Annotated in this window: 90 protein-coding genes, 1 pseudogene and 1 other annotated feature (2 of these 92 running past the window's edge); of the genes and pseudogenes, 23 read left to right on the top strand and 68 right to left on the bottom strand. The window is 44.3% G+C overall.

The genetic code is table 11. The features are described 5' to 3' along the window. Nucleotides 1-882, bottom strand: partial view of a phenylalanine--tRNA ligase subunit beta gene (gene pheT, locus NST34_RS08105; protein ID WP_339269785.1) — the beginning only. The gene continues 1,563 nt to the left of window position 1, outside the view; only the first 882 of its 2,445 coding nucleotides appear in the window; the start codon lies at nt 880-882; its stop codon lies off the left edge, out of view. A gap of 343 nt (nt 883-1,225) precedes the next feature. Further along, nucleotides 1,226-2,260, bottom strand: a complete 1,035-nt coding sequence (gene pheS, locus NST34_RS08100) for a phenylalanine--tRNA ligase subunit alpha (protein WP_076300018.1) — start codon at nt 2,258-2,260, stop codon at nt 1,226-1,228. Nucleotides 2,261-2,320: 60 nt separating this feature from the next. Further along, nucleotides 2,321-2,607: a binding site (T-box leader), on the bottom strand. A 269-nt stretch (nt 2,608-2,876) separates the two neighbouring features. On the opposite strand from pheS, the gene NST34_RS08095 reads away from it, so the two are divergent. The 5 genes from NST34_RS08095 to NST34_RS08075 all read left to right on the top strand — a co-directional run bounded on the left by NST34_RS08095 (nt 2,877) and on the right by NST34_RS08075 (nt 10,788). Beyond that, nucleotides 2,877-5,438 (top strand): hypothetical protein, encoded by a 2,562-nt coding sequence (locus tag NST34_RS08095; protein WP_341127535.1) that lies wholly within the window; start codon nt 2,877-2,879, stop codon nt 5,436-5,438. A gap of 58 nt (nt 5,439-5,496) precedes the next feature. Beyond that, nucleotides 5,497-6,873 carry an efflux RND transporter periplasmic adaptor subunit gene (locus NST34_RS08090; RefSeq protein ID WP_341127534.1) on the top strand — a complete coding sequence of 459 codons (1,377 nt, stop codon included), beginning with the start codon at nt 5,497-5,499 and terminating at the stop codon, nt 6,871-6,873. Then, nucleotides 6,870-7,568 carry an ABC transporter ATP-binding protein gene (locus NST34_RS08085; RefSeq protein ID WP_042186162.1) on the top strand — a complete coding sequence of 233 codons (699 nt, stop codon included), beginning with the start codon at nt 6,870-6,872 and terminating at the stop codon, nt 7,566-7,568. Before NST34_RS08090 ends, NST34_RS08085 begins: the two co-directional genes overlap by 4 nt. Beyond that, complete coding sequence (locus NST34_RS08080) at nt 7,565-8,737, top strand: ABC transporter permease (RefSeq protein ID WP_341127533.1); 1,173 nt, start codon at nt 7,565-7,567, stop codon at nt 8,735-8,737. Before NST34_RS08085 ends, NST34_RS08080 begins: the two co-directional genes overlap by 4 nt. A 440-nt stretch (nt 8,738-9,177) precedes the next feature. Beyond that, nucleotides 9,178-10,788, top strand: a complete 1,611-nt coding sequence (locus NST34_RS08075) for a diguanylate cyclase domain-containing protein (RefSeq protein WP_076284233.1) — start codon at nt 9,178-9,180, stop codon at nt 10,786-10,788. Between the two features lie 61 nt (nt 10,789-10,849). On the opposite strand, the gene pulA is transcribed toward NST34_RS08075, so the two are convergent. From pulA to NST34_RS08010, 13 genes are all read right to left on the bottom strand, one after another. Continuing rightward, nucleotides 10,850-13,189, bottom strand: coding sequence for a type I pullulanase (gene pulA, locus NST34_RS08070; RefSeq protein WP_341127532.1), 2,340 nt, complete (start codon nt 13,187-13,189; stop codon nt 10,850-10,852). 414 nt (nt 13,190-13,603) lie between these two features. Further along, the gene (ptsP, locus tag NST34_RS08065) at nt 13,604-15,316 is read right to left on the bottom strand and encodes a phosphoenolpyruvate--protein phosphotransferase (RefSeq protein WP_076284235.1); all 1,713 of its coding nucleotides are present in this window, start codon (nt 15,314-15,316) and stop codon (nt 13,604-13,606) included. Continuing rightward, on the bottom strand, nt 15,309-15,584 hold the full coding sequence (locus tag NST34_RS08060) for an HPr family phosphocarrier protein (RefSeq protein ID WP_076284423.1): 276 nt from the start codon (nt 15,582-15,584) through the stop codon (nt 15,309-15,311). Before NST34_RS08060 ends, ptsP begins: the two co-directional genes overlap by 8 nt. A 100-nt stretch (nt 15,585-15,684) precedes the next feature. Beyond that, nucleotides 15,685-17,748 carry a glucose-specific PTS transporter subunit IIBC gene (gene ptsG, locus NST34_RS08055; RefSeq protein WP_076284236.1) on the bottom strand — a complete coding sequence of 688 codons (2,064 nt, stop codon included), beginning with the start codon at nt 17,746-17,748 and terminating at the stop codon, nt 15,685-15,687. Between the two features lie 279 nt (nt 17,749-18,027). Next, the gene (glcT, locus tag NST34_RS08050) at nt 18,028-18,903 is read right to left on the bottom strand and encodes a glucose PTS transporter transcription antiterminator GlcT (RefSeq protein ID WP_076300022.1); all 876 of its coding nucleotides are present in this window, start codon (nt 18,901-18,903) and stop codon (nt 18,028-18,030) included. A 129-nt stretch (nt 18,904-19,032) separates the two neighbouring features. Beyond that, a complete protein-coding gene (locus NST34_RS08045) occupies nt 19,033-20,646 on the bottom strand; it encodes a hypothetical protein (protein WP_341127531.1) in 1,614 nt (537 codons plus the stop codon). Further along, nucleotides 20,639-21,346 (bottom strand): ABC transporter ATP-binding protein, encoded by a 708-nt coding sequence (locus NST34_RS08040; protein WP_341049357.1) that lies wholly within the window; start codon nt 21,344-21,346, stop codon nt 20,639-20,641. Before NST34_RS08040 ends, NST34_RS08045 begins: the two co-directional genes overlap by 8 nt. Nucleotides 21,347-21,457: 111 nt before the next feature. Continuing rightward, nucleotides 21,458-23,032: a flotillin family protein gene (locus tag NST34_RS08035; protein ID WP_341127530.1), complete on the bottom strand. Its 1,575-nt coding sequence runs from the start codon at nt 23,030-23,032 to the stop codon at nt 21,458-21,460. Continuing rightward, complete coding sequence (locus tag NST34_RS08030) at nt 23,032-23,568, bottom strand: protease (RefSeq protein WP_283910889.1); 537 nt, start codon at nt 23,566-23,568, stop codon at nt 23,032-23,034. The genes NST34_RS08035 and NST34_RS08030 overlap by 1 nt, the downstream gene beginning before the upstream one ends. Before the next feature lie 290 nt (nt 23,569-23,858). After that, nucleotides 23,859-25,022, bottom strand: coding sequence for an iron-containing alcohol dehydrogenase (locus NST34_RS08025; RefSeq protein WP_341127529.1), 1,164 nt, complete (start codon nt 25,020-25,022; stop codon nt 23,859-23,861). A gap of 151 nt (nt 25,023-25,173) precedes the next feature. Continuing rightward, on the bottom strand, nt 25,174-26,754 hold the full coding sequence (locus NST34_RS08020) for a UDP-glucose--hexose-1-phosphate uridylyltransferase (RefSeq protein ID WP_341127528.1): 1,581 nt from the start codon (nt 26,752-26,754) through the stop codon (nt 25,174-25,176). 55 nt (nt 26,755-26,809) lie between these two features. Further along, a complete protein-coding gene (gene galE, locus NST34_RS08015) occupies nt 26,810-27,796 on the bottom strand; it encodes a UDP-glucose 4-epimerase GalE (RefSeq protein WP_042186143.1) in 987 nt (328 codons plus the stop codon). 4 nt (nt 27,797-27,800) lie between these two features. After that, a complete protein-coding gene (locus NST34_RS08010; protein ID WP_060625251.1) occupies nt 27,801-28,976 on the bottom strand; it encodes a galactokinase in 1,176 nt (391 codons plus the stop codon). A gap of 218 nt (nt 28,977-29,194) precedes the next feature. Here NST34_RS08010 and NST34_RS08005 point away from each other — a divergent pair, with 218 nt between their 5' ends. Next, complete coding sequence (locus tag NST34_RS08005) at nt 29,195-30,061, top strand: AraC family transcriptional regulator (RefSeq protein ID WP_341127527.1); 867 nt, start codon at nt 29,195-29,197, stop codon at nt 30,059-30,061. 86 nt (nt 30,062-30,147) lie between these two features. Here the strand turns inward: NST34_RS08005 and NST34_RS08000 are convergent, their stop codons facing one another. The 5 genes from NST34_RS08000 to NST34_RS07980 form a co-directional block, all read right to left on the bottom strand. Further along, nucleotides 30,148-31,146, bottom strand: a complete 999-nt coding sequence (locus tag NST34_RS08000) for an aminoglycoside phosphotransferase family protein (protein WP_042186136.1) — start codon at nt 31,144-31,146, stop codon at nt 30,148-30,150. A 29-nt stretch (nt 31,147-31,175) separates the two neighbouring features. After that, complete coding sequence (gene mgrA, locus NST34_RS07995; RefSeq protein ID WP_076284244.1) at nt 31,176-32,183, bottom strand: L-glyceraldehyde 3-phosphate reductase; 1,008 nt, start codon at nt 32,181-32,183, stop codon at nt 31,176-31,178. Between the two features lie 105 nt (nt 32,184-32,288). Further along, nucleotides 32,289-33,029, bottom strand: a complete 741-nt coding sequence (locus tag NST34_RS07990) for an NAD-dependent protein deacylase (RefSeq protein WP_076284245.1) — start codon at nt 33,027-33,029, stop codon at nt 32,289-32,291. Nucleotides 33,030-33,063: 34 nt separating this feature from the next. Next, a complete protein-coding gene (locus tag NST34_RS07985; RefSeq protein ID WP_341127526.1) occupies nt 33,064-33,828 on the bottom strand; it encodes an HAD family hydrolase in 765 nt (254 codons plus the stop codon). Nucleotides 33,829-33,860: 32 nt separating this feature from the next. After that, nucleotides 33,861-34,604: an alpha/beta hydrolase gene (locus tag NST34_RS07980; RefSeq protein ID WP_076284247.1), complete on the bottom strand. Its 744-nt coding sequence runs from the start codon at nt 34,602-34,604 to the stop codon at nt 33,861-33,863. A 186-nt stretch (nt 34,605-34,790) separates the two neighbouring features. Here NST34_RS07980 and NST34_RS07975 point away from each other — a divergent pair, with 186 nt between their 5' ends. Both NST34_RS07975 and ilvD read left to right on the top strand, forming a co-directional pair. Beyond that, nucleotides 34,791-35,831: an acyltransferase family protein gene (locus tag NST34_RS07975; RefSeq protein ID WP_341127525.1), complete on the top strand. Its 1,041-nt coding sequence runs from the start codon at nt 34,791-34,793 to the stop codon at nt 35,829-35,831. A gap of 315 nt (nt 35,832-36,146) precedes the next feature. Then, nucleotides 36,147-37,832, top strand: a complete 1,686-nt coding sequence (ilvD, locus tag NST34_RS07970) for a dihydroxy-acid dehydratase (protein WP_076284249.1) — start codon at nt 36,147-36,149, stop codon at nt 37,830-37,832. A 174-nt stretch (nt 37,833-38,006) separates the two neighbouring features. Here ilvD and NST34_RS07965 read toward each other — a convergent pair whose 3' ends face one another. Next, on the bottom strand, nt 38,007-39,407 hold the full coding sequence (locus tag NST34_RS07965; protein WP_076284250.1) for a polysaccharide deacetylase family protein: 1,401 nt from the start codon (nt 39,405-39,407) through the stop codon (nt 38,007-38,009). A gap of 209 nt (nt 39,408-39,616) precedes the next feature. Between NST34_RS07965 and NST34_RS07960 the strand changes: the two genes are divergently transcribed. Beyond that, a complete protein-coding gene (locus NST34_RS07960; protein WP_341127524.1) occupies nt 39,617-40,807 on the top strand; it encodes an AI-2E family transporter in 1,191 nt (396 codons plus the stop codon). Here the strand turns inward: NST34_RS07960 and NST34_RS07955 are convergent. The 8 genes from NST34_RS07955 to NST34_RS07920 all read right to left on the bottom strand — a co-directional run bounded on the left by NST34_RS07955 (nt 40,768) and on the right by NST34_RS07920 (nt 51,977). Further along, complete coding sequence (locus NST34_RS07955; RefSeq protein WP_341127523.1) at nt 40,768-42,576, bottom strand: peptidoglycan D,D-transpeptidase FtsI family protein; 1,809 nt, start codon at nt 42,574-42,576, stop codon at nt 40,768-40,770. The genes NST34_RS07960 and NST34_RS07955 overlap by 40 nt on opposite strands. Before the next feature lie 187 nt (nt 42,577-42,763). After that, nucleotides 42,764-44,836: a methyl-accepting chemotaxis protein gene (locus tag NST34_RS07950; RefSeq protein WP_076300035.1), complete on the bottom strand. Its 2,073-nt coding sequence runs from the start codon at nt 44,834-44,836 to the stop codon at nt 42,764-42,766. A 48-nt stretch (nt 44,837-44,884) separates the two neighbouring features. Further along, on the bottom strand, nt 44,885-45,847 hold the full coding sequence (locus NST34_RS07945; protein ID WP_149645799.1) for an acetylxylan esterase: 963 nt from the start codon (nt 45,845-45,847) through the stop codon (nt 44,885-44,887). 705 nt (nt 45,848-46,552) lie between these two features. Beyond that, on the bottom strand, nt 46,553-47,584 hold the full coding sequence (locus tag NST34_RS07940) for a glycoside hydrolase family 130 protein (RefSeq protein WP_341127522.1): 1,032 nt from the start codon (nt 47,582-47,584) through the stop codon (nt 46,553-46,555). A gap of 76 nt (nt 47,585-47,660) precedes the next feature. Beyond that, nucleotides 47,661-48,494, bottom strand: a complete 834-nt coding sequence (locus NST34_RS07935; protein WP_042186110.1) for a carbohydrate ABC transporter permease — start codon at nt 48,492-48,494, stop codon at nt 47,661-47,663. A gap of 3 nt (nt 48,495-48,497) precedes the next feature. Next, on the bottom strand, nt 48,498-49,379 hold the full coding sequence (locus NST34_RS07930) for a carbohydrate ABC transporter permease (protein ID WP_042186108.1): 882 nt from the start codon (nt 49,377-49,379) through the stop codon (nt 48,498-48,500). A 128-nt stretch (nt 49,380-49,507) separates the two neighbouring features. Next, nucleotides 49,508-50,878 (bottom strand): ABC transporter substrate-binding protein, encoded by a 1,371-nt coding sequence (locus NST34_RS07925; protein ID WP_042186107.1) that lies wholly within the window; start codon nt 50,876-50,878, stop codon nt 49,508-49,510. 319 nt (nt 50,879-51,197) lie between these two features. After that, nucleotides 51,198-51,977, bottom strand: coding sequence for a response regulator transcription factor (locus NST34_RS07920; RefSeq protein WP_042186104.1), 780 nt, complete (start codon nt 51,975-51,977; stop codon nt 51,198-51,200). A 302-nt stretch (nt 51,978-52,279) separates the two neighbouring features. On the opposite strand from NST34_RS07920, the gene NST34_RS07915 reads away from it, so the two are divergent. The 4 genes from NST34_RS07915 (at nt 52,280) to NST34_RS07900 (ending at nt 56,817) form a co-directional block, all read left to right on the top strand. Beyond that, complete coding sequence (locus NST34_RS07915; RefSeq protein ID WP_341061527.1) at nt 52,280-53,230, top strand: glycoside hydrolase family 113; 951 nt, start codon at nt 52,280-52,282, stop codon at nt 53,228-53,230. A gap of 22 nt (nt 53,231-53,252) precedes the next feature. Further along, nucleotides 53,253-54,467: an AGE family epimerase/isomerase gene (locus tag NST34_RS07910; RefSeq protein WP_341061526.1), complete on the top strand. Its 1,215-nt coding sequence runs from the start codon at nt 53,253-53,255 to the stop codon at nt 54,465-54,467. After that, nucleotides 54,467-55,639 (top strand): glycoside hydrolase family 130 protein, encoded by a 1,173-nt coding sequence (locus NST34_RS07905; protein ID WP_341061524.1) that lies wholly within the window; start codon nt 54,467-54,469, stop codon nt 55,637-55,639. The genes NST34_RS07910 and NST34_RS07905 overlap by 1 nt, the downstream gene beginning before the upstream one ends. Before the next feature lie 275 nt (nt 55,640-55,914). Continuing rightward, nucleotides 55,915-56,817: a manganese catalase family protein gene (locus NST34_RS07900; protein WP_076284263.1), complete on the top strand. Its 903-nt coding sequence runs from the start codon at nt 55,915-55,917 to the stop codon at nt 56,815-56,817. A gap of 62 nt (nt 56,818-56,879) precedes the next feature. Here NST34_RS07900 and NST34_RS07895 read toward each other — a convergent pair whose 3' ends face one another. The 13 genes from NST34_RS07895 to alaS all read right to left on the bottom strand — a co-directional run bounded on the left by NST34_RS07895 (nt 56,880) and on the right by alaS (nt 72,383). Next, a complete protein-coding gene (locus NST34_RS07895) occupies nt 56,880-57,440 on the bottom strand; it encodes a GNAT family N-acetyltransferase (RefSeq protein ID WP_341061523.1) in 561 nt (186 codons plus the stop codon). Between the two features lie 57 nt (nt 57,441-57,497). Continuing rightward, nucleotides 57,498-58,562: a LacI family DNA-binding transcriptional regulator gene (locus NST34_RS07890; RefSeq protein ID WP_339269736.1), complete on the bottom strand. Its 1,065-nt coding sequence runs from the start codon at nt 58,560-58,562 to the stop codon at nt 57,498-57,500. 45 nt (nt 58,563-58,607) lie between these two features. Further along, the gene (locus NST34_RS07885; RefSeq protein WP_081382962.1) at nt 58,608-59,915 is read right to left on the bottom strand and encodes an ABC transporter substrate-binding protein; all 1,308 of its coding nucleotides are present in this window, start codon (nt 59,913-59,915) and stop codon (nt 58,608-58,610) included. A gap of 22 nt (nt 59,916-59,937) precedes the next feature. After that, entirely contained in the window at nt 59,938-61,818 is a 1,881-nt protein-coding gene (locus NST34_RS07880) for a cache domain-containing sensor histidine kinase (protein ID WP_340968204.1), read from the bottom strand. Between the two features lie 162 nt (nt 61,819-61,980). Next, entirely contained in the window at nt 61,981-64,158 is a 2,178-nt protein-coding gene (locus NST34_RS07875) for a methyl-accepting chemotaxis protein (protein WP_076284267.1), read from the bottom strand. Nucleotides 64,159-64,474: 316 nt separating this feature from the next. After that, complete coding sequence (locus NST34_RS07870) at nt 64,475-65,806, bottom strand: peptidase U32 family protein (protein WP_339801835.1); 1,332 nt, start codon at nt 65,804-65,806, stop codon at nt 64,475-64,477. 97 nt (nt 65,807-65,903) lie between these two features. Further along, entirely contained in the window at nt 65,904-66,836 is a 933-nt protein-coding gene (locus tag NST34_RS07865) for a peptidase U32 family protein (RefSeq protein ID WP_341127521.1), read from the bottom strand. 56 nt (nt 66,837-66,892) lie between these two features. Next, nucleotides 66,893-67,942 carry an endolytic transglycosylase MltG gene (gene mltG, locus NST34_RS07860; RefSeq protein WP_341127520.1) on the bottom strand — a complete coding sequence of 350 codons (1,050 nt, stop codon included), beginning with the start codon at nt 67,940-67,942 and terminating at the stop codon, nt 66,893-66,895. A 176-nt stretch (nt 67,943-68,118) separates the two neighbouring features. After that, the gene (locus tag NST34_RS07855) at nt 68,119-68,427 is read right to left on the bottom strand and encodes a DUF1292 domain-containing protein (RefSeq protein WP_076300046.1); all 309 of its coding nucleotides are present in this window, start codon (nt 68,425-68,427) and stop codon (nt 68,119-68,121) included. Then, on the bottom strand, nt 68,420-68,728 hold the full coding sequence (locus NST34_RS07850; RefSeq protein ID WP_038569507.1) for a DUF1292 domain-containing protein: 309 nt from the start codon (nt 68,726-68,728) through the stop codon (nt 68,420-68,422). Before NST34_RS07850 ends, NST34_RS07855 begins: the two co-directional genes overlap by 8 nt. A 13-nt stretch (nt 68,729-68,741) precedes the next feature. After that, on the bottom strand, nt 68,742-69,158 hold the full coding sequence (gene ruvX, locus NST34_RS07845; protein ID WP_042193474.1) for a Holliday junction resolvase RuvX: 417 nt from the start codon (nt 69,156-69,158) through the stop codon (nt 68,742-68,744). Then, nucleotides 69,158-69,433 (bottom strand): IreB family regulatory phosphoprotein, encoded by a 276-nt coding sequence (locus NST34_RS07840; protein WP_042125473.1) that lies wholly within the window; start codon nt 69,431-69,433, stop codon nt 69,158-69,160. Before NST34_RS07840 ends, ruvX begins: the two co-directional genes overlap by 1 nt. A 316-nt stretch (nt 69,434-69,749) precedes the next feature. After that, nucleotides 69,750-72,383: an alanine--tRNA ligase gene (gene alaS / locus NST34_RS07835; RefSeq protein WP_076300047.1), complete on the bottom strand. Its 2,634-nt coding sequence runs from the start codon at nt 72,381-72,383 to the stop codon at nt 69,750-69,752. A gap of 567 nt (nt 72,384-72,950) precedes the next feature. Between alaS and NST34_RS07830 the strand changes: the two genes are divergently transcribed. Continuing rightward, on the top strand, nt 72,951-73,814 hold the full coding sequence (locus NST34_RS07830) for a CPBP family intramembrane glutamic endopeptidase (RefSeq protein ID WP_341061518.1): 864 nt from the start codon (nt 72,951-72,953) through the stop codon (nt 73,812-73,814). 210 nt (nt 73,815-74,024) lie between these two features. Here the strand turns inward: NST34_RS07830 and NST34_RS07825 are convergent, their stop codons facing one another. From NST34_RS07825 to NST34_RS07800, 6 genes are all read right to left on the bottom strand, one after another. Then, nucleotides 74,025-75,410 (bottom strand): MATE family efflux transporter, encoded by a 1,386-nt coding sequence (locus NST34_RS07825; RefSeq protein WP_076284273.1) that lies wholly within the window; start codon nt 75,408-75,410, stop codon nt 74,025-74,027. A gap of 1,387 nt (nt 75,411-76,797) precedes the next feature. Next, nucleotides 76,798-77,715 (bottom strand): DUF5692 family protein, encoded by a 918-nt coding sequence (locus NST34_RS07820; protein ID WP_042186069.1) that lies wholly within the window; start codon nt 77,713-77,715, stop codon nt 76,798-76,800. A gap of 378 nt (nt 77,716-78,093) precedes the next feature. After that, nucleotides 78,094-79,356 (bottom strand): FAD-dependent oxidoreductase, encoded by a 1,263-nt coding sequence (locus tag NST34_RS07815; protein WP_341127519.1) that lies wholly within the window; start codon nt 79,354-79,356, stop codon nt 78,094-78,096. A 3-nt stretch (nt 79,357-79,359) separates the two neighbouring features. Next, the gene (locus tag NST34_RS07810; protein ID WP_076284276.1) at nt 79,360-80,397 is read right to left on the bottom strand and encodes a helix-turn-helix domain-containing protein; all 1,038 of its coding nucleotides are present in this window, start codon (nt 80,395-80,397) and stop codon (nt 79,360-79,362) included. Between the two features lie 117 nt (nt 80,398-80,514). Continuing rightward, nucleotides 80,515-81,282 (bottom strand): metallophosphoesterase family protein, encoded by a 768-nt coding sequence (locus NST34_RS07805; RefSeq protein ID WP_256721616.1) that lies wholly within the window; start codon nt 81,280-81,282, stop codon nt 80,515-80,517. A 149-nt stretch (nt 81,283-81,431) separates the two neighbouring features. Next, the gene (locus tag NST34_RS07800; RefSeq protein WP_076284277.1) at nt 81,432-81,953 is read right to left on the bottom strand and encodes a MarR family winged helix-turn-helix transcriptional regulator; all 522 of its coding nucleotides are present in this window, start codon (nt 81,951-81,953) and stop codon (nt 81,432-81,434) included. A 217-nt stretch (nt 81,954-82,170) separates the two neighbouring features. Here NST34_RS07800 and NST34_RS07795 point away from each other — a divergent pair, with 217 nt between their 5' ends. Beyond that, nucleotides 82,171-83,802, top strand: a complete 1,632-nt coding sequence (locus NST34_RS07795) for an MDR family MFS transporter (RefSeq protein ID WP_341129519.1) — start codon at nt 82,171-82,173, stop codon at nt 83,800-83,802. 75 nt (nt 83,803-83,877) lie between these two features. On the opposite strand, the gene NST34_RS07790 is transcribed toward NST34_RS07795, so the two are convergent. Further along, a complete protein-coding gene (locus tag NST34_RS07790; RefSeq protein ID WP_042186061.1) occupies nt 83,878-84,345 on the bottom strand; it encodes a MarR family winged helix-turn-helix transcriptional regulator in 468 nt (155 codons plus the stop codon). A 216-nt stretch (nt 84,346-84,561) separates the two neighbouring features. Here NST34_RS07790 and NST34_RS07785 point away from each other — a divergent pair, with 216 nt between their 5' ends. The 3 genes from NST34_RS07785 to NST34_RS07775 all read left to right on the top strand — a co-directional run bounded on the left by NST34_RS07785 (nt 84,562) and on the right by NST34_RS07775 (nt 86,902). Further along, nucleotides 84,562-86,058 (top strand): amidase, encoded by a 1,497-nt coding sequence (locus NST34_RS07785; protein WP_341061515.1) that lies wholly within the window; start codon nt 84,562-84,564, stop codon nt 86,056-86,058. 366 nt (nt 86,059-86,424) lie between these two features. Continuing rightward, nucleotides 86,425-86,547 (top strand): hypothetical protein, encoded by a 123-nt coding sequence (locus NST34_RS07780; protein ID WP_341127518.1) that lies wholly within the window; start codon nt 86,425-86,427, stop codon nt 86,545-86,547. Nucleotides 86,548-86,704: 157 nt separating this feature from the next. Continuing rightward, nucleotides 86,705-86,902 carry a hypothetical protein gene (locus NST34_RS07775; protein ID WP_042186054.1) on the top strand — a complete coding sequence of 66 codons (198 nt, stop codon included), beginning with the start codon at nt 86,705-86,707 and terminating at the stop codon, nt 86,900-86,902. A gap of 123 nt (nt 86,903-87,025) precedes the next feature. Here the strand turns inward: NST34_RS07775 and NST34_RS07770 are convergent, their stop codons facing one another. The 6 genes and pseudogenes from NST34_RS07770 to NST34_RS07745 all read right to left on the bottom strand — a co-directional run bounded on the left by NST34_RS07770 (nt 87,026) and on the right by NST34_RS07745 (nt 91,427). Continuing rightward, a complete protein-coding gene (locus NST34_RS07770) occupies nt 87,026-87,910 on the bottom strand; it encodes a DUF5643 domain-containing protein (protein ID WP_231573476.1) in 885 nt (294 codons plus the stop codon). A 105-nt stretch (nt 87,911-88,015) separates the two neighbouring features. Beyond that, complete coding sequence (locus tag NST34_RS07765) at nt 88,016-89,155, bottom strand: DUF4179 domain-containing protein (protein ID WP_341127517.1); 1,140 nt, start codon at nt 89,153-89,155, stop codon at nt 88,016-88,018. Then, nucleotides 89,121-89,714 carry an RNA polymerase sigma factor gene (locus tag NST34_RS07760; RefSeq protein ID WP_076300054.1) on the bottom strand — a complete coding sequence of 198 codons (594 nt, stop codon included), beginning with the start codon at nt 89,712-89,714 and terminating at the stop codon, nt 89,121-89,123. The genes NST34_RS07765 and NST34_RS07760 overlap by 35 nt, the downstream gene beginning before the upstream one ends. Nucleotides 89,715-90,010: 296 nt before the next feature. Further along, on the bottom strand, nt 90,011-90,187 hold the full coding sequence (locus NST34_RS07755; RefSeq protein ID WP_341127516.1) for a hypothetical protein: 177 nt from the start codon (nt 90,185-90,187) through the stop codon (nt 90,011-90,013). Between the two features lie 96 nt (nt 90,188-90,283). After that, nucleotides 90,284-90,469: pseudogene (locus NST34_RS32090) on the bottom strand (transposase); the annotation flags it as partial. Nucleotides 90,470-90,827: 358 nt separating this feature from the next. Beyond that, on the bottom strand, nt 90,828-91,427 hold the full coding sequence (locus NST34_RS07745) for a TetR/AcrR family transcriptional regulator (RefSeq protein WP_076300056.1): 600 nt from the start codon (nt 91,425-91,427) through the stop codon (nt 90,828-90,830). Nucleotides 91,428-91,593: 166 nt separating this feature from the next. Here NST34_RS07745 and NST34_RS07740 point away from each other — a divergent pair, with 166 nt between their 5' ends. Continuing rightward, on the top strand, nt 91,594-92,481 hold the full coding sequence (locus tag NST34_RS07740) for an ABC transporter ATP-binding protein (RefSeq protein WP_341129518.1): 888 nt from the start codon (nt 91,594-91,596) through the stop codon (nt 92,479-92,481). Next, the gene (locus NST34_RS07735; protein WP_341127514.1) at nt 92,478-93,290 is read left to right on the top strand and encodes an ABC transporter permease subunit; all 813 of its coding nucleotides are present in this window, start codon (nt 92,478-92,480) and stop codon (nt 93,288-93,290) included. Before NST34_RS07740 ends, NST34_RS07735 begins: the two co-directional genes overlap by 4 nt. A gap of 95 nt (nt 93,291-93,385) precedes the next feature. On the opposite strand, the gene NST34_RS07730 is transcribed toward NST34_RS07735, so the two are convergent. The 4 genes from NST34_RS07730 to NST34_RS07715 all read right to left on the bottom strand — a co-directional run bounded on the left by NST34_RS07730 (nt 93,386) and on the right by NST34_RS07715 (nt 97,620). Next, a complete protein-coding gene (locus tag NST34_RS07730; RefSeq protein ID WP_341127513.1) occupies nt 93,386-94,348 on the bottom strand; it encodes a glycoside hydrolase family 43 protein in 963 nt (320 codons plus the stop codon). A 103-nt stretch (nt 94,349-94,451) separates the two neighbouring features. Further along, complete coding sequence (locus NST34_RS07725) at nt 94,452-95,363, bottom strand: carbohydrate ABC transporter permease (protein ID WP_076300059.1); 912 nt, start codon at nt 95,361-95,363, stop codon at nt 94,452-94,454. A 54-nt stretch (nt 95,364-95,417) separates the two neighbouring features. Beyond that, entirely contained in the window at nt 95,418-96,296 is an 879-nt protein-coding gene (locus NST34_RS07720; RefSeq protein WP_042186039.1) for a carbohydrate ABC transporter permease, read from the bottom strand. A gap of 79 nt (nt 96,297-96,375) precedes the next feature. Next, nucleotides 96,376-97,620, bottom strand: coding sequence for an extracellular solute-binding protein (locus NST34_RS07715; protein WP_042186037.1), 1,245 nt, complete (start codon nt 97,618-97,620; stop codon nt 96,376-96,378). 275 nt (nt 97,621-97,895) lie between these two features. Here NST34_RS07715 and NST34_RS07710 point away from each other — a divergent pair, with 275 nt between their 5' ends. The 3 genes from NST34_RS07710 to NST34_RS07700 all read left to right on the top strand — a co-directional run bounded on the left by NST34_RS07710 (nt 97,896) and on the right by NST34_RS07700 (nt 105,112). Beyond that, complete coding sequence (locus tag NST34_RS07710; RefSeq protein ID WP_042186035.1) at nt 97,896-98,801, top strand: ArsR/SmtB family transcription factor; 906 nt, start codon at nt 97,896-97,898, stop codon at nt 98,799-98,801. A gap of 460 nt (nt 98,802-99,261) precedes the next feature. After that, the gene (locus tag NST34_RS07705; protein ID WP_341127512.1) at nt 99,262-104,025 is read left to right on the top strand and encodes a LamG-like jellyroll fold domain-containing protein; all 4,764 of its coding nucleotides are present in this window, start codon (nt 99,262-99,264) and stop codon (nt 104,023-104,025) included. Between the two features lie 172 nt (nt 104,026-104,197). Beyond that, nucleotides 104,198-105,112 (top strand): ArsR/SmtB family transcription factor, encoded by a 915-nt coding sequence (locus NST34_RS07700; RefSeq protein ID WP_042186033.1) that lies wholly within the window; start codon nt 104,198-104,200, stop codon nt 105,110-105,112. Between the two features lie 44 nt (nt 105,113-105,156). Here NST34_RS07700 and NST34_RS07695 read toward each other — a convergent pair whose 3' ends face one another. From NST34_RS07695 to NST34_RS07655, 9 genes are all read right to left on the bottom strand, one after another. Beyond that, nucleotides 105,157-105,444 carry a hypothetical protein gene (locus NST34_RS07695; RefSeq protein WP_042186032.1) on the bottom strand — a complete coding sequence of 96 codons (288 nt, stop codon included), beginning with the start codon at nt 105,442-105,444 and terminating at the stop codon, nt 105,157-105,159. A gap of 12 nt (nt 105,445-105,456) precedes the next feature. Continuing rightward, nucleotides 105,457-106,953 (bottom strand): alpha-N-arabinofuranosidase, encoded by a 1,497-nt coding sequence (locus NST34_RS07690; RefSeq protein ID WP_341127511.1) that lies wholly within the window; start codon nt 106,951-106,953, stop codon nt 105,457-105,459. A gap of 107 nt (nt 106,954-107,060) precedes the next feature. Beyond that, the gene (locus NST34_RS07685) at nt 107,061-107,768 is read right to left on the bottom strand and encodes a DUF421 domain-containing protein (protein ID WP_339246099.1); all 708 of its coding nucleotides are present in this window, start codon (nt 107,766-107,768) and stop codon (nt 107,061-107,063) included. 525 nt (nt 107,769-108,293) lie between these two features. Then, nucleotides 108,294-109,775: a sensor histidine kinase gene (locus tag NST34_RS07680; protein WP_262495796.1), complete on the bottom strand. Its 1,482-nt coding sequence runs from the start codon at nt 109,773-109,775 to the stop codon at nt 108,294-108,296. Further along, nucleotides 109,742-110,428, bottom strand: a complete 687-nt coding sequence (locus NST34_RS07675) for a response regulator transcription factor (protein WP_076284294.1) — start codon at nt 110,426-110,428, stop codon at nt 109,742-109,744. The genes NST34_RS07680 and NST34_RS07675 overlap by 34 nt, the downstream gene beginning before the upstream one ends. Nucleotides 110,429-110,566: 138 nt before the next feature. Continuing rightward, entirely contained in the window at nt 110,567-111,922 is a 1,356-nt protein-coding gene (locus NST34_RS07670; RefSeq protein WP_341127510.1) for an erythromycin esterase family protein, read from the bottom strand. 108 nt (nt 111,923-112,030) lie between these two features. Next, complete coding sequence (gene lspA / locus NST34_RS07665) at nt 112,031-112,474, bottom strand: signal peptidase II (RefSeq protein ID WP_341127509.1); 444 nt, start codon at nt 112,472-112,474, stop codon at nt 112,031-112,033. A 253-nt stretch (nt 112,475-112,727) separates the two neighbouring features. After that, nucleotides 112,728-114,560 carry a glycoside hydrolase family 35 protein gene (locus NST34_RS07660; protein WP_341127508.1) on the bottom strand — a complete coding sequence of 611 codons (1,833 nt, stop codon included), beginning with the start codon at nt 114,558-114,560 and terminating at the stop codon, nt 112,728-112,730. A gap of 25 nt (nt 114,561-114,585) precedes the next feature. Then, nucleotides 114,586-115,343: the 3' portion of an alpha-L-fucosidase gene (locus tag NST34_RS07655; protein WP_341127507.1), read on the bottom strand. Its footprint extends 520 nt past the window's final position; only the last 758 of its 1,278 coding nucleotides appear in the window; the start codon falls outside the window, past its right edge; the stop codon is at nt 114,586-114,588.

The raw sequence follows: 115,343 nt of genomic DNA, 5'->3' as shown, positions 1-115,343 counted from the left end.
ACCTTCGTGAGCAAGACGAACGCCGAGTTCTCCGCCTTCTATTTTATCTGCATCAAAAGCATGAAGCGGCTGTCCGTATTCGAGCATCACATAGTTAGTGATGTCAACGATGTTGTTAATTGGACGAATCCCTGCCGCCATCAGACGATTCTGAATCCACAGCGGGGATGCTGCAGGTTTAACACCTGAGATATAACGAACTGCGTAATGACTGCAATGTTCTTCATTCTCAATCTTAACGGAAATAGATTGAGCAGCTGCTCCGCTGATCTCAATCATTTCACTCGCAGGATCTGGTAATTTGATGTCACGTCCAAGAATCGCGCTCACTTCATAAGCAGCACCAATCATACTTAGACAGTCTGAACGGTTCGGAGTCAGATCGAATTCCAGAATTTCATCATCTAGACCCAGCAACTTTGAAATATCTTGACCGATCTCTGTACCTTCAGGAAGTACAAGAATTCCTTCTTGCTGCTCTTTAGGAAGCAATTTATCATTGAGTCCCAATTCTTTAGCCGAGCAGATCATCCCTTGTGATAATACCCCGCGCAGCTTCGCTTTTTTGATATCCAGCCCTGGCAGCTTAGCGCCAACAAGAGCTACAGGAACGGTTTGTCCCGCAGCTACATTCTTTGCGCCACAGACGATTTGCAGATCTTCACCTTGACCTGCATCCACGATACATACGTTCAGTTTATCCGCATCAGGATGCTTTTCTTTCGATTTCACATAGCCGGTTACGATGCCGGAAATCCCTTTATTGCGGCGCTCTACTCCGTCAATTTCAATGCCGGCAGCGGTAATCTTCTCCGCTAGCTTTTCGGCGGTTACTCCTTCAATCGATGTATAATCAGCCAACCATCCGGTTGATACTTTCATGTCCGCTCACTTCCTTTATGTTTCAGATGTATTTATCTACTTGCCGTTCGATCTGCTTCCTGTGGGAGTAGTACAATTTAGGATTACTCGATCAAAGCTTCATAACCGTCCTATTTAGAGCAGTCACTACGAAAAATATTGGACTTCCGATCGCTGTTATCCTCAGATTTCCTGATTAAAACCACTTCTCGCGGTAGAAATCCGAGGATAAAGGCGAACGCTGGCGCTTCTACAGTTCCAAAATTTCTCTCCGTTCCTTCTATTAATAGTCTTTTATTAAGCAAGATCAGTAACCCAATTGCTACTTACTCCTAACCCGTCAGCCAGCTCGCCCACCAAAAATCTAAACGCCCTTGAACTGCTTTACAAAACTCATATCGTTGTTATAGAAATGACGGATGTCATCGATGCCGTATTTAAGCATAGCAATCCGTTCAACACCCATACCAAATGCGAAGCCGCTATACTTAGCAGGATCATAGCCACCCATTTTCAGAACATTTGGATGTACCATGCCGGCGCCAAGGATTTCTAACCATCCGCTTTGCTTGCACAGTCTGCAGCCATCGCCGCCACATTTGAAGCAGCTTACGTCCACTTCAACGCTTGGCTCGGTGAATGGGAAGAAGCTCGGACGAAGACGAATGTCTGTATTCGGGCCGAACATTTCTTGTACGAATTGCTGCAAGGTGCCTTTCAGATCACTCATCCGAATGTTGCTTCCAATAACCAAACCTTCAATTTGATGGAACTGGAAGGAATGCGTTGCATCGTCATCATCGCGGCGGAATACTTTACCCGGGCAAATGATTTTAACTGGAACTTCACCGTTCATAGCCTGCATAGTACGAATCTGTACCGGAGACGTTTGAGTACGCATAAGCAGGTCATCCGTTAAATAAAAGGAATCCTGCATATCGCGTGCCGGGTGATTTTTAGGCAGATTTAGGGCTTCAAAGTTATAATAATCGGTCTCCACTTCCGGGCCTTCAGCCACACGGTAACCCATACCAATGAAAATATCCTCAATTTCCTGAACCACTCTGCTAAGCGGGTGAACGCCCCCTTGCTGCATGCGGCGACCTGGCAATGTTACGTCTACTTTTTCAGCCTGTAGACGTTGCTGAGTCTCTTGCTGTTGAAAAGTCTCTTGCTTCGCTCCAATAATCTCCTCAATGGCACTACGCACCTGATTCGCTACTTGCCCGATAACCGGACGCTCCTCAGCACTAAGTCCTCCCATACCACGTAGAACTTCTGTAAGCTCGCCTTTTTTACCGAGATATTTCACTCTTAGGTCATTCAAAACCTGTGGATCCATAACCTCCTGCAACTTAGCCAGCGCTTCAACCTTCAATGCTTCCAACTTCTCTTTCATGGCCGTGTACAGCCCCCTTCAATCATTGTCTAGTTCAACAAAAAAAGGCCTTTCCTCCCGGTAAGGGACGAAAAGACCGTGGTACCACCCTTGTTAGACAAGCTGATCTGTTCCCCTTAAGAGCTTCATTCCCTCTTTTAGCTGGACAGATACCTATCTCACTTTATACAGAAATAACGGTCTGTGACCGGTTTCCCCTACGCTTCCTTACAAGGCAATCTTAAGGAATTCAAGGAACTGCTCCGGAGTGAACTTCGACAGCTCTGTATCCTAGAAACGCTCTCAATCACCGGCGTCTCCTCCCTGTAAGTCAGGCACTGTGTACTCTTCTCCATCACTGCATTTCACAATTCAATCTAATTGTCAGGTATCTCTTTTATGCAAGAGATATGTCTGTTTATTATATGCAAAATCTGTCGTTTTGACAAGTTCAAGCATAATTAGGGCAATTTTTATCTGGCTTTAAGCTGGCTTTAAGGTTCAGAGCCATTTTGGGGACTTTTTTTCAGCTAACGTTCAGCGGAGCTTGATAATTTCCATTATTAAGAAGGCATGGTTGTACTCAATCATAAATCACCTTCAAAATACAAGGACTTTCATACCGGGAGGGAATTACATGCATGCACGAAGAACAAAAGTAGCTGTGATCATACTTAGCGCAGCAGTTCTGAGTCAAGCTTCAGCGTATGGAGCATACGCGGCATCAACTACTACTTCATCCACCAAAACAGCAACTGCCACCACTGTATCCACTCTGGATAAACTCGGCTCGATAGCTTTAAAGAGTAACTTTAGTGTGAAGCTGACCGATGTTGGCTTTTTGACTCAGGATGGCGGCAATATTCTTACATACACCCTCAGCTATAACAATGGGAGCGGAAACAGCATCAATCTTGTGGACTATTTCTCTAAAGTAACTACTGCAGGAGGAACCGTTATCCAAGGAAGCCCAGTAACCAGCAGTGCAACCATCAAATCTATCCCCTCCAAAAGCAGTCAATCCGTAACCTATTACGCAAACGTCGGTAAATCCACATCTTTAAATGGAGTGAAGATTTCAGTATTCGGTTGGGATTTCAGCAGTACTGATTATCAAAAAAAGCTGGGGACCTTCACCTTGCCTGTGGCTTTTTCACAAGCGGTCGCTAGAGGCCAAAGTAAAAAGATAACCTTGAATAATCAGCCCGTAACAACCAAAACAGAAAGTCTGCAAATTTACAAATATAACGGTAAGGTATACGCCAAAGTAGGTGTGAGCTTAACCAATCAAGGAACCAAAGTGCTAAGTGATCCTGGACTTAAGGGATACCTCGCATCTGCAGGAGGATCTGTATTTGAATTAACGCTTGATGATACGAGCAGTAACTACAAAGTACAGCCACAGGAAAAAAAGACGATCTACTACATGACGGAAATTCCCTCTTATATGAAGACAGACAATATGACTCTGCAGTTTGCTGGAGAAGATACCTCATTAAAAATTGCTTTGCCCATCGTCACCTATAACCTTCCCGCTGCTACCACACCAGATCTTGTCGTAGCTAGCAATGTCATCAAGAAGCTTACGATCAACAATAATACTGTCGAGACGCAGTTAAAAAGCGCCAATGTCTATGCCGACAACGGCACCGCGAAGTGGACGCTGCAATTTCGAGTAAAAAATAGCGGCAACAAGGCGATTACTTTGCCTGCTTATGAGTTTACCGTTAAAGCCGCTGAGGGATATAGCTTTCCGTTGGACACGAAGGCTTTCGCAAACCTTACACTCAAACCCCTTGAAGAAAAAATAATTGAGCTCAGTGCAGAAGTTCCGCTAACGATAGCTCAAGGAACGCTACAGCTGCAAATGACTGAACCCGCTGTAGAGGGTAAGATCATTTTTCCTACAGCCTATTATCAGATTCCTTACACACTCCAAACTAACAATTGGCAGGATACAGAATACGCGGTGGAGAACAGTTACGGCACATTTGCTGTCAAGCTTGAGAACATCCAGCGGCTACCTTGGGCAGACAAAGATCAGCTTGTAGCTAAAATCAATATTCGCAACACGAAATCGACCTCTGTGCAGCTTCCTGCATTTACAAGTGTCATTAAAGCTGGTGAGAGTGATATTAGCAGCACTTCCCAAGTCGTCACAGAAAGCACGCAAACCATACTCGGGCCAAATGAATCCGCAGACGTTTATGTCGTGGCCAATGTTCCTTACACCTACCAGTTCAATCAATTAAAAATAACGCTGCAAGAAACCTCCGGCGAAAGCAAAATTAATTTTCTTTCTTTAAGTACAAATCAGTTGGACAGCCGTGTTCAGGAAGTTGCAGCACTAAGTTCCTTCCAAATTGACCTTGAAAGTAAAAAAGCAGAAGTGTTAGAGCGCCGGACAACGGTTTATCAGGGTGCAAGCTCCAATATCATGTACACAGAACTGGAAATGAACAGTGAGGAAACACGTAAATCGGAGCAGGCTCAACTCGTAGCTTATTACAAAACGCCTGACAATCAATATTACGAAGCCGAGGTCAACCAGTCTACCACTTCCACGAGCCCTAACGGAAAAAATCTGGTTACCGTCTGGACTAAGCTTCCACTTGGAGTAGATCCTTCTCAGCTTGTTCTTTATGTCGGTGAAGGGGTATCCGAAGGAAAACTTACGGCTCCTGGCGGGAAATCAACGGGATATATCAATACGGTGTCACTGGCTCTAAATAATGTTGCGGTGGAGTCAAAAAGTAATCTTTTGGATGTAGAATTGTTCCCTTATACCCTATCCGTTACAAATGCAGTCGCCTCCGTCACTGGTGGAAAAGATACGCTAAGCACTGTCCTAACCTACAACCTGTCGAGCAGCACGCTTTACGAATCGGGTACCTATGAGCACAAGCTTGTACTAGAGCTGATCGACCCCTTCGGACAAACGATGGAGAAGACATTAACACTGGGCACAGATCTACCATTAGGGAACTTCAAGTCATACACCACAACATTCACAAGCAATCTTTACAAAACTCTAGGTGGCGGCGCGATCCAATTGAATGTATACGACGAATTCCAAGGTCATCGAAATTTGCTGGGAACTGGGACCTATGTTGTCACTTATCAGGCAGCGTCAACGACTTCAAACAACAATTCCACTTCAAACACCGATTCTAGTGCTAACAATCCATCCGACACTTAGTAAGTGTGCGAGGTGTGGCCTATGTTAAAAGAAATTTGATGATCTATGGAGGAAAGAAATGAAGAAGAAAAAAGTGTTGCTCTGGACCATCGGAGTAGTAGCTGTAGTAACAGCCGGATTGTTGGTGTATACATTTTTACCTGATAAGAGCAGTCAGGCTGCTGAAGTGCCCGTTAATACAGCCACGGTTACGAAGGGCGATATCGTAGTAAATGTATCTGGAGCAGGCTCCGTCACGGCCACTGAAACAGGAAAAGTGAAAACGAAGGACGCTGGAACCGTAGCTGAGGTGCTTGTCAAAGAAGGCGACAATGTGAAAAAAGGTCAGACATTAATTACCTTCGAAGGCGATGATTTGAGCGACAATCTCAAGCAGGAACAAATCTCTCTTACCTCGCTTGAAGAGGATCTTCAGGACAAGCAGGAGCAGTATAAGAAGCTTGCCGTGGCAGGTGCCTCCGAGGATGAATTAGCCAGTGCCAAACGTTCGATTGAAAAAGCGAAAACGGATATCGCTTCTCAAATCGAAAAAATTGCATCTGTACAAGAGGATATGATCCCTCCAGATCCCCTTACCGCCCCTATTGACGGAACTGTTACAGCAGTTAACATAGCCAGCGGTGAAAAAGCGATGGATGGCTCTGAACTCATCGATATCACCGATTATGCTAATTTAAGCGTCATAGTGCAGGTGGATGAGCTTGATATTCCTACAGTGAAAATAGGGATGCCTGCTACCATTTCATTGGATGCCCTGCCCGACACTGAATTCAAGGGGAGTGTTACTAAGATTGCCAAGGAAGGCACCGTCTCGAACGGAGTCTCCCTCTTCGATGTTACCGTTGGCTTAACCACCTCCGAAGGTGCCCTTGTAGGGATGTCGGCAGAAGTTTCAGTTACAACAGCTGAGAAAAAAGATGTATTAACCGTACCTATTGAAGCTGTTCAAGAAAGAAATGGCAAGTACACAGTTTCTCTCCCTTTAACAGCGGGTTCAGCGGGTTCAACCGATTCCTCAAAAGCCTCTAGCGAGGGCCAAGCACCGATGCCTAGCGGGGCTCCTGATGCTCGCGATGGCGCTATGCCTAGTGGAGCGCCTGATGCTCGCGGCGGTACTATGCCTAACGGAGCAGCTGGCACAAGAAACCGTGGAAATAGTAATCAGCGAACAGTTTCCGTCGAAGTGGGCATCCATGATGAGAGCAGTATTGAAATTGTCAGTGGGCTTAATGAAGGAGACAAAGTGATCATCCCTACTGTCATCTCTACCAAAACAGGTACAACTAGTACTGAGATGCAAATGCAAGGTGGCATGGGCGGTATGGGTGGCGCCGGTTTCGGCGGCGGCGGCTTTAGTGGCGGTGGTGGCTTCAGTGGAGGTGGTACTGGTGGCACGGGCGGAGCACCTGGTGGTGGCGGAGGTGGCAGTAGATGAGTGCTTTAACGCCACTGATCCAAGTCCAGAATATGACCCATGGCTATACTATGGCCGGAGAAACTATGACAGTTCTAAAAAATCTTTCCTTTACAATCGACTTCGGAGAGTTCGTAGCGATTATAGGTCCTTCCGGTTCTGGAAAATCAACACTAATGAACATGCTCGGGTGCCTGGATGTATCGGATGAGGGAAGCTATCTTCTAGACGGACAAGAGGTTCGCAAGTTATCCGACAACAAGCTGGCAGTTATCCGGAATGAGAAGATCGGCTTTATCTTTCAAAACTTCAATCTCCTCCCCAAGTTATCTGCTGTCGAGAATGTGGAGCTTCCGCTAATATACCGCGGCCTCTCACATCGAGAACGCAGAGAAACAGCGCAGCAAGCACTCCTTAAAGTTGGTTTGGAGGAGAGAATGCATCACCGACCTTCTGAGCTTTCAGGAGGACAGCAACAGCGTGTAGCGATTGCGCGAGCCATGGCTGGATCTCCCCCGATTCTACTTGCAGATGAACCTACCGGAGCGCTTGATACGCGAACTGGACAAGAGGTCATGCAGATGATACGAGAATTAAATGAGCAGGGTCATACAATCATCCTAATCACACATGACCTCGAAATTGCAAAGCAAGCAAAGCGGATCATTCGTATTCAGGATGGCAACCTCGTAGAAGATCGGAGGAATGCGAGGTGAAATTATTTCAAAGTATGCGGATGGCTCTAAAAAGTATTTACAGCAGTAAAGTAAGAGCTTTTTTAACGATGCTGGGTATTATTATTGGTGTATCATCCGTTATCATCCTCGTTTCTGTGGGGCAGGGAACTACTTCTCAGATTACGGAGCAGCTTAATGGACTCGGAACAAATCAACTGACGGTAAACATCACTGGCCGTGGGGCTACCACCTCCCTCACCTATGAAGAAGCTTTGGCACTTGGAGATATAGAGGGGATAGAAAATGTAGCTCCTGTGATCAGTGGCAACGTTACAGCCAAGCATAATACTGAGATTGTTAGCGTTACTGTTGAGGGCATTACACCTTCTTATGAGGACGTTAAGGATTTTCATGTACAGTCAGGACGTTTCCTGCTTGATATTGATACGGAGTACCGGCAGAAGGTAGCGCTAATCGGCACAGGTACGGCTGAGGATTTATTCGGCACAGATGATCCAGTAGGCCAAAAGGTACAGCTAAACGGGATCAGCTATAAAATCGTCGGTCTTTTGGAAGCGAAAGGCTCTAGTCTAAGTGGTTCCAACGATGATATCTTATTGATCCCTATAGCTACTGCAGAACGTCAGTTAAAAAGCAAAGGCGTACGTTCCATCACAATTGCGACGACTTCAGCAGACACTGTAGCTACCGTAAAAGATAAACTAGAGAGTACACTGGATGCTAAATTTAATTATGCGGATAATGCTTTTAGTGTCTTTGACTCTCAAGAGATGCTGGAAACTGTAAATTCTACGACAGCTACGCTTTCAATGGCACTTGCGGGAATTGCCGGCATTTCTCTGTTTGTCGGGGGGATCGGCATTATGAATATTATGATCGTATCCGTTAATGAAAGAACAAGAGAAATTGGTATCCGCAAAGCAATCGGCGCCAAAAAGCTCGATATTCTCGCTCAATTCATGATCGAATCCATTGTGCTTAGCGGATTAGGTGGGGTGATCGGTGTTGGCATTGGAGTCGCTGGTAGTTGGTTACTAGGAAAGTACACTTCACTTACAGTATCCATTGCTTGGGATATGGTACTGATATCTTTTGTTTTCTCCTTGCTTATCGGCGTGATTTTCGGAATGATGCCTGCGAACAAAGCCGCACGGCTTCGCCCCATTCATGCACTACGTAACGAATAGTAACTTCAAGTCAGCTGCCACAGTCATTATTATGACTAGGCAGCTTTTTTTTAACATAACAGAACTCATATTTTTGGGGCTGAGCTGGGTATCATTTACGAAGGCGTTGGGTAATAGGATTTATGGATTTGAATATAGATAAGGCAATAGGCCCATACCATAATCATTTAAATTTTTTATTATTGATATTTATTTGAGGAAGCGATTGCTCTATAAGTAGGACGTCCTATATACTTGTTGTACTACAAACTGCGATCCACACACAATTTATCTTTCCCATGCCTCAATTCCCACTATGTTACAACACCTCTTTTTTTTACATAATTACTCTCAACATCTTTGCCTGAAAATAAAACACGCCTGCCACAAATGGAAGTTCCGCAGGTTATAGTTAGCAGCAATAAGATTTGTTAAACATCTTATGCGGGGAGAAGATGACCGTGGCTGGATTTTTCGATATCAAAGTAACACGCAAACTAATCTTTATTTTCGCTGCGATCTCCATTCTACTGGTTGGAATTAGTGTAGCTTCTTTACTCTATCTAAATCACACCATTAACAGAATGTCAGATTCTTTATATGAAGATGTATTTGAGAACTCTGAGCTCATACTGAGCGCTGATCGTGATCTGCATCAAGCCGCAATCGCTCTCCACTCCTCCATGAGCTCGAACCTCACTGACGCTGAACGTGATCAGTTCATTCAGGAATTTAAGGACAATAATCAACAAGCACAAGAACGGGTAGGCCTAGCAAGTTCAGACATCAAATCTATCAACAAACCCTACAGTGATTTGAAACAGGCAAATATACTTACTGAATTAGAGAACGAGCTCCATGCCTTCGAAACATCCCTAGTCCTATGGAAGAGTACAGGAAGTAAATTGATAGCTGAACGGATGCAAATCGGATGGGACCCTGCTTCATATCATGCTGTAAGTCTGAACATGCAGTTAAATGAAGTCAGAACTCATCTAGATCAATCAGAAGACCTGATAGACACCTACGCTTTACAAGTAACAGATGGGTTCCAAGATAAAAAGAGTGCACTCTTTGCGCTATACTCATTGGTCTTCTTTATTCTGCTTCTAGTTATTATTTATCTGGGTCGCAAAATCATTTGGCTCAAAAATGAAATGCTGGAGGAACAAACACTCTATCAGCTAATCGGTGAAACCATGTCTGACTTTATTATTTTGACTGATCCTAACGGGTTGATACTATATAGCTCCCCTTCACATTCAAGTATTCTCGGCTATGTTCCTAAAAAGGGTGACCCACTCTCCAACTACATTCGTGAACCGGAAATTGCTTGGGCTAAACTAAAGAGTGTCGTTCAAGGAACCCCTCGTATCTCAGAGCTACGAATGCGTGGAGCTGAAGGGCAATGGGTATGGCTGGAAACGAAGGTGTCGCCTGTTCGGGGAAGCAATAATTTCCCAGCACAATTTATGTTAGTGTCCCGTGAAATTACACAACGGAAGCAATACGAAGAACGATTACATAAGCTAGCCTTCTATGATCATTTAACCGCGATTCCCAACCGTGCTCATTTCAAAATGTACATGGAGAATCTCATCAACCAACCCGAGGAACGGAGAAAGAATATTGCACTCGCATTGCTGGATTGTGACAGATTCAAGCAGCTAAACGATACCTTAGGACATCTGGCCGGAGACGAATTTCTCCAACTGCTCTCTCGAGAGCTTTTGCAAACGGTTAAAGGTGTAGGCCAGGCGTTCCGGATTGGCGGTGATGAATTCGCGGTGGTACTGCACCGATTTACTTCTCCAGAAATGTTAGATGAAATGCTACAACGGTTGCTTAAGTTATTCAACAAATCTTGGTCTATTGACAATGGATCTAGCTTCCACACCTCCGCAAGTATTGGTGTAGCCCTATTTCCTGAGCATGGAGGCAGTATTAATGAACTTCTGCGTGCCGCTGATCTAGCTATGTACCTTTCCAAAGACCATGGAGGGAATGAAGCTAATCTCTACTACGAGCTTTTAGATGTAGGTTTATCCAACCAGATCATCGGAAAACCATAAGATCAACAAAAAGAGCTGTTCCGGGGTACAACTAACCCTGAAGCAGCTCTTTTTTATTTTTTTAACTGGTTAACTGCAGATGATCATCTGAGATCCCATCATTCTCCTGATCACGATCTATAACCATGACCTTGATCAACTCTTCATCCTTGGAACAATCAATGAAGCGATCGCCATCCCCATCTTTCTCTTCCCAGTCATTAAGTCGTAATATATACCCGATAGAATCGGTATCTGGCAAGACCTCAATTCGTGCAACTGCACGCCCATCCTCCATATACCGAAAGTCGCATTGTCCGTCCTGAATTCCTGTATCCCAAACCCAAAGATTCCAGCCTTGATATTTCCCATCTGGCCGCTCATAGTGTACTTCGATAATTTTGGACCGCGGTGCTGGCTCACCACATTCATCATAGAGCACCATCATCGACAAGCCTTCAATTTCCACTTCGCTACCTGCGACCTTCCGGAATGCTTCTGTCCCCGCTCGGGTATGATCCACTACCACGTTCCAACCGTTGTTAGCTTCAGGAAGAGATAGCTTTACTCGATCATTATTGGCATTAAAGATGACTGTTATATTGTTCCAGAGGTCGCCTCCTGCATGATTTCTAAGCAGGTACGACACGATCCCCCCATCACAGCGCAGAAATTCCAGCGAACGCTCAATTTCCTGCCGACCATGTAGACGAAATGCCGGATGTGTACGCCGCAGTTCAATCAAACCTTTATAATATTGAAATACAGGCTTAAACATACTCTTCATGTTCCAGCGGATCGCGTTAATCGTATCACCGCTACGATAGCTATTATGATCTCCAAATTTACTGCGCAGTAGCTCATCACCGGCATGCAGGAATGGAATCCCTTGCGAGGTCAGGATGATTCCATTTGCAAGTAGGGATCGGCGCACGGTCTCATTGCTGAGAATATTCTCCAGATCTACATTCACGTAAGGATTAGCCCGTGAAACGGCATCCTGAAATCCCCCTTGAACGGTAAGCACCTTATCCCATAAATTCAAATTGTCATGGGCCGTTACATAGTTCACCGATTCCACTGGGGAGTCTGTAAATTCGTGGATGGCTCCTTTGATTCCGGCTGCAATAGCCCCTTCTTTGCCGTATTCCCCTGTAATGAAGCCCCGTCCCCATCCATCACTATCACCTTTGATCGCGGAACGAAAGTTATCATTGAAGACAGCATATCCTTTCCCCCGCTGCACACCTTTTAGCGTCTTTGTTGCCAGTGGAGAATCTCCACCTGTCCAAGGTTCGCCATATAACAGCAGATTAGGATTCACCTCAAGTCGAAGCTCTTCCGTTATTTCACGCATGGTCACACTATCCATCAGACCCATAAGATCAAATCTGAAGCCATCAATATGATACTCCGTAGCCCAGTAGGACAACGAATCCTTAATATATTTGCGTACCATCGGACGCTCTGTAGCCAGCTCGTTACCAACTCCCGAGCCATTAGATAAACGTCCCAAGAAATCACGTCGATAGAAGTAATCTGGGACAAGCGGCTCGAAGGGGCCCTTCTCCACAGCGTACGTGTGGTTGTAAACCACATCCATAATCACTGAAATCCCACGACTATGCAAAGCCTGAACCATTTCTTTAAATTCCCGGATCCGTAGACCTGGATCGGTAGGATCAGTGCTATATGATCCTTCCGGTACATTATAATGCTGAGGATCATATCCCCAATTGTAGTCGGTATGTTCAATGGACGAACCACGATTTATTACACTTAACTCATCTACGGTCTGGAAATCAAACACGGGCATCAGATGTACATGGGTGATACCCAATTCAACCAGATGATCAATACCTATTGCATTTCCTTCCGGATCTCTTAAGCCAAATTCGGTAAATGCTTTGAATTTGCCCTTATAGTACATGCCAGAGCTCTCATGTGAGGAGAAGTCACGCACATGCAGCTCATAAATAACCGCGTCTGCAGGATGCTGCAATGGAGGAGAAACGTCCTTCTCCCAATGCTCAGGATGGGTCCTACGCAAATCAACGATTGCTGTTCTTAAACCATTTGCCGATACGGCTGTTGCATAAGGATCTACTGCTTCCGTCACATTTCCATCAGCAAATACAGCACGGTACATATAATATTTCCCTTTTAAATCACCTGATAACTTAGTCTGCCAGACTCCGCCGTTCTGACGCTGCATATATATAATACGCCCACTATCTGTAGAGCTCGGATCAAATCCAATGTTACGTTGATTTCCATCTGTTTCGTACATAACTAGAGATACAGCAAAAGCAGTAGGTGCCCAAACTTTAAATACACTGTACTCCACCGAGTACGTCAAGCCCAGGTCTTTACCTTCATAGACCTCTAACATTAATTCTGTATTTATAACATTTTTACTCATGAGTTAACACCATCCTATGGCTCCCTGGCTAACTTATAGGGATGCTTATAAGTCCAAATATTTCCAATTTAGATCATATTAATACTTGCACAGCTCTGCAAGTCGGTAAAGGAGTATAAACTTTCTATGGATTCATACTATTATTATATGTAAGACATATTTACAGGTTTGGGTTCCTTACCGACTTTATACTCATCACTATTACTATCGGCATAGACATCTGTGCAATAAAGCAAATAAAAAGTGAATTTAATTATTCTAAATTGAGTATAACGCTCACGTATGAACTTAAGCCAACGTAAGAAATAAAATTATCGATATACACACAAAAAAACCGACCTCCAAACATCGGAAGTCGGTAATAGTAGTTGGAACGTTATAAAACGTTTAACGGAGTAATGCATATGGAAATAGTTAGTTAGTGATGCTTTGAACAAGTGCAGCTACTTCTTCAGCAGTGCCAAGTTGCAATGCTTTTGCAGCCAGTTCCTTCATGTCGGCAGCCGACAATTTAGAAATTTGACTACGTGCTGGTAGAATTGACGTTGCACTCATACTGAATTCATCAAGGCCAAGACCTAGTAAGAGTGGAATCGCTGTTGCGTCCCCAGCCATCTCACCGCACATTCCTGTCCATTTACCTTCTGCATGCGCTGCATCAATTACATTCTTGACCAGACGCAGGATGGCCGGATTGTATGGCTGATACAGGTAAGACACCCGTTCATTCATACGGTCAGCAGCCATTGTATATTGAATAAGGTCATTCGTACCAATACTGAAGAAATCAACTTCCTTTGCGAACTGGTCAGCCAGTACAGCAGTGGAAGGAATCTCAACCATAATGCCGAGCTGAATGTTGTCAGATACTTCCTTGCCTTCTTCACGAAGCTTCGCTTTCTCTTCAAGCAGAAGATCACGAGCTGCACGGAATTCACCAAGTGTTGCGATCATAGGGAACATAATGCGAAGATCCCCATGAACACTTGCTCTCAGTAAAGCACGCAGTTGCGTACGGAAAATATCTTGACGATCCAGACAAAGACGAATCGCACGGAATCCTAAGAAAGGATTCATTTCCTTTGGAAGATCCAGATACGGAAGTTCTTTGTCGCCACCGATATCAAGTGTACGTACGACTACCGGTTTGCCTTTCATATTCTCAAGCACAGTACGATAGGCGTTATATTGAATTTCCTCAGAAGGCAGCTTATCGCGGCCCATGTATAGAAACTCAGTACGATACAAGCCTACACCTTCGCCACCATTCTCAATTACACCATTGACATCGTTTGGTGTACCAATGTTAGCCGCCAGCTCCACGTGCTTACCGTCTGCAGAAATCGTTGGTTTATCACGAAGTTTCTTCCACTCTGCAATTTGCAAGTCGTAAGCTTCCTGCTTGCGAACGTACTCTGCCACTTCTGCTTCACTAGGATTAATAAGAACGTCACCGTTCAGACCATCGACAATCACTAGATCCCCAGAATTCACTTCTGTCATGACATTCTTAGTTCCAACTACCGCTGGAATTTCCAAAGAACGTGCCATAATCGCGGAGTGTGACGTACGTCCACCAATGTTTGTTGTGAAGCCTTTAACATACTTGCGATTTAGCTGTGCTGTGTCAGAAGGTGTTAAATCCTCAGCGATAACAATAACCTCTTCATTGATTTCTGCAGGACTAACATAATGAATACCCAGCAAGTGGTTCAGCAGGCGTTTGGTCACATCACGCATGTCAGCTGCACGTTCTTGTAAGTAAGCACTCTTCATGTTTTCGAACATTTCAATGAATTGTGTAGCTACTTCGTTTAGTGCATAGTCCGCGTTAACCGATTCCTGACGAATTTTATCAATTACGGGATTAATCAGCTCAGGGTCCTCAAGAATCAGCAGATGGGATGCAAAAATCTCTGCTTTCTTCTCTCCTAGTTCTGCTAAAGTACGCTCTTTAATGGTCTGCAGTTCAGCACTTGATTTAGCTAGTGCGTCATTCAACTTGGCGACTTCTGCTTCAGGATCACTGATATTAGTTTTTGTAATTGTATAATCCGGATGTTTCAGGATAAAAGCACGGGCTACTGCAATCCCTGCTGAAGCCGCGATTCCTGAAATTTTATTCATGGATTTCCCCTAGCCCTTCTTTAATCATTACATCAGAAAGTGCGCTCAGAGCTTCAGCTTCTTCGCTACCTTCAGTAATCAGAGACAAAGTGTCTCCAGCTTCTAGACCCAATGACAATACGCCAAGGATAGATTTCAATGTAACTTTTTTGCCTTTTGCTTCTGCAAAAGCTTCCGTACCTTTGAATTTCGTAGCTGTATTTACCAAGGCAGTTGCCGGACGTGCGTGAATTCCATCTTCATCGATAATTCTGAATGTTGTTTGCATAATATTATCCAACTCGCTTTCTTTTAATAGAATATTTTTAAATTTATAGTGAAGGCTTCGCTCCCTTTAATGTTTAAAGGAAGCGTCCACCCTTGCACTTTTACTGAATGGTAATAATATCCTTATCACCAATAGATACCTTACCTGGCTTCTTCAAGGTTACGGAAGAGCCTTCTGGTAAATTGGAAAAAATAACAGGTGACATTACTGATGGTGCATGTGCTTTTACATATTCTAAATCCACTTCCATGATCGGCTGTCCAGCAGCTACAAGGTCGCCCTCTTCGACTAGAACTGTAAAGCCTTGACCTTTAAGCTTAACTGTATTAACCCCTATATGAACGAGCACTTCCTTACCTCCATCGGACATAATGCCGATCGCATGCTTGCTCGGGAACACATTAAACACTTTACCGTAGACCGGTGAAGCAATCTTTCCATCATCGGATAAGAAAGCAAAACCATCACCCGTCATTTTTTGGGAGAATACTGCATCAGGAACCTCAGTGATATCCACTAGTTCACCATTTACCGGAGAGACGATATCTTCTTTGATAATCGCTTCACCAGCTTCACCTGCCTGCTGTTCTTCTTCAGGCTGTGGCGTAGCCGCTACCGGCGTTGGTGCAGGTGTCTTCCCGCTAATTACATCTTGAATCTGAGATTTAATGGTATCGGAACGTGTGCCGAAGATCGCTTGAATGTTATTACCCACCTCAAGCACACCTGATGCACCTAACTTCTTCAGACGAGTCTTATCCACACCTGATTTATCTTTAACCTCCACACGAAGGCGGGTAATACAAGCATCCAGATGAGCGATGTTCTCTTTACCACCCAGCGCAGACAAGATGTTTCGTGGTAAATCATCACCCGTTTTAGAAACGGCTTCTGTGTTAGTATCTTCAACCTCACCCGTATCCTCTTCACGACCCGGTGTCATCAGATTGAACTTCCGAATAACAAAGCGGAATCCGAAGTAGTAAATTACGGCAAGGGCAAGACCTACTGGAATTACGAGCCACCAAGCCGTACGGTTCGGGATAATACCAAAGAGCACGTAATCAATAAAACCTCCAGAGAAGGTCATACCAATCTTGACATTAAGAATATGCATGGTCATAAAGGACAAACCTGCAAAAACAGCATGTACTGCGAACAGCAATGGAGCTACGAACAAGAATGAGAATTCAAGCGGCTCTGTAATCCCTGTCAGGAATGAAGTCAATGCTGCGGAAAGCATCAAACCTCCGACAAGTTTTTTATTATGAGGTTTAGCTTCATGATAAATGGCCAAAGCAGCTGCTGGAAGACCGAACATCATGAAAGGATACTTACCTGTTGTAAATGTTCCTGCTGTGAATTCTACGCCATCACGAAGCTGCTGCATGAAGATCCGTTGGTCACCACGAACCAATTCCCCAGCTTTATCTACGTAGGTACCAAATTCATACCAGAACGGAGAATAGAAGATGTGATGCAGACCAAAAGGAATAAGCGAGCGTTCGATTGTTCCGAAGATAAACGCTGCGAGCGTTTTATTCGTATCAATCATACTTTGTGATACATAGTTCAGACCGTGTTGAATTGGCGGCCAAACTAAGGTCAATGCCAGACCAAGAATCAAAGACGTTACCGCAGTCATGATCGGAACGAAACGTTTACCTGCGAAGAAACCCAGGTAGGATGGAAGTTCGATTTTGAAGAATCGTTTGTACATGGACGATGCCAATATACCGACGAGTATACCTCCAAATACCCCCGTTTGCAGTGTTGGAATTCCTAAGACGCTAGCATAGGAAAAGTCGCCTTGGCTCAGGATATAATCATTGACGCCAATTACAGTACCCATCGTAACATTCATTACGAGGAAACCAATAATAGCGGCTAGACCAGCAACACCCTCACCACCGGATAAACCGATGGCAACACCCACGGCAAATAGTAAGGATAAATTATCAAATACAATTTGCCCTGAGTTCATCAATACGTTCGCAATTGCCTGAACTACATCGTTCTCAAGTGCCGGAACGTATTGTAGAAAATCGGGGTTTACCAGCATGTTTCCTATTCCAAGGAGCAGACCGGCTGCTGGCAGTATGGCTACTGGGAGCATCAGCGCTTTACCGACTCTTTGTAAAACGCCGAAAAGCTTTTTGAACATCATGGTCACTTCCTTTCATTATTCACATTTTCAGTAAAACAGATGCCAAAAAAGGCATGAGCAACACAGTATAAAGGTTGTTATCTAACGCTAAGGTTAGATTACCCCAAGATGGGGACTAGCAACCAAAATACTGTAAATCACTCATGCCTGATCGAATCAGTTACACGCTTGGTATTCTGTTTTAATTAGGACACCGATATTGTAGCACCGTTTTTTTGTAGTGACAAGCTTTTTTTTAAATATAAGAAAGTATAAGTTTCACTTTATACATTATCCTTATATTTCTCGCTTCGTCTCCATACCCACTTCATCCTCTTTCTTCTGGGCAAGACGTTGCAAATGAACTGTCAAATAACTGACCTCTGCTGGATACACAGGAATTCGTACTCGGTTCTCAATCACCTTAGTTAATTGCCAAGCCAAGGTATACATTTCGGGATACTCTCGTTTCATAAGACCATCCAGCGTAGAAGTCTCCCGCACTGATTCTCCACGACGCAGTCTTTCTAGAACAAATCGTAGATGAGTCACCAACCGCGAATAATCAAGTGAATCACGTGGAATTCGATATTCGAGATTATTCTCTACGATTCCGATCAAATCACCAATTAAAAGAGAATGCTGTCTGACCTCGGAAATTTGTCTATTACTCAGCGCGCTAACGATATGAAGTGCAACAAAACCCACCTCATCTACAGGCAATTCCACGCCCATGCCTTCATTAATCCGCTCAATCGCATACTCTGCCATCTTATACTCTTCAGGATAAATTTCCTTAGTCTCATACAGAAACGGATTATGAATTGGGATATCTTGTTCATAACGCCGTATAGCAAATGAGATATGATCAGTGAGTGCAATATGAACATGCTCATTAAGTGGTTGACTACTGCTATGCATAATATATAACAAAATTTCATGTACAATCTCAATCAACTTCTCATCCACTTGGGGAAGAAGCTGTTTATATTGTTCCTGTTCTTCCTGGCTGCGAAGAATAAACATCTTCTCCACGGAGGATAGATCAATCCGATCATGCAATTTTCGGTTAAACCCTATTCCTTTGCCAATCACTACAACCTCGGAATATTGGGGATGGTCTGCAATAATAACGTTGTTATTTAACACCTTTGCTACAGTTATGCTACTCATTTTTGACACCTCTTTTATTTCTAAACACCTGACTTCCAAGCAGCAAACGCAACATGAAACGGTACGATTAAAAAACTCTCGCTACCATCATATCATCAACATTCCGATATTAGAAGAACACTCTGCGTTCTATTTCACCCGAAAGGTTCGACTGGAGAACCTGTATACCAACGTCACGGCAATAACCATATAAGCAATCGTTCCCGCAAGAACAACTAGCGTAAATAGTGACGATGCTTTTGGAAATCCGATACAAGCGACGCTTAGTCCCAATACAATGCTGTTGACGATAAAAAAGAACGGATTTTTCATATTTAGCTCCGTGCTGTAGGGTTGAAAGATATAATACATGAACAAATGGTGCACTGAGAAGAACAAGGAAAGACAAAGAATCGTTACCCAAAAGATCACCGCATCCATCAAACCCCAATCTGCACCAGAGAGCAGAAACAGCAGAGTACATGCTAAACATATGGCGACAGCAGGAATAAGATTAAGGCCACTCAATTTAATTAGACGAATCTTAAAATTGTCTAGAATCGCAGCTTGTTCACGATAGAATCCATAGCGCAACAAGCTTAGATCACAATTGTAAAACATCGCTTTGCATACGCGCTCACCTATAGAGGTATAGTTCATTATAAATACAAAAAAGGGAAGTCCACCGAGCAGATATGCTGTAAATTCGGACGAAGTCTCCGGCGAAATAAGCATCATTAGGACAGCCACTATAAAGAGCACACCAATGATCGTTAAACGCCTCTGGATGGGTTGAATCAACAAGCGTTTATGCCTGGAGAAAAAAATAGCATTTAGGTAGGCGTAACCTGTCTTTCCTTGAAAAGCTTTCCCCTTAAGTTCTTCCGACGAAAAGTCCTTCTCCTTGGTCTGAACATCTGCCACCCTCGCTTCTTTCATCATCCGGTTCATATCCAGCAATGGATCATCTATCTTGGTAACGACATCTACAGCACTGCGATAGTTAGGATATTTCCCAATATACACAGCTGCAATTCCTCCAAGTACAACAATCACAAAACTCACTGGGACACTAAATCCTGTCGCATCATTTACAAAAGCATATCCTAGATAAAGAGGCACATAGGCAAGTAGGCCACCTAGGCCAATCACCGACCACACCCAGCTCATCTTTTTAACTAACACAATTTCTTTTTTGTCAAAAAACCAAAGATTTAGCGCCTCTGTGACTATTCTCCAGGCCGTTAACAGTAGTGCTAGCCATACGCCATGCCATAGCGGTGCCCCAAAAATCCCCGCAAACACGGTTAATGCCGGAATAAAATATATAAAGAACGTTAGCCCTTTAAGCAAAAGCGTAGCATGCATATACTGTTTCGCCGGAATTCTCATCAGCTTCACACAGATATATTTATCCCGTTTGGGCTCTAATATAAATACATTCGAAACCCCAGCCACTATAAAGCTCAGAACTATAAAAATATGTAAGAACAATGCATACTGTTCGGCGAGCGGCAATTCTTTGTATGTAAGGACGATTGGCAAATAGATCACAATTCCCAAATAGGCGAACTTGCCTAAAAACCCCCACACTACCTTCAATGCAAGTACTATCCCAGCGAAGCCTTGTTTTAGTGCAATGTTAGAGTAAATATCCCCTTTTAAAAGTTTGCCAAGAACAGGCAGCTTTTTGAAATAGTAAATCAGCCGATTGGCTCCGGACGAACCTCTAATCCTCTGAATGCTGCGAAGTGTGCTAATCATTGTTGCCATCCTGAAGTAAAGCTATAATTTGCTCCTCAAATTCTGGACTTTGCAGAGTCTCACGCGGAATTTCTTGAAGGGTTCCATGATTTAGAATAACCAACTCGTCACATAAATCAGCGGCTAATTGCAAAATATGCGTAGAAAAAATAATGATGTGATCCTGCTTCATCTCACGCAGCAATTTCTTGATCTCAAGAGCCACAACCACGTCAAAAGAAGTTAAAGGCTCATCTAATAAAATCAAAGGCGGACGAGTAATGATAAAGCAGAGCATTTGAATTTTATTCTTCATCCCGTGGGAATAACCCTTAATCAGTCGGTGCCGATCTTCTTCCTCAAACTTAATAATTGAAAAATAATCTTCAATGCTTTTATTCGGATCGATCTTCTCACGGTTGATGTCCATATAAAACTTTACGAACTCATAACCTGTCAGAAACTCAGGCAAAATGGGTAGGGAAAATACATATCCGATGTCCTCGTCACGAAGCGGACGGGCACTATCCTTCTCACCAATAAAGGCAGCTCCGCTATCCATTTGGATCTCACCACTCAAACAATTGAAAAGTGTGGTTTTACCTGCTCCATTCCGTCCAAGCAGCCCGTAGATCTTCCCTCTTTCAAAGGTGAAGTCTGCATCTTTAATCACCTGTTTACCATCGAAGCTTTTATGGATATGATCTAAAGTTAGTTGCACGCTCGCGCACCTCTCCTATTCTATAGCTAAGACCCAAAACATAGAGTAAGCCCGGTAGCAATCACCGAGCTTACCTTAAGTTAAATCATTCTATAGTAGTTATTGCTTTAACTAGTCTTCAAGTTGCTCAGCCACAGAAGTTGAAGCTTTGCTCGCTCCCCCCGATGCTGCAGGAGGTTGTATGGAGGTCACGGGTGTGACCGGAACAGCCTTGCTTCCAGTTGACCCTGAGGATCTAGTCGTCAGCCCTTTGATCAGGGCCTCTACGTCAATTCCAGAGACGCTCTTCAGCATCTCAGGAGCCGTAGACATCAACTGGGTTACATAGTTGCTGACACGTGCCGCACCTTCACCATTACCGGTATCTACAACCGTAAGCTTATCAATGGATGCCAGCGGCTTCGCGATTTGGCCAGCCAAATCAGGCAGCATTTTGACGATAATATCGAGCACGGCTGCTTCGCCGAATTTCTGGAAAGCTTCCGCCAGCTTTTCTTTGGCTTCTGCTTCCGCTAGACCGCGCAACCGGATAACCTCAGCATCCGCTGTACCTTTAGCCAGCTCTGCATCCGCCATCGCTTGACCTTCAAGACGCTTCTGCTCAGCTGTCGCTTTAGCTTGCGTTTCAATACTATATTGCAAGGCATCTGCCTCACGCATTCTCTTCGCCTTATCAGCTTCCGCCGCTTGCTCTACTGCGTAACGATCCGCTTCCGCTTTTTTCTTCACTTCTGCGTCGTACTGCTTCTCACGAACTTGAATTTCTTTGGCTTGCAAATCGATTTCACGTTCCTTACGTACCAGCTCAACCTTCATCTGTTCTTCAACAACGGTCTGCTTTGCACGTGCCTCTTGAATATGATAAGCCTGGTCGGCTTCCGCTTTCGCTGTATCCTGATCCCGTTTAAACGCAGCCACTTTAAGCTGGTTTTCCTTGGAGGCTTCGGCGATATTCGTATCCCGCAGCAGTTCTGCTTTTTGCCCTTGCTCTTCAGCGTTTGCCTTTTGAATTCTCGCATCCCGCACCGCTTCTGCTTCAGCGATCTCTGCATCCCGCTTCACTGCAGCTATCCGCGGTTTACCTAATGCGTCAAGATATCCATGTTTGTCTCGGACATCCTTGATAGTAAAGGAAACAATTTGCAGACCCATTTTCTTAAGATCACGTGCCGCCACGCCTTGAACCTCTTGCGCAAAACGGTCACGGTTACGATATACTTCCTCAACGGTCATCGAACCGAGAATGGCCCGTAGATGACCCTCAAGAACTTCTTGTGCTTCGCTCTTCAGCGCTTCAATCGGTTTGCCCATAAATTGCTCAGCGGCTGTCGCCACATCTTCAGTCGAGCTACCCACTTTAATAATCGCTACACCGTCAGCAATAACCGGAACCCCTTGTTCGGTGTATACTTCCGGGGTCGTCACATCGAGTTTATGAGAAAGAAGCGACATAAATTCAGCCTTCTGAAAGATAGGGAGGATAAATGCCCCACCCCCACGTACTATCTTTATTTTACGACCAGATCCATCGTCTGAAATATGATTTTTCCCCAAGAACGACCCCGTTACGATCATCCCTTCATCTGGTCCAACAGTTTTGTAACGTGCCCAGAATGCGATACCTAGCACAAACAAAACAGCAACGACAACAGCAGGGACTAACAAATACTCAGGAATACCGAACATTAAAGATCCACTCCTCTTCTCTTTTCGAATTCTGACACCAATGCAACGCCTTCTCTAACCTCCACTACAACAACTTTAATCCCTGCCGGAAGCAGCTCATGATCAAAGCTTGCTGCCGTATGCAGGCTATTGCCGGCGCCAAACTTTACCATAATCTCACCATAACCCGTGGCGGGAACAGGAATTGTGATTTCCCCGATCTTGCCAGGCAGATCATTCATAGAGAAACCATTGGACATTTCGCTTTTTTCCATGGGCTTAACCACCCCTAGATACATAAGTACTCCCAAAAAAGCGGCGGCTAACAAAGATAAAGCAATGATCGCCCCAGCTTCCAGAGCGCTGTACCGGGTTAGAAGAATGCCCGCTCCGCCGAACACGGTTATTCCTCCTGCCAGTACGGTGGGATTCAGAAAATCTACGGATACGAAATCAAAGACTCCATGCAAAGCATCTCCGATCACATCACCCACCAGGACGCTGACTATGGCAAATATGACGCCTAGCGCCAAGCAGCCTAAATACAGCGTTTGCATATTTACTTCCTCCTGTCTTCATTCAGGACTGTCATATTACTTTAAACGAATAAAGTAGGTCATTGGTTTCACAAACTTTGGATATTTACCCATAAAAGTTCCATTCTGAGGATAAACGCACGAAAAATGCGGTCAGCAGCAGCGGAGATCAGGGACGATGTTGAGGAGAAATCCACAGTAGAGCATAAACGCAAAGAAGCGATTCATCCATTATGGAAGAATCACTTCTTTGACGTTCTATAACATCTTCTAGACTAAAGACGAAGGGTCTCTTTCGTAGAAGAATTTACTTACAAAGCCATTTTATAAATTTCAACTACATCCTCACGGTCAAGCTTGCGGAAATTACCAAACGGTCCGAAACGGACCGCCTTATCAGCCATGCTGCCGATCTCGCTGTCATCAATATCATAATCAGCGAGTGTCTTCGGTGCACCAATGGAATCCCAGAAGCTACGCAGCGCTTCAATTCCTTCCAGCCCTATTTCCTTATCGTTCTTGCCCGCAGGATCAACTCCAAACACGTTTACAGCAAGCTTGCGGAAACGGGTAGGATCAGTATCGATATTATATTTCATCCATTGTGGGAACAGAATGGCCAGGCCTCCACCGTGTGGAATATCGTATACAGCTGATACTGCGTGCTCGATGTTGTGAGTCGCCCAATCTCCTGCAAAACCCATGCTAACCATACCGTTAAGCGCCATTGTGCCGCAATACATGATCGTCTCACGCAGTTCGTAATTATTCAAATCTTCAATAAGTTTCGGTGCGGTTTCGATCACCGTACGTAGCAAAGTCTCACAGAAGCCGTCTTGTACCGGTGTGTTGCCATCAGTATGGAAATAGTGTTCCAGAACATGAGACATGATATCTACCATGCCGTAGACCGTCTGATCACGTGGCAGAGTGAAGGTATTCTCTGGGTCAAGAATCGAAAATGCCGGGAATGCATGAATACTGCCCCAGCCCATTTTTTCCTTGGTCACTTCGTTGGTGATTACAGAGCCGCTATTCATTTCTGATCCTGTAGCTGCCATCGTCAGCACTGTACCGAGTGGGAGAGCGTCTTGAGCAGCTGCCTTACGTTCAACAAAGTCCCACATGTCACCATCATATTTCGCCCCAACAGCAACTGCTTTAGCGCAGTCCAACACGCTACCGCCGCCTACAGCGAGGATGAGATCGATATTATGCTCGTGACACAGCTCTACACCTTTATGTACGGTGGAAAGGCGTGGATTCGGCTCTACGCCTGAGAGTTCAGTAACCACAGCATCTATTGCACTCAGCTCAGCCATTACCTTATCGTACAGACCGCTACGCTTGATACTACCGCCACCGTACATCAACAATACATTCTTGCCGTACTTAGGAACCTCAGTCTTCAACGCTTCCAGCGTACCCTGTCCAAAAATCAACTTGGTAGGATTATAAAAATCAAAATTACGCATATGTGTAAACCTCCATTAGTTATTTCAGAATGTTTTGCTCACTCGTATTATAAACCTCTGAATACCCGCATTCAAATGGATTAGCTTCAAGCCACATAAAATAGGGGACGTCCTTAAGCCTACAGGCTTAAGGACATCCCCTTTCCAAACTTTAGATCGCGCCGAAGCTCTTCACGAAACGACGGAAAGCAGCTTGCCCTTCCGGAGTCCGTTTATAGACACCCGCGTGTTCAAGAATATGTGTAAACTTGATGCCGACTTCGTTCTGCACAATCTTGACGGCTTCTTCATGCTGTAATGCCGTTCCGAAACGCTCTACAAGCTCCTGAACCCAAGCAGCGTGCTGCGCAAGTGGATGACTAGGATCATTCTTCACCGCTTCTAACAGTGCTTGATCTCCTGTAAGGATGCTCGCAATAGAATCAAGCTCTTCCTTCAGACGACCTGGCAGAATTGCGAGTCCCATGACCTCGATCAAGCCGATATTTTCTTTCTTGATATGGTGCATCTCCCGATGGGGATGGAAAATCCCTTCAGGATATTGCTCGTTAGTCCGGTTGTTACGCAGCACGAGATCCATCTCGAAGCTGCCATCTTCTGCCCGACGAACGATTGGAGTAACGGTATTATGAGGCTGCACTTCACCATCAACTTCGCTGAATGCCAACACTTCTGCTTCAGGATCACTATACGCCTTCCAAGCTTCATAAAGTGCATTGCCACACTCCAGCAATACCGCTGGATCGTCACCATTCAAACGTAATACGGACATAGGCCATTTTACGATATTAATGCTGACACCCGGATAAGATGCATGCGTGAACGTATCTTCCTTAGGCGCTTTCTGAATAGGGAAGGTGTGACGTCCACCTTGAAAGTGGTCATGCGTCAGAATCGATCCGCCAACAATCGGCAAGTCTGCATTCGAGCCAATAAAATAGTGCGGGAAAGATTCCACGAAGCTAAGTAGCCTCTTCAAGGTATCCTTGGTAAGCTTCATTGGCACATGATCATGATGGAATACAATACAGTGCTCGTTGTAGTAAACATATGGCGAATACTGAAAGAGCCATTTCTCATTATTCAGCTGAAGTGGAATGACACGCAGGTTCTGGCGCGGCGGATGATTAACCCGACCAGCATACCCAACATTCTCGCGGCACAGCAGACATTTTGGATAGACCGGCGGCGGGAGCAAGCGGGCCATAGCAATTTCCTTCGGACTCTTCTCAGGCTTGGACAAATTGATTGTCATCTCGATGTCACCGTAAGGCGAATCTTGCAGCCAGTAGACATTCTTGGAAATCCGGTCCATCCGGATATAGTTGGAATCTATGCTTAATTTATAAAAGCGATCTGTAGCCGCGGAGATACCTTTTTCAGCAGCTAAACGGTTGAACTCCGCATTTACGTCTGATGGACGGGCCATTAGGAGTCCCATAATCTTGGCATCCAGCAAGTCACGGTAAGTGTCGCTATTCTCTGGAATCAATCCGATTTCAAAACCATAATCAATCAGTGCATCCAGTGGAACCTGTGGACCTGTAAGTGGACTTTGATCGATCTCGCCAACGAACGGCTCACTAAATCCGAACTGATCTAGCAGCACATTACGGCTATAGTCTTCATCTGATGGAGCAATGAGCTGCTCACGTAGTGCAAACAGAACTAGCTGCTCAATTGCATGTAAGGCTTTCTGGCCAGCAGGCGTAACCTTATTCTCGTTGTGCATTTTCAATTCTCCTTAAGTAGGGTCTCATGCTCTAGTTAAGCTATGCTAAAGCCCCTTATTCTCCGTACCCCTGCGGATTGGCAGAATGCCAGTTCCAGGCGCTTTGAATGATATTCTCTAAGTCAGCATGCTGAGGGTTCCATCCAAGGATAGAGCGCGCTTTATCGGAGGAAGCTACCAGTACTGCCGGATCTCCAGCACGGCGTTCTTGAATAACTACAGGGATTTCTAGTCCTGTAACTTTCTTCGCAGTTTCAATAACCTGTTTTACCGAGAAGCCAAGTCCATTTCCCAAGTTAAAAATATTACTGCTGCTTCCGCTACGCAGATAAGTTACTGCGCGAACATGGGCGTCAGCCAGATCGCTAACATGAATGTAGTCGCGCACACAAGTACCGTCTTCTGTAGGATAGTCGTCTCCGAATACGGCGATGCTCTCCCGTTGCTTCAAAGCGGTTTGCAATACCAGCGGAACCAAATGACTTTCCGGACGATGGTCTTCACCGATTTTGCCACTAGCATGTGCACCTGCAGCATTAAAGTAACGAAGCGCTACATATTTGATACCCAGTACTTTATCAAACCAAGCCATCATGCGTTCCATAGTCAGCTTAGTTTCGCCATATACGTTTGCTGGCTCGGTACGGTCTGTTTCTTCAATCGGCACCTTTTCCGGTTCGCCGTAGGTTGCAGCTGTAGACGAGAATACGATTTTGTTCACGCCAGCTTTTTGCATAGCTTCCAAAAGGCATTGTGTGCCATATACGTTGTTGTCATAATATTTCACTGGGTCCTTCATGCTTTCACCAACCAAAGAGCTTGCTGCAAAATGGATAACCGCATCAATCTCATTCTCGGCGAACAGCTTGCCAAGCAGCTCCTTATCACGCAGATCGCCTTCGTACAGCTTGCCACCCAGTAGCGCCTCACGATGCCCCGTTAGCAGATTGTCGATGACGACCACTTCTTCGCCGCGATCCAACAGCTCTGCTACAGTATGAGATCCAATATACCCTGCTCCGCCTGTTACTAAAATTGCCATTTGATTACACTCCCTTCAATTCTTGGACACCATTACCGATGCCGCAAACGTAGAACTCACCAACCAAACCAGATCTTGTGGTATATGCCTCGCCTACTTCACGAATGAAACGTTCTACATCATCTTCATGTACCAAGGATACAGTACAGCCACCGAAACCTGCACCAGTCATACGAGAACCCAGTGTACCGGGAATACGCTGTGCTTCTTCAACCATAATATCTAGCTCTTCACAGCTAACTTCATACAAATCACGCAAGGAAGTATGTGAGTCATTCATGAACTGTCCAAACTGCTTCAGATCATTGTTCTTTAAGACCTCAACGGATTCTAGTACACGTTGATTCTCTTCCACAACATGGCGAGCGCGGCGTCTAACAATTTCATCTGTGATTTTATCTTGATGTGCTTCGAATTGTTCACGATTGAGCTGTGCCAGATAAGCTAGTGAAGGAACTTCTTTTTGCAAAATAGACAAGGCCTCATCACACTGCTGACGACGCTCATTGTACTTGGAATCTACAAGTCCTCTGCGTTTGTTCGTGTTGCCGATAACCAGTTTGTAAGCACCTGTGATGAAAGGTACCAGATTATATTCAAGCGTATCACACATTAACAGGATTGCATGATCTCGTTTGCCATTAGCAACTGCGAACTGATCCATAATTCCGGAGTTTACACCTACGTACTGGTTCTCAGCACGCTGAGACAAGAGTGCAATCTCAACGGTATCCGTGTCGCCGCCTTCGAGAGTTAGGAAAGCATAAGCAGTCACGACTTCAAGAGAAGCCGATGAGGACAAGCCTGCGCCATTCGGAATATCACCATGGAACAGCAGATCGTAACCTTTAGATACTGGAGTGTTTTTCTTCTCCAATTCAACCATTACTCCAACCGGATAGTCGATCCATTCTCCAGTTTTGGCCTTGCCAATTTCACTATAATCAATAGATGCTTCATAAGGAAAATTAGTAGATGCAAAATTCACTTTGCTGTCACTGCGTGGACGGACAATCAATGTTGTTCCGAATTCCAAAGCTGCCGGCAGCACGTATCCACCGTTATAATCCAAGTGCTCTCCAATGAGATTAACACGGCCTGGTGCATAAAATACTTGAGCTTCTTGCTCGCTTACCCCGTACTTTTCGATGAATTTCTTTTTAAGTTCCTGTGTGCTCATTAATGCCACTCCATCCTTTCGCTGCTTCAGCCAGTGGGAATAAGTAAAGCGTTCTTTATGTATTCATTATAATAGAATCAGTCATCCTCTGATAATGCAATCATGTGTGTAATGTATGGATAAATGTGACTTCCCATAATATAATAATTACACAAATAATTGATACACCCTAAACTATAAGCCATAAAATGACAATAACACAAGAAAGGCTGTCTCAAATGGAGCATACTTATTCCGTAGAATCTAATCCCGTATATTACGATAAACAAAATCTCCATGTACTGTTTGCTGGTCAAAGTCAGACGATTCCTATGCATCAAGCTGGCCCTAAGATTTACGATTATTATTTACTTCACTTTATAGAGTCTGGCTCAGGTGTTTTCCGTACTGAACATCATCAATATGCACTGGGAAAAGGTGATTGCTTCCTTATTCATCCAGGACAGCTGGTCAGTTATGTTTCGGATAAAAATCAGCCCTGGTGCTATCGCTGGGCAGCTTTTACTGGGAGTGAGGCTGATAGCCTCGTGCTGCAGACAGGCTTTACACCTCAAAAACCTGTGGTGACTACAACGGGTGATAGCGTCATCCCAGGTGCCCTTTCCAGTATCATGCAAGCCTTCAAAGCAAACAAAGAAAGTGCACACCTAACTTCTCTAGGGTATCTTTATCTCATTGTAGGTGAAGCCGCAGATTTACTCTCTTCCTTCTCCCGTCTTCCTGGAGCTGAATCGCAGGTTAAGCGTACTGTGAAGCAAATGATCCACTACATGGCCTCCCAATATGCTCATCCAGTATCCATTGAACAAATGTGTGATACTCTTGGCTATAACCGGGCCTATCTATCCCGTGTATTTAAGCAAGAGACCGGATTATCTCCGGTGACCTACTTGCTGAAGCTGCGCATTGAAAAGTCCAGACAGCTGCTGCGTGAACGGCCCGAGCTGTCCGTGGAACAGGTAGCAGCATCCGTGGGGCTCACCGATGCTTTATACTTCTCACGCCAATTCAAACGGTTTTGTGCTCAGTCACCCACCGCTTACCGTCTCACAACGACTAGACATGAAAAAAAGACAAATCAGTAAGGGAAGCCTTTGAAAAAGGGATTCACATATTAGGCAAGTCCAATATGTGAATCCCTTTATTAAGCTGATCTTTCAGTTAGCTTCGGTTATGTTGCATATAGACTCAGATATTCAGGGTAAGCACGAAGATGTATCTCTTTTGCCCTTTTCTGAGCCATTTCCTTCAGTTCTGGCACTTGCTCCGCTTCAACATAGTCAGCGAGAACATCAATCACATCATCAAGGAGCTTCGCTCTAAAATAAAACTCAATCCGTTCCAATATTGCAAGGCCTGCTAAATCAATAACTAGATCCCTACAGTAAGTCCAATCTTTTGATTTATAGAGCGGCCAAAGTAGTACGGAATAATCCATTGCAGCGTCTCCAAAAACCGTAAGGTCATCCCAATCAATAATCCAAAATTCATTATTATCATTGACTAAGATATTCTGCCAATTCACATCATTGTGTACGATGTCCGACGCCTTTCTCTGAAAAGAAGGGTGCTGACTAACCATAATTCTCAAAGCTTCCACTTCTGTATCGAACCAATCTAAAGTGTCCGCCGTTACGAAGTCCAGCAAATGCTTTTCCGCTCTAATAATTTGCAGATCTTCTTCAAATCGATTGATGTATTCGTCAGTAAATGCGGCGGCATAATTGTAGTCCTCATCCTCACTTACAACTGCCATCCTAATTCCTTTATCCGCATGTAATTGATGAAGGGACCTCAGAACCTTTTCAACCACTGGCAGTGGATCGGAAATGGAGCTTAATGGTTTACCTTCGATAAAATCAAACACTAAACCATAAGAATAACCAGATGTTATTTCTTGTGTAATCTCCCTAATCAACCGTGGTGCCTTGTAATTATAAGTCAAATGTTCACTGATCTTAACCCATTGTTTAAGTCCCACTGCTTTTTGTTCTTGCGAGAGTTTTAAATGACGAAAGGTTTGACCATCCGTTATGCGATAAGATTGGTTTACAAACCCTCCAGGATTCCAAATATACTTAGCCTCAATCTTCGACCTATTTAAGCCTATAGATTCCGAGTTGGCTTCGGCCCACTCTTTCACCTTGTTCTCATCTTGAAGCAACTCCATCGATGCAGCTCATCCCTTCACCTACGTCTTCATCCAGTTCCATTCTCCGTTTGAAGAATAGTCTCAATGCGATCCAATTCTGCCTGCGAGAACTCCAAATGCTGAAGTGCAGCTATATTCTCTTCAATCTGACTAACTCTGCTAGCCCCTATCAATGCAGAAGTAACCTTCCCATCACGTAGTGTCCAAGCTAGTGCAAGCTGCGCCAAACTCTGGCCTCTTGAAACAGCAAGCTGATTTAACGCGTGGATCTTGCGCTTCACATCCGGTGTAATTCGGCTTTCATTTAACGCAGCAGAGGGTTTGGCCGCTCTTGATCCTTCTGGGATTCCATTTAAATACTTATTGGTTAACAATCCTTGAGCAAGAGGTGTAAAAGCGATACTGCCAACTCCGCTCTGTTCCAGCACACCCTGTAAACTCCCCTCAATCCAGCGATCGAGCATAGAATAACTCGGCTGATGAATTAAGAGCGGCGTTCCTAAGCTGTTTAAGATTCTAACCGCTTCGAGCGTCTGCTCCGCGGTATAGTTAGATAATCCTACATACAGAGCTTTGCCGGAACGCACAGCATGGTCTAATGCCTGCATGGTTTCTTCAAGAGGTGTTTCCGGGTCCGGCCGATGCGAATAATAGATATCAACATAATCTATGCCCAGCCGCTTCAGACTCTGATCCAGACTAGCCAGCATATATTTACGCGAACCCCATTCGCCATAAGGACCGGGCCACATGTTGTACCCTGCTTTTGTAGAAATCACCACTTCATCTCGATATGGAGCCATATCACTTGCAAGCACTTTCCCAAAGAGCTCTTCTGCTGAACCCGCTGGTGGTCCATAGTTGTTGGCTAGATCAAAATGAGTAATTCCAAGATCAAAAGCACGAGTGATCATTTCTCTGCCATTCTCGTAAGTATCAATTCCACCAAAATTCTGCCATAGTCCTAATGAGATTGCCGGAAGCTTAAGACCTGAGTTCCCGCAACGGTTATAACGCATGTCTTCATATCGTGCTTCATTTGCTACATATACCATTGCTTATCCCTGCCTCTCATTACGCGCTGTTTCTGTACTACCTTATCTTTAAACTACTAAGCGCAATAATAATCTGGCAACCGACAAGCCATGAGATTATCCCTTCTAACCAAGCAGATCCTTTACACTGCCGAGTACTTTCCCAATCCGATCTGTAATCAGAAGATCAGCTTGATCATCAAAAGGTGTCGGGTCGCCATTCAGCAGCACCGTACGTTTGCCCCGGAAATAAGTGACTAGACTAGCCGCAGGCTGGACAGTAAGAGAGGTTCCACCAATCATAAGCATATCTGCAGCTGCTATCGCTTCGACAGAACTCACCAGCACCGAGTGGTCCAATTCTTCTTCATATAGCACAACATCCGGCTTAATAATACCACCACATTCGGGGCAGCGAGGGACGATCTCAGTGGTACTTAGGAGCTGCTCCAGCCCGTAATAACGTGAGCAGTCCATGCAATAGTTACGATGAATGGAACCATGCAGCTCAAGTACCTTTTGGCTACCCGCCAGCTGATGTAGGCCATCAATATTTTGCGTAATAACTGCCTTAAGCTTGCCCTGTCGTTCCAACTCTGCAAGCAGCAGATGTGCGCCATTCGGACGAGCATCGGGATGAATCATTTTACTGCGGTAAAAATCAAAAAAAATGTCCGGTGAGGACATAAAAAAAGTTCGGCTCAGCATCACTTCAGGCGGATAAGGTGAATTGTGCTGAGTCTGGTATAATCCTGCTGCCGAGCGGAAATCCGGGATCCCACTCTCTGTTGATGTACCTGCCCCTCCGAAAAAAACGATGTTGTCACAGTCTTTAATCCAAGAAGCAAGTGTCTGCAATTGATCCATATGTTGTAGCACATCCTTTCCATTAGTATGCTGATCAGTAGGTAATCCTTAGCTCATTATAGCTAGAAATAATCACATCTGCGTCAATCAAGTGATTTCCATCACCCATGTTGGAGATTCCAACGGCGAGGCGTAAGCCTGCACCTTTACCCAATTGCATATCTGCATTACTGTCACCAATAATAATCGTCACTTCAGGAGACAGCCCCAGCTCCCGGCAGGCTAATTCAGCCATTTCAGGTGCGGGTTTTCCGTTTAATACTCTGTCTCTTGTAACTACCGAATGAAAATAATGAGCAATACCAAGCCAATCCAGATGCTCCTGAGTGGTCTTTGCGCCATCTGAGGTAACCACCCCTAGCTTGAGTGACGCAGCCGCGCACTGTTCCAGAAAAGGAAGAAGCCCTTCTAGAGGTTGTGCCGTGCGGCGTTTGCGTAATTCATACATAGCGTCCTTAGCTATACTCTTTACACGGGTCAACGCTTCATTCCAAGGAACACCCGCAGCATACAGCTGCCATGCAAGCACACCATAACTTTCTTCTTCTGTAGCCATGGTGAGCGGCCCTGCTGGATCATAACCAATCAATTTTCCTGCAGCATCATACTGGGTACCTAGCACTTTACTCCGATCCACGATAAAATCAGTTCCCATAATCGCAAGCTGATTTTCCATTCCACATAGTACAAGCTCGGCCCAATTCCCCCAAGTGGCTAATAGATCCAATAACGTGCCATCTTTGTCGAACAATATTCCTGAACAGGGTATGCATTCATCGTTAATCTGTAATTCTGGCATAAGTATCCTCCCTTTGTTGGAAAGACCGAAGACTACCTGATATTCCCAAGCCAATCCAGCATGGCTCGCACAGTGTCATTTTGCTGTTCTTCTTCGGAAATGGTTGCTTTCCCGTCTCCTTTTTGTGGTCCATAGCTTCCAAACTGAGCGTGATTTCCACCGACGATTGAACTATAAACCGTATTATCCGGCAAATAGGAACGTCCTTTGTTGTAGCTGTCTCTGTCAATAACCTGATCCTCTGTACCCACTACCGACAATACTGACAAAGTAGTCTCACGCAGACTACCTTTTTCATCTGGATAAGAAGCCAGGAAAAACACACCTTCCAGCTGGTCCGCATGCTCAATCGCATAACGTGACGCCATGACACCCCCAAGCGAATGCCCACCTAGAACAAAAGATTGCTTGGGATGCACACGAATAATCTCTTCTGCAGCATCGCCCTTTGTTACTGCTAAATTAAGCGGCATTTTAGCGATGTAGAACGGATGCCCCGCAGCAGCAATGCCCTTCGCCAGTGGGGAGTAAGCTTCTGGTTTCACCAGAGCTCCAGGGTAAAATATGATCGAGGCCCCCTTAGTAATGGAGGGTTCGAACGAAATCCAGTTTTCATTCTGTTCAACTGTAACTCCACCGCTTGAAATCAGTGCAGTTTCGGCTTCTTCAGCCGGTGCATACGGAGTTAAATATTTCCACAACAGCAATCCGGCTACAACAAGAATGATTAGTACAATTAAACCAATACGACGCTTAGTTATTCTTTTCTTCAACATGCTCCACTCCCGGATGTTACTGCATATAAGAAAATTATAGTAGAAACCCACTGTTCTAACAACCTTCAACACATCGCCACATTTGGCACTCATGATAACGCTTTCAATAGTGAGTTAATTCACAATTCAATTGAATAAAATCTTGTATTTTAAAATTAAAGCATCAAGCATCTTTGGGGGGAAGTCATGGTAGGGGAAAACTCGCTAGACACGCCTGGAAAGACCTTTTTTCTAAATTCACGTTTTGTTCTCATTGTTACTGTAATCGTTGGAAACGCCATAGAACCATTGATAGGCTCAATGAGCAGCTTGCATAGCTTATATATGTGGATCTTCAGCTTTCATATGCCGCTCTTCGTGCTCGTTACAGGTTTTTTTGCCAATAAACACCTTACGGGTACACAAGGCCGTCGCATTATCATGCAAATCGGATTGCAGTACATTATTTTTCAAAGCCTCTACTCTGTGCTGGACGCCACCATATATCAGGTGCAGGGTATCCATCATTCCTTTTTCGCCCCCTATTTGCTCTTATGGTTCCTGGCAAGTCATGCCTTCTGGCGTATACTGATGATCGGGATGCGTAAATGGGCGCCTTCCACTCAATTCATTTTTGCTGTCGCCGCTGGAATTGCCGTTGGATACCTACAGCTTGATGGCGTATGGTTAAGCATTAGCCGCACTTTTGTATACCTGCCATTCTTCGTATTAGGTTATCATTTTTCATTCCAGTTCTTTTCTCGCTTTTTTCAAAAATGGATTAAAATTACCGCTGCCGCAGTCTCCATCCTTCTATTCCTTCTGTTTGCATCTTGGGGATCAGAGTTGCCGATAGGCTGGCTTTACGGAAGTATGACCTACATGCAGCTTGGGCTTCAAGAATGGTACGCTGGAATTTATCGTCTGGGCGTTTACGGGCTACAAATCACTGCTGCACTAGCGTTTATGGGATGGATTCCTTACTCGCTTAGCCGGCTGACTGACTGGGGCTCCCGTACGTTATATGTTTTTCTACTTCACGGATTTATCGTTCGTTTTGCCGCTGTTTCTGGCCTGTACTCTTATATCAATCATTCTTTAGGTGCCATGTTATTGGTGCTTTCTGCAATCTTACTGACCATTCTCTTAGCCCAACCAAGTGTAAAAAGGCTGATGCATCCTATTGTTGAGCCCCCCGTTGGCTGGATGATCACCCTGCAGCGTGTTGCCTTAAGGCGCTCATTATAAGTGGCCTATCCCCTTGCGGATAGGTTTTTTTATACTATTTAAGGCCGGTCTCCTCATGAGAAACTTCACATTGTCCGGTAGAAAAAACGTGCTCTTTGTGATAGACTCACTAATAACAATGACTTCTCCGTTCATTAAAGCGGGAACCGTTTATACCAAAACAGCGGCATTTTTTATAGAATCGGCTTCGCCCTTCTTCTCTAGGAAGCTCGTCCCCGTTCATTCTATAAACCGTATATACGCAGGTCTTTGGAGTTCATTGCGTTAATGCGACACTATATTTCATTGCAATTTATTTAGGGGGGAAATGTCAATATGGCAGCTAAGAAAATGCGTTCAGACATGATTAAAAAAGGCTTTGACCGTGCTCCACACCGTAGTCTCCTGCGTGCAGCCGGAGTAAAAGAAGAAGATTTCGGAAAGCCGTTTATTGCGGTCTGCAATTCCTATATTGATATTGTTCCAGGTCATGTGCATCTTCAAGAGTTCGGTAAGATCGTTAAGGAAGCGATTCGTGAAGCTGGCGGCGTTCCTTTTGAATTTAATACGATCGGCGTTGATGACGGTATCGCAATGGGACATATCGGTATGCGTTATTCACTGCCAAGCCGTGAGATCATCGCTGACTCCTTGGAAACTGTAGTTTCGGCGCATTGGTTCGATGGCATGGTCTGCATCCCTAACTGCGATAAAATCACACCGGGTATGATGATGGGCGCACTGCGTGTTAATATCCCAACCATGTTCGTAAGCGGCGGTCCAATGAAAGCCGGCGTAGATAGTAAAGGTAAAAAGCTCTCCCTTACCTCGGTATTTGAGGGCGTAGGTGCTCACCAAGTAGGCAAAATCAACGATGCTGAATTGCTTGAATTAGAACAATTCGGTTGTCCTACCTGCGGATCTTGTTCGGGAATGTTCACGGCCAACTCCATGAACTGCCTGGCAGAGGCACTTGGACTGGCATTGCCAGGTAATGGTACCATCCTAGCTGTAGCTGATGAGCGCAGAGAATTTGTACGCAGATCTGCTACTCAACTGATGGAATTGATTAAGTTAGACCTTAAACCAAGAGATATCGTAACTAAAGAATCCCTCGATAACGCTTTTGCGCTGGATATGGCAATGGGCGGCTCCACTAACACGGTGCTGCACACCCTTGCACTTGCTCAAGAAGCTGGTATCGATTATCCGCTTGAACGCATTAACGAAGTGGCTAACCGTGTTCCTTATCTGGCTAAGCTGGCTCCGGCTTCCGATATTTTCATTGAAGATGTAGACCGCGCGGGCGGCGTTAGTGCCGTATTAAATGAACTACTTAAGAAACCGGGTGCTCTGTTCGGAGACTGCATGACGGTTACCGGCAAAACATTAGCCGAGAACGTAACCGGACATGAAATCCAAGATACTTCCGTAATTCATAAAATCGATAACCCTTACTCCGAAAGAGGCGGTCTCGCCGTACTTTACGGCAACCTGGCTCCTGAAGGTTCCATCATTAAAGTAGGTGCAGTAGATGCTTCTGTTGGTGGATATCACAAAGGTCCTGCGATCTGCTTTGATTCCCAAGAATCCGCACTCGAAGGTATCGCTAACGGTAAGGTTAAAGAAGGCCATGTAGTCGTTATCCGTTATGAGGGTCCAAAGGGTGGACCGGGAATGCCGGAAATGCTAGCTCCTACATCGCAAATCGTGGGGATGGGTCTTGGTGCTAAGGTTGGTCTGATTACAGACGGACGTTTCTCGGGGGCTTCCCGCGGAATTAGCATCGGGCACATTTCTCCGGAGGCTGCTGAAGGCGGCCCGATCGCTTTTGTTGAAGATGGCGACATCATTGAACTCGACCTCAACAATCGCAAGATTGAACTCCTGGTTGACGAAGAAGTATTGGCGGTTCGCCGTACGGGCTGGAAAGAGTTTGAGCCTAAAGTTAAGACTGGTTACCTGGCTCGCTATTCCAAAATGGTTACCAACGCAAGTAACGGTGCAGTACTGAAGATTTAATTAGCAAATCCGAGTTCTAGTTGTTCCTAGCATACAAGAGCAGTCTACCTTAGATAATCTATGGTCGGACTGCTCTTTTTTATTGGGCACAAGAAAAAACGCCCCACAATCCATTTCTGGTTTGTGAGGCATCTATATTACGTTTCATTATATAAGACTAAATAATATCATGAATCAATTCGTTACTGTTGCTCCTGGCAATTCCACTTCTGTGAGTGAATCATTAAGTGACAACGCTTCTTCTTGCTGCGGTTTACGTTTTCTTACTGACCTTTCATCATGAGGCAGTTGCTTATTCATCTTCTTGAGTAATTCTGAGACAGGCATCAGGATTAGCTTCGGTACAAGGACCTCACTACGCTCCTTGAGCCTAGCACCACCATCTGGATGAATCACACTTAACAGGATCTTTAAGTAAAACTTGGTGGAGCGTGCGAATATGCCATCGGGCAAATCATGTACACTAAAGCCGAATTTCTCTGGCCCACGGTTAATCATACTAACCCCATAAAGTGCTTTGGCTTGCGCGAGGTTTACATCTTCGGCAATAACTTCTGCCAGCATTGGCAACCCTTTCTCCATTCTCCGGATCATTCGAATCGCAAGTTGAGCAGAAGAACGAGAATGAATACCTAACTCGAATAATTGCCTGTTATCAATATGCAGCTCAATGACTTTATCACCTTTACTCAGCAAGGTTCCATCACCAAGTTCAACAGGCTCTCCCTGATATTTACGCATTCGATAATGCATGAATGGATCGGCCGGGTTAATCGTCTTGATCTGGAACATTACTTGGAATACCTGCTCCCAAGCCAACCAGAGTCCGACCAGTACTCGTTTACCAAAGGATAAACGCCGAATCGGTGATTTCTCCGCCATCTTGATCATGTCATCCACTCGAATACTGCGCAGTCCTCTTCTTTGGGCCTCCTGCAGCGTCAGTTCAAGGGCTACAAGCATATTCTCAGGTGCGTCCGGATCGGCACCTAACGTTGTGCCACTATCATGCAGCAGCATCACTTCACCGGGATTCAATCGCGCCAGCATCTTCTCAGTGAGACGCTGCGCACCAAGCTTCTCACGCCAATCTCCAAACATTACCGACCATAGAACAATTTCAACTTGGCGACGCTTGGAAATATCGAACAAATTGACAATCCCCCAAGGTGGACGGTAATAAGTACTACGCTCGCCTATTATGTTGTAGATAATATCATTCGTGCGCTGAATCTGCCGACGAACGGTTGCGGGCCGCATGAGCCAGTTCGTCTTGTGAACATAATTATGAATTCCAATAAGATGTCCCTCTTCATGTATCCGCCTAATAAGATCCGGATAACGTTCAGCGTTAGATCCTACTACAAAAAAGGTTGCTTTTGCATCATACTTCTTCAATAAATCCAGAAGTAACGGTGTAAATCGAGGGTCAGGTCCATCATCAAAGGTCAACGCGAACTCATTTCGCCCAGTTCCTTTACGAAAGACACGGTAACCAAAAATGCGGCTAATCATACCCGGGATAAAAGCATAAAAAGATGAGATATAAAATAACCAGAGCAGCAAAGTCTGCATATGAATTCCTCGCTTTTCCAGAGTTGACTTTGGCTCGCCTTACGTCTGCAAGCAGAACCTGTGATACGGCCAAGTGAAGTTAGATAAAAAATACGTTACCCCCTATTTTAACACATGTATCAAAGAAATAGACGGTTTTCAGGTAAAATCATGTACAATGTATTCAAGCTGACCTATCAACTTATTAAAAAAGGGAGTTGTTTATATCTATGCTGCCGTTATACAAAAAATATTGGCGCACGTTCTTCGACATTGGATTAATTGTCCTCACGGTCTATCTGGTTATGTTCGCCTTCAGTAAATTGTATCAGTTAGCTGCACCTGTATTCCTATCTTTTTTTGTATTTTTGCTTATTGAACCGCTTGCCCGTTTCTTGAACCGACGGGGGCTTGCTAAACCATTCGCTTCAGCGATCTCAGTGCTTCTGTTCTTAATCGTTCTTCTGGGTACGTTATTTGGCGCTGGGCTATTGGTCACCATCCAAGCGCTTCACTTTCAAAATAATCTTCCTAAGTATACATATGTGGTGCAACAACATTTCGTGGAATCCACAACCTACCTTCAGCAAAAAATCGAAAGCTTGCCGCCGGATATTACCGATAAAGTGAATGGCTACTTTAAAGATGCCACGAATGTTCTTACTGGATGGCTTGTTACTTTTCTAAAATATATGGTCGGTGTGCTCGGATCCTTTTCCTCCTTCATGGCCAATTTTGGGATCGCCATTATTTTAGCATTTTTCCTTAGTATGGAGATTAAAGATTGGCGCAAGATTGCCCATGACAAAATGCCAAAAACATTTAAAACTGCTTACGCTTTTTTGCAGGGCAACGTCTTTAAAGCCATCGGCTCTTATTTAAAAGCCCAGCTTATTCTGATCAGCATTACCTTTGTTATCGTATTGGTTGGCTTATTCATACTAAGGACCGGTAACGAAATCACTATGGCGCTTATCTGTGCTGTATTTGATGTCTTGCCACTCCTTGGTGTAACGACGATTTTAGTCCCTTGGATCATCTATCTGTTCATTGTTGGCAATACCTCATTAGCAATCGGTTTAATCGTACTCCTGGTGATTGTATTGATTGTAAGACAACTGCTTGAACCGAAGATTACCGGGAATTCGATTGGCGTATCGTCTGCTTTTCTGATGCTGTCCTTCGTCATTCTGTCCACATCCGCTTTCGGTATGGCCGGTCTGATCCTGTCGCCGATTCTGCTTATTCTGATCAAAGAACTAATTCAACAAGGATATCTTCAGAGCTGGATCTATTTGCCTCAAGAAGAGTTTATCATTTCGCCCTTTGCTGCAAATGGGCCTTCATCTAAGGGCAAGGCCACTGCTACTCCTCCGGAGCCTCAAGCTTCTGTAGAAGACGATAATAAATCAAATATCTGACCGAACAGCTTAATAGCAAGATGCGGACTATCCGGAGCGACATTTTCTACAGCAACTGATACAGCATATTTTGGGTGATCCACCGGACCGTAGCCGATAAACCATTGATTGTTGCGTGCTACGCCCTTAACCAGCGTCTGTGCCGTCCCAGATTTACCTGCAACAGGCCAGTGTGTGCTTTGTAGACGGGTTCCCGTTCCTTCCGTCACAACTTTGCGCATCATGGACAGTAACTGGCGGGCTGTAGACTCAGAAATCCTTCCTGCTGAGGAAGGGGACAGATGTCCCGGTAGCTCCTCCAGCTTCTGCCCGTTCGCAAATGTGATTCGCTGCAGAATCCTCGGCGCCCTTACTTCACCTCCATGCAGTAGCGTTACAATAAGATTAGCTGCTTGTAAGGGTGTGACTTGTACATCCCGCTGTCCAATTGCAGTCTGTACCCTGGCTCCCTTGTCATCCGGCAGTAAGGTAGTAAAGATGGTTCCCTTTTGCTCTCCGGATAGTGGTTTTAGAAGTGGAAACCCAAGCGTTTTCTCGGCTTGCCAGCTGATATCTCTACCGAGTCCTAGCGCCAGTGCAGTTGATTGAAGCTGGATACCGCTTAAGCGCTCTGCCAGAGCAGCAAATACAGTATTACAGGACACGGCGAATCCTTGCGCCAGCGTAAGGGGTCCGTGTCCTTTTCCTGTCAGACAAGACAATCCATATTTCTCAAATTGCCCTGAACAATAAAAAAGCTCGTCAGCGGAGGTTACACCCGCTTCTAACGCCGCGGCGGCTGTAACGATTTTGAAGATCGATCCAGGAACGGCAGCCTGGAGTGCCCGATTGTTCCACTCCCCGCCTTGCGGAGATATCTTCTCTGGATTATAGAAGGGTAAAGATACCATGGCTTCAATATCTCCCGTCCCGGTATCTAACACCACTATGGCTCCTTCCTTCATTCCGGATTTGAGCGCAATCTCCTCAATTCCCTCCTGAAGCTTCTTATCAATCGTTGTATATAACGACAGAGGGAAATAAGGATTGCCCGGAGCTTTAACTTGAATGGGACTGCCTGGAAGGCGATTCCCACGCGCATCCACTTGAACATATGCTTCCGTGTGTCCTACCCCTTGAAGCAAAGGCTCTAATGTCTTCTCTAAACCGTCCGTTCCCGTCATAGGAACTCTAAGACCCGTAGGAGAAGCCTTAGCTCCAGCATGCATAGTGGCTTCCGATAAATAGCCTAGCCATTGCCGACCTGAAGAAATCCCATCATATCTGCGTGCGAAAGGAAGCACGCCTACTCCGTCGATCCCCAGTGCACTCACTTCTTCTGCCTGTGCCTGAGACAACGCGAGTGGTCCTTTTCCCACTGAAGATGGCCATAGCAAAGGTTCTTTAAGTGACGACCGCTTATTCAACAGTTGTTCATAGCTGACACCCAGAATCTCCGCCAGTCGGTGCATGGGTTTAGCTTCTTCGTAAACAACCTTCGTCACAGATTTCTTAGCCATCTCCTCTTGTGGAAAAAAAACCGCCGTCCAAATGGTTTCCCCCGCAAGAGGCTCATTCTTGCGGTCATACAGACGTCCCCGACCGCTGTCCAGTACAGTCTCCCGTTCACTTTGAATTTCCGCCATCTTCGCAAGTGTATATTTTGTTCCAGGAACCGTCTGTTCCTTCATAATTAGCTGAACCCATGCCAGCCTAAGAATCAACACGGCTACAGCCGCAGATAAAATAAGAAGACCGCTGAATACACGCCGATGTTTGTTATTACGCAATGTCTTCCCTCCTGAGCAGACTCCACACCTATTATGTCCTACCTACATCCATTAGAATCGCCATAAAATGTTCATTGCAACATCAGAAGCTAAAATTTATATTCTGGCTTGTCACCGCTCAAAACAAAGAACCGCTTCTCCAAAAGGAATAAGCGGTTCTTTAATTTAGTATTCTGTTACGGCTACCCTACACGCTGAACTTCGATAATTTCTCCTTTAACTGCAAGGATGCATCCTCCAGCTTCAAAGAAAGCTCTACCAAATGATCACTTACACTTTGTTGCTCTCCACTAAGTGAGGCAACTTCTTGAGATGCAGCTGATGATTCCTCAGCTATTGAGCTTACGTTGCTCATCGAATCGGATAGAACCTTTTGCGATTGACTCAGGCTGTCCATCGACACAGTTACAGCATTCAGACGAGCGATAAAATGCTGCATCTGATCCTGCACAGATACGAAGATATCGCTAGTGCTCTGCACGGAAGTCATTTGCTGATTAAAGAGCGGTGCAACTTCTGAAAGGACCACAACCGTCTCGTTCATATCTCTCATAACGGTATCTGTTATTTCTGCCACAACAGCAATAGACTCTTTCGATTGATCTGCAAGCTGACGTATTTCATCGGCTACCACCATGAATCCTCGCCCGGCCTCACCTGCTCTTGCTGCTTCAATGGTGGCATTCAGAGACAAGATATTTGTCTGCTGAGTAATATTTTGCATCACATTAAGAACCTTCATAACGGAAGATGCCGTTTCTGTCAGCTCGTTAACCTTCATCACAAGCTGATTCGTCTTCAGGCCCGTCCTATTCGTCTCATTAAGTAATTCTTTCAACCTGTTGAAGCCTTCCTCACTGAGTTCACCGATGCTATGTGCGGTGTGATCCATCTCGTGAGTAGCTGAATTAACTAAATCCATCTGTACCGAAATTTGCCCCGTCAACTCATTGCCACGATCAGCTTCCAAGGCTAGACTGCCAGCACCACCCGCAATTTCTTCCGTGGCCGCGGCAATATCCATAGCTGCATCAGCTGTCTTGCGCGAAACACCGCTAAGCTCATCGGCGGTTTCCAGTACCTTCCGAGCAGTTTCATTCGTATGGATAACCAGCTCTGTTATTCGTTCCATCATCATGTTAAAAGAACTGGATAACTGACCGATCTCATCACGTGAGGTGATATTCGTACGCACCCCTAGATTCCCTTCGGCTCCCTCTGACATCAAATTCTTAAGTCTGGTCAGCGGTCGAGATACCATTCTGAACATCCAATACCCTATTAAAATGGCGATAACAGCAGCTACAGCAACAATAATATAAGTAGTCTTGAGAATACGCAGCGCGTCTTTCGTCAAGTTCTCAGCCGGTACAACACCAAGTAACCTCCATCCCGAGGTTTCTAGTGTTCCGTATACAGCTAATATAGATTTCCCCTTCTCATCCTTTGTTGGCAATGAGCCTGCTGTATTCTGCAGACCACCCAGAAGCGTCCCTCCCAGATTCAAATATGTATCCGTCCCCACTTGCTGGGAGGAGGCAATCAATTCATCCTTATTCGTTAGCAATTGCATGTAGGAGCTTGTTCCAAGATCCACTTTACGAAGCTGATTTTCTAATTCGCTAATTCTAATATCGTTAATGACTATGTATCCTGAGCTTTTAGAATCACCGGCAATCGATTTGGCCAAATGGAAAACACCTGACGTATTTCCTTCCTGGCCCTGTAATTCACGTGGAATCCATACACTCTGTGGCTTCTCCTCTAGCTGCTTAAACCATGAGGATTCTCTGAAACTCTCAATAAAAGCGCTATCTTTTGTACCCGCCGAAGAAATTGGAAAACCTTCATTCATCGGAATAAGGTATACGGCCTCCACACCGTTTGATGCCGTGAGCCAATCATTTAGCTGCGCACTAATCTGGTTAGATAGTACCTTACGTTCCTCATTACTTGTAGTGGGATTATTCCCTTGTTTGAGTGCATTTTGAATTTCATTGTCGTACAAGATTCTTCCTAGACCATCCTCATAACGTAACAATTCCACATCAAACTTCTCAGCAGTTTGAACGACTGTCTGTTGATTGGCTGACAGCGCATTCGTCTCGATCGTATGCTCAGCTACGGAATAGGAAGTGTAGCCGAGAGAGAGCACGAGCACCATCGTCGAAACAAAGAAGATGAGAAAAAGCCGCACCCCAATGGATTTGGATGGATGCAGCTGGAATCGTCTTTTTTCTTTTTTCACTTGTACTTTCATCTAATCATTCACCACCGTTGTCGTCTGTTATGCCTACTGGCTTATCGTTTACAAGGTCATGAACATTTGTAACACCCGATCGGAAAGATATGGCAAATACTCATGACCGTACTCATAATAAACCATAAGCTCTTTGGGCGCTAGTACTTTGTTGTACGCGGCAAACTGCGTTGAAGGTGGACAAATCACATCGGATAACCCTGTAACCCACAACATTTTGGCTTGAATTCGCTCCGCGAGATTCTGAATATCGATGTAACCCAGTCTATTAAAAATCTCGTCCTCACGTAAATGATGGGGATCAAAAAAGCGGAAATAATAGTTAATTTCCTCATAAGCTGACGTAGTGATATCAAGCTCCCAAGCCCGTCTATAATCTGAAAGAAACGGATACACAGGAACGGCCATACTCACACGCGGCTCTAATGCTGCACAAGCTACAGTAAGTGCTCCGCCTTGAGATAAACCAAAAGCACCTACTCGTGCTGGATCAACTTCTTCCATAGACATCAATATTCGAGCAGTCTGTGCTGTATCCAGAAACACATTACGATAGTAAAGGTTGTCCGGATTTGGATCGTCAATGCCGCGAATAATATGTCCACGAATGGTTGTGCCTTTTACTGTAAGATTATCCTCGGAAAGTCCGCCTTGTCCCCGGCAATCCATCGCAAGGACACTAATTCCATGGGCCGCATAAGTCACCTTCTCCATCCAATCCCCGCTGTCACAGGAATATCCATGAAACATCACGACACCAGAACCTTTTTCTGAACCCCTTTTCTTCGGTCTTACATATTTACAATGGATTCTTGCTCCGCCAACGCCGGTAAAATACAGATGAAAACATTCCGCCAGCTCGCTGACGAACTCCGCAGGCTCTAGTTCATAATCTAGTGACTGGGCGTCCAGATCATGCAAAGCCCGCTCCCAAAATGCGTCAAAGTCGACTGGTTTTGGGCTGCTTCCGTTATATTTTTTTAATTGTGACAATGTCATGTCGTTTCCCATATTAAGGTCCTCCTTAAGGTTTTTTCACTTAAAAAACAATGGAAACGGAAAACCCGCTTATGTGGGTTTTCCGTTAGTTTCTACTAATAACAAGAGCTCGCTAGTTGCACTTTGTGCAACTATTACAGCTAAGTAAGTTGTGTTGTTCATTTAATTGCATTCTATACAACTAAAATTGCTCACAGCGGGGTTTCCGGGGCAAAATCGCCTGAAATAAGTGTACAATGTGCAACTATTTACACTAAACACCACCAAACAGGTTAGTTTAAGTGCACTTTGTGCAACTAGCGGCTTTAGCCTAGACATACTGGCGTCTCATGAATGAGCTCATAGTACTCACTCGTTGCTCTTTGGCTGCACTTTGTGCAATAGAATCTCTCCATATGAGCATCAGTCGGTGTTCTATTGTACTTTGTGCAATCAGTTCGAGCGAAAATGAGCATAAGAGTGATTTTTGCGGAAATCCATTGCAGAGAGTGCAATAGATTCTATTTTTCAGACGAAAACGAGAGTTTCTATTGCAGAGAATGCAATGAAAAGCTCAAGCCACATAACACATAACACAAAGCGCGCAACGTGCAGAACCCAGCACACAAAATACAGCACACTACACGCCGCACACTTTTTTCGAACGCTGCTCAGCCACCAAATATCTGCCCAACTTCACTCTACCTAAAGCTTGTTCCTCAAAGGTTGTTCACCCTATTAAATTTTACCTAAACCCGCATCATCGCCAACCTCTTCATGGGTGTCGATGACATAGTTGACGATTTCATCAACGGTTGTATATGCAACGCCTACATAAGTATCAGCAGCGCCATAATAGATGGCGATACGGCCCGTTTCTGCATCATGCAGAGTGGCACATGGGAACAAAACGTTATTCACAAAACCTCTTTCCTCATACCATTCTTCAGGAGTTAGCACAAAATTTTTCGAGCGATATTTTACTTTCGAAGGCTCGTTTATATCCAAAATAACTGCACCCATGCTATATACAAGACCGTTGCAGGTACCAGTAACGCCATGGTAGAACATCAACCAGCCTTCTGTAGTTTCAATCGGTGCAGGTCCGCCGCCAATCTTGACACTTTGCCACCAGCCTTGGCCACCTTTACTCATGACATGGCGGTGTTTACCCCAATATACAAAGTCAGGGCTTTCACTAAGGAATACATCACCGAATGGTGTATGTCCGCTGTCACTTGGACGGGACAACATCACGAAGTTATTATTGATTTTTCTAGGGAACAATACACCGTTCCGGTTGAAGGGCAGGAATGGATTTTCCAAGCTGGTAAATGTTTTGAAATCTTGCGTTTTAGCAACACCGATAGCTGCGCCGTAAAAATCTGTACACCAGATAATATAAAATGTATCTTCGACCTTAACCAGACGTGGATCGTAAGCATAACGCGGCTGATAAGAGTTACCTTCTTCATCTATAAATCGGATCGGCTCATCATCGATTTCCCAATCTAGACCGTCAACACTATGTCCCATGCGCAAATGCGGACGCGTTGTATTATCTTCTACACGAAATACTCCGATAAAACTACCTTCAAACGCAGTTACCGCACTATTAAAAATACGGGCTACTCCTTTTGCAGGATTTCTTTTGATAACCGGGTTATCATTATGTCTCCAAATCGGGTTCTCATAGCCAGCAGGCTTATCCTGCCAAGGCATGTTCGGGATGTTAATCGCACTTGCTCCAACCAATTTCACTTCACTCATTAGTATTCCCTCCAAATGTATGCAACTTTTCAGTTTGCTATTTTATCTAGTACTGCTATGAAATCTACTACTAAGCTTACTTAACGGAACCTTGTGAAAATCCATTGTAGATATACTTTTGCAACGCGGTAAACACAACCAATGTCGGAATAATCGCGATCATAATCGCCGCACATATTACTTCCCACTGCGATCCGTATGGACCTTTAAACTTAAAGAGTGCTGTGGAGATCGTTTGGAGATCTGTTTTCGGCATATATAGGAAAGGAGTGTAAAAATCGTTATAAATATTTACGCCCTTCACAATAATTACTGTTACAATTGCCGGTTTCAGCAGTGGCAAAATAATTCTCCAATAAATCGTCCAATACGAAGCCCCGTCCAGCATCGCGGATTCATCCAGTGACTCGGAAATCGAATCCAGGAACTGCATGAAAATATATACAGCGATAATATCCGTACCGAGGTACATCACGATGGGTGCCCATCTGGTATTAAACAAGCCCAAGTGATTGATGATTTGGAAGGTTGCCACTTGCGTTGTAACACCCGGAATCAGGGTAGCAATCAGAAACATACTGATGAGAACTTTACTGCCTTTAAATTTAAACCGGGATAAAATATAAGCCATCATTGAGCCCGTCAGCGTTGCACCCAGGATAGAGATCACAACGATAATGACAGTGTTTTTAAATCCTAGAAGCATTTTGCCATCAACAAAAGCCTTAGTGTAGTTGGAGAAATTCAGCCAATTCTCTGGCAGCGTTAACGGTCCGGTTGAAGCGTATTCCGGCCCTGTTTTTAATGAGGCAAAAAATACAACTACGATAGGTATCAATGCTGCAAGTGCTCCCAAAATCAAGGTGAGATATTTGAATATACTAGCAGTGGTATATTTTACAGAATGCATAGTTTATTTCTCCTCCTTGATCAGAACGCGCTGCAAAATAGTAACTACTATAACGATACCCAGCAAAACTACGGCCATCGCTGACGCTAATCCAACTTTGCTATATTTGAACGCTACATCGACTGTCTGAATAACAAATGTGCTACTTCCGTTAGATCCGCCTGTCATGACGTATGGAATTTCAAACACACCAATGGCGCCACTGACCGCAAGAATCAGGTTCAATTGCAGAATACGTTTAATACTTGGCAAAATAATATGCATAAACTGATGCCATCTGTTTGCACCATCAATCTCAGCAGCTTCATAAATATCCGAACCGATCGAGGAAATAGCCCCAAGGAAGATCAGGAAGTTCATCCCCATGTATCTCCACAGTGACGCACCTGCGAGCGAGAAGTTAATCAAGTTCGGATTGAGCAGCCACTTCTGCTGTAAACCGCTGAGTCCGAGCAGGTTAAGAATCGTATCTAGCGTTCCATCTGGTTTGAAAAAGAACAGAAAGATAAAGCCGATCGCTACACCGTTTAGCAAGGTTGGGAAGAACAAAATCCCTTTGAATAAATTTTTCATGCGAACACTAAAGCTCAGAATGGTTGCAAAATACAAAGCAAGTGCCATCTGAATAAAGGTAGTGAAGAAATAATACAAGCTGACCTTAAATACGGAAAAATACTCCGGTTTCGTAAAAATGGTTTTGTAGTTTTCTAACCCAACGTACTCCATATTTTTACTTAGGCCATTCCAGCTGGTGAAGCTGTACCGAAACATACTGATTACTGGATAATACGCAAACGTGAGTAGTAATACGATCGGCACTAATGAGAACAAGCATATGATGGCAATCCGTTGATTTTTGTAACTCAAATTCGAAAACTTGAACACCCGATACACCTCCAGAAAAGCATCCTCATTTATTTATGACTCGTTTAAATGTGAAGGGGGAAATGCCCGTTAGCATATCCCCTCCCACATCCACTACCGCCTATAGCATTTAAGAAAGCTTATAGTTGTTACTGTGCTGTGACTTTAGCGCGAGCGGCTTTCCACTTGTCGTTGAGGTCCTTCATGATGTCATCATAAGATTCTTTTCTGTTGCCAATTGCGGCTTCAATAATCCGTTTCTTGAAGTCTGGTTGCCAAGCACCGATTTCGGCTTGTTTGTCGATTTCATCAGACCAGCCTTCTTCACCGGCTTTAGCAGCTGCAAGTGTATCAAAGGTTACTTCAGTACCTTCATATTGTTTCAGAATTTCTGGAAGCTCTGCACCGATAGCCGGGCTCATACCGCCACCTTCAGTCGTTGGGTAGCCAGATTCGTTAATGAACCAATCCACCCAAGCTCTAGCAGCTTCTTTGTTTTTACTATGAACGCTGACACCCAGATTGTAGTCACCAGCAAGTGGTACAAGGATTTTATCTGCATTCGTAGGGAATGGCATAAAGCCAACATCATCTGGATTCGTTGCTAAACCTTTGATTTGACCGATTGCCCAAGATCCAAGAACCATCGTGCCGATTTTTCCGTTAGCCAGATCCGCTTTGGAAGATTCCCAGTCTGTAGTCGTCGGATCTTCTTCAATCAAACCTTTTTGTGCTGCATCGTACAGGATTTTGTACAGCTCATAGTGAGGTTGACCTGGAACATAGTTATCGTCGCTAGCCACTTGACCAATGTTCACATAATCACGGTTACCAGCTACTGTAGCCAGATCCGCTTCCCATTGGGTCAATGTCCAGCCAGCTGCGTAGTTTGTGTACAGAGGCACAGCTTTCGTTTTATCTTTAACAGATTGCAGAGCAGTTAAGAATTGTTCAGGCGTTCTTGGAACCTCTGTAATCCCGGCATCTTTAAAGACTTGTTTGTTGTAAATAATACCGTTAAAGTTGATGGTCATTGGAATTCCGTAAGCCATTCCGTCTACTGCTCGTTCTTCCACACCTGTATATTGTTTTTGCATATCTTCGAGTGTACCCAGTGGTTCGAAGAAATCGGGAATATCTTTAATAGCTATGCTTGTAGGTAACAACAGAACGTCGCCATAGTCACTAGTGCTCATGCGAATTTTAATTTGATCTTCGTAAGTAGCAAGCGCTTCAAAGTTTACTTTTACATCAGGATATTTCTCATTGAACTTAGCCGCATACTCTTTGAATACGGTATCAACAATATCCGTTCTTTGCGTAATAACCGTGATATCCCCTTTAATATCCTTGGCTGCTGCATCATCAGCCGGAGCTGCCGTCGCCTCTGTTGAGGATCCATTGCTTCCTGTGTTTTTAGCGCCTTCATTGTTGGTGTTGTTGTTTGAGGAACAACCGCTAAACAATCCTGCCATAAGTGTCAGTGCCATCAAGCCCATCATTGTTTTGCCTTTTTTCATGCTTTTACGACCCCTCTCTTCAATTCGACTCTAATTTGGTTTAATAACAAAAATAATAACTTTTATCATCACTATCAATTTAATAGAGTAATCACTATTATCAAACTCACTGAAATACTCTTAAAAAAAAGTGATGATATCGCTTACAAACTCATTATAGATCTATTTTTAACGCAAAACGATGGTTTGAATTGCTTTTTCTGGTCTTTTATTTGTTATTTTTGTTTTTATTATGGTGTTTTTATTATCTAATTTATTGAAAATAGCCACAAAAAAAGAGAGCTTATCGCTCTCCTAAATAATAGCTTCCTATATAGGACTAAAACTCACGTTCCATTTTCGGTAATTTACAGCCACTTTTGTAATCCTTAGGTGTCATACCACACATTTTCTTGAACAATTTATTAAAATAAACCGGATCACTATAGCCAACCTTATCGGCAATTTCATAATTTTTTAAGTCGGGATGCTCGATCAGCAATTCTTTCGCCTTAGTAATACGAATCCGAATTAGATAATCGGTGATGGTTTGCCCCGTCTTTATTTTAAACAACCGGCTGAGGTAGCTCGCATTCATACCGACGGTCTCCGCCAAACGCTCAAGTTCGAAGTTCTGATCATACTCCCTCTCCAGTATGCTTTTAGTCTGTTCAACTACGTAATGCTCTCCACCATCTGCCGCTTGAGAGAACATCTCCTCCTGCTCTGTGACGTTCTTTTTCTTTGTATCCTCTACTCTCTTGAGCAATTCATATAGCTGAGTCTTATCAATAGGTTTTAGTAAATAATCCATCACCCCATGGCGGATTGCTCGGCGGGCATATTCAAATTCACTAAAACCGCTAAGAACGGCAATAGGTATATCCTCCATATGTCCTCTAACCTGTTCAATCAACATAAAGCCATCCATTCTAGGCATTTTGATATCTGTAATAAGCAGATCAATGTCATCTCGGGATAACTTTTCAAAATGCTCCCAGGCTTCCACCCCGTTACCGTAGGATCCAATTACATGTACATCTAGCTCCATCCTCGATGTGATTTTTTCGAGCCCCCTGCGAATGACCTCCTCGTCGTCCGCAATCATAACATTTATCATTTGAGCACTTCCCTCCAGTTGTATCTGCCAGTTATTATGATTGCTCCATCATCACGAATAGAATTCTTCCTATGTATTACGTCAATGTACGATTGCACTCTTTTATAGTCTTGTATTTACTATAACGAAAGTTATTCTAATTTCCCAGCTGCAACTATAAATTGTCCTTGAAATCATCTTCGAAAAAGTATATAACTAAATTAAGTTGTTATTATAAACTAACAAATTAATAATAACTATATAACAAAATTAATTTACTAATTATTCTCTTTTCTATTTTCAATGTAAGGTGGGGATTCTCGATGATATTTAACAACGAATACATTGCAGGCATAACCTGGGGCTTCTCGGGTACACGTGGTTCATGGAAAACGGAAGAAGCGGAACGTTCGATGGAACTCATGTCTTCAGTCACTGGAGCGAACTGGACGGCCATTGCCTTTAGTGCGCTTCAAGCTACCGCTCATTCTACGGAAATTCCCTATGGGGAGGCTCCAACCGTTACCGACGAAGAAGTGAAACAGTCCATCAGTAAAGCGAAGTCACTGCAGCTAAAGGTATGCCTGAAGCCGATCGTTAATTGCGCGGATGGAACTTGGCGTGCTCACATTAACTTTTTCGATAAGGATGTTCCTTGCGAGCCTAAATGGTCTGAGTGGTTCAGCTCTTATACTAAATTTATTCTGCATTATGCTGCTATTGCTGAAGAAACAGGCTGTGAGATGTTCTGTATCGGCTGCGAGCTTGTACAAACGGATAGACGAGAAACCGAATGGCGTTCGCTTATTTCCGAGGTTCGGAAGGTTTACTCAGGAATTCTTACTTATAATTGCGATAAGTATCAGGAGGATAACGTGACCTGGTGGGATGCGCTCGATGTAATTTCTTCAAGTGGATATTATCCAGCTAACGATTGGGAAGCTCAGCTCGACCGGATTGAGCATGTGGTGAGATCACAGAATAAGCCGTTCTTTTTCATGGAAGCGGGTTGCCCAAGCCGAAGCGGGAGTGCGGCGATTCCTAATGATTGGACCTTGAAGGGTGAACCAAGTCAAGCAGAACAAAGCAACTTCTATCAGGCAATGTTTCAAAGCTGTGAGCGCAGAGATTGGGTTCAGGGCTTTATGCTTTGGGATTGGCCTACTCATCTTTATCCAATTCATGAAGCAGAACACAATGATGATTATTGTATGTATGGCAAACAAGCCGCTGGGATCATCAACGAATACTTCACCTCGAAAATCAATAAGTAATGTGAGGAGTGACTACTTACCAATGATTAATTCACCAGAATCATGGCTGGCTCAGCTTGAGGATGAGCTACTGGGTAATATTCTTAGTTTTTGGATGAAACAAACGAAGGACGAAATCAACGGCGGTTTTGTTGGTGAAATCGACAATCAACTGAACATTGTGCCTGACGCGAAGAAAAGCCTTGTGCTTAATGCCCGCATCCTCTGGTCCTTTGCGAGCGCTTACCGGATCTACGGCAAGACAGAATATCTGGCCATGGCAGAACGTGCCTATGCCTATTTGATGGATCATTTCATCGATAAGGAGTATGGCGGATTATACTGGATGGTGAATGCTGAAGGCAAACCTTCTCAGGAGAAAAAACAGATCTATGGCCAAGCTTTTACTATCTACGCATTGGCTGAATTCTACCACGCGACTGGACGGCCTGAGGTGTTAGATGAGGCCATTCAAATATTCCAGCTTGTTGAGAAATATGGCTATGATTCAACTTATAAAGGTTATGTTGAAGCTTTATCTCGGGAATGGCAAATCACGGATAACCTCAGTCTTAGCAGCAAGGACTTGAATGAGAAAAAATCAATGAACACGCATCTACACGTGTTGGAAGCGTATACCGGACTTTATCGAGTATGGAAGTCAGAGGAGTTGGCGAGTACGCTGGCTGAGCTAATCAAAACGATGCTGGACCATATCATTGATAACGAAGGCAAGCATTTTCATCTTTTCTTAGATGAGGCATGGAATGTAAAGTCAGATATTATCTCCTATGGACATGATATCGAAGGCAGCTGGCTGCTTGTGGAAGCCGCAGAAATACTTGGCGAAGAAAAGCTGCTACAGCGTGTTCGAACCGTCGCTATCTCCATGGCAGAAGCTGTTCTTGCAGAAGGTATAGATACCGATGGCGGGATATGGAATGAAGCTGATCCGAGCGGATTGCTAAGCAAAGATAAAGATTGGTGGCCGCAAGCGGAGGCGGTTGTTGGATTCTATAATGCTTATCAGCTGACCGGTGACAGCAAATTTAACGAGGCTGCCCAAGCCTCCTGGACTTTTATCGATAAATATATGGTGGATCACAAACTAGGCGAATGGTACTGGGGCGTGGACGAGAACCATCTGCCCCTCCCTCACGCAACCAAGGTTAGTGCCTGGAAATGCCCTTATCATAACAGCAGAGCCTGCTTCGAAATGATCGCACGACTGAATTCAACCCTAAAGGAGACTGTATAATGTCATCGTTATTTCATGAACGCAAACAACAATTAACAGAACGTTATGAAGCGCTGATCACCCGTAAAAATGAAAAGCTTCCTTATGGAAACGGTATTTATAACCGTTATGCTTATCCACTGCTTACCGTCGAGCACGCTCCTCTAATCTGGCGTTACGACTTCAACCCTGACACTAATCCTTACTTCGCTGAAAGAATCGGCGTCAACGGCGTTTTCAACCCTGGTGCCATAGAACTTAACGGTAAGTTCTATCTTGTTGCCCGCGTGGAAGGTAATGACCGTAAATCTTTTTTTGCTGTAGCTGAAAGTGACAATGGTGTGGATGGCTTCCGCTTCTGGGATCATCCAGTCGTACTGCCCGAAACAGAAGTTCCGGATATCAACGTCTACGACATGCGTCTCGTACCCCATGAAGATGGCTGGATCTATGGCCTCTTTTGTACAGAACGTAAAGATCCAGACGCTCCACACGGTGACCTTTCCAGCGCAGTAGCACAATGTGGTATTGTCCGTACAAAGGATCTGAAGATCTGGGAACGTCTGGCCGATCTTAAGACAGGTTCTGCTCAACAGCGCAATGTCGTGCTCCACCCTGAATTTGTGGATGAAAAATACGCCTTCTACACTCGCCCTCAGGATGGCTTTATTGATGCAGGCTCCGGTGGCGGTATTGGCTGGGGACTCTCGGATACGATTGAGGATGCCGTGATTACAAGTGAGACAATCATGGATGAGCGCCACTACCATACCATCAAGGAAGTTAAGAATGGCCAAGGTCCAGCTCCAATCAAAACACCAAAAGGCTGGTTGCATATCGCACACGGTGTGCGAAACACTGCAGCTGGGCTTAGATACGTCCTCTATGCCTTTTTATCTGACCTGGAGGAGCCAAACAAAGTCACACATTCACCAGGTGGTCATTTCATCGCACCAGACGGTGAAGAACGTGTCGGTGATGTCTCCAACGTTGTATTCTGTAACGGTGTAATTGCACGCGATAACGGTGAGATCTATATCTACTACGCTTCCTCCGACACCCGCATCCATGTAGCAACAACTACGGTTGAACAAATGTTAGATTACGTACTGAACACACCAGAAGATCCACTCCGCTCTTATGCTTGTGTAGAGCAACGTATCGCCCTCATCGATCGTAATTTAGCGCTGTAAATAAGAGTTCAGAGTCCTTAAAAATCAACAGAGCAGCGATTCTCCTTAATGGAGGGGTCGCTGCTCTGCGTTTTTGATCATTCTGTGTCCCCTAGCACGTTACTGTGGGTATCTGATAGTGTTTACTGATGCTCTTTCGACTTGTAAATCTGTTCATGGATACTCCCTTATTGTTGATAAATATCCATACTTTTTAGCCGTTTAATGATTAATTCCTATAGATTAAGCTCAAAATAGCTCAGTAATCCCCTAACTCCAAGGAGGCTGAGATATAAATGTTCAAACGTATGGATGAGATCATGATCGAGATTCCTGAAGTTGAGAAGCCAGATCCCAATGCTGCTGCCGCTGTACAAGAACTGCTTGGCGGAAAGTTTGGAGAAATGTCGACCCTTAACAATTATCTCTATCAATCCTTTAATTTCCGTTCAAAAGACAAACTGAAACCCTTTTATGATTTGGTGATGAGTATAACAGCGGAAGAGCTAGGCCATGTGGAGCTAGTTTCGCATGCCATCAACAAATGCCTTCGAGGGTCAACAAGTTATAAAGAGCCAGATTCCACCCCTCTAGGGTCCGTAAAAGATGCGCGTTTATCCTATCACTTTCTGGCGGGGGCTCAAGGTGCTATGCCTTTTGATTCAACGGGGAATCCATGGACCGGAGCAAATGTATTTAATAGCGGCAACCTAGTGGAAGATCTGCTACATAACTTCTTCCTCGAATGTGGAGCCAGAACACATAAAATGAAAGTTTACGAAATGACGGACCATCCAGCTGCACGCGCTGTAGTCGGATTTCTCTTAGTGCGCGGTGGTGTCCATGTGGTCGCTTATGCCAAAGCCATCGAAATCGCAACAGGTGTTAATGTAACGAAACTCGTGCCGGTTCCTTCGTTAAATAACAAATCGTTTAGTGAAGCGAAGAAATACGAGGAGAAAGGTGTGCATACAAAGCTGTACACCTGGAGTGACAGTGACTTCGGCGCTATCGATCAGATTTGGAAGGGAACCCACCCAGAGGATAACCTCCCGCTTGAAGTCATTAAGGGAGCACCTAAAGGCTTCCCGATCCCCGTAGCTCCTGCTGTCGAAGAGGAGTTCGCCCCAGGAATCTCCCCCGAAGACTTTAAAGAAATTGCCAAACGCCTCAAAATGGCTGGAAATATTACCGAATAATATTTAAAGTGAATCTGGTGAGGAATTTACGCAGCGTCTTCCTCACCATAGATTCACTTTTTTTAATTGTACAAAGCCCGATATTCATCCTCCAGCATAGACATCAGAATCATGTTATGAAATTCTCCGTCTACATAAAGAGCATCCCGCTCCACACCATCGTGCTTGAAACCAAGCTTCTCATAGACATGAATGGCTCTTGGATTAAAAGGATATACACCCAGATGGATACGATGCAGCTTCAAGGCTTCAAAGCCATATCGCAGCATTTGAGTCATAGCCTCAGTACCGTAACCCTTCCCTCTATGTTCATCACTACGAATCCCAATTCGAATATTTGCGCTACGGTTGTCCGGATCTATTTCGTTCAGAACCACTTCTCCAATAAGCTCATCCGTTTCCTTGACGATAATCATAAGATCCACACGATCCTCAGCTGGAACACTAATCTTTCGAATCCAAGCCGATGTTTGCTCGCGAGAGATTCCCCCTTGCGACCCTGTTAGACGACCCATCTCATCATCAAGTAAAAATTTGTAATAGGCCTCCAGATCGGACTCTCCTACACCACGCAGATGAATATTTTCGCCTTCGATCTTTGGTATTGCAACTGCTTCTGACATAACTGAGTCCCCCTAACCAAAATTCCATGGCTTTCAATTATTTTTAAAGGCTAATTTCTATTCTCTCGGTATATCCACAGAATCACGATGCACTATGTCTGCTGCAATCAGGATCTTCTCCAATGGTGCAGAGGGATGCCCAATCCGACTTAGCAATTTCTCCACTGCCGCCCGGCCCATCGCTTCTTTAGGGACATGTACAGTAGTAAGCGGCGGAATGCCTCTTGAGGCATCCTCAATATTATCAAAGCCCGTGACCGAGATATCCCCTGGAATATTAAGACCTTCTGCCTTCAGGATGTCACTGACCGTAAGTGCTGTTTTGTCATTGGCGCAGACCAAGGCGGTTGGGAGTGTCTTAGCTTTTTTCCGCTTCATCACCCAATTTTTAAAATCCTCTTGGAATACCTCTTCCTCCACCCCTTCTAAAAAGAGATTCGCATCATCTTCCAAAGGCAGTCTTATCCCACTCTCCTCCAGCGCACTACGGAAGCCAATCCATCGATCCCTAAAACTGCGTGAAAATCCAATATTCCCGATAAAATGCATTTGTGTATGGCCTGTCCCCATCAAATGATTAGTAAGTCGAGCCATGGAATCCACATTGTTCGCGAATACAGTATCACTTGGAATTAATGGATCTTCATGGTCAATCAACACCATCGGCAGACCGATGCGATGTACCTCAAGTAGTAAGGAAGTGGAGATTTCGCCCACACCTACCAAACCAAGAATCCCGCTTGGGTTCAGGATATTCACGAAATTATCCGCACGATTCTCAGAGATGATCACCATTCCAAGTCCTTCTTGATCCAGCGCAAGGGCAATACCGTCCACAATTTTTCCCCAATACAAGGAATCCTGAGTTTGCGAGCGGATATTCGGCATTAATACAAGCACAGATTGCTTATTCCGATCACTACCCCCTACCGGAGGAGTACGCTTGACACCTTGGACAAAAGCATTTTTTTGCGTAAAATAGCCTAACTGCGAAGCCGCTTGAATCACTCGTTCTCTGGTCGTCTCATTAACGCCAGCTTTACCAGAAAGTGACTTGGAGACAACAAATTTGGATACACCGAGATGATCAGCTATTTTTTGCATGGTGACCTTTTTAGCCATATTAAACCCTCCAGAGATTGTAATAAAATTAATGTTAAACTAAAGTTAAGGCTGAGAAGTTACCTGTGTAGCTACCCGCGCTTCCGTCCATTTTGCATTTAATTCGTCAAAAGACTTTTGTAAATCAGGCGCAGCAAGTAACTCTTGAATATAATCTCCGGACCAAAAGGACAGCTTAGCTCCATTTGCCAGATCGATGAACGCATCACTTTGTACCGTGCCATAAACCAGCTTAGGTTCATAAGATAAAAATTCACGGTACTGCGGCATAAAAGGGTTCAGACTACCATCAGCAGGAAGGAATCCCCAATCATCTGAATACGAAGTCTCTTTTACAAAAAAATTCAACCAAGCCATTGCAAGCTCTTTATTCTTACTGTATTTGCTAACACCCACGAACCAGTCTGGATTGATCGGCGCATAGTGAGTACTGCTATTATCATAAGGAAATGGGAAGAATCCGATATCATCTGGTGAAGCCCCCACATCAAGCACTTGACCAACCGCCCAATTTCCAAGTAAATACATGCCAGCTTGACCTTTAGCGAGTCTAGTCTTAGAGATCTCCCAATTGTTCGAGAAGAGTTCATTCTCTACATAACCTTTAGCAATTAAGGTTCGAGCAATGGAAATGGATTTCCCCCACTCATTATCAAGCTGCCATGGACTATCCTCATTTACCATATTATTTAGATACTCAGGGTTGCCTGTCATATAATTGACCAGACTATTTCCCCATTCACGCAGTGGCCAGACGGCTCCATAATTCATATACAGCGGGATAATTCCAGCCTCTTTTAATTTAGCGCAAGCTTCGTAGAATTGATCCAGTGTCTGTGGAACCGCGGTAATTCCTGCTTTTTCGAAGGACCTTTTATTATAGACAATCCCTACCGTGGTAGTTCCCGTAGATAGCCCATATCGCTTACCATCATAAGTAGCAAAAGAAGTGAAGCGCTCACTAGCCGAAGTTTCTTCATCCAACGGTTCGAAAAAATAATCCAGTTCCTTTGATGGAAGATTCACAGGAAGCAAAAGTACATCTCCGGCGTCCTTGGTGGACAGTCTTACCAGAATGTCCGTTGCGTAATTGGATAAACCTTCAAATTCAACATTCGCTTCGGGGTACTTTTGCTTAAATTGGTCTGCGTACCCTTGAAAGGTTCCGTTCTCAATCAGATCTATTCGATTGGTCATCATGACTATGGTGCCGGATAAGTCAGACTTCACCTCGTTTCCAACTGGAGGCACTGTAGATTCCGTCTGCTTGGTGTTGTTCTCACAGCCACTAATCGATAACAAAATGAGAAGCAGCAGTATGGTACGCGTAGTCCAGTGTAATCTCATCCCCATCAACGGACAGCCTCCTCTTATTTCAGTCAGATAATCTAATCATTTCCGGTTCCAGCAACGGCAGTGACAAAATAACATCCGTCCCTTGTCCAAGCTCACTATATACCTCAATTCCAAAAGCCGCTCCATAATGAAGGCGCACTCGCTGCTGTATATTTTTCATACCAATGCCCCCATTGATACTTTTCTTAGGAGGACTTTCTTTCTGCAGCCCATCGTTCAATCTCTCCAAAGTGATCTTATCCATTCCACAGCCATCGTCCTTAATATGAAAGAACAGCATTTGCTCAGTCATCTCACAACGGATACTTAAATGCATTTGTGGTTTATTATCATCCAAGCCATGATAAGCAGCATTCTCTATGATCGGCTGGAAGACCAGCTTGATAATAGAGTAATTATCTAGCTCCTTCGGTACGTCGATCTCGAGTACGAAACGATTAGGGTAGCGACAGTTCAGCAGCTCAACATAATTGCGTACATATCCAAGCTCTTGCTTCATTGTCGTTTTGCCGCTCAAATCACTTGTACTATATCGTAGCAGTTTACCTAAAATTGAGATCATGTCCGCAGCTTCAATATCATCATTGAGCTCAGCGGTCATTCGGATCGACTCCAACGTATTATAGATAAAATGAGGATTAATCTGACTCTGCAGTGCGTGAAGCTCCGCTTCCTTCTTCTGTTCTTCAATTCGGTAGATATCCTGAATTAACTGCCTGATCCGAGCCAACATTCGATTAAACTGATGCCCGAGCAGACCAATCTCGTCACGCCGTCTAACCCTAAACATCACATCTAGATCGCCGCCCTGAACCTTTTTCATCAGTTGAATCATCTGCGATAGTGATTTAGTGAGTGCAAAGGAAAGGATAATGGAGATAATTAACGCAAGTACAATGATACTTAATGTAGCAGCGAGCGTTGTATTACGGGTTACCTTCACATCCCGCATTAGCACATCTACAGGAATCGAAATAATGGCCTTCCAATTCGTCTTGCTAGAGCTTGAGTAAATATTTAGAAAATCTTTTCCGTTGACTGTATCATAGAAACTTCCGGATTTCCCATCGACCCTTTTGAATAGCTCTGAATCAGATACATCCGTGGCAAGAAGTTTTTTGTCACTGTCGTACACAACCATCCCCATCTCATCAACGATCAGAGATTTGCCATGCGTTACTTTATCCAGCTCCGTAACCCGATTCTCCAAATTGCTAATATTCGCTTCAACCGCGATCAGCCCAATCGGATTTAACAAACCATCCACGATTTTGCGAACAACGGTAAAAGCATATCGAGTGCTCTGCAAATTACTCGTAAATGATTGGGTACCAAACAAAAGGGCCTCTCCGCTGGAATCCTTCGTCTGCTGACTCCAGTACTTATAGCTTTGATCGAGGTCGAGCCGTACTCCACCATCCTTGGCAGAATAATAACCATTCCCATGCGCGTCAAAAATATAAACCGTGTTCGCGCCTCGCTTAATATTGTTAATAAATGAAATGTTGCCTTCTATGCCCCGCTGAATGGACAACAGTAAATCAAAATCTCCGGGTAACAATGTAGCACTGCCTGATTCGCCACCCATGATCTCTTTCTGCTCGTGATAGTGGTTCGAACGAATTAAATTTTGTTTAATATCGTTCACATAGGCTGGCATAGATGAAATACGCTTCATATCTTCGATATAATCATCTACTCCATCCATCATTTGATCGATTAGCTTCTCAGAATAAGCAATGGTGTTGCCCTGAATAGATTCTGAATAACTCTTATAAGTAAACACACTAATGAAGGTAAGCGGAAGGGTAATAATTATTAAAAAGACGAGGAGCAGCTTGCGCTCCATACTCATGTCCCCGATAACGGACCACCAGCCAAAGATGCGTTTACCTTTCATACGGTCCTTCTCCTTAACCCTTTTTTACCTAACTTGTTATTATTATTTACCTAACAAAATTATTATACGGGGAAGTCCTTCTTTACACAATAACAAAACCGCTTCCTCATAACGAAGAAGCGGTTTTGTTATGTAAATCATAAAAATTTGTTAGGGACCCACTTATTTTATCGTGAATAATGACAGTTTGTCCTTTAACTGTCCTGAAGCACTTTCCAGCTTACCTGACAATGAAACGAGTTGATCACTTACACTTTGTTGTTCATTACTGAGTGAAGCCACTTCTTCGGAAGTCGCTGATGATTGCTCAGCTACAGCACTTACGTTACCCATGGCTTCCGACAACACAACCTGTGAATGATTCAAGCTACTGATCGCTGTTGTCACCGATTCCAGACTAGTAATGAACTCATCCATCTGTCCTTTTACGGATACAAAGATATCGCTCGTGCTCTTCACTGAGCTTATTTGCTCTTTAAAGAGAGGTGCCACTTCAGATAATACAGCTTCCGTTTCGTTCATTTCCGTTATGATCTTGTCGGTGATTCCGGCTACAAGAGCAATAGACTGCTTCGATTGGTCGGCAAGCTGTCTTACCTCACCTGCTACCACCATAAAGCCCTTGCCAGCTTCGCCTGCACGTGCGGCTTCTATCGTCGCATTCAATGATAAAATATTCGTCTGCTGTGTGATACTCTTCATCACATCCAGCACCTTAATCACTGAGAATACTGTTTCTTTCAAATTGTTAACACGTTCTACAAGCGCACCTGTCTTTTCCCCAGTACGGCTAGTTTGATCCAGTAAATCCGTTAATTGCTTGGCACCTTGAGCACTAGCTTCTCCAACCCCGCGTGCTGCCTCATCCATCTCACTATTGGCACTAATCACGGTCTGCATTTGCGTAGCTATCACATCTGTAAGCTCATTACCACGTTCAGCTTCAAGTGCCAGACTGCCTGCTCCTCCAGCAATTTCTTCCGTAGCGGCTGCTATTTCCTTCGCGGAAATAGCTGTCTTACGCGAAGCTTCTCCAAGCTCGCCAGCGGTCTCTAGCACATCTCGTGCAGTTTCTCTAGTTTGCGATACAAGCTCAGTAATACGCTCCATCATCAAGTTAAAGGAGGCTGATAGTTGTCCAATCTCATCCTTAGACACATATTCTGTACGTACACTTAAATCTCCGCTTGCACCTTGAACCATAAGATCCTTCAATCGTGCCAGAGGGCGAGCAATCATACGAACCATCCAAATCCCAATAAATATCGCAAGCAATGCCGCACCGGCAGCCGTAATGAACGTCGTCAACAGAATCGGACGGGCTTCCTTCACTAGTTCTTCTGTAGGAACTACACCTGCGAGCTTCCAATCTGCCCGCATCATCGGATTAAAGACCGCCAGAATTTCTTTTCCGTTTGGATCTTTAGCTTCTAGGCTATTATTATTTTTCTTACTCTCTTTGATAAAAGAAAACTCCGATGACTTTCCATCGTCTAGCGGATTAGAAGAAGCCACTACTGTACCTTGCGGAGACACAAGTTGAATACGGGAGCCGTCTCCCAGCTTCACACTTGCGAAAGATTCTTCCAGCAGTGTATTCTTCAACACAAGCATAATCATGTATCCTTTATCTGCTCCCAGACTTTTAAGAGATCTTACCAAAGCAATATCTTTTTCTTCCGCTCCTTGAAGAGAGGTTGAAAACCAAATATTTTTAGAGTCGTTATTGTTAGCGTCTGAATAATAAGAATTATATTCTTTAGAATCGGCCACAATTTTCTTGAACCATTCTTGTTCTCGTAATCCATCAAAATAAATGCCACCACTGCCAGATGTAACAATTTCCTGTTCAAGTGACTCGGGAATCAATGCGACACTGAGAATATTAGAATCTGTTGTAGTCTGATTGGACAATTTCTTACTTATTGAGCTTGTTGCTTCAAATTTCTCGTAAGCAGTTTGTGCAGTAGCCATTGATCTAAGATCCGTTTGCAACTGCACATCAAAAAAGAGCTGCAATACCGTATTCTCATATTGCTTCAAGGTAATATCCAGCTTCTCAGCAGTCTGAACAATAGTCTGGCGGTAGGCTTCGGATACGTTATTCTTTATCGTTGTTTTTGCCTTCGAATAAGATATAAGTCCAAGTGACATAACTACGATTACAGTGGAACATAAGAATATTAGAAATAACTTCACACCGACGGATTGGATAGGATTAACTCTCTTGATTTGGCTTCCCCAACCCAACATCATTTTCTTAGCATCTAACTTTGATGTCTTTCCTGTACCTACTTCATTGCTCTGTACATTTACGGATTTTTTATTGTTCTTCTTCATCTCTCTAACCTTCTCTCTTTATGCTTTTCACTAATACTATTTTGATCAGGATCCCCATCATGATCATCTACCCGCTAATATTAGAGGACATATGAAAGCGCTAACCATATTATATATCGGTTTATTAGGCCTTTTTTCTTAGCTTTACTATACTTTTTTTATAACTTTTAACCTATGTATTCTGAAACAAAAAAACTCCCTTCGTTCTACCCTCCTTTTGGATTTATTTGTTAGTTACTAATATATATATCTTATTGTTAGCTTTGTCAAAAGAAAAACAGGGATGCTCTTATAGAAAGAACATCCCTGTATCTTATTAAGATTTTCTCTTACGCATCATATCAAAGTATGCTACCGGCTGATCTACCTTCATGCGGACACGTTGCAGAGGATGACGAGCTGCGTCAAGCGGGTTGCCTGCTTCATCCCACAATTCCGCTACAGTCTGCTTAAAGAATGTATCATTGGGTCCGAAGAATTCAACTTCCTGCCCTGGCTTGAAGTGATTGCGTTGCTGAATGAGCGCCATTCCACTTTCAGCATCGTATTCTAGTACAAGTCCGGCAAAATCATAAGGAGCGGCTTTTTCTTCAGGCTCATAGATATGATCTTCATGATCCGGAGTATCATAGAAGAACCCTGTGTTAAGCGGACGATTCGCCGCTTTATTCAGCTCATCCAGCCACTCTTGCTTCAACTCGTACCCTTCCGGATCAGCCATGTAAGCATCAATAGCTTTACGATAAGCGTTAACTACAGTAGCTACATAGTGAATCGACTTCATTCGTCCCTCGATCTTGAAGCTGTCAATGCCTACTTCAATGAGTTCAGGGATACTTTCCAGCATGCACAAATCCTTAGATCCCATGGAGAAAGGATTATCTCCTTGCTGATGCAGTGGAATCTGAGTTACACCCGGAAGCAAAGGGGCCGGAGATTGTGCTACAGCTTGATCTTCTTCAGATACCCAAGTGCCTTCAGGACGCGCATCCTCGAACAAATCATATTTCCAGCGGCAAGACTGACAGCAGCCTCCGCGATTGGAGTCACGATCTGTAAAGTGATTGGATAATACACATCGACCGGAGTACGAAGAGCACATCGCACCATGGATAAAGCTCTCGATTTCAATGTCAACATGCTTCTTAATCTCAGCGATCTCTTCCAGGCTTGTCTCACGTCCGAGTACTACACGTGGCAGACCCTCTTCTTTCCAGAAGGATACCGCTTGCCAGTTTAGTGTAGACTGCTGAGTACTCAAATGTACCTCTAATCCAGGAACTAAACGGCGTGCTGTATCAACAATGACCGGATCAGCAACGATAATAGCAGCAATGCCAACTTCATATAAGTTACGCAGATATTCTTCAATCCCTGCGACATCTTCATTGTGAGCATAAATGTTCGTTGCAACAAATACCTTAGCGCCGTATTTCTTGGCGAATTCAACACCTTCACGCATTTCCTCAAAGCTGAAATTGTCTGCTCCTGAACGCAAACCGTATTTCTGCCCTCCGATATAAACAGCATCCGCACCATAGTGTACTGCGAATTTTAATTTCTCCAAATTACCGGCCGGAGCTAGGAGCTCCGGTTTGTCCAGACGGTAACGTTTGCCCTTGTATTGCGGCTTTGTCATGGTTCCCATTCCTGTTCTCCCCTCCATCGCCCCACAAAGTGATGTCTATGCATGCTTACTGCACCTAGTCTTTGCGGGGAACTAAAAAACTCTCATTAAATTAAACTTAATATACTTGCTCTTTATAGAAAAATCCGAAGCTTAGCTCCCGTTCTGGATCCTGCAGCGTTCTTATAGCTTCCATCCAATCCTCTTGGAAAGAATATCCTTCTGGATCAGCTACATAGAGATCAATAGCTTTGCGATAAGTCTTAACAACCGCCACATTATACGCTGTTGATTTCAACAATCCTTCAATCTTAAAACTCTGTACGCCTGCAGCCATAAGGATATGAAGATCCTCCAAAATACAAATATCTTCCGAACTCATAATATGTGTACCGTTCTCGTCTTCATAGATTGGGAACTTTTGGTCATCTCGTTCTGCCTCGATCAAAAATAGACCACGTTCCTTACCAAGACTGCCGCCCTCGCTTGGACGTCCTTGATGTGACATATAGCTTTCTACAAGCTTACGCTTGGAATGGTATATATTGGTCATGCCGTGAACCTGAACCTGTGCCTCTACCTCTAAAAGCGGAACCATTTCCGTCATTTCATCCATATTCAGCTCACGGGCAAGAACGACGCGAGTAGCACCTTTACGCCCCCAATAATTCGCGGTTGCGTAATTGGTAGAGGTCATTTCCGCATTCCAATGCAGATTCATGCCCGGTGCTTCCTTCTTCACTGTGGTTAACACAGCAGGATCACCGAACTCAACACCGTCAACACCAAGTTCACCTATCGCCTTCACATAGGCAGGGAGCTCTTCGAGAAGAAGGTTGGACATGAGTCCACCTAGTCCAGCATATACTTTGCAGCCACGCGCATGTGCCATTTCTACAACAGCAGCTGTATCCTCCAGAGAGAAATGTCCGGCAAGACGCATGCCAAAACGGTCATCCCCGATGAGCAATGCATCTGCTCCGGCATCCAGCAAAGCAGCAGCTTCCTCTAAGGATGCTGCTGTCGCCAACAATTCCGGTTTGTTAATCATATTGTACCTCCTACTTGTACAGTTATTTCAACCGCACCACTCTTCATTTTAATATTTTATTTCGATTCTTGCTTACTTTTTTCGATATTGGCTAAATGTTCCTTGTAGGTCTTAGCAAACAAATGGCCCTGTGTACCATCTTTCTTAGTCACATAGAAGTAGTATTCAGATGCCTCAGGTTCAAGTGCCGCCTGAATGGAGGCCAGCCCCGGATTACTAATAGGTCCCGGAGGAAGCCCAATATTTCTATACGTATTATAAGGACTGTCAACTTCCAAATCTTTATATAACAGTCTTTCCTTCTGTTTGTCGAGCAAATATTGAACCGTAGCATCAATCTCCAGCTTCTGCTCTTTCTTTAAGCGGTTATAAATCACGCCAGCAACTAGTGGCCGTTCACTATCTACCACAACCTCACGCTCGACTAACGAGGCCACTGTCAACAGCTCATGAAGTGTCATTCCACGCGCTTCTAGCTTTTGCTTCCAATTCGGAATCGTGTCCAGTTTCTTCTGGAACTGATCCAATAATGCCTCTACAACTTCCTGCGGCGTACTATCCTTGGCTAGTTCATACGTCTCAGGGAACAAATACCCTTCAAGCCGATGACGAAGGTTCTTATTCTGTGGGATACCTAGAACATCAATTCCCTTCAAGCCCGCACCGGTATCCATTATTTCGAGAAAAATAGCAGCATCCTGATTCCAAGCCTCAGCAAGCTTCTTGGCAATCTGCTCAGCAGTATATCCTTCCGGAATCGTAAAAGTTACGGTCTCTTCCTTAACAACATCACCCGCATTTAGCCTCTCGATGAGCTCGTCATAGGTGTCTCCTGGACTAGCAACATAAGTACCAGCTTTGAAGCTGGAACCTTCTTTGGTCCATTTCAAATATCCCTTAAAAAAAAGACAGTTCCTAATAATGCCATTTTGTTCGAGCAGATCAGCAATTTCCGCGCTGCCCATGCCCTTCTCTATCGTAAATGTTACGGCAGGTCCTGCAGGTTCTACCGGCTGCATCCCGTTCCAAATGTACCAAGCGCCTCCGCCTCCTGCTGCTACCAGCAAAAGAATAACAATAAGCACAGTACGGATTGCGGATTTCAAGTCAGGTTCCTCACTTTCCGACTATAAAGTATAAAAGTGTACTACTTAAAATTCAATACATATTTCATGATCATGATTGTTGTATTAATTATATTGATCGTATTCCAAGCAAAAAGAGCGCGGAATTCTCCGCCCTCTTCCGTACTCATCATAAATGTAACGTACATGTTTAAAGTTTATTCTGCATCGTCCACTGGAAAAGTCATCTCATCATATAGCTCAGAGATGTCTTCCCACTCTTCATCGTCCACGATGTTCTCTAGTTCCGGAAGTCCGTTAGGAGAGACAACGATACGCAGAATTTCATATTCCACGTCTTTACCGGTGCCTTTCAGCACCGCATAGCCAATACCACCGACTTCAAATTCGGCGATAATATCGTAAATGGAAGACTTGCCTTGCTCATCTTCCAGTTCTACTGTTTCTCCATAGGCTTCCTTAAGCCGCGAAGTCCATACCGCTTGATCAGCGGATACATCAGTCATTCTCAGATCCTCCGTCCAACTCGTCAACCAGTGTGTTGAAAGTCTCTTCGACAATCGCCCACTCCTCGTCATTATCGATCATGAACAATTGAAGATCGTCGCCTTCTTCCACATAACGGAACGCATAAACCTCATCGGTTTCCTCGTCCTCGGAATCAAGCGGAACCACCATCATGTACTTAGCGTCCGAGCCATCAACCTCAAACTTCATAATGACCTCGAATTCCTCTTCATTACCTTCCTCATCAGGGATATAGATAATTTCCGGTTCTTCCTCTTGGCCAATCTGTTCGTTTGTCATATCCTCGCACCCCTCACCTTTTACTGTTAGCATCCAAAAAATTTTGCAAAATCAGGGCTGCAGCCATTTTGTCCACAATCCCTTTGCGTTTCTTCCGGCTGACGTCCCCTTCAATCAGCACCCGCTCTGCGGATACCGTCGTCAGACGCTCATCCCAAAGGTGTACGGGCATTGCAAATTGCTCCCGTAGCTTGTCAGCGAACTCTATGCAGATTTCGCCCCGGGGTCCTACTGAGCCGTTCATATTCTTCGGTAGACCAACTACAATCTCTCCAATTTCGTGCTCCGTAACAAGTTCACGAATACGTTCGAACTCATTACCAGTACCGCGGCGCTCAATCGTTTCAAGAGCTTGTGCCGTCCATCCAAAAACATCGCTTGTGGCTACACCGATTCTACGGTCGCCGTAATCCAATCCTAACTTCTTCATCATCTGGGATTATCCACCTTGTGATTGACGAGGTAGAATCTAACCAGCTCTTCAATCAGCTCATCACGTTCTTTTCTCCGGACCAAACTTCTCGCATTGTTATGACGCGGAATGTAAGCTGGGTCTCCGGAAAGTAGATACCCTACGATCTGATTGATCGGATGATACTCTTTCTCCACCAGTGCATCGTATACAGCGAGCAATATTTCCTGGGGAGAAGCTTCCTTTTCGTCGCCCTTCACATTGAATTTGACCGTTTTGTCCATGGAGTCCATTTGTGACACCTTCCTTCTGCAAAATCACCCTAAAAGGGCGGCTTCGCAAAGTTGCTACTGTGCAGCTCACTTGCTTCCTTTATCATAACATATTCATAGCCCAACGAGGAAATCCTGCGCGTGGAATAACGCTTTTTTTGGCATTTCCTCTACAAAAATAATGATATTTTTGGCTTTTAAGCTATTGTCAAGCACAACTATTCATGAAAATCTAACCACCTGTTAATAAAGAGTAGCGGTACTGATGTCAAACTCTCAGTACCGCTATGTTTTTTCGTAATACGTTTAAATTAAGAAATAGTTTCGTAATTTTTATTTATGCTAGGGAAGCCACTAATTCTTCTGCTTTAGCCAGTGCCTCGCCAAGCTTGGAGGCATCTTTACCACCAGCTTGTGCCATATCTGGACGTCCGCCACCGCCGCCACCGCATACTGCTGCGACTTCTTTAACGATCTTACCAGCGTGGAAGCCCTTCTTCACCAGATCCTGTGGTACAGCTACAACAAAGTTCACCTTGTCGTCCATGGCAGCACCCAGAACAAGTACAGCATCCGGGAGCTTCGATTTCAATTCATCTGCAGTAGAACGCAGAGCGTCCATATTTCCTGCTTGAACAGCAACAGCAAGAAGCTGTGTACCTGCACCAACCGTCTTCACACTGCTTGTTAGTTCAGCGGCAAATGTTGCGCTCAGCTTAGATTGCAAGGATTCATTCTCACGCGAAAGCTCACGCACTTGGTTATGCAATGCTTCAATCCGTTTTGGAACGTCGTTCAGAGAAGACTTCAGTAGACCCGCAGATTGCTTGAGCAGATCCAGTTGGCTCTCAGTGAACTGATAAGCGTAACGTCCAGTCACTGCTTCGATACGGCGCACTCCGGAACCAATACCACTTTCGCTAAGCAGCTTGAAAATTCCAATTTGAGACGTGTTGGATACATGGCATCCACCACAAAGCTCAAGGCTGTAATCGCCGACTTGAACGACACGGACAATATTGCCATATTTTTCACCAAATAATGCCATAGCGCCCATAGCCTTAGCTTCGTCAATTGGCTTGTTCTCAATGACTACATCAAGGCCACGCCAAATCTGTGCATTCACACGATGCTCGATGTCGCTTAGTTCTTCCGGTGTAATCGCTCCGAAGTGGGAGAAGTCAAACCGTAAACGTGCACCTTCTACTAAAGATCCTGCTTGGTTGACATGACCGCCAAGAACCTCTTTGAGCGCTTTATGCAGTAGATGAGTAGCTGTATGGTTCTTCACGATATCTTCACGCTGTGCACGATCCACTTCAGCGCGAACCGATTCGCCTACTTTCAATTCTCCAGCTTCCACAGTTACCAAATGTACATGTTGACCATGTGGAGCCTTGAACAATCCTTTTACCTTAGCTGTAACTGAACCGCCAGTAAGCAGACCTGTGTCACTTACTTGTCCACCACTTTCAGCATAGAACGGTGTTGCCTCAAGAATTACTTGGCACTCTACGCCTTCGCCAGCGGTATCGACCAATTCATCACCCACAACAATAGCCATAATTTTCGACTCTGTTACCGAGTCATTATATCCAACAAATTCACTTTTAACCGTCAGATCCGCTAATGCGCCACCTTGGATCTTCATGCTGCCACCGTCATGACGTGCAGCTCTTGCACGATCACGCTGTTCTTGCATAGCGACATCGAAGCCTTCACGGTCTACAGTTAATCCTTGCTCTGCTGCGAAATCTTCAGTCAGGTCAAATGGGAATCCGTAAGTGTCATATAGCTTAAATGCATCAGCTCCAGCAATCGTGCTGTGCCCATCTGCTTTTGCTTTAGCGCTGATCTCACCCAAGATAGCCAATCCATCAGACAATGTCTCATGGAAACGTTCTTCTTCTGTACGGATAATCTTGGCGATATATTCCCGATTCTCGACAACGGATGGATAATATACACCCATAATCTCACCAACGGTTTCCGTCAACTCATGCAGGAACGGACGATCCAGACCCAGGGTCTTTCCGTAACGAACAGCACGGCGTAGCAAACGGCGGATAATATAACCACGACCTTCATTAGAAGGAAGTACTCCATCCCCTACGGCAAAAGTAACGGTACGCACATGGTCAGCGATAACTTTAAGCGCGATATCCTGCTCAACATTATCTTTATAAGTTACACCAGCAAGCTCAGCTGTTTTTTGAATAATCGGTTGGAACAAATCGGTATCGAAGTTGGAATCTACATCTTGAAGAATGGATGCAAAACGCTCCAGTCCAGCACCGGTATCAATGTTCTTGTTCGGAAGCGGCGTATAGCTGCCATCCTTGTTATGGTTGAATTGTGAGAACACAAGGTTCCATACTTCAAGCCAACGTTCGTTTTCTCCGCCTGGATACATTTCTGGATCACTCATGTCGCTGCCATAAGCTTCGCCGCGGTCATAAAAGATTTCCGAACAAGGACCACAAGGGCCTTCGCCGATATCCCAGAAGTTCTCATCTCCCAGCTTAATGATGCGTTCTGCTGGCAAGCCCACTTTTTCATTCCACAGCTTGAATGCCTCTTCATCCTCAGCATACACAGTGACGGAGATACGTTCTGGATCGAAGCCGATCCACTCCTTGCCAGTCAAGAATTCCCAAGCCCATGTGATAGCTTCTTCTTTAAAATAATCGCCGATAGAGAAGTTACCTAACATTTCGAAGAATGTATGGTGACGGCGTGTCTTCCCTACATTCTCGATATCATTGGTACGAATACATTTCTGCGAGTTCGTCAGGCGCGGATTCTCAGGAATCTCACGGCCATCGAAGTATGCTTTCAGCGGTGCCATACCTGCGTTGATCCACAACAGCGAAGGATCGTTATGCGGTACGAGAGATGCACTAGGTTCAATCTTGTGACCTTTACTTTCAAAAAACTTAAGCCATTTGGAACGAATTTCACTTGCTTTCATTGTTTACAGCTCCCGTCTCATCTTTTTAATTCGGCTCATGCGCCAGATTGTACAAATTTTCTAAAAAATAAAAACAAAAAAACGCCCCTGAATAATTCAGGGACGATTAATATCGCGGTACCACCCTGGTTATCGCCTTGACCCAATTTACGGGAAAGTTAAAGGGCGATCGCCTTGTCGCGGCTGATAACGGGTGCCCCCGGTGAGTTTGTGATCTCACACTCCGAAATTAGCTTTCCACCGGCCTGTCTTCAAGGTTCTCCCAGCCATTACGAAATGCTTTCGTAAAGGAACCTGTTCTCTGATCAAGCCATCCTCCGGCGTACTTCATTTTCATCAACGTTTTATCCGATTTACATTTTAACATTTCAAGTATAGCCAGTGCCCCTTCATCTGTCAATCTGAGGAGGAGTTAAGGATAACGTGAGAATATATGATTTTTGTAATGGTGAACTCGGGCACTTAAAGAATATAGTAAATCTCAGATAGTATTTGGAAAATTATGTATTATAAATAATGCTCTAGAATACGCAATGCTCGGGTAAAACCTAAGGAGGATTACAAATCATGCTGCGCAATAAAGTAACTGAGGAGCTATCGATTGTTAAAGTTAAGCCTACATCAATACGCTTTATCGTCAGTCTCATTTTTATTCATATTCTCTTCACTCTAACGGTTAACCTTGTCCTTTTTGCAAATGGAACTTTAAGCGTTATTGCCAAAAGCACAAACGGATGGATCAACGAAACGTTAGCTGCAAATCTGTTCGGTCTTGTGTTAGAAGTGGTTATTTTCTTATGTACAATAGCTAAATTATCGCTGAGGGATTTGGGGTTAAAAAGGAATACATTATTAGCAGGACTTATCGGCACTTTTCTATTTTGGCTCGCAATTAACATTGTTGATTTAGGTATGACATTACTGACTCACTCAAGTTTAACATTCAATAATGATATTTTCACGAATTCGAACGTCGTCTTTGGTGAATTCCTGGGTCAGGTTTTCGGAAATGCTTTACTGGAAGAAGTTTTGTTTCGGGGCTTTCTGCTAGTTCAAATCTATCTCTTATTAAAAAAAGTCAATAACAATACTTCACGCATCGGTTATGCAATGCTTATCTCACAATCCATCTTTGCCGCTATACATATCCCAAATCGGATCTATTCAGGATTAGTCGGAATGGATTTTGTTTATGATTTTATCGTACTAGTAATTCTAGGGGTCATATTCTCATTACTCTATGTCTTAACCAAGAATCTATTTTTCGTGATTGGCGTCCATTCCTTAATGAATGTTCAGATTATGTTTTGGAATAGTAGTTTTACTCATACAGCAACGTTAATCTGTGTGTTATTACTGACTTGTCTTTTAATTTGTTTCAAAAGGAAGGAATTCCGAGCGCAGAAATCAGAGGGGGCAGTGCCAAGCTGAATAAATGGGATCGGAGAATTCTCTAGAATCGCGACTGACCCAATTGTAAACATAATCAGCTAAAGCAAGCAGTCGATAACCAAAACGGAGGGCAGCAATTCTCTAGTAAATATGAGAAAAGCTGCCCTGTGCTGTATTTTTACGTTTTTAATATAAAAGAGCTACGTTTCCGTCAGCTGGCGTAGGCAGTACGTATCCTTAACAACAATTCTAAATCAGCTTGTGTGCAAACCACTTTTCGCCCCTGAATCGCCAAAGAAAAATACCCCCGCGAACGGCCCACTCGCAGTTCATCGCCAGCCAGACACCCATGACGCCGTAGCCCAGTACGATCCCAAGGATGTATCCAAAAATCACCCGAAACAGCCACATCGTCAGCATTGAGGTAATTGAGGTGAAGCGGGAATCTCCCGCTGCCCGCAGTGCGGACGGCAAAATAAAGCTGACGGCCCACAGCGGAACTTGGGCAATGGAATTCACCAGCAGCACCACAAACAGATCATCAATGATCTCGGAAGGTGGGGAAAAGATCGATACCAGCGGGTGGAATAGCGGCATCAGAATCAAGGCGATCAACGCCAAAGAGCCGGACCCGATCCAGAGAAAGGACTTGATGAACTTTCTGGCTTCAGAGACATTCCCCCGCCCGATACATTGGCCGACCACCGTTACAATAGTTAGCGACAGCGCGCTGGCTGGAATTTGAAACACCAGAGCCAGCGAGCCGGCAATGGCATTGGTCGCAATGGCATAAGTGCCTAGGCTGACAATAAACACCTGAGTGAGCAGTTTCCCCCCGTTGAAGAACATCTGCTCCGCTGCGAACGGCACGCCGATGAACATGATTCTCCGCAGCATGGTCAGAGGAATTCGGAATAGGTCACGAAAACGCACCCGCAGGGCCGTATCCACCTTGAACAGATACACCAGGGCACAAACCATACCTGCATACCGCGCGATATTAATCGCAAGCGTCATCCCCAGCACACCCATGTGCAACAGGTTAATGAAGACCACGTTCAGAATAACATACAGCAAGTTCATGATGAGCGACAGCATCAAAGAAGCCCGTGTCTTGCCCACTCCTCGCAGAGCTCCGCATACCGCCTGAACCACCGCGATGCCCAGATATGAGATGCTGCTGCCGATCAGGTAGATGCGGGCATTGTCCAGCACTTCGGGTGAGGCGGTTCCGAACAAAAGGTTCAATATAGGAGTATGTAAGCCCATCAGGAGCAGACCGATTCCCAAAGCGATCAGCGACACCGAAGCGACCGAAGCGGCCGTAGCCTGGGACACCATCCGGTCGTTTCCGCTCCCTTTGTACTGCGCGACTACCACTGTCCCCCCGGTTGCAACCGCCACGAACACATTGATCAGAAAAATATTCAGCGAATCCACCATATTCACTGCACTGACCGCCGCCATCCCGGACGAGCTGATCATTGCGGTATTTACCAGATTAAGTCCAATAATGAAGGCCTGGTCAATCAGAATTGGAATAAATAAAGCTATAATTTGCCGATAATCCATCCCCTCCCCAGAAAGATATTTCTCCAGCAATCTTTTCTTCTGAAGACTAGCCCGAAGCTGCATAACATATCACATTCTTTTCTGTAAAATGGAAAAAACTCTTCATCCGAAGAGCTCTTCAACAAATTATACCCATTATACCGTGGGCACTTTACATTCAGTTTACTATAGATACACTTTTAAGTCTTTAATCAGGAGTCAAAAAACAGTAACTGCCCTTCACATATTTGGAGAACATAAACTTCATCAGAATTATGCAGCTTCAGACCATAGAATCATTCGTTCATCAAAAGTATTGGCAAAAGTCTTTAAGCGGATTGCGTTATGCCTGATGATTATGATCGATCTTTGCATTTACGCAAGAAAAACGCCTGACGGCTTCCTTGGAGGTAGAGTAGAGTTACAAGCTGAGTACATCCGTAATTCCATAATCGTATCTATATACACCTTCGTAGTGAGGTTCCGAGAGACGGACCATATTGCACTTATTCCCTAAAACAAGCCCATTCCCGGGTGACTTGGGGCGGATAACGGCGCTGGCTCGTTTACGTTACCGTAGGCACATTGTATTCTGTTTTTCGCATACATTTGGCTCGTTTACGTTACCGTCGGCACATTGTATTCGGTTTTTCACATACATTCAGCTCGTTTACGTTACCATCAGCACATTGTATTTGGTTTTTCGCATACATTTGGCTCGTTTACATTAGCGTCGGCACATTGTATTCGATTTTTCGCATACATTTGGCTCGCTTATGTTACCGTCGGCACATTGTATTCGGTTTTTCGCATACATTTGGCTCGTTTACGTTACCGTCGGCACATTGTATTCGGTTTTCCGCATACATTTGGCTCGCTTATATTACCGTCGGCACATTGTATTCGGTTTTCCGCATACATTTGGCTCGCTTACGTTACCGTCGGCACATTGTATTTGGTTTTTCGCATACATTTGGCTCGTTTACGTTAATGGCGGCACATTGTATTCGATTTTTCGCATACATTTGGCTCGCTTATATTACCGTCGGCACATTGTATTCGGTTTTTCGCATACATTTGGCTCGTTTACATTAGCGTCGGCACATTGTATTCGATTTTTCGCATACATTTGGCTCGCTTACGCTACCGTCGGCACATTGTATTTGGTTTTTCGCATACATTTGTCTCGCTTACGTTACCGTCGGCACATTGTATTCGGTTTTTCGCATACATTTGTCCGTAAGCTCGACTAAAACATGCATTTCGAAGGATATAAGGTCCGCTCGGGCCGTTATACATCCCAAAGGCGTGTGCTCAATTAAAAACAGGGCTCCCCATGGCCACCAGTTGAATATTGGTCATCCTATAAATTCGTTTCACATTTCTCCGCAATCTCGAAATTTTATAAATTCTATTCCATAAAAAAAACCGCGCTAGGCGCGGATTCTTAAAGAAACTATTAAGCCTTCTATTATTTTGCACTCTCGGCAATCGTCTTATAAGCCGCTAAATCTGTATACACTTCCACTTTAAGCGGATTGCGTTTATGTTTGGTAATTTTATAAAAGTGATAGACAAACACTGCAATATTAGCTGCTAAAGATAATGCACTCACAACCCAAAGTGCCGTTTCGCTGTGAGAAGATTGTACGGAGAACTTTGAATCGCCAACAAACGCCGGGAACGACATTGTAAACATCATCCAAATCGCCAAGGTTTGTGCACGGTGCTGTAGCCATGCTCCTTTTTTGAAGAAGAATGCTGGAATTGTACAAGAGATTAGAAGAGCTGCACCTGCATAGAAGGAATGGTCAGAAACTGCGTTATATACATAGGCAAAGTTCCAAATGTCATAAGCAATGATCCAGAACCACAGCTGGTCCGGCCACAACATATCCTTACTCTTGTCTTTACTAATAACAATACCCATCCAACCAGAAATCGTAATAATGTTCAGGATACCTGCGATCCCGTTCATAATGTTCCAAGGACCACCTACCATCATTACGCCATCCACCATGCCTTGCAAGCTGTACACTTGGAAATCACGGATAACTGCTTCAAGAATGTTAACTGCAAGGATAATCGCCGGGAACATTAATATATATTTATTTTTGTCCCATCCTTTAACATAACGGATAGCCATAAACCCTATACATCCTGCCAAGGCAGAATATACTTTTACCCAGTGAAACCATGTTCCAGTACTGGAGCCTTCGCCTGCCGTATTTGGCCAGACCGCTATGGTAAGAACAATAGGGACAACGATAAACAGAATGATTGAGAACCACTTGCTTCTTCGAGCTATTTCGTTGAAAATCATTAATCCTGCAAGTACCACTAACCACATTAGAGCAGAGTACCAAGGAATCGATTCGAATAAAAACATAATGTATTCCTCCTTCATATTTTGTATATAAGCTATGTCTTGAGTCCAATATATCCCATCCTCCTTCGAACGATCAAACCGCTCAAAACGTTGATTTATCAAGGTTTTCATAGTCTCATTTCGAGTTGAGTTTACACATCAATAGGACTGGAATTCATCCAAGGTCCTACCCCAAGTAAGGGAATCTATTAGAAACCATGCCTACAGAACTACAGACTGTAAACCTAACTTGAACGTAAAATATCCCCCACAAAGTGGAGTTTTGCTTTAATGCTTACTCAGGTACTTTGTGGGAGGCCCAAAATATATACTTTATGCAATATAAAAAAACCTTGCCGACAAATTTCTTTGTGGACAAGGCTTACTACTCACGCATTTTTAAAAAAATCTTTCAACTAAATATTTCGAATATACGATACAGTTCTCCAGTGTAGGAAAATTCATGATTTCTCCAGCATAATAGATCTTATCTCTTCCCTGCATCTGATCAAGCCGTTCATAGAAGCCTTCACGGATCGCATTAGAATCTACATGGGGGAACTGCTTCCAGCGCTTCATCATATACAGACGGATATTCTCGCCGCCAAGCTCGCGAAGTTTATTTTCTACCTTTTCCCTCATCTCGAGATCTGTCATCTCATCATTCTCCGCTACATAAATCGTAACTAGATCCGTTGTTCCCATATCTGCCCACCTGTAATACCATGCCATCATATGTCCCTTGCGTTCAGGATTCATATTGCAGGGGATATATCCAGAAAGCTCCGGCAACCCCTTCACTCTGTAGGCATATACCCGAAACCGTTCATAGATTATACACTCAAACAATGCTCTGTCTACCGAAGATAAGTGAATCATATCGCCCAGATGCTCTAAGGAAGCAGTATAAATAACCTTGTCAAAATAAAAGATATCCTGGTTTGTTTCCACCCGAACTTGACCATTTTCCTCTTGCTCCATATGTAGCACTTCACAAGTCAGACGCAGATCCTCTACTTGATCAGCCATTCTTCTAATGAGTTCAGTGACTCCCTTAGGCCAGGTTATCATGTGAGTGATCTCAATAAAGGATAATAAATTATCATAAGTAAGAAATTTCAATACATAGGCGGCCGGCACATCCTGAATACTCCCAAAACCAAAAGTATTGAAGTAATGCATATACACCTGCCCAATTACAGATAGCTCATTCTCCGTACACCAATCTGAAAAGGGCTGACATAGATCTGCCGGTAAGTGTAGAAAACCCGGTTCTTGTAGTGACTTATAACGTTTCAAAATTTCCGGCAACCGTTTGAATTCTTGGGTAAACATCTGAATTTGGTCCATAGGAATCTGAGTAGTTTTTCGCCCATTTGTATCAAAAAATCCCCGTTCCAAGAGTGGCCCCTTATCCATAAGATCAAACTCCCTCATGAGTTCAATCGTATGTTTATAAGTTGGCAAGCCGATTAGGGTTCCCATTTCATAGGTTTTCCCTTTATATTCAATCGAATGACACTTGCCACCTACTCGGTCTGACTTCTCAAGGAGAGTGATATGGTTATATCCTTTTTTCGCGAGCTGGTAAGCAGCTGTAACCCCAGAAATCCCTGCACCGATGATCCCTATTCTGTCTTCATACTTCATATTAGTCATCATCCGTTATCTCCTTGTAAATAACCATAATGGCAAGGTCTCACGCTGACCTGCATACTCAAGTGCGACATCCGATGGTATTTTACCTTGATTAGGTCCGTCTGTGATCACCCTGCTGAAGTTATAGATCCTCAAATATTCGTGTAAGCGCTTTTCTAAGGTCTCAAAGGAATCAATCGTATCATCCAACCAAGCCTGCTGATAGAACTCTTTCGTCAACACCGCTGCAAATTGCTGTAAGGGTTGAAATACTTCTGTCTGATCTGCAGTAATAGCTACTTGATTTATGTTGTTCTTATGTAAAAAATCGCTGTATTTATGTTTACCTCTATCCCAGTTCGTAGTAAATTCACGACTCTTGTTCGTAACCAGATTATTAATTTGGAATTCTAAGGTCTTCATCAATGGGATGACCTTCAAATCCATAAAATCGATAAAATGAATGGCGGACTTCCGATTATATAGCTTAACTAAGCCTAATCTGGAATAGGCATCGTAGACCACGTATTGATACACCTTTCCTACCCTTGGGAACACTCCCATATAGCTAATACTCTGTTGGCACATATACCCGGGATGAGCATTTTCCGGATTTTTCATCCTATAGTCCAGAGGTTTGGGTTTCTCTTTACACCCTCTGCTGTTAGCCGCTTGCGCGCCGTCCCGCTTCTTTGCTTTAACTTCTTTGGCGTAAGCCTCCCGTTCTATTCTCTTACTAAGTCCATTTCGACGCAGCACATTATAAATACCTGACTCCCCTATGTTCACACCCTCATCCTGCAGTTCGTAAAAGATTCGCTTGGGTCCATCTTCAGGGAATTTGGCAACGTATTGTAAGATCAATCTTTCCGTTCGCTTATCCACTTTATTAGGCATTACCGGCTTTCGTTCCTTCTCTGCCAGTCCATCCATCCCCTGCTCTTGGTAAGCTTTACACCACTGATAATAGATCGTCCGGGATATGCCAAACTCCTTGCAGGTTTCGCTCACATTGTTGCTGATAGTCCCTTGCATGAGGATATGATATTTGTTGTTTGCATTCATCTATTACACCCCCTATTCTCTTTATTTTATACATAGTTGGCGTTAAATACAGTGCTATTCTACAAAGGATAGGTGAAAAACTTATACTTTCTATTATTATAAAAAAAGAGAGACAGCTCAAGGCTTCTCCCCATTCCGAACAAAATGTGTGATGTATGCCCCACCGGAAATCTCCAAACAGTTCAGACGTTGACCATAGGCACATCCACCATCCACACCAATCTTATCGCCCAGCGGACTAAACCAGATGTCTTCCGAATCATGTAGATCCATCGTCGAGGTATGACCGAAAATAACCGTTTTGTCAGTGCTAACTACAGGATTCGTATAAAATGGCTCTCTGATCCAGATAAAATCGTACGGCTCCTGCTGCTTCCAATCCTCTATTAATGGATTAATGCCCGCGTGGACAAAGATATGGTCTTCCGTCTCATGATAAAGTGGCAATGAACTTAGAAAGTCCAAATGATGTTTGTATTTCTGTCTAATTTCTTCTTTCAACAGCATATAATCATGCCAGCCAAAATCCGCTTTAAAAAAGTCAGAATCCGCCTCACAATAGCTCATCAATGTATACAAACCACCGTTGTTTAGCCAATGCGTATCCAGTTTATCATCCTCGCTGGTGAGCGCGTCATAGGCCATTTTATCATGATTGCCTTTTAGAACAGTAACGCCCCATTCCCGCTTTAAGGCCATAACTTGATCCACAATTCCTTTACTATTGAGACCTCTATCCACATAATCCCCCATCAGAATGAGCTTGTCCTCGGATGGCCGATAGTTTATTTTTTTTAATAATGCGTTGAATTCGGAATAGCTTCCGTGAATGTCGCTAATCGCTAATATTCTGATTGTAATTCCTCCTTGCTCTGGATGCTGCAAGCTAAAACGCCTTCGGCGTCCTTTAAAGGACGGTGAGCGTTTATGCGAGAATTATAAGGATAAAGTATATCGTGAAACTTATACTTTCTTATAATTAAAAAAAGACGTTCCGGGCAGAGGCACCGAAATATCTTTTTTTGTAATGGTCGCTATACGGAATCCATAACGAGCGGATCTTCATCGGATTGAGTAAAAAGCTGGCGGCTTCTGACTTCATGCACCGCTTCTTGAAAACGATCACACAGAAAAATCAATTGGTCGATCTCCTTCTTACCTACCTTTTCCGTAACTTCACTTAGAATACCTGAAAAAGTAGCCATCTGGGAGTCATAAATCTGCTCCCCTTTATTCGTCAGACCAATATATACAACCCGCCGATCGGTATCGGACGTTGTTCGCACCACATAACCCTTCTCTTCCAAACTGTTAACCATTTGTGTCGCAGTAGGTCTGCTAATTTGGAGCAGGTCGCTTAATCTAGAAATCATGACTCCCTGCTGCTCTTCGACTTCGTCTGAAAGCTTCTTTCGCTTCATTAAATTGTTTATGACATACATCATCATAAATTCTCTATAAGAAATAGCTTCCTTCGAGGACGGACGAGAGGTCAAACGTTTAATATTTTCAAAGGCAATGATTAGCTTCTGCTCTTGACTATTTTGAGTATCCATAGGGCACCTCCAATTTAACTCAATCTAATTAGATTACTTACCTATTTCCAAAAAATCAAGTCCAAATCACATTCTGTTTCCATAAAAATTAAATAATTAAACAGTTGTGCTAAATGATGAATTTGTGTATTATACATAAATGATAGTTTGGCTACCTAATTATTAAGACATGAAATCCCAAACTACAATATATAGAACTTAAAGGAGAGGAACAGCTCTGGAGCATCTTTCGCAAAAGAAAAAAGTTACAATTATGATTGCTTTAATGGCGGCTATGTTTTTCGCAGCAATCAACCAGACCATTGTGGGTACTGCAATGCCCCGAATTATTGCGATGTTAGGAGGCATTGAACATTATACTTGGGTAATTACCATCTATATGCTCACCTCTACAATCGCTACCGTACTTGTCGGCAAATTATCCGATATCTATGGAAGAAAACCATTCCTCTTAGCGGGGATCGTTATTTTTATTATAGGCGCTTTCCTGTCCGGATTGTCGACAAATATTTTCCAAATGATCACTTATCGCGGGATTCAAGGTCTTGGCGGCGGGATTCTAATGTCGGCTACCGTAACCGCTGTAGGTGATTTGTTCGCTCCTAGAGAGAGAGCCAAGTGGACTGGAATTATGATGGCCATATTTGGATTCTCTAGTGTAATTGGTCCTACCCTTGGGGGCTTCATGGTGGATCACATGGCTTGGAAATGGATCTTCTGGATCTTCTTGCCTTTCGGTATCGTGGCTTTCTTTATGATTTGGAAAATGTTCCCTAAAACTGCACGCTCCACTTCAGAATCCATTGACTACTTAGGCTCTATTTTCCTTTCCCTTACCATTGTTGCACTCTTGCTCGGCTTTTCATGGGCGGGTACAAAATATGAATGGGGTTCCCCAGAGATTCTCAGCTTGTTCGGGGCATCTATTCTCGGAGTTATTATTTTAATTCTGATTGAACGAAAAGCTAAAAGTCCAGTATTGCCATTATCCTTATTTAAGAATTCCATCGTAACCATCTCCATGGTTGTCGGCTTCCTGATGAATGCTGGTATGATGGGCGCAATGATCTATCTGCCATTCTTTGTCCAAGGTGTAGAAGGTGTCTCCCCGACCAACTCCGGATTCATTAATATGCCGATGTCATTAGCAATGATTGTACTTAGTACGCTTGTGGGAAGATGGATCTCCAAATCAGGTAAATACAAGCGTTATGCCCTGATGGGTATGCCATTTATGGTTTTAGCCATGATCATAATGGCCTTTATGAGCAACATTGCGATGGCCGTAGTCAGCATGATTGTCTTCGGGATTGGTTTAGGACTATCGATGCCTGTATTTACCTTAACCGTGCAAAATGCTGTAGCTCCCTCCATGCTAGGAGTTGCTACTGCTACAAATACTTTGTTCCGTAATTTAGGTGGAACCATCGGTATCGCTATTATGGGTACCATCATGAACACTTCATTAACGAATAAACTAGAGGCAGCAGTGTCCTCTGGCAAGGGTCCAGATTTAACCAAACTTGACCCTGAATCCGCTAAACAGCTTTCCGCATTTATGAATCCGCAAATGCTGCTAGATCAGCCTAAGCTGAAGGAACTGCACGCAACGCTGCCAGAGCAGATCCAGCCGCTCTTCAATCAATTGATTGAGATGTTGCGAAACGCACTAAGCGATTCCCTGACGGTTGTATTCTTAAGCGGCACGGCACTGTTAGTCATTGCAGCATTGCTTGTCCTGTTCCTTAAAGAGATTCCGTTACGAAGTGGTGAGAAAAAAACAGAGGTAACTGCAGAGGGAAAAAGCGAAGGCAAAAACCTTGAAAAGTCAGTACCTGCTGCACACTAATCACAAATAAATATACATTAGAGATGTCCGTAAACAGCTTTGGCTGTGCGGCATCTCTTTTTTATGTGAAGGAGATTAGGATTCGGTTGGTTGATCGTTCAATTCTTCGAAATAATCGTAGACTTCGTTTAACAGCTCCATTAACGAATCTGTCTTTTCTCTACCCATATAATCAATCATGCCTTTAAAGGTATTTCGGGATTTCGTCACGGCCATTTCGGCCAAATGCTCTCCTTTTTCCGTAAGCGTGATCTCACTGATTCGGCGATCCTGGGCATCGGCAGAACGCACTACATATCCCTGTGCAATCAGACTATTGACCATCTGTGTAACCGTAGGAGAAGTGACTTTAAGAAACTTGCTGATATCTGATACGGTCTGGCCCTTCTTCCCTTCCCGTTCCTTGCCGAGCTTTAAAGAAACCAACATCCGAACCTCACTTGGCTTCAATCCCCAGACTGTAGTTTTACGCCAATTCATCCTGGCAAATTGCTGGAAAGCTTCCATTAGTCCATCAACATTCTGATATTTATCTTCGTTCATCAGTACACCCCATAAGATCCATTTAACACTAAGTATAGCCTAATCGAGCTTAAAAAAGAATTGATAGATGTCAGATATCCATTTTCAAATCATTACTATCGAGATGTATAATGGGATCAGAAGAAAGGGCTTGGTCGTCCTTTACTGACGATAAATGATACATTGTTATATATAAAACACAGGCAATTCACGCCTATTCGAAAGAGGTTATCTATAATGTCCTTTTCTTATTCTACATATGACGCTCTAGGGCTTGCTTCGCTTGTCAAAGCACGTGAAGTCTCCCCTCGTGAGCTTGTCGAAGCCGCTTTCGCTCGGCTCGATGAAGTTAATCCAGTTCTTAATGCGGTTGTACGTACTCGTAGAGAAGCTGCTCTTAAGGAAGCTGACGATATGCCTGTTCATGATAGCACTCGCCCGTTTGCTGGCGTTCCTTTTCTGCTCAAGGATATCTCCCAAGCTATCGCTGGAGAACCTCTTACTTCGGGTGCTTTGCTTATGAAAGACAATATTGCCAGACGTGACTCAAACTACGTAGCACGAATCAGAAACGGCGGATTCATTCCGCTTGGACATACGAATACACCAGAATTCGGCCTCAAAAACATTACCGAGAACGTCCTTCATGGCCCGGCACGTAATCCGTGGAATCCCGAATATTCCCCCGGCGGTTCAAGTGGTGGTGCAGCTGCGGCGGTAGCTTCTGGTATTGTTCCGGCAGCGGGTGCTAGTGATGGTGGCGGCTCGATCCGTATCCCTGCCTCGTTCACCGGCTTGTTCGGACTGAAGCCCACCCGTGGACGTACTCCAGTTGGACCAGGTGTCGGTCGTCAATGGCAAGGCGCTTCTATTGACTTTGCATTGACAAGGTCCGTACGCGATAGTGCTGCGATGCTGGATCTACTACAGGTTGTGCAGCCAGAGGCTGCTTTTCAAACACCTCTATATCCGGGCGTCTACTTAGACGATCTATTCATGCCAACACAGCGAAAACTACGCATAGCGTTCACAACAGCTTCTCCAGTAGGCACTCCTGTAACGAATGAAGCAGTCATTGCTGTGCTCAAAACTGTAAAATGGCTCGAAGCTGAGGGGTATGAAGTTGAAGAAAAGCTAAGTCCAGTAAATGGTGTTAGGCTGATGGAGAATTACTATACGATGAATACTGGCGAAGTGGCAGCGATGTTCGTATCGCTGGAAAAAATGATGGGACGTTCCATTACTTCCAGTGAAGTCGATATCGTTACTTGGGTCCTTGGGGAAGCCGGAAGAAAAGTCTCTGCGGCAGAATTTGTGCATAGTCTGGATGAATGGGATATTGCAGCCGCTCAAATGGCAGGTCTGCTTAACCGCTACGATCTGTATATCACACCAACAAATGCGGATTCAGCTCCTAAGATTGGCGAATTAACGCATAGCTCTGCTGAAATCGAAAAACTGCTGCATGTACATGAGTTGCCGAAAGAGGAACAAGAGCGAATGATTTACGCTATGTTTAAACCAAGCCTAACCTACACACCGTTCACCCAGCTCGCCAATTTGACGGGTCAGCCAGCTATGAGCGTTCCCGTCCATATGTCGCAAGAGGGTCTACCGTTGGGGGTACAGGTAATGGCTGCTAAAGGCCGGGAAGATTTACTGCTTCAGCTTGCAGCCCATCTTGAACAATCCGAGCTGTGGGTAGGGATGACAGGGAATCCGCTCTTTCCATGATGAAATTCATGAAGTGGTGGCTAAGTCAATTGAGGATCATAGTTCTATTACTTAACTATGTTCGATCCTATTGAGAATATAATGATCGTAGGAAGATCGATAAAGATTTGAATAAAATCAAAATGAGATGGCCAAACAATGACTATGATTGGATCAAAATAGATAATAGTATTAGCGCTAATGTATAGCAGATATATATTAATAAATTAATGATTCTGGTTAGCTTGTCCACAAAAATAAACCGTTCCTCGATGCCCAGTTCCCGACCACATTTTGGAACATAATAACAGACGTTTTTAAAGTGTCCACAAAAGCATGCTTTTACGGCTGCCGATCGATAAGCCGGTCGTTGGATTGCGCTTCAGCTTGCCATTCACCAGGAATGTATTGGCAGCAGCAGCTGCGGTGGATCCGCGAACCGGCCAGCGCCGGGGTAGCCAGGGAATACCTGCAGGCACTCCTGCAGACGGCAGGTATGGCCACCGGTGAGCGCTGCAACGAGCAGCCCTGCGTTTGCCGTTCGCGGTATCCACATCCGGAAGCCGCCGGCTGCTACCGATCGCTGAGCCGGCACCGTGCCGGGTAGTCCGGGAACTGCGGCAGGCACTCCTGCAGACGGCGGGTATGGCCACCGGTGGGCACTGTAGTGAGCTGCCAGGCGTTCGCCGGTCCTGGTGCATCCGCCTCCGGAAGAGCGCCGGATGCTGCGGATCAAAAACCCGATCACCTGGTTGTGCTGCAACTTGCAGCAGCAGCATCTGCGGCGGATCCGCGAGCCAGCACTGAGCCAGGGAGCCCGAAAATAACTGCAGGCACTCCTGCAGGCAGGAATGGCCACGGGTGAGCACTGCAGCGAGCAGCCCAGCGTTCGCCGACCACCCAGAGATTGACCTATATTGGAATCCCTCAAGCATAAAAAAGGAACCCGCGCTGGTATCAGCGTGAATTCCCCTCACCTGTAAGATTGTTATTTAGCAACTGCAATCTTCATTTCCAAGTCCTTGTAATAGGTCTTGATCCATTTTTTTCCTGAGTCTTTCAGGATGTCTCCTTTAGCGTCTATGGTGTACGTAAATGGCCTAATTGTGATGGTTTTCGGCACTGCTTTGAAGGAGGCTGCATAGAACAGGTCTTCTTTAATGTTTGCTGTGATCGGTCGCTTGATGTCGATGTCGCTGACGGTTGCCTGAATTAGATTTCCTTTCTCATCGGCAATGTCATACAACATCTTGCTTGAACGCCCTTTGGATTTGGCTGCTCCAGGAACTTTCCCGCTGCTGTGCAGCTTGAGTTCCATCATTAACGGCGTCATCTGGAAATAGTCCACGGTATAGCTAAAATCCCCGCTTTTTTGAGTTGTACCCGGCTGCAAGGTTGCAAGACTATTCAGCTTTTTCACCGGGACGGTAAAGGTAAATGGCTCCTTGACGCTCTTGGTGTACACCTCTATCGTCATTTTGAATTCATCCGCGAGCTGCGGTTTGCCATCTTTGGGGATGTTGAAAGAGAGCAAAGCTGCCCTTTCATCTTCCGGCATAGACGTCACATAGGGAAGATATAACATCCTTTTCCCATTAACAGACAAAACCGGGATCTGCGCGATATCAATAATGATCCCCTTACCCACAGTGCCTCCCTCCTGCCGGAATGCCATGTCAAGACGGTTCCCGTCAAACATTACTTTGGATATACTGAGCGTTACGCCCTCGTGGGTAATCGCTAGATTGGAACTGGCAGATTGCCCGGAGGTCTCGGCACTAACGGTTGAAGGGAACCCGCTGCCTGTGACTGCCATTACCAACGTTACTGCCAATGCTGCTCCAGCGAATTTTTTTCTCAATTCAGGTTTCATAGAATTCAATGGATTAGCTCCTGTCCTATTTTTTATGAAAAGAAAAAGGGAGCTATCCCCAGGTCATTATTGATGACCTGCGGGACTGTCCCCTTCTCTAATGGATTAATGCTTAACAGGAATGGTCAATTCCAGATCTTTCAGATATGTTTTCTCACCCACACTGTTCTTTCCTTGGCCGACAACGCTCCAATCCTTGTTGTTCACAGTAAGAGTAAATGGCTTGATTGTAATCGTTTTAGGAGTGCCAGCAAAAGGAGAAAACAGTTGATCAATCTGATATTCAGTCTTGGGTTCGCTGTTGAAATACTCGAATCTGCTCGGATTCACGACATTTCCTTGGTCGTCTACAAGCTCGTAATAGACCATACTGGCGCTGTAATCACCGGTTTGCCCCGGAGATTGTGGTACTTGGCCCTTACTATCCAGAACGAAACGGGTGGACACCGGCGAAATATCCAGTTGCTTAACGGTATAACTGAACTGTCCGTCAGATTTGGAGGCCTCTGGTTTCACAACAATCGATTTATTCTCCACGTTCACAGGAATCTTGAATTCAAAAGCTTCTTTCACCTGTGTGACATTCGCCTGAATAGTCAGCTCGAATTGGTCAGGCAAATTTAGACCCTTAGTCACTTCAACTACATAAGCATTCTTCTGCCTAGGCGAGTCGCCAAAGCTGCCTCCGCCATATTCAATGGCTTGTCCGTTAGCGAGGATCGTTGGCATTTTAATATAACCTTTAAGCTGATCCTTTTCCTCAACATCTTTTTCAAAAAGGTATGGAGAGCCTGTATTCGGCAAATCTACGCCTTCACGTTCCAAAACGAAGGACAACCGGGTTCCATCATAAAGTAAATTAGCTACCTTCAGCGTGATTCCTTCATGGGTTACACTCAGGTTAGGTTCTGTTACGATTCCTTGTTTAATGGCAGTATCCAAAGCTTCGTTGCTGGTTCCCTCAAAGAGAATTCCAACAATAGGAATTTGCTTTAACGTTGAAGCCATTGCCGGTGATACAAATCCCGTACCCACCACACCTGCACCTAGGATGGCTGCTGCTGCGGCCACTACTGCTGTTCTTTTCATTAAATTAGGTTTGGATGATGTTCTTTTCAATTCACTCGCTCCAATCGTATTCATAATTTGATAACTCATACTTTTCTTTGGTAAAGACGATTCACGAATCATTTGTTCGATGGCATTCATTTCAGCGAATTCCGTTTGTTCCGGCGAATGTCCCATGTGCTATCTCTCCTTTTTGGCTTTTACATTCCATCAGTTTGCGGCGCAATCGTTCATATTTTTTCCGTATGGTTGCGGACTTGAGGCCCATGATTTCGCCTATTTCCTCAAAGGTGTACTGCTCTACTGCCTTAAGGAGTAAAATATGACGCTCTTCAGTTGTGAGAAAAGTCAAAAGCTCATAAACCTCTGACTCATGACGGGAGATTTGCAGCACAGGCTGCTGCTCTTTATAATGATCGATCAGCTTAAGCCAGCGGCTCTGTCTCTTCTTCAAATTGATTAGATGATGGTATGCCATCTTATACAGCCAGGCTGAGAAGGATACTTGCCTGCTGTACTGGTGAAGATTTTGATAGGCGCGAATAAAGATCTCCTGTACGGCATCTTCCGTCTCCGCATGATTTTTCAGGATATAATAGCAGTAGGTATACATTTGCCGTTCAAACTGGATGATGATCGCACTGTATGCCTCTTTGTCTCCTGCTCTGACCTGTTCTACAACCGCTTCAATAGCATTCCATTTTCCTTCCTCTTCCCCGGGGATGGTTGGCTGCAAGAGCTCACCTCCTTTCTTGTTTACCTATATAACAATCTCGTAATGCTATTTTGTGACACTATTTTTTAATATGCAGTTAGATTAGGGACTACAAACGCAGTGAGATTAATTACATATACGAACAAAATCACCCTAACGGGTGAATAACTTTTTAGCCAGCGGTTATTTGTCCGCTGGCTAGAAAGTTATTCACCAAGGTTCCGTTACAGAGACAAACTCTGGGGATTCTCCAGACTCCAGGTCGTAGGCACACTCTCCCACTATAAATTCAGGGACAGGATCTACCGTCCCACATTCTACGCAAACATAATCGATCCATACCTCTGGTTCTTCCTCCCACGGCTCAACATCCGGTGATTGCAGCATGGACAGAGCATCGGGTCTCGCCCATAGCTCTCCAGCATCCGCTGACGGTAGTTCTTCTTCTTTCGTTCTTTCACAGGAAAGGTCATCTCGATTTGTTTATGGATCATGTACCACCACAGATTAATCACCTTCTGTGACTCTTTGTTTTTCCCCCGGCTGTATAGACTATAGCGACCCACCATCCGAAAATGCTTCGGTGGAATGTGCTGCACGAGATCGTAGATAAACTTCATCACCGGCGACACCACATCCACCCGTTTCCCCGTTCGGTGATCTTCGTACCAGTAATGCACCTTGTGGTGGTCGTAGCTGACCACCCGGTACTCTGCAATCGCCGGTCGCGCTAAATAACCCCCTATGTATTTCGCTGCTCCTCGGGCACCCTTCATCCGCTGCTCTGCATTCACATAGAAACCCTGCCGAGAAGTCATTAGAAGTAAATGCTTTCAAATCGTCAGTTGTTCCTTCTTCAATAGTGCCCGAAGCTTTTCCATTAAAAATGGCAAACTCCTTAGTATCTTGGTTAGTATACAATGGATCTACTATTTTATTTATTCGCATTTGAACAAAATCTTTTGATAAATCACTGTTAGCGTAATCTACGATCATTTTTCGGAATTTTAAAATATGATAATTATTTAATTTCGTTGTAAACATAGCTTTCTGCAACTTCATTGTTTTTTTAAACCAATACTGATCTAAATACATTGGGTAAGTGCTCCAACTATTAATGCAACAAAGCTCACGCTACTCCTGTTCCCGCCCGCAAATCCCATAAAAGAAGAGATGGATGGCTTCCTCCAGGAAGGCATCTATGTCTTCTTGTTTGCTGGCTTCATCTAGCATTTCCCCCGAACTTCGCATGTACATTCCCATAAATGAAAGAATCCCTTTGGTGGATACTTTATTTGAAATTTCTCCTCGTGCTTTGCCATCCTCCACCATCTTAACCATCAATGGTAAAACGTCGTTTGTATACCGTTCTTCAAGATAATGAAACATGTCCTGATCCTCAATCATAAGCTCCTTCACAGTCGTGGGAGACAATGAACTGTAGGTTTCTCTCTCCATCGTCATAATGTATTCAATAATCTCTTTTAGAGAATGCTCTCCATGAATGTAATCTTCAAATTCACGAATCGCCTTCTCTATAAAATCCTTAAAGGACTCACCAAGCAGCGCTTCCTTGCTGCCAAAATAATTATAAATCGTCACCTGTGAGACACCTGCTTCTTTCGCAATGTCTGCGATCCGGAGACGTTTGGGCTCACAGCTCTTGAGCATTTCCATCGTAGTCTTCATAATTTTGAGTTTTATTTGAGCGGCTCTTTTCTCAAATCCATTCATGCTATTCACCCTTAACTTCATTATATAGTGCGCTTATTTAAATTTAATGAAATATTTATTATCAATTATTTCATAATTCCATTGACTTCACTATTCACTAGGAATAATATAACATATGAAATATCCAATTAGTAATAGTTCATTATTTTGCAGCGGGGGTGGCGGCATGCTTGTAGTTGAAGGCTTAACCAAACGATTTTCGAATGGCAAGGGAATCGAAGATGTTACGTTTACCGTAAATAAAGGTGAGGTGTTTGGGTTTCTGGGGCCTAATGGCGCGGGTAAATCTACGACCATAAGACATATCATGGGATTTATGAAGCCGGACAAAGGTAATGCGAGCATCCATGGACTTGATGTATGGAAAGCACAGGGTACAGTCCAGAAGCATATCGGCTATCTACCCGGTGAAATCAACTTTTTTGACGGGATGACAGGCATTTCTTTCCTTAAATTCATGTCTGGCATGCAAGGGATGAAGAACACTACTAAACGTGACCGCCTCATTGAACGACTGCAATTTGATGCCTCAACTCCGATCCGCAAAATGTCAAAGGGAATGAAACAAAAAGTCGGTATTGTCGCAGCTTTCATGCACAATCCTGAAGTTATTATTCTGGATGAACCAACCTCGGGACTCGACCCGCTTATGCAAAAGGTATTTATAGATCTCGTATTGGAGGAAAAAGCAGCCGGAACCACATTTCTAATGTCCTCTCACAGCTTTCAAGAAATTGAGCGCACCTGTGATCGAGCTGCAATCATTAAAGACGGACGTATAGTCACTGTAAAAAATATCCATGAATTACAATCGATGCAGCGGAAGCTGTTTGAGGTTGTTTTCGCGAGTCGCGAAGATGCAGAACAATTCGCCGCCTCCGGCCTGCAAGTGGAAGTTCGTGAAGGGAATATGGTCCGCATTGCCGTTCAGGGTAATTACGATCGATTCATTCAGGAGACCGGGAAATATAATATCCGCAGTATGGATGTGTTCACGCAGAATCTAGAGGACATTTTCATGGACTATTATGACCGTGAGGGGGCCGTGCAATGAATCTTCCACTCTATAAAGAAATGATGAGGGTGAACCTCAAAGGCATTATGAATTACGCCTTCGGTTCTGCCTTCTATATTCTGTTTATGATCTGGCTATATCCAGGGATCGCCGGAAGCACACAAGCCATTGATGACCTCATTAAAGCTATGCCGGAAGGTGTAGGTAAAGCCTTTGGATTAAACAGCGGATTTACCAGTGCTGAGGCTTTTATCTCAGGAGAATATTATGGACTTATTCTGGTACTGATTCTATCCATCGTATGTGTACAAATGTCGACGCAGCTCATGGCTCGACTTGTGGATCGTGGCTCTATGGCTTATCTTCTGATAGCACCAACTACGCGGAGAAAAGTAGCTACCACGCAGGCGTTTGTACTCACAACAGCATTGCTCCTGATTATGGGCGTAACCACACTCGCCGGATTATTAGGTAAAGCATGGTTCCTCGGCAGTGAATATGAATTTAATAGCGGCCGATTCACTCAGCTGAATAGCGTAGCGTTTTTATTGTTTTTTGCCGTGGGGGGACTCACTTTCCTCGTATCCTCGGTTTGTAATGATGAGAAAAAAGCGCTTGGAATTTCCGGCGCTATCACCTTCGGATTCTTCACTCTGGATCTGCTAGGCAAAATAAGCGATAAACTGGAGGGATTACGTTACATGACCTTGTTCTCCTTCTATCAGCCTGGTAAAATCGTTCAAGGAAACGTGGAGATTATTCAGGTTTCTAGTTGGTTACTGTTGATCGGTATTCTCGCTTTTGCCATAGGGATCGAACTGTTCAGACGACGGGATCTTCCATTATAAGATTAAGGGACGCTCCAATAGCATGTGGCTACTGGAGCGTCCCTCTTTCATATAGAAGAATATAATAAGCTTCTTCACACTAGAGAAGCATTATTTTAAGATTTCGTATCCGGTCTAGGGACACCAAAGTTTGGCGTTCCATCCTCATTCCACTGGATCACTTGCACACGCGCGTGCCGATTAGGATCATATAATGGGTCTCCCACAATTTCCTTATAGCTTCTAGCATGGAACACTAGGACATCCTGTTTGCCATCTTCTGAGACTGTAAAGCTATTATGTCCCGGTCCATATTGACCGTTTTCTTCAGAAGTTGTAAACACAGGTTCTGGTGTTTTGACCCATGATTTCGGATCCATTAAATCACTATCCTCATCAGCGGTTAACAACCCCATACAGTAGTTATGATCTGTTGCACTTGCCGAGAAAGTCATGAAAATACGTCCATTTCGCTTAAGAACTGCCGCACCCTCATTCACCAGGAAGCCGATTTTTTCCCAATCATATTCAGGCGTGGTGATGCACACCTGCTCTCCTTTTAACGTCCAAGGGTTTTCCATTTCAGAGATATACATATTAGAATTACCAGGGATATCGGGATCCTTTTGTGCCCATACGTAGTATCTAACCCCTCTGTGTTCAAAAGTGGTTGCATCCAGGGCAAAGGATTCCCATTTCGTTTTGATTTGACCCTTTTCCACCCACTCACCTTCTAATGGATTTACGGATGAGTTTTCTATGGCAAACATACGATGATCAAATAAGCCATCTTTCGTATCGGAGGTATGTGCAGCTGCAAAATACACGTACCATTTTCCATCAATATAATGAATCTCAGGCGCCCAAATATTGGCACTCATTAAGCCTGTTTCATGCTTAACCCAAATGGTCTTACCCTCAGCCTCAGCTAATCCCTGAATGGATTCAGAACGACGAAGCTCGATTCTATCAAACTCCGGAACCGAAGCTATGAAATAATAATAACCATCAGTATGTCTATAGATCCATGGATCTGCCCTTTGCTCAATAAGCGGATTTTTCGCATTGAATTCTCTCATGATGACAACTCCTATATCTCTCTTTATTTTTAATTTTATGGGTCACCAAAACACACCCTTCCTTATAAGAAGGCAAGGTGTATTTAAGCTATGTTCATTTGATCTACCCTTTAATACCTGAATTCAAGTTAATAGATTGAACGAAGTATTTTTGAGCAAATATAAATAACAGTAGGGTTGGAACGATCGCCAAGATTGCCGACCCCATTAATTGCCCGATCATACGATAGTTTCCGTAGATATCTTGTAGCAAGAGCAACCCAGCTGTGACTGGCATTTTGTCTACATCTGTGTACACGATAACCGGCCAGAGGAAGTCATTCCAAGATCCCGTAAAGGAGAACAATCCGCAAACAATCAGAATCGGCTTAACTAACGGCAATATAATTTGCGCGAAAATTCTAAAGTCACTAGCACCATCAACTTTTGCAGACTCATCTAATTCTTTTGGGATACCGTTCATAAACTGTCTGACCAAGAAGATATTCCCCATACCCGCAAGACCGGGAATGATCATTGCCCAAGAAGTGTTTACCCAGCCCAAGGAATCGATAATTTTGTAAGAAGGAATTAAGTTAACTACACCCGGGAAAAAGGAGATCCCTAGCAAAGTAAAGAACAGTGTGTCTCTTCCTTTAAAGTTAATACGGGTATAACCAAAGCCTGTAATCGAAATCACAATAACCACCAGGATTGTGTGGGTTGTAGCGATAAACAATGAATTGCCTAGCCAACGTAGAATTGGGGCTGTAGAAGTATTGTTCAGAATCGTAACATAGTTCTCAAAGACCCATGTTTCAGGAAATAGTCTAAAGCCTGAAGAAACCACTTCCGTTTGTGATCTAAAAGACGTGGAAATCCCGAATATTACTGGAATAATCCAAATCACACAAAGGATAAGCAAAAAAGCATATGATACATATTTTGAAATGCTAACATTGGATGATCCTTTTACTTTGCCTGTTCTATTTGCAACTGGACGATTATCTAGGCCATTTACCGCCTGATTTGACATTATAGTACACCTACCTTTTCCATTTCCTTGTTAATCAGTTAGTTCCCGAGAACCTTATGTAGCATTTCGGTTCATTACATAATATTGCAGCGCTGAGATCACCAAGATTACTAATCCCAATAACACTGCCATCGCCGATGCCATCCCTGCAATGGATTCACCGTTACCGAAAGCTAATTGACGAATATACATCATGAGTACGTGTGTACTTTGTCGAGGCCCGCCATCAGTCATCATTAACGGTTGGCCGAATACATTGAAGGCTCCGGCAGTTGTCATAACAAAGGTATAGATTAATGGAAAACGAATAGATGGCAAGGTGATACTTGTGAATCTTTTAATTGAACCCGCACCATCGAGCTCGGCTGATTCATATAATTCTTGCGCAACGCCACTTAAGGAAGCACGATAAATAATCATATTGCCCCCAATACCGCCCCATAGTGTGATTACAATGATGATAATCCACGCATACGGCTGATTTGCAGGCCAAGCAATTTGTGATCCGAATAGATTACCAGTAATCCCTAATTGCTTATTAAAGATCAAAAGCCAGATTAGTGCAGCCGCAGAAATCGAAATCAAGCCCGGAATATAGAGAATAGATTGAATTAAGCTCTTCATTTTAACTTTTTTATGTTCTAGTGCAACAGCAACCATTAATGGGATAACTATTAATAATGGAACAGAGAGACCCACAAAGATCAAAGTATTTTTTAGACCTCTGAAAAATTGAGTATGAAACGTTGATTTGCCATCAAATAGAATGGCCTTATAGTTATCAAAGCCTACCCATACCGGGTCACTCATTAAATTCCACTTTGTAAATGAAGCATAAATCCCATAAATCGTTGGCAATAAAATGAAAACAGCAAACAAAATGACGTGCGGACCTACAAAGAAGGCAGGTGCCCAGTTTATTTTCTTTTTCATAGGATTTCATTTCTCCTTTTGCACAAAGTAATGCACCACAGTACGGCACATTACTTCGTACAATCTATTCTATTTCGCTTTATTTCGCTGCACTGCTGCTTTCTGCGATCTTATCTTCTACAAACTTCTGCATGGTTGCCAAGGTCTCATCTAGATCAACGTTACCGCGAACGATATCTGCGCAATAAGTATCTACTGCTTCTGCAATGTATGGGTAGTACTCATATGTGTAAATGTAAAGGGATTCAATTTCTTTTTCATTAGAAGTAAAGAAGGATTGCATGTAGTTTTGGTATTCCGGACTTTGGTTAACTACGTTACTTGCGACGTTTTGACCAGCTTTTGCCCATTCCATTGAGTTTGTACGCACATATTCTAAGAAGTTAGCAATCCCTACTTCTTTTTCATCTGTTCTCTTATCGTTCTTAAGCATAGCGAACAAGTGAGAAGAAGATCTATTCGTGAATTTATCAGCGGTTGGAGAATAAATGTTAGTCACACCAAAGTTCAAACCTTCAACTCCAGCATGTGCGGTAGAACTCCAAGTTCCGTCTGTGGAGAAGAGTACGTTTTGGGATTGGAACATCAAGTAACCGTCTTCACCAAATGGAGTCATCAAACCAGCATCAGCAATTTTCTTAACATCTTCAAAGGCTTGTTTAAATACTGGGGAGTTAACAGCCGGTTTGCCGTCCACCTGAATATCTCCGCCCAAGTTTTGAATTTGAGCCAGGATAACCCATCCGAGCAAAGCATCATTAACTACATAGTCACCCTCATCCAATTTACCTTGTAAGGAAAGCATTTCATCAATCGTAACAACGTTATCATCCAAGAAAGATTCAGCATTATATTTCTTGAGCAAATCTTTATTGTAATACATTACGTTACTGTGGATATCAAGAGGTACTGTGTATTGCGTTCCGTCGATGTTACCAGTGTTCCAAGCTTGTGGTAAGTAATTTTCAGCTTTTAGTTCAGGTTGTGCCGGCAATACAGTATCTTGCATGGGTTCTAAGACACCTTGCTTAACAAACCCAGGAACACGGTCAGCGTGGATAATTGCTAAATCAGGAACACCTTTGCTGGAAGCCAAAACGGTAGAAATTTTCGTGTACATATCAGCTGTAATAACGTGCTTCACTTTAATCTCTGGATTCGTTGCATTGTACTCTTTAACGATTTGATCCATATAAGCACCATCATCACCGGTCAGCGGTGTCCAGAACGTAATCGTCTTACTATCATCTTTACCACCACATCCTGCTAACACTGTCGTTAACATTAGAACCGTTGCTAATACTACTCCAAATTTCTTTTTCATTACTCTCTCCCCCTGCAGCTGTAATGTTAAGATAATCATTCACATTAACTTTGTCGGAAACGATTAACTTAAACTTAGTATACAGTCGCTTTGAAAGCGTAGTCAATAACTTTTAAATAAACTTAATAGATTTTTTTAAAACTTAGTTAACCTTTTAGTTCATTAAGACGAGATGAAAGCGATATATTATTTACTTCAGTTACCTTTCGTGTTACTTTATATAGAGATTAATAAACTTTACAGTATATGAAATTACTTTGAAAGAAGTGGATAAAATGCAATTGGAAATAGACAAGTCCTCTCTCGTTGTTTATGAAGCCTTGGCAAGTGAAGTACGAATAAAAATCATTCAGTTACTCTCCAAAAATAAGATGAACATCAAAGATTTGGCAGAAGAACTTAAAATAAGCAGTCCCATCGTAACAAAACACATTAAAAAGTTAGAAGATGCAGGAATCATAAAAACAGAAAAAGTTCCTGGTAAATCCGGAATGCAAAAAATCTCAATTCTTAGAGTCGACCATATTGAGATTAACTTCCCTAAAAAAATCTTTCATTCCTTTGCCTCCTATGAGACATCGGTGCCGATTGGTCATTATACGGATTATGATCTGAAGCCTACATGCGGACTTGCCACAGAGAAAGAGTTTATCGGCAGAGTAGACGAACCTAAATATTTCATGGATTCTAAAAGAGTCGATGCAGAGATTCTATGGTTTACCCAAGGTTATGTTCAATACAACATTGCCAATTTTCTGAAAAAAGATGAAACCTTGCAGCAATTTGAAATTAGCCTAGAGCTTTCTTCCGAATTTCCATTTGCCAATGACGTATGGCCTTCAGACATCACCTTTTCATTGAACGGCTTGGAATTAGGTACTTGGACAAGCCCTGGGGATTTTGCTGATGCAAGAGGTAAATTCACACCTGAGTGGTGGCCGCATAATATTAACCAGTATGGATTACTAAAAACGATTAGAATTACTAATCACAATGGAACATACATTGACGGTGACCCCATGTCTTCCGTTTCGATTGAGGATTTAGATACGACCTGTGACCGATGGACTTTCCGGATCGAAGTGAAGGAAGATGCAAAACACGTCGGAGGCGCGACAATTTTCGGAAAAAAATTCGGAAATCATGATCAAGATATCATGTTCAAAATGTATTACCTTTAAAATCTTCTAGTACGCACATGTATCAAGGTTGGTTCTTTCATGGGGGCGAACAACTAATTAGTATTTATTCTTCCTTAGCCCCCCTATCTGTACTGTGATATGAACCAGTTATCACTTTCCCCTATCCATCTCTTTATCGCCCACATCTCCCACCTTCTTTCACTTTCCACAACTCCAGTAGTAATCTGCAGTACTTTTCATACGCTATCCAAACCCAACTACCTTTTGTTAATAAAAATATAAATAGATTCATCGTTTCATAAATTTCTATTTGACTATATGCTAATATCATGCTTAAAATGAGATCAACATAAAACGTTTTCCACGATATGGTTTGTATAAACATAAAACAAATCCATTTTGATTTGTGAAAAACGTTTTTTCAGTAGCTCTATTGTAAGCGTTTTACATTTTTCGTACCGCCGCAATCTCTAATCAATAGAATCGGAGGATCATGAATTTGAGGAAAACAACTCGTAAGCTAACCGCTTCACTTCTTGCACTCACGCTGCTAGTACCTGCACCATTCATTTCAGCAGCTTCTGCAAGCGATTCCAAAACAATCCCACCATCCACGCAACAACAGGCTGTCGATTATTCAGGCCACTGGGCACAGAAAGATTTTCAATCCTGGGTGGATAAGGGCTTGATTTCAGGCTATGGAAATGGAATTTACAAACCTAATCAAGAGATCACCCGCGCGGAATGGGTCACATTGATCAATCGGGTCTTTAATTTGCAGGAAAAATCAGAAATTGCCTTCACGGATGTACTGGAGTCAGGTGCTTATTACAGCGATATCCAGAAAGCTTCGGCTGCAGGATATGTATCAGGATATAGCGATGGCACCTTCCGACCAACACAGGTAGTAAGTCGTCAAGAAGCCGCGGTTATGCTGCACAGACTATTCCAGCTCAATTCTTCTGCAAATACCTCTGCACCAAAAGATGTTGAAGATTTACCCTCATGGAGCCAAGAAGCTGTATTATCTTTATTTGGTGAAGGTTATTTGAATGGTTATAGTGACGGCAGCTTTAAAGGCGCAAAAGCCGTAACAAGAGCGGAAGCACTGCGTATGATTGAGAAGTTGGCCGGGGAAATCACTTCTAAGAGCGGGAGTTATACGGGGATTACCACTCAGAATATGGTAATTAGTAACCCGGGTGTTGAGTTGAACAACTCCACCATCTCCGGAAACCTGTATCTTACCGAAGGTATTGCAGAAGGTGATATCACGCTGAATAAAGTCACTGTTAAAGGAACAATATTCGTATCCGGCGGCGGCGAAAATAGTATCGTACTTAGTAACTCTAATGCAGGTAACATGGTTGTAGATAAGCGTAATGGGAAACTCCGCGTCGTTACTAAAGGAACGAGTGCCGTACCAAGTGTACGTGTACATTCCGGTGTAATGCTTGAGGAAGATACCACTTTGACGGGAGCAGGCTTCGGCCGGGTCGTTATAGAGAATACACTCCCGAACGATTCAATCATCAGGCTGAGAGGAAACTTTGATTCTGCTGAGGTACGAGCGTTAGGAGTGCCTACACTACATCTAGCTGCAGGCAATATTACTGAAGTTACATTGAACCAATTAGCCAAGCTGCGTGTAGATGCTGGTGCAGCAATCAAGAATCTAATCCTTGGCATAAACGATATGATTACTATCCAAGGCACCGGGAAGGTTAGCTTTGACAATAAATACAGTAATCTAATCAAATTTGAAATACCTACTCCGACAGCTACGGCAACGTCTGGTTCTGGTAGTTCAGGTTCTGGTAGTTCAGGTTCTGGTGGATCGGACGGCGGCGCTGTTGCTACACCTACTACTACTCCGGTTCCTACAGCTACAGTGACTCCTACTGCTACGCCGAGTCCGGGAGCAACGGCACCAGCACTCACCAATGTTTCTGTACATGATCCTTCGGTGGCTGTAGACAAAGGAACGTATTATGTGTTCGGGTCTCATATCGATGCGGCCAAATCGGATGATCTGCTGAACTGGACTCGTTTCACAAATGGTTATACAACACCGGGCAACGTACTCTTTGGTGATCTTTCCGCGAATCTGGCAGAATCCTTTAAATGGGCTGGAGAGAACGATTCTGACAGTAAAGGCGGATTCTCCATATGGGCTCCAGACGTTTTCTGGAATGAGGATTATAAGAATGTGGACGGAACCACTGGCGCTTACATGATGTATTACAGTGCTTCTTCCACTTACATCCGCTCAGCGATTGGCTTTGCCACTTCGCAAAATATTGAAGGTCCTTATACCTATGGAAATACCGTAATTTATTCCGGCTTCACCAAGGAAGAAGATTACGATACTAACAGCAAAATTAACAAAAAATGGACAAACACAAATATTCAAAAGCTTATTGATAACGGAACACTAGAAGATGCCAACCCAGATTGGTTTGACGCAGGCGGTTCATATAAGAACAAAACGTATACAAACGCAATTGACCCGACGTTATTCTACGATAAAGACGGCAAGCTGTGGATGACTTATGGATCATGGTCAGGCGGTATATTTATTCTAGAAATCGATCCAGCTACCGGCGATCCAAAATATCCTGGTAAAGATGGAACGACTGCTGATGGACGTCTAATCGACCGGTATTTCGGTACCCATATTTCTGGCGGTATGACCAAATCGGGCGAAGGTCCGTATATCGTTTACGACAAGAATACAGATTACTACTTCTTATATGTAACTTATGGAGGACTAGCGTCCGACGGTGGTTACAATATGCGTCAGTTCCGTTCAACGAATCCGGATGGTCCTTATGTGGATGCTGCCGGACAAAGTGCAGTGCTGGCAACGAGCAATGACCATTCGGCCATTGGCAACAAAGTTCTTGGTAATTTCATGTTCACGAACGTGAATAGTGATCCAGACTTCCAAACTTACGGCTATGTTGCATCAGGCCATAATTCAGTCAATTATGATGAAGAGACGGGTAAAATATTCAACTTCTTCCACACTCGCTTCCCGCAGCGTGGTGAAACACATGAGCTTCGTGTGCATCAAATGTTCACCAACGAAGATGGATGGCCGCTCACTTCTCCTCATCGTTACACTGGTGAAACTATCGCAGCTGTTATGCAGGAAGATGTTATTGGAGCTTACCAGTTCGTGAATCACGGGAAAGATACTTCTGCTAAAATTAAATCCACAACAGCTATCGAACTGCGAAGTGATGGAACCATTACAGGGTCCGTAACCGGGTCTTGGGAGCTAAAAGGAGAGTATTACGCCGACCTGCTCATCAATGAAATAGAAAACGGAGCTACTGTACAAAATCTCTACAAAGGTGTATTCGTAAAACAATGGGATTCCACTCGTCAGAGCAATGTTATGACTTTCACAGCCATGTCCAATAAGGGTGTTACCGTCTGGGGCAGCCAAATTGAACTGCTGAGCACAGATCAAATTGTATCCAATGTTAAAGATAGTTTAAGCTTGGGCAACACAAGTAAAGTATACAAAGATCTTACTCTCCCAACTGAGGCCGTAAGAGGAACAGTCATTACGTGGTCGTCTTCCAATGAAGCCGTAGTAGGAAACGATGGTTCAGTTGTTCGTCCTGAAAAAGGACTCGGAAACGCAACGATTGTACTTACTGCTACGATTGCGCTGGGTGAGTCTACTGCAACTAAGACCTTTACTATCATTGTAATGGAACTGACTGGAAATATACTGGAAGACGGTTTGGTGGCAGCGTATGATTTTGAAGGAGATCTTTCAGAGAACGGAGATCGTACTGATAAGGGTACAATTACCGGCAATCGGATTAACAATACTGGTGGGAACATCACCTATGAGACAGGTGAAGTTGGTCTTGCAGCTAAATTCGACGGTAGCTCCGGTATTCGCCTACCAAATGGTTTGATTAAAGGCAACACCTACACAATAGGCATGTGGCTTAACCCACAAGAACTGACTCAATTCACTACAGCCTTCTTTGGTGCTACAACAGATACGAATTGGATTAGTCTCTTGCCTTATGGAAACGGTGGAGCTACTACCCGGATGTGGTTTGGTAGCCAAACCTTCCACGATGCAGAAGCAGGCATGCAGATTCCAGTTAACCAATGGTCGCATATAGCTTTCACTTACGATGCCGGGACTGTGAAGCTGTATGTGAACGGAGTATTGAAGTACACTGGAAAAGGATTTACGGATGTATTTAACAGTGCAGATGCAGTATTCGCCCTGGGTGTAAACTACTGGGATATCCCCTACAAAGGTTTGATTGATAACCTGCGTATCTACGAAAGTGCACTTTCCGCTGAAGCTGTAGACTTGCTGGTAAACGGTGAGCCTGACAGTAATATTAAAGTAAGTACGATAACCATCCGTGATGCTGAAATGGATGTGGCTGTGGGGAATACCTTTACCCCTCAAGTAAAAGTACTGCCTACCAATGCCGGAAATAAGAAACTTACTTGGAGTTCTAGTGATCCTAGCGCCGTTACAGTTGATGCTACAACCGGAACCGTAACCGCACTAACGGTAGGTGGCGAAGCAGTGATTACAGCCACTGCGGCTGATGGCAGTGGTGTCTCAGCAGACTATAAGGTAAACGTTACGGATGGAAAAGTAGCCTATTATGCTTTTGATGGAAACCTTGATGACTCCCTCCAATTGGTCGGTACTGGACAGGTTACGGGAATAAAAATCGAGGCTCCAACTGTAGGTAACATCACTTACGGTAACGGTATCACTAATCAAGCAGCAGTATTTGACGGTGTTTCCGGGATCCGGTTACCTAATGGATTAATTGACAGCAATACCTATACCGTATCTATGTGGTTAAACCCTGAGCAGCTTACTGATGCAACAACAACCTTCTTCGGTGCTGCTTCGATAAACAGCTGGATTAGCTTCGTTCCACAGAACGGCGGAGGTAAAACACTGCTATGGTCTGGCGAGGCGTGGTATGATGCTGTTTCCGCTATGAAGATTCCAGAGAATAAATGGACGCATGTAGCATTTGCGGTCAACAACGGTACCGTGAAGGTATACCTCGACGGAGTTGAGCAATTCTCCGGTGAGGGCTTCCCGAATGTGTTTAAGAACAAGAATGGTGTGTTCGCTCTTGGCGTAAACTATTGGGACGTACCTTATAAGGGAATGATTGATGAACTGAAGATTTATAGCAGAGCACTCAAATCAGACGAAATACTGACCGAATATAACTCAAATGTAAATTAAGAGAATCATCATTTGGAAAGAGAGCGGAGCCTCAGGCTCCGTTCTTTTTATCTTAAATCACGCGATCAAAGTGAATGAGCGTCCAGAAATTTTCTCACCTTCGTATTGTAAAACAAGCATTTAAATAATATAATCATTAACTATACGTCTTGAACTAAATTGGAGGCCATCTATGAAACTTGACCTGTCGGAAGAATCTCTTCCCGTCTACGAAGCTTTAGCCAGTTCAGTTCGTCTGCACCTGCTGCGCTTGCTTGCCGAGAACCCAATGAATGTCAAGGAATTGGCCGCAGCGGTAAATTTGAGCAGCGCTATTATGACAATGCATGTGCGTAAGCTAGAAGCTGCAGGACTTATCCAGACACATATGGCACCTGGACGAAGTGGTCTGCAAAAGATCTGTACGCTGGCTGCTGAAAGTGCCGAGATCACCTTTCCAGGCAGACAAATTAATGAGCGCAAAAGCTACCGCAAGGAGATTCCTGTTGGGCATTATTCCGACTTCATGATCGAGCCTACCTGCGGTCTTGCCACTACAGAGCAAGTGATTGGCAGCTTTGATGATCCCCGTTATTTCTGGGATCTCGAGCGTATGAATGCTGGTATTCTCTGGTTCGGCAAAGGGTATATCGAATATAAAATTCCTAACTTCCTTCTCTCCAGTCAACAGCCCGAGGAGCTAATCATTACGATGGAGATTGCCTCCGAAGCGCCTTCCATTAATAATAATTGGCCCTCCGACATCACTTTCACACTGAACGGAGTACAGCTTGGATTCTGGACAAGTCCGGGTGACTACGGAGATAGACGTGGTAAATACACGCCAGCTTGGTGGCCAGCACTCACGAATCAATACGGCCTTCTTAAGCAGCTGCGCATTACATCTAAAGGCACGTTTATGGACGGCCTGAAACTGTCCGACGTTACGCTGGATCAAGTGAACATTCGCAACAAGCAATGGACTTTCAAGCTTTCCGTCGATGAAGAGGCCGAGCATATTGGCGGCATTACCCTTTTTGGCAAAGGCTTTGGCAACTATAATGATGATCTAATCGTTGAGCTGTTCTACACAGATACCCATGAATAAAGCCGCATTCATCTCCCATTGGAGAGTCGAATGCGGCTCTTATTTTACCTTATTTCATGTTCAATGAAGGGTCCCCATAATCCGCCACCAGGCAGTGGACAGCCACGTTCCTTAAGCTTAGCTACAACAGGAATAATGCATCCACAAGCTACGCAAGTCACACTCTCATGCAGCTTAGGACAAGTCCCGCAAAGAGAAATCCGTTCAGCATAAACCTCATCTGGAACACAAAGCTCTGTCTTAAACATGGATGATGACAAGATTCGCTCTATCTGTGCATCGGTAACCTTATAATCGTCGCGACACCCCTTGCATGCAGATGTTGTTGACATGATAACACCACCTTATGCCTTCGGCGTAATCTCCAGCACAGTTACTGACATTGGAGCCAGCTCTACATTAAGAAGATCACCTTCAAGTGTAAAGGCTGTAAAAGCTTGCGGTACGACAGCATCTGGCTGAATAAATGTATTATGAGCATCTATCTTGTTACCTGTGAGCGTAGTGCCTGTCACTTCAACCTTCTGCCCGGAAAGGCCACGTAGCTCGAGGGGTACAGTAGCTGATGCAGCGTGATTCAAGTTGCAAAGACTGACATGAATGATCCCAGCGTCTGTTACGGAAGCTGAAGCAGATACTTTAGGAATCTCGCTGCCCTCAAAGCTGTAAGTCCCACTATCGATTGTTAAATCCAACAATTCAGCATCCTGATGGACTTTAAACATATTGAATACATGATAGGTAGGCGTTAGCAGCATTTTTTCTCCTTCGGTTAAAATCACTGCTTGAAGCACGTTAATGGTCTGCGCAATATTTGCCATCCGTACCCGGTCACTGTGTTTATGGAAAATATTCAGGGTTACGCCAGCTACAAGGGCATCCCGAATTGTATTTTGTTGATATAGGAATCCTGGATTCGTACCCGGCTCAACATCATACCAAGTTCCCCATTCGTCAACGATAAGGCCTACTCTTTTATCTGGGTCATATTTGTCCATAATAACACCATGTTTAGTAATCAGCTCATCCATGCGAAGGGCCTTCTCTAAAGTACTAAACCATTCACTAGTTTCAAAGCCTGTTGCTGCCCCTTTATTCTCCCACGCTGGACCAGGAATCGTATAATAATGAAGGGTAATCGAGTCCATAAAGCGTGTAGCCTCACGCATCAGAACTTCCATCCAGTGATAATCATCCACGTTAGGACCACAAGCGATCCGGTGAATACGATTGTCCCCATAATTACGTACATACGTCTGATATTGGCGATAGAGATCTGCATAATATTCTGGACGCATATTCCCGCCGCAGCCCCAATTCTCATTACCGACGCCAAAATAAGTGACAGCCCAAGGCTCTTGATGACCGTTCTGCTGGCGAAGCTCAGACATTGGTGAGACACCGCCAAAGGTTAAATACTCTACCCATTCGGACATCTCTTGAACCGTACCACTTCCTACATTACCATTGATATAAGGTTCACATTCCAGCATCTCACATAATTCCATAAATTCATGTGTACCAAAATGGTTGTTCTCAACCGTGCCGCCCCAATGCGTATTGATCATACGTTTACGAGCTTCGCGATCACCAATACCATCTTTCCAATGATATTCATCTGCAAAACATCCACCCGGCCAGCGAAGTACTGGAATTTGTATTTCTTTAAGCGCTTTCACAACATCATTACGAATACCGTTAGTGTTAGGAATCGGTGAATCTTCTCCGACCCAAATGCCTTCATAAATACAACGTCCTAGATGCTCAGAGAAGTGTCCATAAATATTTTTGTTTATCGTACCTTTGCGAATGTCTGTGTTAAGGATTGCGCGATCTGCCATGAATAAACTCCGCCCTTCAACATTTATATTTTTATTAACTAATTAATAATTATACAAACATTATAGAGCGGTCCTCAGCGATCCGTCAATCTCCAATATGAATGAATCTATTCTTTATCAATCGGTTTGTTTATCCCGTCTTCATAATAATCAAAAACGAGCTGCCGCTGCGTTCCTCTTACCCCGTAAAATACGTCGGAGATCCGTTTCCCCTTCCGTCTTAATTCGCTCTCCAGCCATTCTTTGGTCAGTCCATTATTCTCAAGATTCTCTTCAATGAGGACGCCATCCATAATTAACTCAACGGGAAAGCTCTGAGGGACGGAAAGAAGCTTCAAATCTTTTCGGGTAACATATTGATACTCTTGTTTCTTTAAGACGGATACCATTCCGTTATCTTCTAATACGGCATACTCTACTACCTCTAGATTAAAAATTTCTTTTTCCCTCAGTGCCTGATCCAAGGAGTCTAGCGAATACCTTACCTTTTTCATATTCCCTTCAAGAATTTTCCCGTTTTCAATAAGTACCGTAGGTGATCCGGAGATCCAGCTTCTCATTCTACGACTCTTTATAGCGATGATAGATAGTAGAAAAGACGTAGCAGTGATAACAATGAGCGCCACGATCATATATGACGACTTCAGGTCTTTATTAAAAGCCAGGTTTGCCGCAAGCGATCCTAATATAATGCCTGTCACGAAATCATGAAACGTCAAATTAGAAATCGTTTGTTTACCCAATATCTTAGCTATCACAAGCAGCATGATCATAGCGACCACAGTACGAAGAACAATATCCATATGCGCCTGCATCTCTAATGCTCCTTTCTATTCAATCCCCTATTATTCACAAACCAAGGTGAAATGAAACGTCATTACAATCGGTTTAATTTTAAGAGGTCATCCGGAGACTTCTATAAACGTCAAAAGGGCTCTGGAATGGTTCTACTGAACCGTCCCAAAGCCCTAGCTACGAATGCTTATTTTTCAGTCTTGATTGCAAGCAGATTGTGCAGAATCATTACGCTTTCAGCTCGAGTTGCTGAGCCTCCCGGGTCGAATTGCCTGTCACTTCGACCCGGGATAAGTCCAAGGGCTTGAGATTGACCGAACTATAATTGACTGCAGCTTTCGATTCTCCATTGACATACGCATCTTCAGAAACATACAGCTTCGTCTGGTTCCGAATCGGAAGGCTCGGTGCAGTACCATCCCGATCATTACCGCCATGTGACCGTACAGTTCATCTATCGACGGGATCATTTCAAGACAAGCGCGTTCCATAAATTTATCGAATTATTGCAGCAAAAACCCTGAAGACTCGTATGATGAGTTTCTTCAGGCTTTTTTACATGGCACCGTTATGATCACCTGTGCACCGCCTTCGACACGGTTTCCTGCTTCGATATGCCCTCCGTGCTTTGTAATGAGCAACTGTGCTGTATACAATCCAAGCCCGGAATGACCTTTGTCTAGAGATCTAGACGGATCCCCCGTGTAGAATTTATCGAACATCCGCCGCAAATCAAGAGCGCTGAACCCCTTCCCCGTATCCTTCATGTCAAAGGTAATCTGCGTCTCCTCTACGATGACCGTCCACTCGATCCTTCCCTCCACTGGCGTAAATCGCAAGCTATTGGTAATCACGTTATCGAATACTTGCTCCAACCGTGATGTATCCACAAGAAACTGCTGTTCTTGGTCGCATCGCCTATTCACATAAGAGAAGTCAAAAGCAATCCACTTCTCACGGCATAACAATGCGTATTCATCTTTTTTCCGCTCACAGAAGGCGAGTAAATCCGCTCTCGTATACTGGAGGACAAAATCAGGCGTGTCGATTTTATTCATGAACAGCAATTCCGTCAGCATTTTGTCCGCACGCTGCGTACTGTTCTGAATGGTTAACAAGTACTTCTCCAGCCGTTCGGGACGGCGTGCACCGCTCTCGATTAAATTGTCTACATGACCTTGAATGATCGTCAGCGGCGTCCGCAAATCATGGGCAATCGCAGAGATCATGTCGCGTCTCTCCTGCTCCAGCTTCCACTCCCACTTCAAGGATTGCTCCAGCGCGATCCGCATCTCTTCGAAGGCATCGGAGAGCTCGATCAGCTCCTTCGACCCACCTGCTCCTGCGACGGAGAAATTCAGGTCATTCTGCTGGATTCGTCTAGCTCCCCCGATGATCCGTGCGATCGACGGTTCGAGCCGTTTACCCAATTTTCTCGCGAAAATAAAAGAGAACAAGACGATGAAGAAGAACGGTGCGATCAAACTGCACAAAATAAGCATAACGAGCAGCCCGTTTCCAGGGTTGTTGGAGGATACACTTAAACTGTATCGTAGCACCAGCATCCCCTTTAATTTTTTCTGCGAATCCAGGATCGGGTGGTAATTGATATATTTCCCGCCCTGTTTCTCGCTACGGTTCAGCTTGCTTAGCACATCCTCCGGGCTGTTGACGAAAGTCTGCCCCTTCCAGCCGTAGACGATTTGCCCCTTCAGATTCACGATTTGATACTGCATGCCTTTCGTCAGAATAACATGTTCCAACGCATTCTGCTTTGAAGGAGATAATAAGGCGTCTTTTTGCTGATCTACATAACCTAGAATCTGGGGAATTTGCTGCTCATAATAGTTGGCTGGTAGAATGCTCTTGTCCGTTTGATTAATCAAAACATAAAGCGTACTGCCCCAAACCAGCATCGAGCCGATGAAGCTATAGAAAAGAACGAGTGTAAATGCACCCATAAACTGTCTGCGCAGCGGTTTTCGACTTGCCTTTACTTCCTTTCGAATCTGTACCCTACCCCCCATACCGTTGTAACAAAGGTCTTCTCCGGTGCTGCGCACGCCAGCTTCGCCCGGATATTTTTGATATGTTCGGTAATTGTGGCTGCTTCTCCCTCCGCATCGAATCCCCAGATCTTCTCATAGATTTGTTCCCGCGAGAATACTTGATTCGGATGCATGAAGAGAAGCCGGAACAATTCGAACTCCCGGCTGGTCAGCGGAATCGGAAGGTTCTGGTAGAATACCTGATGGCTGTCCAGATCCATCGTGAGATCGCCATGGTGCAGCAGCTTCGGTTGATGATCAAGATGGCTCCGCTGCTCCCGACGAAGATGCGCTCTTATTCTCGCCTTCAATTCTTGCATGCTAAAAGGCTTCACGATATAGTCATCGCCACCGACGGCGAGTCCTTGGATCCGATCCGCTTCATTGGAGCGCGCGCTTAAGAACAGAATCGGACACGAGACCCGGTCACGTATCGCTTGGCATACTTCGAGCCCATCGAGATGCGGCATCATAATATCCAGGATGATTAAGTCGGGCGTCTCTCCCAGTCGATCGAACACTTCCTTGCCGTCATAAGCCACTGATACCTCATACCCATCATCCTGAAGCGCATCGCGCATAAATCCGACGATTTCTCGCTCATCATCGGCGATTAATATCTTTTCTCTCATCTCTTGAATTTCCTTTCGCGTCTATCAATCTAGCAGCTTTATCCCCTCATTGTACCTTCTTCTGCGCCAAAAATCCCCTGCAGCGGCACACACGGTGTTCACGACAGGGGAACAATTAAATTTTCAGGTATAACCGAGTTAGAGCTTCGTTGTCGGTTCTTTGACTTTATCGAAGACGATGATCCCGTCATATTGCTCTTTTGGAATGAATCGCATCGACATCGGCATAATGATCTCGGACGTCATGCCATCCTCGGCTGCATAGATCGGTTTGAACATCCAAGCATTATTTTTGTTCGGAGACTTGTGCTTGGATAGATCCGCAAACGCAATCTTATAACCGCTCTGCATCATCAGTTGTTCCAGACTCCCCTTCGGCATCGGCTGAATATCGAAGATCTTCTGTGTCGTAATCGTGCTCGCCTTACCGCTGTTCATGTACAGACCCAACACGTAGACCTTATCCTTTAGCTTCTTATGTAGCAATTCTCCCATACTTGTAAAGCTGTTAATCCATTTCCCTTGTTCTTTCGTTTCGATTTTGGACGTATTCTTCGCCAGATGATCGTTATGCGCCCATAAAATCACTTTCTTGCCGGGATACATCACCTTCATTAACCACTCCACATTGTCAGCCATGATTCGATCACGGAATTCATAGCTTTCCTTCGTATCGTACATCCCCATCTCGATGAATTTGACCCGATCCTCCAACGTCTTGACAGCGATATCCACCATCCGCGGGTTCGCAGGGTAGGCGGCTGCAAGTTGTTCTTTGTTCTCTTGGATGAATTGGATCAACGCCTTGTATTTCGGTTCGTACGCATTCTTCACCTTCTTGATTTCTGCTTTTCCCTCCGGATGACTATCGTCCATGCCATATTGGTTGAGCACCTTATAGAAATCCGTCATCGCTTGCATTTCGAAGTTGAAATAATTCTCGCCCTGATCCTTGTCTACCTTGGCAATCCAACCGGCAATAAATTGCGTTAAGTACCCTGATGTGAACTGCATGTCATAACCTGCTAGATATAAGGGATCGTTCGTCCCTTGCTTCTTCTTGATGTAATCGAATAAATTCAGAGTCTCCTTGGAATGCCAGATGGGAAAAATTGAACGTTCCATCATTTGTTGCGATGTCCATGTTCCTGCATTATCGTACGTCATGAATGAATCCCCAAGGCCCGATTCAAATGCAATCACGTCAAAATCCAGCTCTTCGTGTAAATATTTGATCAACCTTGTCTTCATGCTGCTGTATTCTGCGACACGGTGAAAGTTCTCGCCAAGGCTAATGACCGTCTTATCTTTCAAGATCGGCTTCAGAAACGCTAAATCTTTATAGTCCGATGACGTCAAAGATTTAATCTCTTGAATATTCTCCTTCGACCCCGTAATTTTCTGCGCGGTCGCCGAGGCGCTCACTGGCGATAGTAATAGTGAAAATGCTAGGCCCAGGGAAATGATACCTGTTAATCGTTTCGTTGCTTGCATGTTGAATGTTCTCCTCCTTCGAAATCTGTTATTACGTCGTTCTCTTACCATGCAGAGACATCGTAACAGGAACTTCTAAGGAATCTATAAAGATAAGAGAATAATTCCTCAATGCGCGTGCCAGAACCGCTTCTTCACGAATCTCACTGCCATATTTAAGACGAGCATGATCATCCCGATGTTGATCGCATAATCCGCTAAATTGAGAATGCCTCTCCCCGATCGAGACATGATAAAATCCGTGACCTGCCCGAACATCAGTCGATCAATCCCGTTGCCAACCGCACCGCCGACCAAGAAACCAGCGATCATATCCGCCAATCGGCCTTTCCAGGCACCCATGCTGCGATAATAGAACACACCGATGACGAACAAGATGGCGATCACCCCGAATAACCACGCATAACCTTGGAATAAACTGAATGCCATCCCGCTATTCTCATAATGTGTAATCTCCCATCGTCCTAAGAACAAGCTATCTCCGATATCCAGTTTCATCCGAATCCAAATTTTCGAGACCTGATCGATCAAGATCACGACCATCGCGATCATACAAAACCACATAGCGACACCCACTTTCTTCTCAGCCTATGAACAACCATGTAACTCCCTTGTGCTCATCATACTACAAAACCATGTGGCATCGAAAAATAAAGGCACGCCCGAAGGAGTGCCTTTCAGGTATCCTTATATTGACTGCTCGTCTTCATTTTTTTGTAAAATAATGAAAGAAAACGCAGGTTTCTTGTGTCTAATGGCTGAGAGGATAGGGGAATGATTTCTATGACGGCAACGCTAAAAATGTCTACAAGTTATCTTCCTGCACAAAATTCAGCACGGCATCATCGACGGCCGAAGTTCTTCCCAGATCAGGGCAATTTACAAGCTCAATTTCGCAAGTCTCCGCACAGCCGTGCAGTTCCAAAAGAACCAGTTCATTACGACCTTTGCGCAGCAATGGACCGGGGATATATAGGGCCCTTTGCGGTCCTGCGTTCCAGTAGCGGCCCAGATTAAATCCGTTGATCCAGGCAACCCCTTTATTCCATCCATCGAACCGTAGAAAAGTATCGCCAATTTTCTCCGCCTCAAAGCAGCCCCGGTAGAATCCGGGCAAACCCGAAAGTGCCGCAGCTTCTTGCTTCTCCACCGTCTGCTCCTTGTACTCAAGTGAAGCCAGCGTTCCCGGTTCTAACGGAAGTGTACGGATCGTCCAGTTATATTGCAGCTGGTTATCGATTCGAACCCCGTCCAGAATTCCTTTCGGATCACGAATGAGCGGCCCATAATTAATCCGACCCATATTCTCGACGAGAATATCCAGCTGCGCTCCTCCGGCAGGAATGGAAAGTTCAAGTGGCTGCGGATTCCAGCGTTCAATGACCCCAAGTACCTGTCCATCCAGGAAAACCTGCGCCCGATCACGCACACCTTCGATGTAAAGCTTCTGCCTGGACCGTGGTCCCTGCACATAAGTGCTGTACAATATAAAACCATAGGATTGTCCCAGCTTTTCCATCGGCTGCACACACACACTGTTCACCGGCTCGGATAACTTCTCCAAATTGGAAGCTGTGAATAGTTCCGCTCTTTCCATCAAGGCAACTTTCCCATAGGAGATCTTCGGAATCGGCTCAGGGAGCGGACAAGTCGGTGCAAATCCATGTTTGCCCAGTGCCGACCGAACAGCTTCAAATTTCGCCGTCGTATCTCCCCATTCCGTGAGCGGGGCATCATAATCATAGCTTGTAGTCGTCGGCTCGTAGGCGACGATATGATTCGCCCCATTATAGAAGCCAAAATTGGTCCCGCCGTGGAACATGTACATATTGAGTGAGGAGCCGTGCGTCAGGATATCATCGAGAACGCCAGCTACATCTTCGGCATCGCGTACATGATGATCCTCCATCCAATGATCGAACCAGCCGTTCCAATATTCCATCACCATCAGCGGCTCTTCAGATCGGTACTCCCGGTATTTGCGGAAGGATTCGTCTGCACAGGAGCCAAAATTAACTGTAGCATGCACATCTTCCAGTGTTCCGCCGAGCAACATTTCATCGGTTGGTCCGTCGGAGGTAAAGAGCAATACATCGACCCCTCTGCTGAGAAGTCCATTACGCATATATCTCAGGTAACTATTGTCATTGCCATAGCTGCCATATTCGTTCTCTACCTGGACGGCCAGAATCGGCCCGCCATGTGTGGACAGTAGCGGAACCAGCCGAGGAATCAGCTCATCGTAATACCGGTCCACCTTGCTTAAATAAAGAGGATCACAGCAGCGAAGCTGAAGTTCACTGTAAGCCAGCAGCCAGGCCGGCAGACCACCGAATTCCCATTCCGCACAGATGAATGGACTCGGTCTGACAATAACATGAAGCCCAAGCTCTCCGGCCAGTTCAATAAAAGAGACCACATCGGCCATGCCATCAAATACGAACTCCCCTTCCTTGGGCTCATGCATATTCCAGGCGATATAGGTCTCCACGGTATTGAATCCGCAGGCTTTCAATTTCAGTAGCCGGTCTTTCCAGTATTCAGGCACAACCCGAAAATAATGAATAGCTCCCGATACGATCCGGTAAGGCTGTCCGTCCAGCAAATAGTGTCCGTCGTTCCAAGTGAGTAGGCTCATACTCTACAACCTCCTTTTTTTACATCTATTCTAACGATTCCCCGCTGTGAAAGACGGCAAGCCGTCTGATCTTGGGGCTTGCAGTAGTTAAGAGCACCCGCAGTCGTATTTTTTCTGTGCAAATCGGAGGGAAGGCGTCGATTTTCTTATGGCCAATCGCGCTGCCACGTTTCAACTCCATCCACGCTCCGTCACTGAATGCTTCCAGTACATATTCGCTCACTCTCTCGCCATAAGCGATGTCTTCCATTATCTCAGCGTGGTCAATCACAGTAGCTGCAGCAGGCAATTCCAGCTCAATAAGATCTCCAGTGCCTGCCGTTACGGCTAGTGCCTTGCCGAATCTACGCCCTATTTCCTTGCCAAATTCCAGCAGTCGCTGCACATCGGCCTCCGGAAGCAGCCCGCGGTTGTCAGGGGCCACATTGAGCAGCAAAGTCGCCCCATGTCCGACCGAACGATAATAAATATCCATTAGCTGCTCCAGAGACAGCAGCAGATGCTCTTCCTGAGGATGCCAGAACCAGCGGTCTTTACGGATGGGCACATCGCATTCCGCAGGCACCCAGCTCGGTGTTCCGGGAAGCCAGTTCAATGAAGCTTCACTGAACATGCTACCCCGAGCGGAATCCGCAGTGTTCCAGCATGGATAAGGAGCAAGGCCATCCTCATTGCCAACCCAGCGAATCGTTGGTGCCCCCATATTAAACACCATAGCACTTGGCTGATATTGTTTGATCAGATCCATAATTCGCCGCCAATCGTAATTACGGCCCTCAGATC

The organism is Paenibacillus sp. FSL H7-0714, assembly GCF_038003765.1.
Classification (GTDB): Bacteria; Bacillota; Bacilli; order Paenibacillales; family Paenibacillaceae; genus Paenibacillus_AQ.
Note: the sequence above shows the minus strand (reverse complement) of the source record. Positions and strands in the feature narration are given on the sequence as shown.

Excerpts from the sequence above, each read along its gene's own strand:
- NST34_RS08010 (WP_060625251.1), bottom strand. The coding sequence starts at position 28,976 with ATGAGCACACAGGAACTTAAAAAGAAATTCATCGAAAAGTACGGGGTA.
- ptsG (WP_076284236.1), bottom strand. The coding sequence starts at position 17,748 with ATGTTCAAAAAGCTTTTCGGCGTTTTACAAAGAGTCGGTAAAGCGCTG.
- NST34_RS07770 (WP_231573476.1), bottom strand. The coding sequence starts at position 87,910 with ATGAAACCTGAATTGAGAAAAAAATTCGCTGGAGCAGCATTGGCAGTA.
- NST34_RS07905 (WP_341061524.1), top strand. The coding sequence starts at position 54,467 with ATGTCATCGTTATTTCATGAACGCAAACAACAATTAACAGAACGTTAT.
- lspA (WP_341127509.1), bottom strand. The coding sequence starts at position 112,474 with ATGATCGCGATGGTCGTGATCTTGATCGATCAGGTCTCGAAAATTTGG.
- NST34_RS07980 (WP_076284247.1), bottom strand. The coding sequence starts at position 34,604 with ATGTTGAAGAAAAGAATAACTAAGCGTCGTATTGGTTTAATTGTACTA.
- NST34_RS08025 (WP_341127529.1), bottom strand. The coding sequence starts at position 25,022 with ATGCGTAATTTTGATTTTTATAATCCTACCAAGTTGATTTTTGGACAG.
- pulA (WP_341127532.1), bottom strand. The coding sequence starts at position 13,189 with ATGAGTAAAAATGTTATAAATACAGAATTAATGTTAGAGGTCTATGAA.
- NST34_RS07685 (WP_339246099.1), bottom strand. The coding sequence starts at position 107,768 with ATGCAGGCGCATATGGATATTGTTCTTCGTACTGTGGTCGCTATGATC.
- NST34_RS07915 (WP_341061527.1), top strand. The coding sequence starts at position 52,280 with ATGATATTTAACAACGAATACATTGCAGGCATAACCTGGGGCTTCTCG.
- mgrA (WP_076284244.1), bottom strand. The coding sequence starts at position 32,183 with ATGGTATATGTAGCAAATGAAGCACGATATGAAGACATGCGTTATAAC.
- NST34_RS08020 (WP_341127528.1), bottom strand. The coding sequence starts at position 26,754 with ATGCACAACGAGAATAAGGTTACGCCTGCTGGCCAGAAAGCCTTACAT.
- NST34_RS08095 (WP_341127535.1), top strand. The coding sequence starts at position 2,877 with ATGCATGCACGAAGAACAAAAGTAGCTGTGATCATACTTAGCGCAGCA.
- NST34_RS07975 (WP_341127525.1), top strand. The coding sequence starts at position 34,791 with ATGGTAGGGGAAAACTCGCTAGACACGCCTGGAAAGACCTTTTTTCTA.
- NST34_RS08030 (WP_283910889.1), bottom strand. The coding sequence starts at position 23,568 with ATGCAAACGCTGTATTTAGGCTGCTTGGCGCTAGGCGTCATATTTGCC.
- NST34_RS07725 (WP_076300059.1), bottom strand. The coding sequence starts at position 95,363 with ATGTCAAATCAGGCGGTAAATGGCCTAGATAATCGTCCAGTTGCAAAT.
- NST34_RS07800 (WP_076284277.1), bottom strand. The coding sequence starts at position 81,953 with ATGGATACTCAAAATAGTCAAGAGCAGAAGCTAATCATTGCCTTTGAA.
- NST34_RS07720 (WP_042186039.1), bottom strand. The coding sequence starts at position 96,296 with ATGAAAAAGAAAATAAACTGGGCACCTGCCTTCTTTGTAGGTCCGCAC.
- NST34_RS07825 (WP_076284273.1), bottom strand. The coding sequence starts at position 75,410 with ATGCAGCTTCGGGCTAGTCTTCAGAAGAAAAGATTGCTGGAGAAATAT.
- NST34_RS07810 (WP_076284276.1), bottom strand. The coding sequence starts at position 80,397 with ATGAATGCAAACAACAAATATCATATCCTCATGCAAGGGACTATCAGC.
- glcT (WP_076300022.1), bottom strand. The coding sequence starts at position 18,903 with ATGAGTAGCATAACTGTAGCAAAGGTGTTAAATAACAACGTTATTATT.
- NST34_RS08000 (WP_042186136.1), bottom strand. The coding sequence starts at position 31,146 with ATGGAGTTGCTTCAAGATGAGAACAAGGTGAAAGAGTGGGCCGAAGCC.
- NST34_RS07790 (WP_042186061.1), bottom strand. The coding sequence starts at position 84,345 with ATGAACGAAGATAAATATCAGAATGTTGATGGACTAATGGAAGCTTTC.
- galE (WP_042186143.1), bottom strand. The coding sequence starts at position 27,796 with ATGGCAATTTTAGTAACAGGCGGAGCAGGGTATATTGGATCTCATACT.
- NST34_RS08035 (WP_341127530.1), bottom strand. The coding sequence starts at position 23,032 with ATGTTCGGTATTCCTGAGTATTTGTTAGTCCCTGCTGTTGTCGTTGCT.
- NST34_RS07755 (WP_341127516.1), bottom strand. The coding sequence starts at position 90,187 with ATGATCCATAAACAAATCGAGATGACCTTTCCTGTGAAAGAACGAAAG.
- NST34_RS07920 (WP_042186104.1), bottom strand. The coding sequence starts at position 51,977 with ATGATAAATGTTATGATTGCGGACGACGAGGAGGTCATTCGCAGGGGG.
- alaS (WP_076300047.1), bottom strand. The coding sequence starts at position 72,383 with ATGAAAGCAAGTGAAATTCGTTCCAAATGGCTTAAGTTTTTTGAAAGT.
- NST34_RS07690 (WP_341127511.1), bottom strand. The coding sequence starts at position 106,953 with ATGGCAGATCGCGCAATCCTTAACACAGACATTCGCAAAGGTACGATA.
- NST34_RS08085 (WP_042186162.1), top strand. The coding sequence starts at position 6,870 with ATGAGTGCTTTAACGCCACTGATCCAAGTCCAGAATATGACCCATGGC.
- NST34_RS07785 (WP_341061515.1), top strand. The coding sequence starts at position 84,562 with ATGTCCTTTTCTTATTCTACATATGACGCTCTAGGGCTTGCTTCGCTT.
- NST34_RS07885 (WP_081382962.1), bottom strand. The coding sequence starts at position 59,915 with ATGGGGATGAGATTACACTGGACTACGCGTACCATACTGCTGCTTCTC.
- pheS (WP_076300018.1), bottom strand. The coding sequence starts at position 2,260 with ATGAAAGAGAAGTTGGAAGCATTGAAGGTTGAAGCGCTGGCTAAGTTG.
- NST34_RS07990 (WP_076284245.1), bottom strand. The coding sequence starts at position 33,029 with ATGGATCAATTGCAGACACTTGCTTCTTGGATTAAAGACTGTGACAAC.
- NST34_RS07730 (WP_341127513.1), bottom strand. The coding sequence starts at position 94,348 with ATGAGAGAATTCAATGCGAAAAATCCGCTTATTGAGCAAAGGGCAGAT.
- NST34_RS07765 (WP_341127517.1), bottom strand. The coding sequence starts at position 89,155 with ATGGGACATTCGCCGGAACAAACGGAATTCGCTGAAATGAATGCCATC.
- NST34_RS07925 (WP_042186107.1), bottom strand. The coding sequence starts at position 50,878 with ATGAAAAAAGGCAAAACAATGATGGGCTTGATGGCACTGACACTTATG.
- NST34_RS07850 (WP_038569507.1), bottom strand. The coding sequence starts at position 68,728 with ATGACAAACGAACAGATTGGCCAAGAGGAAGAACCGGAAATTATCTAT.
- NST34_RS07670 (WP_341127510.1), bottom strand. The coding sequence starts at position 111,922 with ATGCAAGCAACGAAACGATTAACAGGTATCATTTCCCTGGGCCTAGCA.
- NST34_RS07715 (WP_042186037.1), bottom strand. The coding sequence starts at position 97,620 with ATGAAAAAGAAATTTGGAGTAGTATTAGCAACGGTTCTAATGTTAACG.
- NST34_RS07870 (WP_339801835.1), bottom strand. The coding sequence starts at position 65,806 with ATGGGAACCATGACAAAGCCGCAATACAAGGGCAAACGTTACCGTCTG.
- NST34_RS07830 (WP_341061518.1), top strand. The coding sequence starts at position 72,951 with ATGCTGCGCAATAAAGTAACTGAGGAGCTATCGATTGTTAAAGTTAAG.
- NST34_RS08005 (WP_341127527.1), top strand. The coding sequence starts at position 29,195 with ATGGAGCATACTTATTCCGTAGAATCTAATCCCGTATATTACGATAAA.
- NST34_RS07695 (WP_042186032.1), bottom strand. The coding sequence starts at position 105,444 with ATGTCAACAACATCTGCATGCAAGGGGTGTCGCGACGATTATAAGGTT.
- NST34_RS07895 (WP_341061523.1), bottom strand. The coding sequence starts at position 57,440 with ATGTCAGAAGCAGTTGCAATACCAAAGATCGAAGGCGAAAATATTCAT.
- NST34_RS07945 (WP_149645799.1), bottom strand. The coding sequence starts at position 45,847 with ATGGGAAACGACATGACATTGTCACAATTAAAAAAATATAACGGAAGC.
- ruvX (WP_042193474.1), bottom strand. The coding sequence starts at position 69,158 with ATGAAGAAGTTAGGATTGGATTACGGCGACCGTAGAATCGGTGTAGCC.
- NST34_RS07910 (WP_341061526.1), top strand. The coding sequence starts at position 53,253 with ATGATTAATTCACCAGAATCATGGCTGGCTCAGCTTGAGGATGAGCTA.
- NST34_RS07745 (WP_076300056.1), bottom strand. The coding sequence starts at position 91,427 with ATGAATGGATTTGAGAAAAGAGCCGCTCAAATAAAACTCAAAATTATG.
- NST34_RS07950 (WP_076300035.1), bottom strand. The coding sequence starts at position 44,836 with ATGAAAGTACAAGTGAAAAAAGAAAAAAGACGATTCCAGCTGCATCCA.
- ilvD (WP_076284249.1), top strand. The coding sequence starts at position 36,147 with ATGGCAGCTAAGAAAATGCGTTCAGACATGATTAAAAAAGGCTTTGAC.
- NST34_RS07935 (WP_042186110.1), bottom strand. The coding sequence starts at position 48,494 with ATGCATTCTGTAAAATATACCACTGCTAGTATATTCAAATATCTCACC.
- NST34_RS08090 (WP_341127534.1), top strand. The coding sequence starts at position 5,497 with ATGAAGAAGAAAAAAGTGTTGCTCTGGACCATCGGAGTAGTAGCTGTA.
- NST34_RS07865 (WP_341127521.1), bottom strand. The coding sequence starts at position 66,836 with ATGATTAACAAACCGGAATTGTTGGCGACAGCAGCATCCTTAGAGGAA.
- NST34_RS07940 (WP_341127522.1), bottom strand. The coding sequence starts at position 47,584 with ATGAGTGAAGTGAAATTGGTTGGAGCAAGTGCGATTAACATCCCGAAC.
- NST34_RS08060 (WP_076284423.1), bottom strand. The coding sequence starts at position 15,584 with ATGCAAACAACATTCAGAATTATCGATGAAGATGGAATTCACGCACGT.
- NST34_RS07815 (WP_341127519.1), bottom strand. The coding sequence starts at position 79,356 with ATGATGACTAATATGAAGTATGAAGACAGAATAGGGATCATCGGTGCA.
- ptsP (WP_076284235.1), bottom strand. The coding sequence starts at position 15,316 with ATGAATAAAATTTCAGGAATCGCGGCTTCAGCAGGGATTGCAGTAGCC.
- NST34_RS07960 (WP_341127524.1), top strand. The coding sequence starts at position 39,617 with ATGCTGCCGTTATACAAAAAATATTGGCGCACGTTCTTCGACATTGGA.
- NST34_RS07880 (WP_340968204.1), bottom strand. The coding sequence starts at position 61,818 with ATGAAAGGTAAACGCATCTTTGGCTGGTGGTCCGTTATCGGGGACATG.
- NST34_RS07735 (WP_341127514.1), top strand. The coding sequence starts at position 92,478 with ATGAATCTTCCACTCTATAAAGAAATGATGAGGGTGAACCTCAAAGGC.
- NST34_RS07660 (WP_341127508.1), bottom strand. The coding sequence starts at position 114,560 with ATGAGCCTACTCACTTGGAACGACGGACACTATTTGCTGGACGGACAG.
- NST34_RS08045 (WP_341127531.1), bottom strand. The coding sequence starts at position 20,646 with ATGATTAGCACACTTCGCAGCATTCAGAGGATTAGAGGTTCGTCCGGA.
- NST34_RS07680 (WP_262495796.1), bottom strand. The coding sequence starts at position 109,775 with ATGGGGGGTAGGGTACAGATTCGAAAGGAAGTAAAGGCAAGTCGAAAA.
- NST34_RS07710 (WP_042186035.1), top strand. The coding sequence starts at position 97,896 with ATGCAATTGGAAATAGACAAGTCCTCTCTCGTTGTTTATGAAGCCTTG.
- NST34_RS07740 (WP_341129518.1), top strand. The coding sequence starts at position 91,594 with ATGCTTGTAGTTGAAGGCTTAACCAAACGATTTTCGAATGGCAAGGGA.
- NST34_RS07855 (WP_076300046.1), bottom strand. The coding sequence starts at position 68,427 with ATGACTGATGTATCCGCTGATCAAGCGGTATGGACTTCGCGGCTTAAG.
- NST34_RS07900 (WP_076284263.1), top strand. The coding sequence starts at position 55,915 with ATGTTCAAACGTATGGATGAGATCATGATCGAGATTCCTGAAGTTGAG.
- NST34_RS07820 (WP_042186069.1), bottom strand. The coding sequence starts at position 77,715 with ATGTTTTTATTCGAATCGATTCCTTGGTACTCTGCTCTAATGTGGTTA.
- NST34_RS07675 (WP_076284294.1), bottom strand. The coding sequence starts at position 110,428 with ATGAGAGAAAAGATATTAATCGCCGATGATGAGCGAGAAATCGTCGGA.
- NST34_RS07965 (WP_076284250.1), bottom strand. The coding sequence starts at position 39,407 with ATGCAGACTTTGCTGCTCTGGTTATTTTATATCTCATCTTTTTATGCT.
- NST34_RS07700 (WP_042186033.1), top strand. The coding sequence starts at position 104,198 with ATGAAACTTGACCTGTCGGAAGAATCTCTTCCCGTCTACGAAGCTTTA.
- NST34_RS07875 (WP_076284267.1), bottom strand. The coding sequence starts at position 64,158 with ATGAAGAAGAACAATAAAAAATCCGTAAATGTACAGAGCAATGAAGTA.
- NST34_RS07840 (WP_042125473.1), bottom strand. The coding sequence starts at position 69,433 with ATGGACTCCATGGACAAAACGGTCAAATTCAATGTGAAGGGCGACGAA.
- NST34_RS07985 (WP_341127526.1), bottom strand. The coding sequence starts at position 33,828 with ATGCCAGAATTACAGATTAACGATGAATGCATACCCTGTTCAGGAATA.
- NST34_RS07890 (WP_339269736.1), bottom strand. The coding sequence starts at position 58,562 with ATGGCTAAAAAGGTCACCATGCAAAAAATAGCTGATCATCTCGGTGTA.